This is a genomic window from Micromonospora sp. NBC_01638 (assembly GCF_045209745.1).
Lineage (GTDB): Bacteria > Actinomycetota > Actinomycetes > Mycobacteriales > Micromonosporaceae > Micromonospora.
The window spans coordinates 1,885,292-1,999,158 of the sequence record NZ_CP109273.1 but is presented as its reverse complement, the minus strand read 5'-3'; the positions used below and the strand labels follow the sequence as shown (position 1 = coordinate 1,999,158).

The 113,867-nt window shown below is 71.5% G+C and carries 103 protein-coding genes, 3 tRNA genes, 1 other RNA gene and 1 pseudogene (2 of these 108 running past the window's edge); 60 read left to right on the top strand and 48 right to left on the bottom strand.

Annotated elements, in window-relative coordinates; all coding sequences use genetic code 11:
- Window positions 1-559 (top strand): annotated as a pseudogene (locus OG811_RS09455) (DMT family transporter); its annotated part reaches 566 nt to the left of the window's first position; the annotation flags it as partial.
- Here the strand turns inward: OG811_RS09455 and OG811_RS09450 are convergent.
- Together OG811_RS09450 and OG811_RS09445 are read right to left on the bottom strand one after the other, a co-directional pair.
- Window positions 442-1,512, bottom strand: a complete 1,071-nt coding sequence (locus OG811_RS09450; protein ID WP_406073476.1) for a PHP domain-containing protein — start codon at window positions 1,510-1,512, stop codon at window positions 442-444. The pseudogene OG811_RS09455 and the gene OG811_RS09450 overlap by 118 nt on opposite strands.
- 29 nt (window positions 1,513-1,541) lie before the next feature.
- On the bottom strand, window positions 1,542-2,303 hold the full coding sequence (locus tag OG811_RS09445; RefSeq protein ID WP_406073474.1) for a peptidoglycan DD-metalloendopeptidase family protein: 762 nt from the start codon (window positions 2,301-2,303) through the stop codon (window positions 1,542-1,544).
- Between the two features lie 110 nt (window positions 2,304-2,413).
- Here OG811_RS09445 and OG811_RS09440 point away from each other — a divergent pair, with 110 nt between their 5' ends.
- From OG811_RS09440 to OG811_RS09425, 4 genes are all read left to right on the top strand, one after another.
- Window positions 2,414-2,761 (top strand): hypothetical protein, encoded by a 348-nt coding sequence (locus OG811_RS09440; protein WP_406075617.1) that lies wholly within the window; start codon window positions 2,414-2,416, stop codon window positions 2,759-2,761.
- Between the two features lie 111 nt (window positions 2,762-2,872).
- Entirely contained in the window at window positions 2,873-3,040 is a 168-nt protein-coding gene (locus OG811_RS09435; protein ID WP_406073472.1) for a hypothetical protein, read from the top strand.
- 117 nt (window positions 3,041-3,157) lie between these two features.
- Window positions 3,158-3,685 carry a tRNA adenosine deaminase-associated protein gene (locus OG811_RS09430; protein ID WP_406073470.1) on the top strand — a complete coding sequence of 176 codons (528 nt, stop codon included), beginning with the start codon at window positions 3,158-3,160 and terminating at the stop codon, window positions 3,683-3,685.
- Between the two features lie 145 nt (window positions 3,686-3,830).
- Window positions 3,831-4,277 carry a nucleoside deaminase gene (locus OG811_RS09425; RefSeq protein ID WP_406075615.1) on the top strand — a complete coding sequence of 149 codons (447 nt, stop codon included), beginning with the start codon at window positions 3,831-3,833 and terminating at the stop codon, window positions 4,275-4,277.
- Window positions 4,278-4,363: 86 nt separating this feature from the next.
- Here OG811_RS09425 and OG811_RS09420 read toward each other — a convergent pair whose 3' ends face one another.
- Both OG811_RS09420 and deoD read right to left on the bottom strand, forming a co-directional pair.
- Complete coding sequence (locus OG811_RS09420; protein WP_406073468.1) at window positions 4,364-5,284, bottom strand: DUF559 domain-containing protein; 921 nt, start codon at window positions 5,282-5,284, stop codon at window positions 4,364-4,366.
- 347 nt (window positions 5,285-5,631) lie between these two features.
- Window positions 5,632-6,339, bottom strand: coding sequence for a purine-nucleoside phosphorylase (gene deoD / locus OG811_RS09415; RefSeq protein WP_074315244.1), 708 nt, complete (start codon window positions 6,337-6,339; stop codon window positions 5,632-5,634).
- 75 nt (window positions 6,340-6,414) lie between these two features.
- On the opposite strand from deoD, the gene OG811_RS09410 reads away from it, so the two are divergent.
- Together OG811_RS09410 and OG811_RS09405 are read left to right on the top strand one after the other, a co-directional pair.
- Window positions 6,415-6,501: transfer RNA gene (locus OG811_RS09410), tRNA-Ser, on the top strand.
- A 308-nt stretch (window positions 6,502-6,809) separates the two neighbouring features.
- Window positions 6,810-8,330 carry an FG-GAP repeat protein gene (locus tag OG811_RS09405; protein WP_406073466.1) on the top strand — a complete coding sequence of 507 codons (1,521 nt, stop codon included), beginning with the start codon at window positions 6,810-6,812 and terminating at the stop codon, window positions 8,328-8,330.
- A gap of 187 nt (window positions 8,331-8,517) precedes the next feature.
- On the opposite strand, the gene OG811_RS09400 is transcribed toward OG811_RS09405, so the two are convergent.
- From OG811_RS09400 to OG811_RS09385, 4 genes are all read right to left on the bottom strand, one after another.
- Window positions 8,518-9,111, bottom strand: a complete 594-nt coding sequence (locus OG811_RS09400; protein WP_406073464.1) for a LuxR C-terminal-related transcriptional regulator — start codon at window positions 9,109-9,111, stop codon at window positions 8,518-8,520.
- Window positions 9,112-9,507: 396 nt separating this feature from the next.
- Window positions 9,508-10,122 carry a hypothetical protein gene (locus tag OG811_RS09395; RefSeq protein ID WP_406073462.1) on the bottom strand — a complete coding sequence of 205 codons (615 nt, stop codon included), beginning with the start codon at window positions 10,120-10,122 and terminating at the stop codon, window positions 9,508-9,510.
- Window positions 10,123-10,308: 186 nt separating this feature from the next.
- A complete protein-coding gene (locus tag OG811_RS09390) occupies window positions 10,309-10,500 on the bottom strand; it encodes a DUF397 domain-containing protein (protein ID WP_406073460.1) in 192 nt (63 codons plus the stop codon).
- Window positions 10,491-11,258 carry a Scr1 family TA system antitoxin-like transcriptional regulator gene (locus OG811_RS09385; protein ID WP_406073458.1) on the bottom strand — a complete coding sequence of 256 codons (768 nt, stop codon included), beginning with the start codon at window positions 11,256-11,258 and terminating at the stop codon, window positions 10,491-10,493. Before OG811_RS09385 ends, OG811_RS09390 begins: the two co-directional genes overlap by 10 nt.
- A gap of 200 nt (window positions 11,259-11,458) precedes the next feature.
- Between OG811_RS09385 and OG811_RS09380 the strand changes: the two genes are divergently transcribed.
- Window positions 11,459-11,701 (top strand): flavin reductase, encoded by a 243-nt coding sequence (locus OG811_RS09380; RefSeq protein WP_406073457.1) that lies wholly within the window; start codon window positions 11,459-11,461, stop codon window positions 11,699-11,701.
- Between the two features lie 6 nt (window positions 11,702-11,707).
- On the opposite strand, the gene OG811_RS09375 is transcribed toward OG811_RS09380, so the two are convergent.
- Window positions 11,708-12,544 carry a class I SAM-dependent methyltransferase gene (locus tag OG811_RS09375; protein WP_406073455.1) on the bottom strand — a complete coding sequence of 279 codons (837 nt, stop codon included), beginning with the start codon at window positions 12,542-12,544 and terminating at the stop codon, window positions 11,708-11,710.
- Between the two features lie 127 nt (window positions 12,545-12,671).
- Between OG811_RS09375 and OG811_RS09370 the strand changes: the two genes are divergently transcribed.
- The 5 genes from OG811_RS09370 to OG811_RS09350 are packed head-to-tail and all read left to right on the top strand — an operon-like array spanning window position 12,672 to window position 15,510.
- Window positions 12,672-13,109, top strand: coding sequence for a YbaB/EbfC family nucleoid-associated protein (locus OG811_RS09370; RefSeq protein WP_406073453.1), 438 nt, complete (start codon window positions 12,672-12,674; stop codon window positions 13,107-13,109).
- A gap of 4 nt (window positions 13,110-13,113) precedes the next feature.
- Window positions 13,114-13,440 carry a hypothetical protein gene (locus OG811_RS09365; RefSeq protein WP_406073452.1) on the top strand — a complete coding sequence of 109 codons (327 nt, stop codon included), beginning with the start codon at window positions 13,114-13,116 and terminating at the stop codon, window positions 13,438-13,440.
- Complete coding sequence (locus tag OG811_RS09360) at window positions 13,437-14,138, top strand: WXG100 family type VII secretion target (RefSeq protein ID WP_406073450.1); 702 nt, start codon at window positions 13,437-13,439, stop codon at window positions 14,136-14,138. Before OG811_RS09365 ends, OG811_RS09360 begins: the two co-directional genes overlap by 4 nt.
- Window positions 14,139-14,149: 11 nt before the next feature.
- Window positions 14,150-14,851 (top strand): hypothetical protein, encoded by a 702-nt coding sequence (locus OG811_RS09355; protein ID WP_406073448.1) that lies wholly within the window; start codon window positions 14,150-14,152, stop codon window positions 14,849-14,851.
- The gene (locus OG811_RS09350) at window positions 14,848-15,510 is read left to right on the top strand and encodes a pentapeptide repeat-containing protein (protein ID WP_406073446.1); all 663 of its coding nucleotides are present in this window, start codon (window positions 14,848-14,850) and stop codon (window positions 15,508-15,510) included. Before OG811_RS09355 ends, OG811_RS09350 begins: the two co-directional genes overlap by 4 nt.
- A 70-nt stretch (window positions 15,511-15,580) precedes the next feature.
- Here OG811_RS09350 and OG811_RS09345 read toward each other — a convergent pair.
- Window positions 15,581-15,665 (bottom strand) — tRNA-Ser (locus OG811_RS09345).
- Window positions 15,666-15,747: 82 nt separating this feature from the next.
- Here OG811_RS09345 and ffs point away from each other — a divergent pair.
- Both ffs and OG811_RS09335 read left to right on the top strand, forming a co-directional pair.
- Window positions 15,748-15,837: signal recognition particle sRNA small type (gene ffs, locus OG811_RS09340), an RNA gene on the top strand.
- A gap of 167 nt (window positions 15,838-16,004) precedes the next feature.
- A complete protein-coding gene (locus OG811_RS09335; RefSeq protein ID WP_406073445.1) occupies window positions 16,005-18,875 on the top strand; it encodes a DNA polymerase III subunit gamma and tau in 2,871 nt (956 codons plus the stop codon).
- Window positions 18,876-18,936: 61 nt separating this feature from the next.
- Here the strand turns inward: OG811_RS09335 and OG811_RS09330 are convergent, their stop codons facing one another.
- On the bottom strand, window positions 18,937-19,608 hold the full coding sequence (locus OG811_RS09330) for a DUF998 domain-containing protein (protein WP_406073444.1): 672 nt from the start codon (window positions 19,606-19,608) through the stop codon (window positions 18,937-18,939).
- Window positions 19,609-19,821: 213 nt separating this feature from the next.
- Between OG811_RS09330 and OG811_RS09325 the strand changes: the two genes are divergently transcribed.
- The 7 genes from OG811_RS09325 to OG811_RS09295 all read left to right on the top strand — a co-directional run bounded on the left by OG811_RS09325 (window position 19,822) and on the right by OG811_RS09295 (window position 26,918).
- Window positions 19,822-20,130 carry a YbaB/EbfC family nucleoid-associated protein gene (locus OG811_RS09325; RefSeq protein WP_406075613.1) on the top strand — a complete coding sequence of 103 codons (309 nt, stop codon included), beginning with the start codon at window positions 19,822-19,824 and terminating at the stop codon, window positions 20,128-20,130.
- An 8-nt stretch (window positions 20,131-20,138) separates the two neighbouring features.
- Window positions 20,139-20,732, top strand: coding sequence for a recombination mediator RecR (gene recR / locus OG811_RS09320; protein ID WP_406073442.1), 594 nt, complete (start codon window positions 20,139-20,141; stop codon window positions 20,730-20,732).
- A gap of 242 nt (window positions 20,733-20,974) precedes the next feature.
- On the top strand, window positions 20,975-22,648 hold the full coding sequence (locus OG811_RS09315) for an ABC transporter substrate-binding protein (protein ID WP_406073440.1): 1,674 nt from the start codon (window positions 20,975-20,977) through the stop codon (window positions 22,646-22,648).
- A gap of 98 nt (window positions 22,649-22,746) precedes the next feature.
- Window positions 22,747-23,754 (top strand): ABC transporter permease, encoded by a 1,008-nt coding sequence (locus tag OG811_RS09310; protein WP_406073438.1) that lies wholly within the window; start codon window positions 22,747-22,749, stop codon window positions 23,752-23,754.
- A 65-nt stretch (window positions 23,755-23,819) separates the two neighbouring features.
- Window positions 23,820-24,779 carry an ABC transporter permease gene (locus tag OG811_RS09305; RefSeq protein ID WP_406075611.1) on the top strand — a complete coding sequence of 320 codons (960 nt, stop codon included), beginning with the start codon at window positions 23,820-23,822 and terminating at the stop codon, window positions 24,777-24,779.
- Window positions 24,780-24,834: 55 nt separating this feature from the next.
- Complete coding sequence (locus OG811_RS09300) at window positions 24,835-25,821, top strand: ABC transporter ATP-binding protein (RefSeq protein WP_406073436.1); 987 nt, start codon at window positions 24,835-24,837, stop codon at window positions 25,819-25,821.
- Entirely contained in the window at window positions 25,818-26,918 is a 1,101-nt protein-coding gene (locus tag OG811_RS09295) for an ABC transporter ATP-binding protein (protein ID WP_406073434.1), read from the top strand. The genes OG811_RS09300 and OG811_RS09295 overlap by 4 nt, the downstream gene beginning before the upstream one ends.
- 64 nt (window positions 26,919-26,982) lie before the next feature.
- Here OG811_RS09295 and OG811_RS09290 read toward each other — a convergent pair whose 3' ends face one another.
- Both OG811_RS09290 and OG811_RS09285 read right to left on the bottom strand, forming a co-directional pair.
- Window positions 26,983-27,363, bottom strand: coding sequence for a hypothetical protein (locus OG811_RS09290; RefSeq protein WP_406075610.1), 381 nt, complete (start codon window positions 27,361-27,363; stop codon window positions 26,983-26,985).
- A complete protein-coding gene (locus tag OG811_RS09285; protein ID WP_406073432.1) occupies window positions 27,357-28,013 on the bottom strand; it encodes an HNH endonuclease family protein in 657 nt (218 codons plus the stop codon). The genes OG811_RS09290 and OG811_RS09285 overlap by 7 nt, the downstream gene beginning before the upstream one ends.
- Before the next feature lie 107 nt (window positions 28,014-28,120).
- On the opposite strand from OG811_RS09285, the gene OG811_RS09280 reads away from it, so the two are divergent.
- Window positions 28,121-29,614, top strand: a complete 1,494-nt coding sequence (locus tag OG811_RS09280) for an MFS transporter (RefSeq protein WP_406073431.1) — start codon at window positions 28,121-28,123, stop codon at window positions 29,612-29,614.
- A gap of 29 nt (window positions 29,615-29,643) precedes the next feature.
- On the opposite strand, the gene leuA is transcribed toward OG811_RS09280, so the two are convergent.
- The 3 genes from leuA to OG811_RS09265 form a co-directional block, all read right to left on the bottom strand.
- Window positions 29,644-31,395, bottom strand: coding sequence for a 2-isopropylmalate synthase (gene leuA / locus OG811_RS09275; protein ID WP_406073430.1), 1,752 nt, complete (start codon window positions 31,393-31,395; stop codon window positions 29,644-29,646).
- Between the two features lie 294 nt (window positions 31,396-31,689).
- The gene (locus OG811_RS09270) at window positions 31,690-32,220 is read right to left on the bottom strand and encodes a nitroreductase family protein (protein ID WP_406073428.1); all 531 of its coding nucleotides are present in this window, start codon (window positions 32,218-32,220) and stop codon (window positions 31,690-31,692) included.
- An 83-nt stretch (window positions 32,221-32,303) separates the two neighbouring features.
- Window positions 32,304-33,092, bottom strand: coding sequence for a hypothetical protein (locus OG811_RS09265; RefSeq protein WP_406073427.1), 789 nt, complete (start codon window positions 33,090-33,092; stop codon window positions 32,304-32,306).
- A 258-nt stretch (window positions 33,093-33,350) separates the two neighbouring features.
- Here OG811_RS09265 and OG811_RS09260 point away from each other — a divergent pair, with 258 nt between their 5' ends.
- Window positions 33,351-34,616, top strand: coding sequence for an aspartate kinase (locus OG811_RS09260; protein WP_406073425.1), 1,266 nt, complete (start codon window positions 33,351-33,353; stop codon window positions 34,614-34,616).
- A 5-nt stretch (window positions 34,617-34,621) separates the two neighbouring features.
- Window positions 34,622-35,683, top strand: a complete 1,062-nt coding sequence (locus tag OG811_RS09255; protein ID WP_406073423.1) for an aspartate-semialdehyde dehydrogenase — start codon at window positions 34,622-34,624, stop codon at window positions 35,681-35,683.
- An 18-nt stretch (window positions 35,684-35,701) separates the two neighbouring features.
- On the opposite strand, the gene OG811_RS09250 is transcribed toward OG811_RS09255, so the two are convergent.
- The gene (locus OG811_RS09250) at window positions 35,702-37,111 is read right to left on the bottom strand and encodes a diguanylate cyclase (protein ID WP_406073421.1); all 1,410 of its coding nucleotides are present in this window, start codon (window positions 37,109-37,111) and stop codon (window positions 35,702-35,704) included.
- Window positions 37,112-37,636: 525 nt separating this feature from the next.
- Between OG811_RS09250 and OG811_RS09245 the strand changes: the two genes are divergently transcribed.
- Window positions 37,637-39,343, top strand: coding sequence for a bifunctional metallophosphatase/5'-nucleotidase (locus tag OG811_RS09245; protein WP_406073420.1), 1,707 nt, complete (start codon window positions 37,637-37,639; stop codon window positions 39,341-39,343).
- A 372-nt stretch (window positions 39,344-39,715) separates the two neighbouring features.
- On the opposite strand, the gene OG811_RS09240 is transcribed toward OG811_RS09245, so the two are convergent.
- A complete protein-coding gene (locus OG811_RS09240) occupies window positions 39,716-40,999 on the bottom strand; it encodes an MFS transporter (protein ID WP_406073418.1) in 1,284 nt (427 codons plus the stop codon).
- A gap of 150 nt (window positions 41,000-41,149) precedes the next feature.
- Here OG811_RS09240 and OG811_RS09235 point away from each other — a divergent pair, with 150 nt between their 5' ends.
- On the top strand, window positions 41,150-41,623 hold the full coding sequence (locus OG811_RS09235; protein WP_406073417.1) for a hypothetical protein: 474 nt from the start codon (window positions 41,150-41,152) through the stop codon (window positions 41,621-41,623).
- Window positions 41,624-41,629: 6 nt separating this feature from the next.
- Here the strand turns inward: OG811_RS09235 and OG811_RS09230 are convergent, their stop codons facing one another.
- From OG811_RS09230 to OG811_RS09215, 4 genes are all read right to left on the bottom strand, one after another.
- Window positions 41,630-42,454, bottom strand: coding sequence for a class I SAM-dependent methyltransferase (locus OG811_RS09230; RefSeq protein ID WP_406073415.1), 825 nt, complete (start codon window positions 42,452-42,454; stop codon window positions 41,630-41,632).
- A 78-nt stretch (window positions 42,455-42,532) separates the two neighbouring features.
- Complete coding sequence (locus OG811_RS09225; protein ID WP_406073414.1) at window positions 42,533-45,118, bottom strand: ATP-binding protein; 2,586 nt, start codon at window positions 45,116-45,118, stop codon at window positions 42,533-42,535.
- 162 nt (window positions 45,119-45,280) lie between these two features.
- Window positions 45,281-45,357: transfer RNA gene (locus OG811_RS09220), tRNA-Pro, on the bottom strand.
- A gap of 195 nt (window positions 45,358-45,552) precedes the next feature.
- Complete coding sequence (locus tag OG811_RS09215) at window positions 45,553-46,446, bottom strand: metallophosphoesterase (RefSeq protein WP_406073412.1); 894 nt, start codon at window positions 46,444-46,446, stop codon at window positions 45,553-45,555.
- Between the two features lie 25 nt (window positions 46,447-46,471).
- Here OG811_RS09215 and OG811_RS09210 point away from each other — a divergent pair, with 25 nt between their 5' ends.
- The gene (locus OG811_RS09210; protein ID WP_406073410.1) at window positions 46,472-46,927 is read left to right on the top strand and encodes a GatB/YqeY domain-containing protein; all 456 of its coding nucleotides are present in this window, start codon (window positions 46,472-46,474) and stop codon (window positions 46,925-46,927) included.
- Between the two features lie 132 nt (window positions 46,928-47,059).
- On the opposite strand, the gene OG811_RS09205 is transcribed toward OG811_RS09210, so the two are convergent.
- Window positions 47,060-49,477 carry a transglycosylase domain-containing protein gene (locus OG811_RS09205; RefSeq protein WP_406073408.1) on the bottom strand — a complete coding sequence of 806 codons (2,418 nt, stop codon included), beginning with the start codon at window positions 49,475-49,477 and terminating at the stop codon, window positions 47,060-47,062.
- 408 nt (window positions 49,478-49,885) lie between these two features.
- Here OG811_RS09205 and OG811_RS09200 point away from each other — a divergent pair, with 408 nt between their 5' ends.
- The gene (locus tag OG811_RS09200; protein WP_406073406.1) at window positions 49,886-50,206 is read left to right on the top strand and encodes a WhiB family transcriptional regulator; all 321 of its coding nucleotides are present in this window, start codon (window positions 49,886-49,888) and stop codon (window positions 50,204-50,206) included.
- A gap of 6 nt (window positions 50,207-50,212) precedes the next feature.
- Here OG811_RS09200 and OG811_RS09195 read toward each other — a convergent pair whose 3' ends face one another.
- Genes OG811_RS09195 through OG811_RS09185 form a run of 3 tightly spaced genes read right to left on the bottom strand, consistent with a single transcriptional unit; the run spans window position 50,213 to window position 52,965 of the window.
- Window positions 50,213-51,364 carry an ArsA family ATPase gene (locus tag OG811_RS09195; RefSeq protein WP_406073404.1) on the bottom strand — a complete coding sequence of 384 codons (1,152 nt, stop codon included), beginning with the start codon at window positions 51,362-51,364 and terminating at the stop codon, window positions 50,213-50,215.
- A gap of 54 nt (window positions 51,365-51,418) precedes the next feature.
- A complete protein-coding gene (locus tag OG811_RS09190) occupies window positions 51,419-52,396 on the bottom strand; it encodes an ArsA-related P-loop ATPase (protein WP_406073402.1) in 978 nt (325 codons plus the stop codon).
- 26 nt (window positions 52,397-52,422) lie between these two features.
- Window positions 52,423-52,965 carry a hypothetical protein gene (locus tag OG811_RS09185; RefSeq protein WP_406075608.1) on the bottom strand — a complete coding sequence of 181 codons (543 nt, stop codon included), beginning with the start codon at window positions 52,963-52,965 and terminating at the stop codon, window positions 52,423-52,425.
- A 686-nt stretch (window positions 52,966-53,651) separates the two neighbouring features.
- Between OG811_RS09185 and OG811_RS09180 the strand changes: the two genes are divergently transcribed.
- The 7 genes from OG811_RS09180 to OG811_RS09150 all read left to right on the top strand — a co-directional run bounded on the left by OG811_RS09180 (window position 53,652) and on the right by OG811_RS09150 (window position 61,576).
- Window positions 53,652-54,134, top strand: a complete 483-nt coding sequence (locus OG811_RS09180) for a hypothetical protein (protein WP_406073400.1) — start codon at window positions 53,652-53,654, stop codon at window positions 54,132-54,134.
- A gap of 44 nt (window positions 54,135-54,178) precedes the next feature.
- On the top strand, window positions 54,179-54,334 hold the full coding sequence (locus OG811_RS09175; RefSeq protein WP_007466198.1) for a DUF4177 domain-containing protein: 156 nt from the start codon (window positions 54,179-54,181) through the stop codon (window positions 54,332-54,334).
- Window positions 54,331-54,792: a RidA family protein gene (locus tag OG811_RS09170; RefSeq protein ID WP_406073399.1), complete on the top strand. Its 462-nt coding sequence runs from the start codon at window positions 54,331-54,333 to the stop codon at window positions 54,790-54,792. The genes OG811_RS09175 and OG811_RS09170 overlap by 4 nt, the downstream gene beginning before the upstream one ends.
- A gap of 122 nt (window positions 54,793-54,914) precedes the next feature.
- The gene (locus tag OG811_RS09165) at window positions 54,915-55,751 is read left to right on the top strand and encodes an MBL fold metallo-hydrolase (protein WP_406073397.1); all 837 of its coding nucleotides are present in this window, start codon (window positions 54,915-54,917) and stop codon (window positions 55,749-55,751) included.
- Window positions 55,748-59,377: a tetratricopeptide repeat protein gene (locus tag OG811_RS09160; RefSeq protein WP_406073396.1), complete on the top strand. Its 3,630-nt coding sequence runs from the start codon at window positions 55,748-55,750 to the stop codon at window positions 59,375-59,377. Before OG811_RS09165 ends, OG811_RS09160 begins: the two co-directional genes overlap by 4 nt.
- 168 nt (window positions 59,378-59,545) lie before the next feature.
- Entirely contained in the window at window positions 59,546-60,049 is a 504-nt protein-coding gene (locus OG811_RS09155) for a hypothetical protein (RefSeq protein WP_406073394.1), read from the top strand.
- Window positions 60,050-60,079: 30 nt separating this feature from the next.
- A complete protein-coding gene (locus tag OG811_RS09150) occupies window positions 60,080-61,576 on the top strand; it encodes a serine/threonine-protein kinase (protein ID WP_406073392.1) in 1,497 nt (498 codons plus the stop codon).
- Here the strand turns inward: OG811_RS09150 and OG811_RS09145 are convergent.
- A complete protein-coding gene (locus OG811_RS09145) occupies window positions 61,563-61,856 on the bottom strand; it encodes a hypothetical protein (protein WP_406073390.1) in 294 nt (97 codons plus the stop codon). The genes OG811_RS09150 and OG811_RS09145 overlap by 14 nt on opposite strands.
- A 216-nt stretch (window positions 61,857-62,072) precedes the next feature.
- On the opposite strand from OG811_RS09145, the gene OG811_RS09140 reads away from it, so the two are divergent.
- Window positions 62,073-63,014: a transporter substrate-binding domain-containing protein gene (locus OG811_RS09140; protein WP_406073388.1), complete on the top strand. Its 942-nt coding sequence runs from the start codon at window positions 62,073-62,075 to the stop codon at window positions 63,012-63,014.
- On the top strand, window positions 63,011-64,222 hold the full coding sequence (locus OG811_RS09135; protein ID WP_406073385.1) for a hypothetical protein: 1,212 nt from the start codon (window positions 63,011-63,013) through the stop codon (window positions 64,220-64,222). Before OG811_RS09140 ends, OG811_RS09135 begins: the two co-directional genes overlap by 4 nt.
- Window positions 64,223-64,262: 40 nt before the next feature.
- Here the strand turns inward: OG811_RS09135 and OG811_RS09130 are convergent, their stop codons facing one another.
- The 6 genes from OG811_RS09130 to OG811_RS09105 all read right to left on the bottom strand — a co-directional run bounded on the left by OG811_RS09130 (window position 64,263) and on the right by OG811_RS09105 (window position 72,387).
- Entirely contained in the window at window positions 64,263-65,426 is a 1,164-nt protein-coding gene (locus OG811_RS09130; RefSeq protein WP_406073383.1) for an acyl-CoA dehydrogenase family protein, read from the bottom strand.
- Between the two features lie 15 nt (window positions 65,427-65,441).
- Entirely contained in the window at window positions 65,442-67,424 is a 1,983-nt protein-coding gene (locus OG811_RS09125) for a biotin carboxylase N-terminal domain-containing protein (RefSeq protein ID WP_406073382.1), read from the bottom strand.
- Window positions 67,425-67,436: 12 nt separating this feature from the next.
- Entirely contained in the window at window positions 67,437-69,038 is a 1,602-nt protein-coding gene (locus OG811_RS09120; RefSeq protein WP_406073380.1) for an acyl-CoA carboxylase subunit beta, read from the bottom strand.
- 24 nt (window positions 69,039-69,062) lie between these two features.
- Window positions 69,063-70,730 (bottom strand): acyclic terpene utilization AtuA family protein, encoded by a 1,668-nt coding sequence (locus tag OG811_RS09115; protein ID WP_406073378.1) that lies wholly within the window; start codon window positions 70,728-70,730, stop codon window positions 69,063-69,065.
- The gene (locus tag OG811_RS09110) at window positions 70,727-71,359 is read right to left on the bottom strand and encodes a TetR/AcrR family transcriptional regulator (RefSeq protein WP_406073376.1); all 633 of its coding nucleotides are present in this window, start codon (window positions 71,357-71,359) and stop codon (window positions 70,727-70,729) included. Before OG811_RS09110 ends, OG811_RS09115 begins: the two co-directional genes overlap by 4 nt.
- Window positions 71,360-71,709: 350 nt before the next feature.
- A complete protein-coding gene (locus OG811_RS09105; RefSeq protein WP_007466162.1) occupies window positions 71,710-72,387 on the bottom strand; it encodes a Crp/Fnr family transcriptional regulator in 678 nt (225 codons plus the stop codon).
- A 142-nt stretch (window positions 72,388-72,529) separates the two neighbouring features.
- Between OG811_RS09105 and OG811_RS09100 the strand changes: the two genes are divergently transcribed.
- From OG811_RS09100 to OG811_RS09075, 6 genes are all read left to right on the top strand, one after another.
- On the top strand, window positions 72,530-73,192 hold the full coding sequence (locus OG811_RS09100; protein ID WP_406073374.1) for an adenosylcobinamide amidohydrolase: 663 nt from the start codon (window positions 72,530-72,532) through the stop codon (window positions 73,190-73,192).
- Window positions 73,193-73,247: 55 nt separating this feature from the next.
- A complete protein-coding gene (locus OG811_RS09095) occupies window positions 73,248-74,426 on the top strand; it encodes a CapA family protein (protein WP_406073372.1) in 1,179 nt (392 codons plus the stop codon).
- Window positions 74,427-74,466: 40 nt separating this feature from the next.
- Window positions 74,467-75,255 (top strand): endonuclease III, encoded by a 789-nt coding sequence (nth, locus tag OG811_RS09090; protein ID WP_406073370.1) that lies wholly within the window; start codon window positions 74,467-74,469, stop codon window positions 75,253-75,255.
- Window positions 75,252-75,905, top strand: a complete 654-nt coding sequence (locus OG811_RS09085; RefSeq protein WP_406073368.1) for a TlpA family protein disulfide reductase — start codon at window positions 75,252-75,254, stop codon at window positions 75,903-75,905. The genes nth and OG811_RS09085 overlap by 4 nt, the downstream gene beginning before the upstream one ends.
- Window positions 75,902-76,594 carry an NUDIX hydrolase gene (locus OG811_RS09080; RefSeq protein ID WP_406073366.1) on the top strand — a complete coding sequence of 231 codons (693 nt, stop codon included), beginning with the start codon at window positions 75,902-75,904 and terminating at the stop codon, window positions 76,592-76,594. Before OG811_RS09085 ends, OG811_RS09080 begins: the two co-directional genes overlap by 4 nt.
- Before the next feature lie 63 nt (window positions 76,595-76,657).
- A complete protein-coding gene (locus OG811_RS09075) occupies window positions 76,658-77,836 on the top strand; it encodes a MarP family serine protease (RefSeq protein ID WP_406073364.1) in 1,179 nt (392 codons plus the stop codon).
- A gap of 13 nt (window positions 77,837-77,849) precedes the next feature.
- Here OG811_RS09075 and OG811_RS09070 read toward each other — a convergent pair whose 3' ends face one another.
- The 4 genes from OG811_RS09070 to eccCa all read right to left on the bottom strand — a co-directional run bounded on the left by OG811_RS09070 (window position 77,850) and on the right by eccCa (window position 84,837).
- A complete protein-coding gene (locus tag OG811_RS09070; protein WP_406073362.1) occupies window positions 77,850-78,557 on the bottom strand; it encodes a phosphatase PAP2 family protein in 708 nt (235 codons plus the stop codon).
- A 37-nt stretch (window positions 78,558-78,594) separates the two neighbouring features.
- Entirely contained in the window at window positions 78,595-79,386 is a 792-nt protein-coding gene (locus OG811_RS09065) for a phosphatase PAP2 family protein (protein ID WP_406073360.1), read from the bottom strand.
- A 52-nt stretch (window positions 79,387-79,438) separates the two neighbouring features.
- A complete protein-coding gene (gene mycP / locus OG811_RS09060) occupies window positions 79,439-80,779 on the bottom strand; it encodes a type VII secretion-associated serine protease mycosin (protein WP_406073358.1) in 1,341 nt (446 codons plus the stop codon).
- A 74-nt stretch (window positions 80,780-80,853) separates the two neighbouring features.
- Window positions 80,854-84,837 (bottom strand): type VII secretion protein EccCa, encoded by a 3,984-nt coding sequence (eccCa, locus tag OG811_RS09055; protein WP_406073356.1) that lies wholly within the window; start codon window positions 84,835-84,837, stop codon window positions 80,854-80,856.
- 101 nt (window positions 84,838-84,938) lie between these two features.
- Here eccCa and eccD point away from each other — a divergent pair, with 101 nt between their 5' ends.
- The gene (gene eccD, locus OG811_RS09050) at window positions 84,939-86,342 is read left to right on the top strand and encodes a type VII secretion integral membrane protein EccD (RefSeq protein WP_406073354.1); all 1,404 of its coding nucleotides are present in this window, start codon (window positions 84,939-84,941) and stop codon (window positions 86,340-86,342) included.
- A gap of 31 nt (window positions 86,343-86,373) precedes the next feature.
- On the opposite strand, the gene OG811_RS09045 is transcribed toward eccD, so the two are convergent.
- Window positions 86,374-86,880, bottom strand: coding sequence for an inorganic diphosphatase (locus OG811_RS09045; RefSeq protein ID WP_406073352.1), 507 nt, complete (start codon window positions 86,878-86,880; stop codon window positions 86,374-86,376).
- A gap of 533 nt (window positions 86,881-87,413) precedes the next feature.
- On the opposite strand from OG811_RS09045, the gene dacB reads away from it, so the two are divergent.
- The 3 genes from dacB (at window position 87,414) to tilS (ending at window position 91,059) form a co-directional block, all read left to right on the top strand.
- The gene (dacB, locus tag OG811_RS09040) at window positions 87,414-88,883 is read left to right on the top strand and encodes a D-alanyl-D-alanine carboxypeptidase/D-alanyl-D-alanine-endopeptidase (protein ID WP_406075607.1); all 1,470 of its coding nucleotides are present in this window, start codon (window positions 87,414-87,416) and stop codon (window positions 88,881-88,883) included.
- Window positions 88,884-88,985: 102 nt separating this feature from the next.
- On the top strand, window positions 88,986-90,056 hold the full coding sequence (locus OG811_RS09035) for a zinc-dependent metalloprotease (RefSeq protein ID WP_406073350.1): 1,071 nt from the start codon (window positions 88,986-88,988) through the stop codon (window positions 90,054-90,056).
- 10 nt (window positions 90,057-90,066) lie between these two features.
- Window positions 90,067-91,059 carry a tRNA lysidine(34) synthetase TilS gene (tilS, locus tag OG811_RS09030; protein ID WP_406073348.1) on the top strand — a complete coding sequence of 331 codons (993 nt, stop codon included), beginning with the start codon at window positions 90,067-90,069 and terminating at the stop codon, window positions 91,057-91,059.
- A 36-nt stretch (window positions 91,060-91,095) separates the two neighbouring features.
- On the opposite strand, the gene OG811_RS09025 is transcribed toward tilS, so the two are convergent.
- Entirely contained in the window at window positions 91,096-92,058 is a 963-nt protein-coding gene (locus OG811_RS09025) for a GlxA family transcriptional regulator (RefSeq protein WP_406073346.1), read from the bottom strand.
- Window positions 92,059-92,196: 138 nt separating this feature from the next.
- On the opposite strand from OG811_RS09025, the gene OG811_RS09020 reads away from it, so the two are divergent.
- From OG811_RS09020 to folE, 4 genes are all read left to right on the top strand, one after another.
- The gene (locus tag OG811_RS09020) at window positions 92,197-92,346 is read left to right on the top strand and encodes a hypothetical protein (protein ID WP_272614012.1); all 150 of its coding nucleotides are present in this window, start codon (window positions 92,197-92,199) and stop codon (window positions 92,344-92,346) included.
- 101 nt (window positions 92,347-92,447) lie between these two features.
- Window positions 92,448-93,023, top strand: a complete 576-nt coding sequence (hpt, locus tag OG811_RS09015) for a hypoxanthine phosphoribosyltransferase (protein ID WP_406073345.1) — start codon at window positions 92,448-92,450, stop codon at window positions 93,021-93,023.
- A gap of 472 nt (window positions 93,024-93,495) precedes the next feature.
- Window positions 93,496-95,514, top strand: a complete 2,019-nt coding sequence (ftsH, locus tag OG811_RS09010) for an ATP-dependent zinc metalloprotease FtsH (protein ID WP_406073343.1) — start codon at window positions 93,496-93,498, stop codon at window positions 95,512-95,514.
- 35 nt (window positions 95,515-95,549) lie between these two features.
- A complete protein-coding gene (gene folE, locus OG811_RS09005; protein ID WP_406075606.1) occupies window positions 95,550-96,215 on the top strand; it encodes a GTP cyclohydrolase I FolE in 666 nt (221 codons plus the stop codon).
- Window positions 96,216-96,296: 81 nt separating this feature from the next.
- Here the strand turns inward: folE and OG811_RS09000 are convergent, their stop codons facing one another.
- A complete protein-coding gene (locus OG811_RS09000; RefSeq protein ID WP_406073341.1) occupies window positions 96,297-97,016 on the bottom strand; it encodes a hypothetical protein in 720 nt (239 codons plus the stop codon).
- Between the two features lie 28 nt (window positions 97,017-97,044).
- Window positions 97,045-99,606 (bottom strand): FtsK/SpoIIIE domain-containing protein, encoded by a 2,562-nt coding sequence (locus OG811_RS08995; protein ID WP_406073338.1) that lies wholly within the window; start codon window positions 99,604-99,606, stop codon window positions 97,045-97,047.
- Window positions 99,607-99,801: 195 nt separating this feature from the next.
- Between OG811_RS08995 and OG811_RS08990 the strand changes: the two genes are divergently transcribed.
- On the top strand, window positions 99,802-100,362 hold the full coding sequence (locus tag OG811_RS08990; protein ID WP_406075605.1) for a hypothetical protein: 561 nt from the start codon (window positions 99,802-99,804) through the stop codon (window positions 100,360-100,362).
- Window positions 100,363-100,364: 2 nt separating this feature from the next.
- On the opposite strand, the gene OG811_RS08985 is transcribed toward OG811_RS08990, so the two are convergent.
- From OG811_RS08985 to OG811_RS08955, 7 genes are all read right to left on the bottom strand, one after another.
- The gene (locus OG811_RS08985; protein WP_406073336.1) at window positions 100,365-100,964 is read right to left on the bottom strand and encodes a hypothetical protein; all 600 of its coding nucleotides are present in this window, start codon (window positions 100,962-100,964) and stop codon (window positions 100,365-100,367) included.
- Window positions 100,965-100,977: 13 nt separating this feature from the next.
- Window positions 100,978-102,153 (bottom strand): M23 family metallopeptidase, encoded by a 1,176-nt coding sequence (locus OG811_RS08980; RefSeq protein WP_406073334.1) that lies wholly within the window; start codon window positions 102,151-102,153, stop codon window positions 100,978-100,980.
- Complete coding sequence (locus OG811_RS08975) at window positions 102,150-102,707, bottom strand: hypothetical protein (protein WP_406073333.1); 558 nt, start codon at window positions 102,705-102,707, stop codon at window positions 102,150-102,152. The genes OG811_RS08980 and OG811_RS08975 overlap by 4 nt, the downstream gene beginning before the upstream one ends.
- Entirely contained in the window at window positions 102,704-104,821 is a 2,118-nt protein-coding gene (locus OG811_RS08970) for an MFS transporter (RefSeq protein WP_406073331.1), read from the bottom strand. Before OG811_RS08970 ends, OG811_RS08975 begins: the two co-directional genes overlap by 4 nt.
- Window position 104,822: 1 nt before the next feature.
- Window positions 104,823-108,269, bottom strand: coding sequence for an ATP-binding protein (locus OG811_RS08965; RefSeq protein ID WP_406073329.1), 3,447 nt, complete (start codon window positions 108,267-108,269; stop codon window positions 104,823-104,825).
- A 70-nt stretch (window positions 108,270-108,339) separates the two neighbouring features.
- Complete coding sequence (locus OG811_RS08960) at window positions 108,340-108,702, bottom strand: hypothetical protein (RefSeq protein ID WP_007466101.1); 363 nt, start codon at window positions 108,700-108,702, stop codon at window positions 108,340-108,342.
- A 13-nt stretch (window positions 108,703-108,715) separates the two neighbouring features.
- Entirely contained in the window at window positions 108,716-109,030 is a 315-nt protein-coding gene (locus OG811_RS08955; protein WP_272613996.1) for a hypothetical protein, read from the bottom strand.
- Between the two features lie 356 nt (window positions 109,031-109,386).
- Between OG811_RS08955 and folP the strand changes: the two genes are divergently transcribed.
- From folP to OG811_RS08920, 7 genes are all read left to right on the top strand, one after another.
- Window positions 109,387-110,289: a dihydropteroate synthase gene (gene folP, locus OG811_RS08950; RefSeq protein WP_406073326.1), complete on the top strand. Its 903-nt coding sequence runs from the start codon at window positions 109,387-109,389 to the stop codon at window positions 110,287-110,289.
- A complete protein-coding gene (gene folB / locus OG811_RS08945) occupies window positions 110,286-110,654 on the top strand; it encodes a dihydroneopterin aldolase (RefSeq protein ID WP_406073324.1) in 369 nt (122 codons plus the stop codon). The genes folP and folB overlap by 4 nt, the downstream gene beginning before the upstream one ends.
- Window positions 110,651-111,178, top strand: a complete 528-nt coding sequence (gene folK / locus OG811_RS08940) for a 2-amino-4-hydroxy-6-hydroxymethyldihydropteridine diphosphokinase (RefSeq protein WP_406073322.1) — start codon at window positions 110,651-110,653, stop codon at window positions 111,176-111,178. The genes folB and folK overlap by 4 nt, the downstream gene beginning before the upstream one ends.
- Before the next feature lie 19 nt (window positions 111,179-111,197).
- A complete protein-coding gene (locus OG811_RS08935; RefSeq protein ID WP_406073320.1) occupies window positions 111,198-111,737 on the top strand; it encodes a DUF3180 domain-containing protein in 540 nt (179 codons plus the stop codon).
- Between the two features lie 118 nt (window positions 111,738-111,855).
- Window positions 111,856-113,070 (top strand): ABC transporter permease, encoded by a 1,215-nt coding sequence (locus OG811_RS08930; protein ID WP_406073318.1) that lies wholly within the window; start codon window positions 111,856-111,858, stop codon window positions 113,068-113,070.
- A 53-nt stretch (window positions 113,071-113,123) separates the two neighbouring features.
- Window positions 113,124-113,432 carry a hypothetical protein gene (locus tag OG811_RS08925; protein ID WP_406073317.1) on the top strand — a complete coding sequence of 103 codons (309 nt, stop codon included), beginning with the start codon at window positions 113,124-113,126 and terminating at the stop codon, window positions 113,430-113,432.
- A gap of 125 nt (window positions 113,433-113,557) precedes the next feature.
- Window positions 113,558-113,867: the 5' portion of a hypothetical protein gene (locus tag OG811_RS08920; protein WP_406073315.1), read on the top strand. It continues 122 nt past the right edge of the window; 310 of the gene's 432 nt are visible here — the first part of the coding sequence; its start codon is at window positions 113,558-113,560; its stop codon lies beyond the right edge, outside the window.

Below are 113,867 nucleotides of genomic sequence, written 5' to 3'. Positions count from 1 at the left end.
CGGCCTGTCGCTCTCCGCCGCGCAGCTGCTGCTCGCCGCTGGGCAACTGGCCATCGTCACCCCGTTCGTCGCCGGCATGCCACCGCTGCCCACCGAGCTGTCGACGGGGGTGGCGGCAAGCGTGCTGACCCTCGGCGCGCTCGGCACGGGGCTCGCATTCGTGATCAACATGCGCAACATCCGGGTAGCCGGCGCGAGCACCGCGTCCACCGTCACGTACGTGATCCCGATCTTCGCGGTGCTGATCGGTGCCGTGGCGCTCGACGAGCGACTCAACTGGCACCAACCGGTCGGCGCGCTCATCGTGCTGCTCGGGGTCGCGGTCTCCCAGGGTGTGATCGGCCGGCGGCGTCCCCGCCCCGTCGTCGGCGTCCCCGCCGTGCCGGCAGCCGAGCCGGCAGCCGAGCCGGCCACCCAACGCTGACCCACGAGCGGCGCCGATCAGGGCCGATCGTGCGTCCAGGCCACCAACTGCTTCGCCGACCAGGTGTTGACGACCCGGTCGGCCGGGACGCCAGAGCGTGCGGCCCGCTCGCAGCCGAACCGCTGCCAGTCGAGTTGGCCGGGCGCGTGCGCGTCCGTGTCGATGGCGAACCGGCAACCAGCCTCCAACGCGCGGCGGATCAGGCGCTTCGGCGGATCCTGCCGCTCCGGCCGGGAGTTGATCTCGACGGCGGTGTCGTGCTCGGCGCAGGCGGCGAAGACCGCGTCCGCGTCGAAGTCACTCTCCGCCCGAGTCCGGGCGCGGTGCCCCCGGTCGCCCGGACCGGTCACCCCGACCGGGCGGGACGACACCATCCGGCCGGTGACGTGGCCGAGGATGTCCAGGTGCGGGTTGGCGACCGCGGTCAGCATTCGCCTGGTCATCTTCGACCGCTCGTCGCGCAGGCCGCTGTGCACCGAACCGACCACCACGTCCAGCCGGGCCAGCAGCTCATCGTCCTGATCCAGCGAGCCGTCGGCGAGGATGTCCACCTCGATCCCGGTGAGGATCCGGAAACCCTCGGGCAGCGCCGCATTGACCTGCGCCACGTGGTCGAGCTGCCGGCGCAGCCGGTCCGCGGTCAGCCCCCGGGCCACCTTCAGTCGTGGCGAGTGGTCGGTCAGCACCATGTACTCGTGGCCCAACTCCACCGCGGCCAGGGCCATCTCCTCGATCGGTGAGCCGCCGTCGGACCAGTCCGAGTGGGTGTGACAGTCGCCCCGCAGGGCGGCACGTAGCGCCGCCGCCTCGGCATCCAGATCGCTGCCCTCGGTCGCCACCAGCCGGCGCAGGTAGACCGGCTCCTCACCCGCCAGCGACTCGGCCACGCAGCGAGCCGTGACGTCCCCGACCCCGGCCAGCCTGGTGAGCGTGCCGTCGCCGGCCCGCTCGGTCACCTCGGCCGCAGGCAGGCCCGCCAGCGCCTTCGCCGCCGACCGGAACGCGCGTACCCGATAGGTGGCCTCGTTCGCCCGCTCCAGCAGGAACGCGATCCGGCGCAGGTCGGCGATGGGGTCCCGGGCCTTCATCCCACCGAACCTAGTCGGTGTCGGGCCGGTCAGGGAGCCTTCGGGCACCCGTGTCTGCCTTGCCACCTGGTGACCTCGGCGGCCGGTTCCCGGTTGCCGCCACGCCGCCAGGAATCCAGGTAGCGCGCCGGCCAGAGCACCCCGCGCCGGATCCACCAGCCGTCCTTGCCCGCACACGGCGGCGAGATGCCGAAGTGCACGTGGCAGACGTTGTTCGCGTTGCCGGTGCGACCCACCTTGCCGAGCTGCTGCCCGGCGCGGACGCGCACCCCGGCGTCGACGCCACTGGACACGACGCTCAGGTGCGAGCCGTAGTAGCGCACCCCGTCGTCGCCGAGCAGAGAGACCGACAGGCCGCCGTTCTCCGGACCCTGCGGCCCACGCTTGGTGTACCGGTCGACGCGGCTCACCTCCAGCACCGTCCCGTCGGTCACCGCGACGAATGACTCACCGCAGTCGGCGAACAGATCCGTGGCCGGGTACGCCCCATGCGTCGGGTGATAGTCCACGTTGTCGGCGCGTACTGGGAAGACATGCCGAAGCCCGGTGCGGGGTGCCGTCGCCGACGGCCTGGCCGACGACGGTGCCAGGGTCGGGCCGGTTGTCGTCGGCGTGGCCGACGGGGCCGCTGGCTGCACGGCGGTCGCCCAGACCTCCGGCGGCGTCGGTGCGGCACCGTCGGCCGGCACCCCCGGCCGGGTGGTCGCGCAGCCGGCGGCCAGCACCGGGGCGAGCAGCAACAGGATCGGGTACGCCGGACGCGCGCGGCGGCTGATCGTCGGCGAGGACATCCGGTCATCCTGGCAGAGCCGGTACCGTGGGCACGAGCGGCGCGCGTGAGGGGAGGGCAGCGACGGTGACCATCGCCCGACCCGAGCCTGGCCCGGAATCCGGTGCCACCGTGCACCCGGTGGCGCGTACCCCTTCGGGTCTCTTTCCGACCGGGCCACCACCCCGCCCCACCTACCGCGAGCCGCACCCGATCACCGGCGGCGGTGTCGCCGCTGGCGGCGGCGCGGCCGCCGGCTGGTTGGTGCTGTTCGGCCTGCTCGGCACCGATGTGACCACTTACGCGTGGTGGACGGTGGTGGCCGGCCTGCTGGCGTGGCTGACCGCGCTGGTGCTCGTTCGCCACGGCGACCGTGGCGTTGCCACCGGCGTCGCCATCGTCACGGCGGGTGGCTGGAGCATCGCCGCCGCCGTCGTGGCGGTCCGCTGGGCCACCAGCGGTGACTGGCCGCTGTGGTGAGCGGGTCGGACAGGCCCCGAAACGACTGCCGATGACTGCGCGGTGTGCCCGGTTGGCTGCGTAGCGAACGCCGTCTTGACGTGGCCGCCGAGACTCGGCACGCTCGGCACCATGGCCAGGACCACTCCGCGACAGGACCCCGATCGCAGCCGCCGCCGCCTGCAGTTGCTGGCCGAGTTGGCGGGCGCCCGGGCGGTCCGTCAGCGCAGTCGACCGCAGCGGCAGCGCACCGAGCGTCTGCGCGAGCTCATCGCCACCCGCCGTCGGGTAGCCGGCTGATCCAACTTTGTCAGGAATGACCGGCCCGTCGGGGCGTTGACGGGTCGCCTGCCGATCCGACCGGCTAACGTGCACGCGTAACGAGTCGACGCTGTGTCGAGGGCTATTGGGGGGACCGTGTCGTACTTCGCTGCGGCCGTTGTGCGCGACGACAGTGGCTGGACCGCCGCCGAGGTCAGCCTGCGTGGCGCCACCGACATCGACGAGGTCGCAGACCGGCTGCGTGACGTCGATCAAGAGGCCGACGTGTCGCTGCTCTTCGTCGAGGCCGACGACGCGTACCTGGTGATTCTGCGTCTCGACGAGGGCGAGGACCTGCGGGTGTTCGGTTCGGACTCCGCGTACGCCGAGGAGTCACCGCTCGGTTCGCTGCTGGTCGGTGACCTGAAGACCTCGGTCACCGGGCTCGACGGCGATGAGGAACCGCGCCCGGCGACCAGCGGTGACGAGGAGAGCGAGCAGCCCGTCGTCGACCCGGAGGCGGACCCGGTGGGTGATGCCGATCTGCTGGCCAACCTGGGCATCTCCGCGCAGAAGCTGCTGGCCCTGTGCACGCACGAGGGGATGCTGCCGGCGGACGTCACCGCCGAGATCTGCCAGGTGCTCGGCTGCGTGGACGAGGTCGAGGAACTGCGTGAGGTCTGAGCCAGCCGACGCCACCGATCCGTCGCTGGAAACGATCCGGCCGGGGCAGCCGACCCCCGGTGCGGTGGGTCGCGCCGGGCCAGGTGCCCACGAGGGCCTGGCCGACCTGGGCGGGGTCGGTCGGCGGCAGCGGCACGAGTCGTGGATGCGCCGCGCCCTGGAGGTCGCCGTCACGGGCCCTGCCAGCGCTGCCGCAGGCGCTACCGACGTCGACGACGTGCCGGTGGGGGCGGTGCTCTACGGGCCGGATGGGACCGAGTTGGCCATCGGACGCAACGAGCGGGAGCTGACCGGCGACCCCACCGCCCACGCCGAAGTGCTGGCCCTGCGCCGCGGTGCCGAGCGGACCGGCCAGTGGCGGCTGGACGGCTGCACCCTGGTGGTCACCCTCGAACCCTGCACCATGTGCGCGGGAGCGCTGGTCCTCGCCCGGGTCTCCACCGTCGTCTTCGGTGCCTGGGAGCCCAAGACCGGTGCGGCCGGATCGCTCTGGGACGTGCTGCGTGACCGCCGGCTCAACCATCGCCCCGAGGTCTACGGCGGGGTGCTGGAGGCCGAGACCGCCGCCGTCCTCCAAGCCTTCTTCCGCTAAAACCCCCCCGCCCCCTCCCCTCCCCCCCTTGTGCGTCGCCCGCCCCCCTGTGCGTCGATCTAGGGCATATCAGCGTGAGTTGATCTCTATGGGCGATGATTCTCCCTAGATCGACGGGCGGCGGTGACGGTGGCGAGGATGTATTCCGGGGAGTTGTACAGGTCCGCCGCGGTGAAGTAGCGCATTGCCCAGCCCTGTTGCTCGAGCCAGTTGTGGCGGATCCGATCCTGTCGCAACCTTTGGCGGTTGAGGTGGGATGAACCGTCGTACTCTGCGGCAATCTTGTGCTGTGGATCGCCCAGGTCAAGGCGGTAACGAACACGCCCTCTGCCGTCGAGCTCCGGCAACTGGGGTACGAAGTCCCTGATGCCTGCGTCAACCAGGAGCAGTCGAAGCTGGGTCTCCTGTCTGCACTCCGCTCGCCCGTCCGCGATCACCACCAACTCGCGAGCCTGCCGTACACCGCGTAGACCATCGTGCCGGCCAACTTCAACGAGCAGTTCTTCCGGTGTCACCGCACCGGCGAAGAGCGCGGCGTCGAGGACCGGCAGGGCGTCGAACCGAGGGAGCGTACGGGCGAGATCAACGGCGGCGCGCGCCGCCATCGCGCAGGGAAGGCCGAGGATGTAGACGGGGGGAATGGCTGGCAGGACCGTCTGGTGTGAGGTGATCCCTCGCCGCTGTGGGAAGGGGCACCCTGCGGGCGTGAGCAGGTGAACGTCGTCGGTCGGTGCAACCCCGAAGCCTTGAAGTTCGGCAGCGGTGTGGAAGCCCAGCATCGCGTCCGGGTTGTCCATCAGCGCGGCCCTCGCCCGACCCCACAGTCCCGGCAGGTCGGGACCGGAGATGTACCTGCCGTGGTACGGCCGATGCAGGCGCCCTCTGTTCAAGCGCCATTTGATCGTCCCTGCCGACAACCCGGCACCCACCAGCTGACGGTAGCGGGTCGGCTGCAGATCGATCGGTATCCGCCAGGGCAGCCCAGCCGCCTGCGAGTAGAGGTCCACGAGGGGAAACCTGCCGCACCCACCGCCGCTGCGCTCGCCCACGGCCGCGCCCTGTGGACAACCGAACGCCCCTGTGGACAACCCCCCACGCGCCCCACCCGCGTGCTAACGGCCCCACCCGCCCACCGGCAGCGCTCGCGCCCTCCCGGCGCCCAAACGCACCTCGTTGATCTAGGGCATATAGTCGTGATCCGAGATCCACTAGCAACGATATGCCCTAGATCAACGAGGTGGGGGCGGGGAGGGAGGGGAGGGAGGGGAGGGGGAGGGGGAGGGGGAGGGGTTAGTCCTTGCTGCTTCGCTCCGCGAAGCGGCCCTAATCGGGAGGAAGTAGGTCTACTTCCGAGTTAGGCGATGATTGTGTCGAGGGCGATCTCGACCATTTGACTGAAGGTCTGCTCGCGCTCCTCGGAGGTGGTCTTCTCGCCGGTCTTGATGTGGTCGCTGACGGTCAGCACGGTCAGCGCCCGGGCCTTGAACCGCGCAGCGATCGTGTAGAGCGCCGCCGACTCCATCTCCACCGCCAGCACGCCGTAGTCGGCGAGGGTGTCGTAAAGGTCCGGACGGTCGGTGTAGAAGGCGTCCGCCGCCAGGATCGGCCCGACGTGCATGGTGATGCCGCGCCGCTCAGCCACCTCGACCGACGTACGCAGCAGCCCGAAGTCCGCCACCGGGGCGTAGTCGATCAGACCGTCGAAGCGCATCCGGTTCATGTTCGAGTCCGTGGACGACCCGATCGCGGCCACCACGTCGCGCAGTTGCAGGTCGGTGCTGAGGGCGCCGCAGGAGCCGACCCGGATCAGCGTCTTCACGCCGTACTCGTTGATCAGCTCGTGGGCGTAGATGGAGGCCGACGGCATGCCCATGCCGGAGCCCTGGACGGAAACCTCGACGCCGTTCCAGCGGCCGGTGAAGCCCAGCATGCCCCGGACCGTCGAGTAGCAGGTGGCGCCCTCGAGGTAGGTCTCTGCGATCCACTTGGCCCGCAGCGGGTCGCCCGGCATCAGGACCCGCTCGGCGATCTCGCCCGGCTTCGCGCCGATGTGCGTACTCATGGCAAAGATCCTGCCAGGCCGGCTCGGGCGATACCGGTTCGGCGTCGGAACCGGCGGTCCTGTACCCTCGTCGGCGGTGGCGTGTCCGAGTGGCCTAAGGAGCACGCCTCGAAAGCGTGTGAGGGTTAACGCCCTCCGAGGGTTCAAATCCCTCCGCCACCGCTCGTGAAATGCGAAAACGCCCGGGGAGTCCGCGAGGACGAACCGGGCGTTTCGTCGTTGGTGTCCCCGGAACGGTTGCGAATTACGGGATGGTCCTGCCCGTTCGTCTCATTTCGGCAACCCGTGCGGCTGCCTATGGTGTCCAGGCGCCTACCGAAACGGGGTCTTCAATGCGGCGAAGCGTATCCTTTTTTGTCCTTCCGGCCGTTCTGGCCAGCCTGGCACTCAGTGTCCCGGCGGAGGCTGCGGAAGGCGTCCGGACCATCACCCGGGAGGGCGTGGTTCTTCAGCACCACAGGGTGTCCTGGATGAAGACGATGACCCGGTTGCGGGGCACGGGTGCCGGCCGCTCCGACTTCGACGGTGACGGCATCGACGACATCGCGGCCACGGGCGACCCGTTCTATTACAACTTGCCGCTGGTCCCGGCCGGTGTGGTCACCGTGCGCTACTCCTCGGCCCCGCACGTCGACTACCTCATGGGGGTCGTGCCGGGCGATGGCGGCTCCGTCGCGTTCGGGATGGCCCTCGTGGCGGGGGACTTCAACGGCGACCGTTACGACGACCTGGCAATCGGCAACCCCGACGAGCCGGATCCCAAGAACAAGACCCACGCCGGCGGGGTCTGGGTCATCCCTGGCAGCGGCACTGGCCTGGTGGTCGACGCGGCAATCCACTTCACCCAGGATTCGCCGGGTGTTCCGGATAGTCCGGAGAGCTTCGACCAGTTCGGTGGTGCCCTCGCAGCCGGCGACATCAACGGGGATGGCCGCGAGGACCTCGCCATCGGCGCCTGGGGCGAAACGATCGGAAGCAAGGCGATGGCTGGCGCGGTCACCGTCCTCTTCGGTGGGTCGGCCGGCCTCACGGCCACCGGCGCCCAGCACCTTCAGCAGGACCTGGCCTCGGTGCCCGGCGCGGCCGAGGCCAACGACCAGTTCGGCTACACGCTCGCCATCGGGAAGGTCGACAACAACCGTTACCACGACCTGGTCATCGGCGCTCCTCGGGAGAACGACGGCGTGAGCTGGGACGGCAGCGGCATGGTCACCCTGATGTGGGGCTCGCCGAGTGGTGTGTCGTCCACCGGTGCCACCTCGGTCACCGGTGCGGCCATCGAGCCCAACGATGGGACCGGCACCATCGCCTGGTACCTGGGTGATGCGCTCGCGATCGGCGACGTGAACGGCGACGGGCTGGGCGAGGTGATCGTCGGAGCCTCCGGCGCGCAGACCCCGCACATCAATGGCGGCCTCATCGCGGCCTTCACCGGCCGCTCCGGTGGCCTGTCCAGCAGCGCGGTACAGGTCATCACGCAGCGTACGTCAGGCGTACCGGGCGACCCTGGGGACGACGACCGCTTCGGTGGTGCGCTGGCGGTCGGCGACGTGACCGGCGACGGTAGAGCCGACGTGCTGGTCGGTGCTCCTGGCGAGGACATCGGCTCGCAGGTCGCGGCCGGCAGCGTCACCCTGCTCAAGGGCTCCGCCGGCGGGCTGACGGGGGCCGGTGCGCAGGCGTTCGACCAGAACCACCCGGCCGTCCCGGATGGGTCCGAGAGTGGGGACAAGTTCGGCTCCACCATCGCCCTGCTGAACCTCGACGGCACCGGCGGGCTCGACGCCGTCGCGGCGTCTCCTGGGGAAGAGGTGGGCGGTGACTATGCCGGATATTCGTCCGGGGTCATCAATCCGTTCTACGGCTCAGCCGGCGGGCTCGTACCGCAAAACAGGACGTGGAGTGGTCTGTCTCTGCGGACGGAGGTCGTCTGGCCCCTGCGCCACGGTCTCCGGATCGCCGGGCCGCAGAGTGGCGGCCCGATCTTCTGAGCCGTGCACAGCAACGCCCGGTCGATCCGCGAGGATCGACCGGGCGTTTCCGCTTCTTAGAGCTGCTGCTGGCCGCCGACTGATTTCGCCACAGCGCACTCGTACGACTTCTGGCGGTCGCTCCGCGGCTGATGCCATCGCCAGCCCGGACGCGACGGGTGGGTCGGTCCACGGTAGATCGACCCATTCACCGGCCCGGATCTTGGAGAAAGGTGAGCACGGCGGCGCCCCGGCGGTGCACATCGGTGTCGGGTGACAGGTCGAGCTTGGTGAAGATGTTCCCGATGTGCTTGCTCACCGCGCGCTCGGTGATCACGAGCTGAGCGGCGATGCCCGTGTTGGTGCTGCCTCCTGCCATCAGCGCGAGCACCTCGCGTTCACGTGGGGTGAGGTTGGCGAGCGGGCTGCGCCGGGCGGCGACGAGCTGGGCCACGACCTGCGGGTCCAGCACGGTGCCGCCGGCGGCGACCCGACGCATCGCGTCGAGGAACTCATCGACCCGGGACACCCGGTCCTTGAGCAGGTAACCGACGGCGCCTTGCCCGTCGGCGAGCAGTTCGGTTGCGTAGGCGCGCTCCACGTACTGGGACAGCAGCAGCACTGGCAGCCCCGGGTGTTGCCGGCGGGCGGCCCTGATCAGTCTGCGCCGGTCAGCACGGGCCCGCACCCTCGTCGAAGAGGCGGCGGGCCCAGTCCGCGTACCCGGCGATGGTTTTTCGGACCGTGCGCCCGTCGTGCAGGAAGAGGTACGCGCGGTCGCCGCTGCGGGCGAGCAGCCCATCGAGACGGTGCGTCCCCTGTGGAGCGGCAAGCCGAGTGACCAGCGGATAGCGGTCCCAGACCTGGTCTACGGGTGAGCCTGCCGTGATGCCCTCCGGTGTCCGCATCGGGTCGCCGACCCAGAGCAGCACCAGTTTGTCCTCTACGAAGACCGGGCTGACCGTGTCATGGCCGACGAGCATCGGCCCGCAGGCATCCAGGCTGGTACGCAGGATGCCGCGTCGGGTCAGCTCGTCCTCGGTGGCACCGAACTCGATGTTGCGCAGGCCGTTCAAGTCGATGATCTCCACGCTGCCGGCGGGCCGGCGGTCCCGCATCGACCCGGTTGGCGGTACGCCGCTGCCAGCAATCGAGGCAGCCGTCATCAGCGTGGCAATAAACGCAAATTGTCGCAATTTCATGGAATCCCCCAGTCCCCAACGGAACGGGAGCGTTCAGGTTGCTGCCGGTCGCCGGAATACTGGTTTTCCCACTGCTCGACCAGCTCATCCCAGTAGTCGGCACTCAGTCGACGACGCCCGTGCGCCAGCCATCCGTCGGTGTTCCGCTCCAGGTGCAGCCCCAGTTCGGCGAAGGGGTCGATCCACGCGCCCGGCTCGACACCCAGCTGGGTCAGTGCCCCGTTGATTGGCCACTGCTCGCGCGGCGAATCCAACTCGTCGTCGAAGCGTGGCCCCCAGGACGGCGCCCCACCCAGCCACACCGCCGCCGACTGGTAGCCGGCGCCACCACCGAACTCCGCCTCCAGATACGCCACCGGCCCCACCTGCGACCAGCGGGCCAGCAACTCGACCAGCGCCGTCGACAGGACCAGGCCGAACGGGTGCTCGGCACTCCGGTCATCCGTCGCGAAATCCGGCAGTGACCCGGTCAGCTCCACCACCAGTTGTGGGGTGACCGGCAGCAGTCCGAAATCCTGGCGCAGTTCGCCGAGGACGGCGTGATCCAGCTCGGCGGTCTGCTCGCGGAGCAGTTCGGCGTCCGCGACCACCGCGCTGAGCTGGTAACCCATTGGACCCTCCGCCGTCCACAGCCTGTGGATAGAACATGTGTACGACGGCCCCTGGCCCGTCAGTGGCACGGTACCGGCCGCGGCTCCCGCCGGGGCTCCTGCTCGCTGACTCCCGACCGCCCGCCGTCGTACGCGAGGCGCCGCCGTCGCACGCGAGGCGCGGCCGACGTGCACGACGCGTGACGGTCAGGCGCGTCGGGCGAGCCGACTGACGAACGCGCGCCAGGCCATCGGCGCGAAGGCGAGCGCCGGGCCGGTGGGGTCCTTGGAGTCCCGTACGCCGATGATGCCGGGCAGATTGTCGGCGACCTCAACACATGCGCCGCCGTTGCCGCTGCTGCGGCTGCTCTTGCGCCACCGGGCGCCGTTCAGCTCCATGACTCCGCCACTTCCGTGATGAGATCGACCGACTGCCAGTGGGACAGTGCCTCTCCGCGCACGTTCTCCCATGCCGCCATCATGGCCGCGATGTCCTCCGGGTCGCTAGCGACTTGTCCCTGGAGCTGGTTGTCGAGGTAGCCGGCGACCCGGTGGTCGTGGCTGTGCGCGATCACGAACGGCCCGTTGAGACCGGCGTAGGCACCGACCGTGCTGGGCACGACGTGCACCCGGATGTGCGGCTCGGCGCAGGCGGTCGCCACGGCCAGCAGTTGCTCGCGCATGGTCGACGGGCCGCCGACCGGGCGATGAAGGATCGCCTCGTCGATGACGGCCGTGAACTGCGGCGGGTCGTCCCGCTTGAGCACGCCCTGACGGCCGAGTCGCACCGTGAGATGCCGCTCGATGTCGCCTCGGGGGATCAGGCCCGCGCGGGTCAGCACTGCGCGGGCGTACGCCTCGGTCTGAAGCAAACCCGGCAGGACGGTTGATTCGAACCAGCGAAGCGACACCGCCTCGCGCTCGATTTCCTGCCACGGACGGAACCAGATGGGGTCACGACGTCTTGAAGTGTCCGGCCAGATGTCCGACATGTCCTTATGGAGGGCCTCCGCTGCCGCCAGGCGGTGGCGCGGATGCGGGATCCGGCCCTCGGCCAACCAGCGCCCCACGGTCTTGGGGTCGACGCCGACAGTTTCGGCGAGGGATTCGGTGGTGTGCCCGGTGTCGCTGAGCGCCACCCGAAGCGCGTCGTTCACGGCCCCTCCATCAGATGTCTCGAATATCTGAAGACCATATCGCTACGCGGTGTATCTGTCTGGTGACGCGCCTGAGGGTGGTCCACAGAAGACGGCGCGACCGCTGGAGGCGCAGGAGCCCGGCGGTCGGCGTCAGTCCGGGTGCCGCCCCGACGGGGAGGCGGGGCGGCACCCTTCCAGCGCCGAAGGAGGCCCTGCCGATGCCCCGCCGCCGCCACCGGGATCACCTGCCAACCCGCCCCACCTGGCGATGCGCGGCGTGCGGCATCGCCTGGCCCTGCTCAGCGGCGAAGCTGCGGCTGCTCGCCGAGTACCGGCATGACCGGCTGGCGATGACCGTCTACCTGGCGACGCTCCAGGTGGAGGCCAGCGCGCAACTCGGGGAGGTCGACCCAGCCCGGCTCACCGAACGCTTCCTCTCCTGGGCCCGCGCTCGCGGTTGACGGGTGTCAGGGACGCCAGATCACGATGACGATCTCTCGTCGTCGCTCGGAGAAGCGGCCATCGCGCGCCGCCGAGGTCAGAACCCGGCGCAGGTCCGCCTCGAAGGCGGGGAGCCGGTCGGCGAACAGGTGCGGCGCTGAGCTGGACAGGGAGAACACCGCCGAGGTGATCTCGTCCACCGAGCGCTCCACGACCGTCCCGCCGCCGACCTCGATCCGAGTGGGACCGGTGAAGCCGGCGGCCTGCATGATCTCGGCCTCGCCGGAGGGGGTGCCCGCCGGCAGCAACCCCTGCCCGGCCCGGCGGACCGGCCCCAGATAACTCGCCACCAGCTCGTCGATCTGCTGCCAGGGCGGTCGGGGGTACGGCAGCGGGTCGTCCCCGGTCACGCCCTGGTGGGTGCTCGCGCCGACGTGGATCCAGGCCCCGTCGGGCGTGAGCATGTCGTGGACGTGACCAGCCACGAGCGGGCGATCCATCCAGTGGAACGACTGGGCGAACGTGGCCACCCGGAAGGTGCCCAGGTCGGCCGGCAGGGCCTCGGCGCGTAGGTGTCGCCACTCGACGGTGGTGGCCCCGACCTCGTCGGCCCTGCGCCGTGCCTCGACGAGCATGTCCTGGTCGGCGTCGACGCCGACCGCCGCCTCGAACAGGGGCGCGAGCAGCAGCGTCAACGACCCGGGCCCGCAGCCGACGTCCAGGAGTCGGCCGGTGCCGTCGAGGTCGAGTGCGGTGCCGATGGCCTCGGCGAGGCTGGGCGGATAGGGTAGACGACCGATGCTGTAGTGGCTGGCGCTGCCCGCGTACAAGGTCTCGTCCCACTGCCACGTCGCGTCGGTCACGACGTCGATGAGACCACAGGGCAGCGTGCGGGATCGGGTTTGGCGTCTGACGTGGACAGTCCTGGAGGCCCGCTAATGTTAATCTCGCTCAGCCAAGCATGATCACCTTGAGCGACCGAGGGGACACATGACAGCCGAGGTTCCACACGCGGGAGGGCTACTGGACCCGGGCGGCGCCATGGATCGGTTGGCGGAGTGGAAGGGGCGCCTGGACCAGTTGGCGACCGCCACCGATGCGATGAGCGACCGCATCCAGGATCTACGGGTGACGGTGGCCGACGGCAACGGGCTGGTGGAGGTCACGGTCGACTCCGGGGGAGCGTTGGTCGATCTGCAGCTGGGCCAGCGGATTCAACGGGTCGCACCCGATGTCGTCGCCAGGACGATCATGAACACGATCGGTGTGGCCAAGCGGCAGCTCGCCGACCGCGCTCAGGAGATCATCGGCGACACCCTGGGCACCGATTCGTCGGCGGCGCGGGCGATCGCCGAACGTGTCGGGCAGCAGTTGCGCGAGGCCAACCCCTCAATGGACGGCCCGGACGAGCAGCACGGCCGGTGGTGAGTCGGTGAGCAGCGGTTTCGAGGTCGACGCCGAGCAGATCCGCCAGCACGCGCGCAACATTGAGGCGTTGCGCACCCGGTTCGGCGCGGTCAAGGCCGCCAGCGCCCACATCACGCAGGACGACGCGGCGTACGGGGTGTTGTGTGGGTGGATCTCCGGGATCCTGGAGGGTCGGCATACTCGGCAGGACGAGCTGATCGCCTACGTCGAAGAGAACCTGTCCCTGGTGGTGAAGGGGCTGGGCACGACCGCCGACAACTACGACAACGCGGACGTGGACTCCGACAGCGCGATCCGCAAGGTCGGCAGCCAACTGGACAAGACGTCATGACCGACGCATCGCTGATTGCCGGCGTCGAGTCGACCCGCAAGCCCTGGACCGGCGCGGCCGCCGCGGACAGCTTCCAAGGTCTGGTCGACGCCATCCACAGCGAAGGTTGGGTCGACGACCTCCTGGCCGGTGCGGCATTCGGCGTCGAGGCCGTCGCGACGGTGCTGGACCCCTTCAGCGCCCTGCTCGCCAACGGGCTGGGCTGGGCGATGGAATACTTCGAGCCGCTGCGCGAAATCCTCGACCAACTCACCGGCATGCCCGACGTGGTGACCTCACACGCGGCGACCTGGAACAACATGGCCGCCGAGCTGGAGAGCATGGCCACCGACCTGAAGACACACCTCGGGGTGGACATGCCCGGCTGGCAGGGGCAGGCCGCCACGGCGTACCAAACGTTGATGGCGCACAACGTCACCGGGATCGACGCGTTGAGCGGCATCTCCGCCGCGATGGCCGCCGCAACCCAGGCCGCCGGGAACCTGGTGGCGTTTACCCGCGATATCGTCCGCGACCTCATCGCCGACCTGGTGGCCCGCGTGATCGTGTGGGCCATCGAAGCGATCTTCGTCGTCACGATTCCGGCGATCGCCGCGTCGATCGTGGCGGCCGTCGTCAAGTGGGCCGGACGCATCCTCACCTACGTCGGCGCACTGATCTCCAGCCTCACCAACCTGTCCAAGCTGCTGAACGGCTAAGGGCGGCGACGATGGCGAAACCCAAGACACCTCCCGGCGGAAACGGTGACGGCGGAACGTCGTCGCGTCCGGGTGACGGCGACAGCGACATCCCGGGACAGCGTCGCCGCAACTCCAGCGAGGTGCCCGAAACCGTCACCGGCGGGCAGGATTTCGCCGCCGCGGAGTTCAAGCTCGGTCGGCCGGGCGGCGACTCCGGCGACCGGCCGGGTCGCCCGTCCGGCGGCGACGACGGATACCAGAGCCCCAAGCCCGGCACCCCCGAGTACGACCGGCGGCTGGAGGAACTCGCCGCCGACCCGGCCCACAACGGCAACATCAGCGCGAAGTCCCGGATCGAGGCCGAGGTTGGCCTCGCGGCCGAGGCGGATGGGAAGATCCCTGGGCCGATCCGCCGGGCCGAACTCGACAACTCGGATCCCGCATTCCAGAAGGACCAGGGTGAGTTCTTCGATTCCAACGGGCAGAACTGGGACGTCAAGTCGCCCAATGATTTGTTCCCCGCCGGGCGGCGGGCTGGCGAGCCGATGCCCGAGGGTATGAAGGGCCGCTACGATGGCGAGGAGTTCGAGCAGAAACTCGCCGACGAGGTCGCTGGTGGACAGAACGTCATTCTCAACACCCGTAGCCTGTCGCCGAGTGCGTTGGCCGATCTCAGGGCGCGGGTCGCTGAACGACCGGAGTGGGACGGCAAGGTGGTGTTCGACAAATGAGCAAATATAAGCGGAGCGGCGCCGATGTGATCCGCTGGCCGGACAGCCCCGACGCTCGGGAAGCGCTTGAGGAGTGGTTCGCCGCACCTCCATCCACGGCGTACCTGTCGGGTGATTTTCTTGATTTTCGCGGCGCGGATCTCAGCCGTCTCGACCTGGCCGGCGCCTATCTTGCCAATTCCGACCTGGTCGGCGTCCGATTCGAGGAGGCCAACCTCGGCGACGCCAACCTGGCCAACGCCGAGTTGCAGGGCGCGGACTTTTCCTTCGCTGACCTGGCCAAAGCGGAAATGGTCGGCTGCTCAGCCGGTAAAGCGCGGTTCCGCTCGGCTCGGCTGTTCTCGGTGCAACTCGACGATGCGGTTCTGGCGGAGGCGGATCTCAGCTACGCGATCCTCAATTCCGCCAAGCTCTACAAAACCGATCTGCGTGACGCCAATCTTGAGTTCGCCAGCCTGCGCTGGTGCACGCTCGGTGGCACGAGCATGCCCGCGGTGCTGAGTGGCGCGAGGATGTTCGGCTGCCAGTTCGAAGGCGCGAAGGGGGCCGTCGTCGGTCCGGTCTTCGTCGACGAGGGTGCGACCCGGTCCCTCGGCGGCGGCGAACTTGCGGCGTGGTTCTCGGCGCAGGGCGCGGAGAACGTCCAGGTGGTGGGCTGACCAACCGTGCAGACGACTCAGGGCCGGTCCCCAGGTGGGGCCGGCCCTGTCGTTCGTGCTGCTCAGCGAGCGGAGGATACGAGATTCGAACTCGTGAGGGTGTAAACCCAACACGCTTTCCAAGCGTGCGCCCTAGGCCTCTAGGCGAATCCTCCGCGAGCCAGGATACAGGCCCACGTCGGCCGGGCCACCCCACCACCCCCTGAAGATCGACGGGCGGTCGGGTAGGCTGGGCGTCACCTCCCGTGCGGCGGTATCTCGTGAACCTCCCCAGGGCCGGAAGGCAGCAAGGATAAGCGAGCTCTGCCGGGTGCACGGGAGGCCTTTTTGTCTGTGGGCCGGTTGATCCACTCGCGGTATCCCGGGGATGTGGACACCGCGACTTCCAAGAGTCGAGTCGATCAACGCGCGACAACCCAGGCGCCCCGGGGTGGTGGGTGGTCACCCGCGCCTGACCGGCGCAGAATGGCTCTCCTCGAGAGGAGGCGGGACGAGTGACGCTGGCGCTCTACCGCAAGTACCGGCCGCGTACCTTCGCTGAGATCATCGGTCAGGACCACGTGACCGAGCCGCTGTCGCAGGCGCTGCGCAGCGGGCGGCTCAACCACGCCTACCTCTTCTCCGGCCCGCGCGGCTGCGGCAAGACCTCCAGCGCCCGGATTCTGGCCCGCTCGCTCAACTGTGAGCAGGGCCCCACCCCCGAGCCGTGCGGCAAATGTGAGTCCTGCCGCTCGCTGGCCACCGATGGCGCCGGCTCCATCGACGTGATCGAGATCGACGCGGCCAGCCACGGCGGTGTCGACGACGCCCGCGAGCTGCGCGAACGCGCCTTCTTCGCACCGGCCAGCAGCCGGTTCAAGATCTACGTCATCGACGAGGCGCACATGGTCTCGACCCAGGGCTTCAACGCCCTGCTCAAGCTGGTCGAGGAGCCTCCGGAGTACGTCAAGTTCATCTTCGCCACCACCGAGCCGGAGAAGGTCCTCGGCACGATCCGTTCGCGGACCCACCACTACCCGTTCCGGCTGATCCCGCCGAAGGTGCTCCGCCCGTACCTGGAGCAGCTCACCCAGGCCGAGGGCGTCAGCGTCGAGCCGGCGGTCTTCCCGCTGGTGGTCCGCGCCGGTGGCGGTAGCGCCCGGGACAGCCTCTCGGTGCTCGACCAGCTCATGGCCGGCGCCGGTCCCGGGGGCGTCACCTACGCGCGGGCCGCCGCCCTGCTCGGGGTCACCGACGCCGCGCTGATCGACGAAATGTGCGACGCGCTGGCCGCCGGGGACGGCGCCGCCGCGTACGCCACCGTCGACCGGGTGGCCGAGGCCGGGCACGACCCGCGCCGGTTCGCGTCGGATCTGCTGGAGCGGCTGCGCGACCTGATCGTGCTCCAGCAGGTGCCGGACGCCGCCGCGAAGGGCCTGATCGACGGCCCCGCCGACCAGATCGAGCGGATGGCCGCCCAGGCCTCGCAACTCGGCCCGGGCACGCTCTCCCGCTGCGCCGACATCGTGCATGACGGCCTGGTGGAGATGCGTGGCACCACCGCGCCCCGCCTGCTGCTGGAGCTGATCTGCGCCCGGATGCTGCTGCCCGGCGCGGACGACTCCACCGGTGGCCTGCTCCAGCGCCTGGAGCGGATGGAACGCCGGCTCACCCTGAGCGGCACCGACGCGCCGTCGGCCGCCGCCGACTCCGCCCCGGCCACCAACCCGGGAGTACGCCCACAGCACGCCCCTCCGGTCCCGGCTGCCGCCACCCAGGCACCCGTCAACGCCCCGACCTCGGCACCGCCGTGGGAGGTCGACCCGGCGACGTCCCCGACCCAGCACACTGCGGCCCCAGGCGCTCCCGCCTCTGCTGCGCTGGCCGGCGCCCCGACCTCGGCTGCGCTGGCCTCGGCTGCTCAGGTCTCGGCTGCTCGGGTCTCGGACGCCCCGACTTCGGGCGCCCCGGCCTCGCATGCCTCGGCCGCCGGCTCGCCGATCCCAGCGTCGCCCGGTGCGTCGACCGCCGCCGGGTCGGCACCCGCCGATCGGGCCGCACCCGTCTCGCCCGCCGGGCCGGGCACCGGCTCGCCGGCCCCACGCCGTGTGGTGCCGCCATCGGCGGTGCTCCCGGACCCGGCGACGCCAGCGCCGCCACGACCCGGTGCGCCGGCTGCGGCACTGGACGCGGTTGCGGTACGCCGGGTCTGGCCCGACGTGGTCGGCAAGGTCAACCGGACCAACAAGCGGATCGCGGCCCTGATGCGCGACGCGGTGGTCCGCGAACTCGACGGCGACATGCTGGTGCTGACGGTGAAGTCCACCGTGCTGGCCAAGATGATGGCCGATCACGCGGCGGTGCTCACCGACGCGCTCTACGAGGAGTTGGGCGGGCGCTGGCAGATCCGCTGCGAGGTGGCCGGCGAGCGAGGTGGCGTGTCGCTGGCCGGCCCGCCGCGCTCGCAACCCGCCGCGCCGACCCGACCCGCCGCACCGCCCGCTGCCGCTGCCGCTGCGGCTGCCGCGCCGCCCGCTGCCGCTGCCGCACCGCCCGCTGCCGCTGCCGCGCCGCCTCCTCCGGCGGATGCCCGACCCCGACCCGCCCCGGCGAACGCGTCGCCCATCTCGACCAACGCGTCTCCAACTCCGACGACCACGGCCACCGCTGCGGGCTCGACGACTACTCAGCCCGCTGCGTCGTCAGCGGACGACGAGGACGACTGGCCGGAGGCTGCTCGCCCCGGCGGCAACGCTCCCGCCGCCCAGGCGACGGATGGCGAGGACTGGCCGGAAGCCGCCCGGCCGGGCGGCGCTGCCGTGGACGACCGCGACCCCGCCTCGGGCGGCTCCAGCTCGGCACCTGCACCGACCAACGTGAACGGCAGCGACGCGGCCCGCACCGGATCGAGCGGCGGCGGCCCCGGCGTGGTGAACGGCGGCGGCGCGGGACCGAACGGTGGTGGCTCAGGTGGCTCTGGCGCGGCGACCGCTAAACCGGACGGACGGGCGGGTAACCCGACACCCGCGGCCCGGCAGCCGGCGACAGCCGGTGGTGCCCCGGTGAGCAGCGCCATCGCCGCAGCTCGCGCGGCGGCGGCGGGGCGCGGTGCGCGTACCGGAGCGGCGACCCGGCCCGTCGCGGACGCCGAATGGGCCGGCGAACCGCCCTACGACCCGGACTTCGATGGCCCGTCGCGCAGTGGTCGGCCGAGTGGCGCGGCACCAGCGGCGACGCCCGCCTACGAGGGGTTCGACCCGGGCGACGAGCCGCTGGACGAGGTCATCGACGAAAAGACCGCAAGGGAGTCCAGCGAGGAGCAGGCGGTACGGCTGCTCCGCGAGACGTTCGGCGCCGAGAAGATCGACGAGGTAGACGCCCGCTAGCAACGCCTCCCCGGATCGGCGATCTTGCAGTTTCGGTCGCCGTCTTGCGTGGAATGTCCTCTTATGTCGAGGCAGGAAGTGCAAGATCGCGTGTAGGAGCGGATGCGGCGAGCAGGACACCGAGGTAGCAGGCCCAGAGTGGGAAGGGCAGCACGGCGACTCGTTCCATGCCGCCCACCCCGATCCCGACGCCCTGCTGGGCGAAGAACAGCACCGTCCCGACCAGCGCGATGAGCCCGGCGGCGAGGGTCAGCCGTCGCCGCCGACCGAGCGTCGTGGTGCCCGGCGCGAAGCCGGCGAGGAGCAGGCCGACGTTGCCCAGTCCCATGATCAGGAATGCGCCGAGGACGTGCAGGTTCTCGTCGACGTCGGCTGGGTAGACGGCCGCCAGGGCGTATCCGACGGTGGCGAGCAGTAGAAGTGCCTGCGCCGAGCGCACCACTGCGCCGCGGCCGAGGAGCCGCCAGGTCAGCAGGAGTCCGGCGGCGAGCAGGACGGCGGTGACCAGCATCGCGGCGTTCATCAGAGGGTGCCAGGGCGAGCAGACGTAGCGGGGCCGGGCGGTGTCCCAGACGCCGCAGTGGACGTTGCCGAGATCGCTGATGTTGTGGGTGGCCCAGCTGTAGGCCGGCTCGCGCCACCGCAGGCCGGTGATCAGGCTGGCGATGAGGAAGATCGGTCCGGCGGCGACCCCGCACAGCGCGCCGACCCGGCCGGTGCGGTTGAGTTTCATGCGTCAAGCAGACCAAGGCGGTGACTCCCGTCGCACTACCCGCAGATGGCCGGTTAGGGGTAGTGGTAGCCGTACCCGCCGAAGTCCGTCCGGCCCCGGCGTGGGCGGACGCACCGGAACGGGGCGGGGTCGGTCCCAGCGGTTAGGCTGGGCGGCGGCCGAGCAGACGAGTGCGAGAAGGAGCCATCCGTGCGCCCAGGTGGACAGCCGAACATGCAGCAGATGCTGAAGCAGGCGCAGAAGATGCAGCAGCAGATTGCCGCCGCCCAGGCCGAGCTGGCCGAGGCCGAGCTGACCGGCACCGCCGGTGGCGGGCTGGTCACCGCGACCGTTTCCGGTGCCGGTCAGCTGAAGGCCATCAAGATCGACCCGAAGGCCGTCGACCCGGATGACGTGGAGACGCTGGAGGACCTGGTCGTCGCGGCCGTGCACAACGCCGCCGAGGCGGCCCGGGAGCTGACCGAGCGCAAGATGGGCCCGGTTGCCGGCGGCATGGGCGGCCTCGGCCTGCCCGGTTTCTGAGCCGGCAGATGTACGAAGGTGCCATCCAGGATCTGATCGACGAGCTGGGTCGGCTGCCGGGCGTCGGCCCGAAGAGCGCGCAGCGGATCGCGTTCCACGTCCTGTCGGCGGATCCGGCCGACGTCAACCGGCTGGCCGGCGCGCTGCGCAAGGTCAAGGAGCTGGTGCGGTTCTGCACCACCTGTTACAACGTGGCCGAGTCCGAGCAGTGCCGGATCTGCCGCGACCCGCGCCGCACCGACGAGGTGCTGTGTGTGGTGGAGGAACCCAAGGATGTGGTGGCCGTCGAGCGGACCGGTGAGTTCCGCGGTCGCTACCACGTGCTGGGCGGCGCGATCAATCCGCTGGAGGGGATCGGCCCGGACAATCTGCGCATCCGGGAGCTGATGATCCGGCTCGGCCAGGGCACGGTGCGTGAGCTGATCCTGGCCACCGACCCGAACACCGAGGGCGAGGCGACCGCCACCTACCTGGCGCTGCTGGTGAAGCCGATGGGCATCGCAGTGACCCGGCTGGCCAGCGGGCTGCCGGTCGGCGGCGACCTGGAGTACGCCGACGAGATCACCCTGGGCCGGGCCTTCGAGGGCCGCCGGGCCGTCTGAGCACGTACCTGCGGGGGTGGTGCCGTCATCGACGGTGCCACCCGTCGCGGCATCCGTCCCGTGTGGAATCGATGTGTCGCCCCAAGCATTCGCCGTGCCGTCGACTGTCAGACCCCGGCGCTAGGTGTCGGCTTGATAGCGATTGCCTAACGCCCGTTCCGCTGCACGTGTGACATGTCATAGCCTCCCGCACACGGACCGAGCCACAACTCGGGTGGTCATGCGCATGACAGAGGTGAGAGATGCAGGCGAGAAGGCTCAAAACGGCTGTGGTCATCGCGACCGTTGCCGCTCTGGCGGTCGGCGCGGCAGGCTGCGTGGAAAGCGAGCGCGACGGCGACAGTGGCGAGGCCAAGACTGGCGGCACCTTCATCTTCGCGGGTGCCGGTGACCCGAAGAACTTCGATCCGATCTTCAACGATGACGGTGAGTCGTTCCGGCCGGTCCGGCAGATGTTCGACACGCTGGTCAGCCACAAGCCCGGCACTGCGGACCTGCAGGGCGGTCTGGCCGAGAGTTGGGAGCACGACCCCGAAGGCAAGGTGTGGACCTTCAAGCTGCGCCAGGGCGTGAAGTTCCATGACGGTACGCCGTTCAACGCCGCTGCGGTCTGCTTCAACTTCGACCGCTGGTACAACATGAAGGGCGCTGCCGCCCAATCTCAGATGATCTACTACATGGACGTCTTCGGGGGCTTTGCCGCCAACGAGAACCCGGACGCCGGCAAGCCGCTCTACAACAAGTGCGAGGCGAAGGACGATGGCACTGCCGTCGTCTCCCTCAACCAGTACAAGGGTGCCTTCCCCGGTGCCTTCGCGCTGACCGCGCTCTCGATCGCCAGCCCGGACGCGCTGAAGAAGTACGACGCCAACACGGTGAAGCAGAACGGCGACTCGTTCGAGTACAGCGCCTTCGCCACCACCAACCCGGTGGGTACCGGCCCGTTCACCTTCGGTGGCTGGGACAAGGCCAAGAACGAGATCACCCTGAACCGCAACCCGGACTACTTTGGCGAAAAGGCCAAGGTGGACAAGATGATCATCAAGAGCATCGACGACGAGAGCACCCGCAAGCAGGAGCTCCGCGCCGGCACCGTTCAGGGCATCGACTTCCCGGCCCCGGCCGACGGCAAGGCGCTCGAGGCTGAGGGCTTCCAGGTCATCAACCGCCCGGCGTTCAACATCCTCTACCTGGGCATCAACCAGAAGAACCCGAAGCTGAAGGACCTGCGGGTGCGGCAGGCGCTCGCCTACGCGCTCAACCGCCAGCAGTTGGTGCAGACGAAGGGCCCGATCGGCGCCAAGGTCGCCGACGAGTTCATGCCGGACACCGTGCTCGGCTACGCCCCGGACGTGCAGAAGTACGAGTACAACCCGGAGAAGGCCAAGCAACTGCTCAAGGAGGCCGGCGCCGAGGGTCTGACGCTGAAGTTCTACTACCCGCCGGACGTCACCCGGCCGTACATGCCGAACCCGCAGGAGATCTTCACCGTCCTCGCCAACGACCTGCAGGCCGTCGGCATCAAGGTCACCGGTGTGCCTCGCCCGTGGAACGGTGGCTTCAAGGACGACGTGCAGCAGTTCGGCAAGCACGACCTGCACATCCTCGGCTGGACCGGTGACTACAACGACCCGGGCAACTTCGTCGGCACGTTCTTTGGTCGCGGCAAGGCCGAGTTCGGCGACCAGTCGATGACCGAGATGTTCGAGGCCATCACCAAGGCTGACGGCACCGTGGACGAGGCCGGCAAGAAGGCGGCCTGGGAGCAGGTCAACCGGGACATCGCGGCCAAGTGGCTGCCGGCTGTGCCGATCTGGCACGCCCCGCCGGCCATTGTCGTCAGCAAGGATGTCAAGGGGCTGGTGGCCAGCCCGTTGACCGACGAGCGGTTCAACACGGTCAGCGTCACCAAGTGACGTCCAACGGCTGACGCCGTAGGCGTGATCGGCCCGGGTCCGGGGCTCCTCCCGGCCCGGGCCGATTCCGCGACCATCGAGAGTCTGGTGTGTGAGAGATGTTGCGAGTCATAGTCCGCCGCCTGCTCCAGTTGGTGGTGACCCTGATAGCGCTGTCGGCGCTGATCTTCATCTGGTTGCGGAACCTGCCCGGCGGCCCGGTCGAAGCGATGCTCGGCGAGCGGGCCACGCCCGAGCGCCGCGTCCTGCTGACCAAGGCGCTCGGCTACGACCAGCCGATCCTGGTGCAGTACGGCAAGTTCATGCAGCGAGTGCTGACCGGCGACTTCGGCAACTCGATCCGGACCGGTGATCCGGTCACCGAGGTCATCAGCCGCGCCTTCCCGGCCACCATCGAGCTGGCCCTCGCCGCGCTGATCATCGCGGTCGGCCTCGGGGTGCCGCTCGGCTACCTCGCCGCCCGCTGGCGTGGACGGTCCCTGGACAATCTCACCATCGTCGGCACCCTGCTCGGCATCTCGATTCCGATCTTCTTCCTGGGCTACCTGCTCAAGGACGTCTTCACGCAGAACATCCACTGGTTCCCGCCGTCCGGGCGGCTCACGACCGGTCTGGACAACACCAACGTCACCGGTTTTTTCGTGCTCGACGGCCTGCTCACCCGGGAGCTCGACGCCAGCGCTGACGCGCTGTGGCACCTGATCCTGCCGGCGATCACGCTGGCAACCATCCCCCTGGCGGTGATCGTGCGGATCACCCGGGCCAGCGTGCTCGACGTGCTCAATGAGGATTACGTGCGGACCGCCGAGGCGAAAGGCCTGCGGCACCGCACCATCCGCGGCCGGCACATCTTGCGCAACGCGCTGTTGCCCGTGGTCACCACGATCGGGTTGCAGACCGGCGCGCTGCTCTCCGGTGCGGTGCTCACCGAGAAGGTCTACAACTGGGGCGGCATCGGCACCCTGATCACCGACTCGATCAGCGGCGGTAGGGACTACCCGGTGCTCCAGGCGATCATCCTGCTCGCCGCACTGGTCTTCGTGGTGGTCAACCTGCTGGTCGACCTCTCCTACGCCTTCATCGACCCGAGGGTGCGTGTGCGATGAGTGACCCGATCACCCAGGCCGGCACGCCGGCCCCACGCCCCGGGGACGACACACCACGCCCCGGTATGAGCGAGCGCAGCATCGGCCTGCTCGGCGACCGCAAGAGGGCACGGCTGGACGAGCTGGCACAGGCGAGTGCGGCCGACCGCGGCGGGGTGAGCCTCGTCCGGGACGCGGTGCGCCGGCTGCGGCGCAACCCGGTCGCCATCGTCGGGGCCGGCATCGTGGGGCTGTTCGTCCTGGTGGCGATCTTCGCTCCGCTGATCGCGCCACACGATCCGGCGCAGCGCTTCGACGAGCTGACAAAGAACCTCACCGTCGACACCATCCCGGGTGCCAGCAGCGAGTTCCCGTTCGGCTCCGATCCGCTCGGCCGGGACTTCCTGTCCCGCATGATCTACGGTGCCCGGCAGACGCTCTTCGTGGGCGTGCTCGCCACCCTCATCGGTCTCGCGCTCGGCGTGCTGATCGGCGCGATCGCCGGTGCCTTCGGCGGCTGGGTCGACGTGGTTCTGATGCGCCTCACCGACGTGATGCTGGCCCTGCCGAGCCTGCTGCTCGCGATCACCCTGGTCGCGATGGCCAGCCGGTCGAGCCAGTGGACGGTCATCTTCGCGGTGGCCATCGTGAGCGTGCCAATCTTCGCCCGGTTGCTGCGCGGCTCGATGCTGGCCCAGCGTGAGAGCGACCATGTGCTCGCCGCCCGCGCGCTCGGCGTGAAGGAGCGCAACATCGTGCTGCGGCACATGCTGCCCAATTCGCTGACCGCGGTGATCGTGCAGGCCACCCTGACCTTCGCGGTGGCCATCCTGGACGCTGCGGCGCTCTCCTTCCTGGGCCTCGGTGACCCGGACATCAACCGGGCCGAGTGGGGCCTGATGCTCGGTGTGGACGGTCAGCGCTATTTCGAGGTCCGCCCGGAGTTGGCGTACTACCCGGCGCTCGCGATCATCGTGGTCGCGCTCGGCTTCACCCTGCTCGGTGAGGCGATGCGCGAGGCGATCGACCCGAAGAACCGGCGGTGACGACGGTGCGCGCAACCAGCACGGCCGGCACCCGTCGGCGAGAGGAAGTGACGCGATGAGCCTGCTCGACGTCCGTGACCTGAACGTGGTTTTCCAGCGACGCGGCGAGCGGCCCTTCACCGCCGTGGACAAGGTCAGCTTCACGGTGGAGCCGGGGCAGACGGTCGGCCTGGTCGGCGAGTCCGGCTGCGGCAAGAGCGTGACCAGCCTGGCCATCATGGGCCTGCTGCCGAAGCGGGGCAACAAGGTCACCGGGGAGGTGCTCTTCGAGGGCGCCGACCTGCTGAAGCTGCGGCCGGACGACATGCGCGATCGGCGCGGTCGAGAGATCAGCATGATCTTCCAGGACCCGCTCTCCTCACTGAATCCGGTCATTCCGATCGGGATCCAGGTTGCCGAGGTGCTGGAGCGCCACCAGGGCCGGGACCGTAAGCAGGCGCTGCGGGAGGCGCGGGAGCTGCTCGACGCCGTCGGGATTCCCGACCCGCAGCGGCGGCTCACGGAGTATCCGCACCAGATCTCGGGCGGAATGCGCCAGCGCGCGCTGATCGCCATCGCGCTGGCGTGCAAGCCCCGGCTGCTGATCGCCGACGAGCCGACCACCGCGCTCGACGTGACCATCCAGGCGCAGATCCTCGCTCTGCTCAAGCAGTTGGTGGACGAGACCGGCACCGCGCTCGTCATGATCACGCACGATCTGGGTGTGGTGGCCGGGCTCTGCGACACGGTCAACGTGCTCTACGGCGGCAAGGTGGTCGAGCGGGCGCGACGGCACGACCTGTTCGCGCACGCCCGGCACCCGTACACGCACGGGCTGCTCAACTCGGTGCCTCGGCTCGACTCGCCACGGGGTGAGCGGCTGCACGCGATCCGTGGGTCGGTCTCCGACAACATCCCGTGGGTCGAGGGGTGCGCGTTCGCGCCGCGCTGCGACAACGTCGTGGACGCCTGCCTCGAAGGGCCCCCGCCGTTCGAACCCACCGCTACCGGCGGCGACCTCCGCTGCAACAACCCCGTCCCCGAGGAGGTGGCGGTCCGATGACCGAACAGACCGGACCTCTGGTCGAACTGCGCGACATCAAGGTCCACTTCCCGATCAAGAGTGGCCTGCTCTTCGACCGCACCGTCGGGTACGTCTACGCGGTGGACGGCGTGTCGCTGAGCATCCGAAAGGGCGAGACGTACGGCCTGGTCGGCGAGTCGGGCTGCGGCAAGTCGACGCTGGGCCGTGGCCTGCTGCGGTTGGTCGAACCCACCGACGGCGAAATCATCTTCGACGGCATCGACGTCCGCTCGCTCAAGGGCGAGGCGATGCGGCAGGCCCGCCGCCGGATGCAGATGATCTTCCAGGATCCGCTCTCCAGCCTCGACCCCAGACAGTCGGTGGAGTCGCTGCTGGTGGAGGGGCTCAAGGCCCACGGGCTTGCCGACGACAAGGCCGAGACGAGCCGGCGGCTGCGCGACACGCTGGAGGCGGTCGGCCTGCCCTCGTCGGCGCTTGGCAAATACCCGCACGAGTTCTCCGGCGGCCAGCGTCAGCGGATCGGCATCGCCCGGGCACTGGTGCTCAATCCAGAGCTGATCGTCGCCGACGAGCCGGTCTCCGCGCTGGACGTGTCGATCCAGGCTCAGGTGCTCAACCTCCTGGAGGACCTGCAGAACGAGCGCGGCCTGACGTACCTGATCATCGCCCACGACCTGGCGGTGGTCCGGCACATCGCCGACACGGTGGGTGTCATGTACCTCGGTGGGCTGGTCGAGGAGGCGTCCAGCGACGACCTGTACCGCGAGCCGATGCACCCGTACACCCGGGCGTTGATGTCCGCGGTGCCGGTGCCGGACCCGCTGGTGGAGGACCGCCGGGAGCGGATCCTGCTCGCTGGCGACCTGCCCTCGCCGACCAACCCGCCGTCGGGCTGCCGCTTCCACACCCGGTGCCCGTGGGCGCAGGAGACCCGCTGCGCGGACGAGCGGCCGGCGCTACGCGACGTGGTCGGCGGGCACCGGGTCGCCTGCCACTTCGCCGAGGACATCGCCGCCGGCCGGATCCGGCCGCACGAGGTTGAGGTGGAGCTGGTCCGCCCGACCGAGGGCACCGGCCCGCTCGACCCGCCGGGAGAGTTGATCCCGACCCCGTGACGTCATCAGGGGCCGTCCTGCCACAGGACGGTCCCTGACCGCTCGACGGGCTCCGGCGTGCGGGTCAGCCCTCGGGGCGGTGCAGCAGGCCCACCGCGACGCCGTGCACCGCGTCCAGCCCGGCCGGGTCGGCCAGCGCGACCGACGCGCCGGTCACCACGTACCACTCGTCCGCGTCCTTGTACTGCACCCGCAGGGTGACCTTGCCATCCGCGTACTCGGTGCGCAGGGTCAGGTCGCCGGTGACGACGCCGACCTCGTCGGTCATCACCCCGCCGGGGCCGGGCACGATGTCGGCGGTGCGGCTCTGCGGGCCAGCCGCCCCGCCCGAATCCGCGACCATGCCGGCACCCGGCACAGCGGCGGGCGCCTCGGCGTTGCCGTCCGCGGTCATGCCGGCGGCGGCCGGGCCGGTGCCAGCGTTCTGCTCGGCGGCCGTCACGATGCGCTCCCCACTGTGCAGCCCCCCAACATGTCGGTCAGGGCAGCCTTCTCGGCGCTGGTCACCGTTAGCCGCCAGTAGTGCTTGACCGTTACCCAGCTTTCAGCGTACTTGCACCAGTACGACCGGTTGGCCGGCTTCCACTGCGACGGGTCCTGGTCACCCTTTGACCGGTTCGAGGACGCGGAAACCGCGAGGAGCTGCGGACGGGTGGTGTCGTTGGCGAAGTCGCCGCGCTTCGCGTCGTCCCACTCGTCGGCACCCGAGCGCCACGCGTTGGCCAATGGCACCATGTGGTCGATGTCCACCTGGGAGGGATCGGCGGCGCTGCGGCCGTCGTACACGCTCTCCCAGCGCCCGCCGACCACGTTGCAGCCGGAGAGCTTCACGTCCTTGCCGTCGCGCTGGAGGATGCTGTCCCGCACGTCGCAGTTCTTGCCGGTGCCCCGCCAGTGCGGGAAGTGGTTGCGGCTGTAGCCCTTCATCGAGCCGGCGGTGGCGACGGTGAGCTGGCCGAGCTGCTCCACGGCGTTGCCGCCGCCACCCGACGGCGACGCCTCCGGCTCATCCTGCGGGACGCAACCGGCAACGCCGAGCGTCAGCGCCGCGGCGAGCGCGGCCACCGCCACTCGCGGTCCTGATGTGGTACGCACAGACGACACCTCTCCAGCTTGCGGTCTCCCGGCGATTGCGCACAGTACCCGGGAATGGTTTCGGCGTTTCGTGGCATCTCCCACATGACGCGAGGCAGATTGGTGGGATGACCGCACCCGTACCGGCGCCCGCCCTCCGGATAGGCACCGCCGCCGGCCGGGGAACGCTGCTCGCCGCCGTACTCGCCTCTGGCATGGTCTTCCTCGACAGCACGGTCGTCAACGTGGCGCTGCCGAAACTGGGCGAGGATCTCGGCGCCAATGTGGCCGATCTCCAGTGGACCATCAACGGCTACCTGCTGATGCTGGCGGCGTTCGTGCTGCTCGGCGGCGCACTCGGGGACCGCTTCGGTCGACGACGCGTCTTCCTCATCGGCGTGGTCTGGTTCACCACCGCCTCCGTGCTCTGCGGGCTGGCCCAGGGCACCGGTTGGCTGATCGCGGCCCGGTTCCTCCAGGGCGCCGGTGGTGCGTTGCTCACGCCCGGGTCGCTGTCGGTGCTCCAGGCCAGCTTCCACCCGGACGACCGGGGTCGGGCGATCGGCGCCTGGGCCGGGCTGTCCGGGGTGTCCACCGCGCTGGGCCCGTTCATCGGGGGCTGGCTGATCGACGCGCTGTCCTGGCGCTGGATCTTCTTCCTCAACCTGCCGATCGCCGTGCTGGTGGTGCTGGCCACGATGCACTGGGTCCCGGAGAGCCGGGACGAGAGCGCGTCCCGGACCGAAGGCCCGGGGCGGACCCGACGGCGGTTCGACGTCGGAGGTGCCCTGCTGGGCGCGCTGGCGCTCGCCGGCGTCACGTACGCCCTGATCGACGCCCCGGCCCGCGGCTACGACTCGGCGCCGGTGCTGATCGCGGCGCTGGTCGGGGCGCTCTCCGCAGTGTCCTTTGTCCTGCTGGAACGGCGGCGCGGCGACGCGGCGATGCTGCCCACCGGGCTGTTCACCAGCCGGCTCTTCTCGGTGCTGAACATCTTCACCGTGGTCGTCTACGCGGCGCTCGGCGGCTTCACCTTCTTCTTCGCCGTCTACCTGCAGAACGTGGTCGAGTGGTCGGCCTTCCGCACCGGCATCGCGCTGCTGCCGATGACCCTGCTGCTGTTGGTCGGATCGGCCCGAGCGGGAGCGTTGTCGGCACGGATCGGCCCGCGGCTGCCGTTGACCGTCGGGCCGGTGGTGGCCGCGATCGGCCTGTTGCTGCTGCGCGGCGTCGGGCCGGGCGCGTCGTACTGGACGGACGTGCTGCCCGGGGTGCTGCTCTTCGGCATCGGGCTGACCCTGGTCGTGGCGCCGCTGACCGCGTCGGTGTTGGCCGCGGTGCAGGACCGGTTCTCCGGAGTGGCCAGTGGCTTCAACAACGCCGCGTCCCGGGCCGGTGGTCTGCTCGCGGTGGCGGCGCTGCCGCTGCTGGTCGGCCTCTCCGGCGGCGGGTACGAGCAGAAGGCCGAGCTGACGAACGCGTTCCGGGGCGCGATGGAGTGGTGTGCCGGGCTGCTCGTGGCCGGCGCGGTGCTGGCCCTCGTGCTGGTCCGCCGTCCGCCCCGAAAGGCCCCGCCGTCACAGCCCTGCCACTCGATGCCCGCCGCCACACCTCCGAGGTAGGGGACTACCTCGGAGGTGTGCCGGAACGGTCAGCTTCGAGCGCGGTTCACGGCGCTGGTTACCGCCTTGATCGAGGCGGTGACGATGTTGGCGTCGGTGCCGACACCCCAGACCGTCCGACCGTCGACCTCGCACTCCACGTACGCGGCTGCCTGCGCGTCCCCGCCGGAGGAGAGCGCGTGCTCGTGGTAGTCGAGCACCCGCACGCCCACCCCGACCGACTGGAGCGCGTTGACGTACGCGTCGATCGGGCCGTTGCCGACCGCGGTGAGTGAGCGCTGCTCGGCGCCCACGCCGACCTGGGCCTCGATCTCGACCTTGCCGTCGGTGGTGCCGATCGTGTAGCTGGCCAGCCGGACCGCCGGGTCGGGCTGGTGGTCGAGCAGGTAGTGCGTCGCGAAGATCTCCCACATCGCGCCGGGGTCGACCTCGCCGCCGTCGTGATCGGTGACCTGCTGCACGACCCCGGAGAACTCGATCTGGAGCCGGCGAGGCAGGTCCAGTTGGTGCTCGCTCTTCATGATGTACGCGACGCCGCCCTTGCCGGACTGCGAGTTGACCCGGATGACCGCCTCGTAGGTGCGGCCCAGGTCCTTCGGGTCGATCGGCAGGTAGGGGACCGCCCAGGTGTGCTCGTCCACCGGTACGCCGGCCGCCTTCGCGTCGGCGGCGAGGGCGTCGAAGCCCTTCTTGATGGCGTCCTGGTGGGAGCCGGAGAAGGCGGTGTAGACGAGGTCGCCCGCGTACGGGTGGCGCTCGTGCACCGGCAGTTGGTTGCAGTATTCGACGGCCCGCCGAACCTCGTCGATGTTCGAGAAGTCGATCATCGGGTCGATGCCCTGGGAGAAGATGTTGAGCCCCAGCGTCACCAGGTCCACGTTGCCGGTGCGCTCGCCGTTGCCGAACAGGCAGCCCTCGATGCGGTCCGCGCCGGCGAGCAGGCCCAGCTCGGCGGCGGCCACTCCGGTGCCCCGGTCGTTGTGCGGGTGCAGGCTCAGGATCACGCTGTCCCGGCGCGGCAGGTGCCGGTGCATCCACTCGATCGAGTCGGCGTACACGTTGGGCGTGGCCATCTCGACGGTGGCCGGCAGGTTGATGATCAGCGGCCGGTCGGGCGTCGGGTCGATCACGTCGATCACCCGGGAGCAGACCTCCAGCGCGTACTCCAGCTCCGTGCCCGTGTAGGACTCCGGCGAGTACTCGTAGAAGATGTCCGTGTCCGGGGTGTGGATCTCGGCGTACTTCTGGCACAGCCGCGCCCCGGTGGTGGCGATGTCGGCGATGCCGTCCTTGTCCAGGCCGAAGACCACCCGGCGCTGGAGGGTGGAGGTCGAGTTGTAGAAGTGCACGATCGCGCGCTTGGCGCCGCGCAGCGACTCGAACGTCCGCTCGATCAGGTGCTCCCGGCACTGCGTGAGCACCTGGATGGTGACGTCGTCCGGGATCATGTCCTGTTCGATGAGCTGCCGGACAAAGTCGAAGTCGGTCTGGCTGGCCGACGGGAAGCCGACCTCGATCTCCTTGTAGCCCATCTGGACCAGCAGCTGGAACATCCGGCGCTTGCGCTCGGGCGACATCGGGTCGATCAGCGCCTGGTTGCCGTCGCGGAGATCCACCGCGCACCAGCGTGGGGCGGCCTCGACGTGCCGGGTCGGCCAGGCGCGGTCGGGCAGGTCCACCCGGAACTGCTCCCGATACGGCTCGTAGCGGTGGTAGGGCATCCGGCTGGGGCGCTGCCGGGCGATCGGATCGGTCTCAGCGTCGGTGACAGGTTGAGCCATCTCAGAGTGCTCCCTGGAACATGTGGCGTCAGCAGATCGGAAGGTGTCGGCGAGATGCCGGGCGACAGTGCGCGGCGGTGCCGAGAAGAAACTCGGATGTGCTGGACGGCGCGATGCAACTCCGCGACGAGGTGCCGGCCGGTCAGGCCTCGTCGCGGCTGCTAAGGAGAAGAAACGCCCGCCACATGACCAGGTCACCCTACGTGATGAAACGGAGGGTGGGAAGGTAGGTCCGGACTATGGGACCGGCGTCATGGTCCGCTCCGTGCCTCGTGTCGGGGGTGCCGAGGTCGATCAGCGGAGCAGCAGGTCGGCGACCGGGCGGCGGTGACGCAGGCCGGTTTCCCGGGCGCGCAGCTCGGCCGGGAGAGCGAACGGGTCTCCGAGCCGGCCGACGGCGGCGACCACCAGCGGGCGGACGCCGCCGGGCAGGTCGAGTTCGGTGGCGAGTCCGGTCTGGTCGAAGCGGGTGAGCTGGCGCACGTGCAGGCCGAGCGCGGTGGCCTGCATGGTCAGGTGAGCCATCGCCTGACCAAGGTCGTACGCGGTCCGCTCGGCATCGCCGCCGGTGTGTGCGCCGACCACCAGTGTTGCCGCGTGTCGGACCCAACCCTGGTCGCAGTCCGGGAGGCTGATCAGGATCCGCTTCCAGTTCTCGTCGTCCCGGTGGCCGAGGGCGAACCGCCAGGGCTGCCTGTTCTCCGCCGAAGGTGCCCAGCGTGCGGCCTCCAGCAGCGAGGCCGCCTCGTCCGGGGTCAGCTCGGCGCTCGGGTCGAAGGCCCGAGGGCTCCAGCGGAAGGCGAGTAACGGAGTGAGATCGGCCATAGAAGGATCGTCCTGTATGGGTAATTCGCCCTCTTGTCCGGGGTGCTTGAATGTGGGCAAGAGCACCCGTAACGGGACGAAGATCAGGGCGTTCCCGCGCTCGGGCTGTCCGACGAGTCAGGGGTCGGTGGCGCCGCCGTGTCGAGCGGGTCCCGGTCGACCACCACCGGGCCGGCCAGTTGCACGGTGGCCGGTGCCGGGCCGGGTGGTGCGGCCAGTCGCAGAGTCCCGACCCCGGTGCGGACGCCGGTCGGCGTGCCGTCCTGGTCGTAGCAGTAGATGCCCACATCCAGCGGAGCGTTGAGTGACGCCGAGGTGGAATCCACCGAATAGCAGGTGCCGGTGAGGCCCTCGGGTGTGCTGGCCGGGGCCACCGCCAACGGTGCGCGCCGGTCGGTGAGAACGTCCAGCCAGTCGGTGAGCGGATGCTGGACCCGCGGGTCCAACCGGCGCGGGATCGCGTCGTCGCGCTCACCGAGGCGTACGCAGCTCGCCGACTCCGGACGGCCAGCCGACGGCAGGGCGCACTGGAACAGCCCGTCGGTCGTGGCGGCCAGCGAGACGTCGGCCGCGCCACCCAACGCGCCCCCCGGCACGTCGACCCGCCAACTGCCGTCGTTCGCGCTGGTGAACACGATGGTGCGGTCCGGTTGACCCGATCGGCTGTACACGTACTGCGCCACCACGTGGCGGTCCTGGGCAGCCGCGGCCAGGGCCGCCAGCTCGTCCCGCGCGGCGTCCACCTCGACCGACCCCGGATCGGCGGGCGGCGGGGTCGGTGGCTGCTCACTCGTGCAGGCGACCAGGAGCGCCGGCAGGGCGAACACGAGCGGCCCGAGTACGCGGCCGGCAGAGCGGATGAGGACGGGCACCGGCCCATTCTGGTGGGTGCGGGCGGTTGGTGGGGGCCGCCCCGTGCCAGGCTCGTCCGGCGTGTCGGACGGGGCTGTCCCCGCGTACCGCCCGACCTGGTGGGACCGACCCGGCCGGCCCCGAGTGGGCCGGATGGTGGGATCATCTGACCCGGCATCGTTACCTGCCGGATACCCTCAAGGGGTTTGACACGCGCCGCCGGCCCCGGTTCCGGCGGCGTCGGCACGCTCAGGGTCGCTGGGAGGGAGTGCACCGTCGTGGCACTCGTGGTGCAGAAGTACGGCGGGTCCTCCGTCGCCAACGCCGAGCGGATCAAGCGGGTGGCCGATCGCATCGTCGCCGCCCGCAAGGCCGGCGACGACGTGGTGGTGGTGGTCTCCGCAATGGGGGACACCACCGACGAGCTGCTCGACCTGGCCAACCAGGTCAGCCCGCTGCCGCCGGGCCGCGAGCTGGACATGCTGCTCACCGCCGGGGAGCGGATCTCCATGGCGTTGCTCGCCATGGCCATCCACAACCTGGGGTACGAAGCCCGCTCGTTCACCGGCTCGCAGGCCGGCGTGATCACCACCTCCGTGCACGGCCGCGCACGGATCATCGACGTCACCCCCGGGCGGCTCAAGGGCGCGCTCGACGAGGGGGCGGTGGTCATCGTGGCCGGCTTCCAGGGTGTCTCGCAGGACACCAAGGACGTCACCACGCTGGGCCGGGGTGGTTCGGACACCACCGCCGTGGCGCTCGCCGCCGCCCTGCACGCCGACGTCTGTGAGATCTACACCGACGTGGACGGCGTCTTCACCGCCGACCCGCGGATCGTGCCCAATGCCCGGCACATCAAATACATCACCTACGAGGAGATGCTGGAGCTGGCCGCGTGCGGCGCGAAGGTGCTGCACCTGCGTAGCGTGGAGTACGCCCGGCGGGCGGGGTTGCCGATCCACGTCCGTTCGTCATACTCGACCAACACCGGCACGATGGTCACCGGATCGATGGAGGACCTTTCCGTGGAGCAGGCACTGATCACCGGGGTCGCGCACGACCGCAGCGAGGCCAAGATCACGATCGTCGGGGTGCCCGACGAGCCGGGTGCCGCCGCGCGGATCTTCGACACGGTCGCCGGGGCCGAGATCAACCTCGACATGATCGTGCAGAACGTCTCCACCGAGGGCACCGGCCGCACGGACATCTCGTTCACCCTGCCCAAGGACGATGGCCCGACCGCGATGGCCGCGCTCAGCAAGATTCAGGAGCCGGTCAAGTTCAAGGGCCTGCTCTACGACGACCACGTTGGCAAGGTCTCGTTGATCGGCGCCGGCATGCGCTCGCACCCCGGTGTGGCCGCCGGCTTCTTCGCCGCGCTCGGAGCGGCCGGGGTCAACATCGAGATGATCTCCACCTCCGAGATCCGGGTCTCCGTGGTCTGCCGGGACACCGACCTCGACGCCGCCGTCCGCGCCATTCATGACGCGTTCGACCTGGGTGGCGACGCCGAAGCCGTGGTCTACGCGGGGACGGGTAGGTAGCGCCGATGACGGCGCTGCCCACCCTCGCCGTGGTCGGAGCAACCGGTGCCGTCGGCACCGTGATGTGTGAGCTGCTCACCGGGCGCCGCAACGTCTGGGGTGAGATCCGGCTGGTCGCCTCCGAGCGTTCGGTAGGGCGCCGGGTGCGCTGCCGGGGCGAGGAACTCGTCGTCCAGGCGCTGACTCCCGAGGCGTTCGACGGAGTCGACGTGGCGATGTTCGACGTGCCCGACGAGGTTTCCGCCGAGTGGGCGCCGATCGCCGTCGCCCGGGGCGCGATCGCGGTCGACAATTCCGGCGCGTTCCGGATGGACCGGGACGTCCCGTTGGTCGTTCCGGAGATCAACCCCGAGCAGGTCCGCAACCGGCCCCGGGGCATCATCGCGAACGCCAACTGCACCACCCTTGCGATGATCGTCGCGGTCGCGCCGCTGCACCGTGAGTACGGCCTACGGGAGTTGGTGCTCGCCTCCTACCAGGCGGTCTCCGGCGCGGGCAAGTCCGGCGTCGACATCCTGCACGACCAACTCGCCAAGGTCGCCGGCGATCGGGCGCTCGGCTCGCGGACCGGCGACGTACGGCAGGCGGTCGGCGACGACCTGGGCCCGTTCCCGGCGCCGCTGGCGCTCAACGTGGTGCCCTGGGCCGGCTTCCTGACAGACGCGGGCTGGTCATCGGAGGAGATGAAGATCCGCAACGAGTCGCGGAAGATCCTCGGCCTGCCCGACCTCAAGGTGTCCGCCACCTGCGTCCGAGTGCCGGTGGTCACCGCCCACTCGGTGGCCGTGCACGCGGTCTTCGCGACCGAGGTGGACGCAGAGGGCGCCCGCGAGGCACTGCGCAACGCACCCGGAGTGATTCTTGTCGACGATCCCGCGGCGGGCGAGTTCCCGATGCCGATCGACGCGGTCGGCACCGACCCGTCCTGGGTCGGCCGGATCCGCCGCGCCCTGGACGACCCCCGCGCCCTCGACTTCTTCGTCACCGGCGACAACCTCCGCAAGGGCGCGGCCCTCAACACGGCCCAGATCGCCGAACTCCTGGCCAAAGAGCTGAAGAGCTCCTGACCGCCCCGAGTCGAGGGGTCAGGCGGCGGAGAGGTGTACGCCGTCCCGGCCCTGGCGTTTGACCGCGTACAGGGCCTGGTCGGCTCTCCGGAGGGTGCGATCGGGTGATTCGCCCGGGCGGGGCAGTGCGACGCCCACGCTGATCGTGCGGCCGATGCGCCGGGCCGCCTCGGTCAGCCGTTCGGCGATCCGGACCGCCTCCTCGGGACGGCTCACCTCGATCACCGCGACGAACTCGTCGCCGCCGATCCGGTACAGCTCGTCGCCGTGCCGTAGCGCCCCCTCCAGCGCCCGGGCCAACCCGACCAGCACCCGGTCGCCGGCCTGGTGGCCGTACGTGTCGTTGACGGTCTTGAAGCCGTCCACGTCGATCGCCAGCAGGGCCGTACGCCCCGGGGTGGCCGCGGCGATCCGTTGCCCGAACGGGCCGGTGTGCCGCAACCCGGTCAGCGGGTCGGAGCTCGCCTGCTCGCGCAGCCGGGTCAGTGTGCGCAGCCGGTCCAGGCACGTCCAGGCCTGCCCGGCGAGGAGTTCCATCAGGCTGACCGTGGTCGGGTCCGGACGCAGTGCGTGTTCGTCGGCGACCAGCAGCACCCCGCTGGCGTCCGGCGGCCCCACCGGAACGGCGACAAGTGTGTGCACCCCCGCCCGGGTCAGCGGTCGGTAGTCCTCGGTCGGCGGGTGCCCCGCCTCGCCCAGCGTGTACCCGGCGCCGTACCGGTGTGCCCGGTCGACCATCCGGTCCAGGGCGGCCGGACCAGCCTCGGTCAGCTCGGTGCGGATCCGGGTCTCCAGCTCGCTTGGCGCCACCGGGGAGGGGCTGAGCTGGCCGGCGATCAGGAGCACCGCGGTGGAGAGGGCGGAGACCTCCCGGGCGGCGCAGGCCGCCACGCTCAGCACGTCTCCCTCGGTCGGTGCGCCGGAGAGTGCGGCGGCGTGCCGGAGCAGCTTCTCGCTGCGGCTCTCCGCCGGTGGGCCACCGAGGGCGGCGATCCGCTCGCCGAGCCGGTTGGCCAGCCGCTGTGCGGTCTCCCGCCACAGCTCCAGGTCGGTTGGCTCACTCCACTGCAGGTCGAGCACGCCGATCGGCCGGCCTGCCGGGTCCAGCACCGGCACGCACAGCTCGGCGGTCACGTCCGGGCGTACCGGTAGGTAGTCCGGGTCGACGGTGACGTCCGGTACGGCGGCGGGGGTGCCGGTGGCGTACACCCGGCCGACGATGCCGGTCCGGGCCGGCACGGTGGCGAAGACCTGCCAGGCCCCGGTCGCCGCGACGCAGCGCAGGCGGTCGTGGACCGCGAGCAGGACGGAGATGGTCGCGGTGGTGTGGCGGGAGAGCGCAGTGACCGTCGCCCGACAGGCCTCTGGCGCGCTCGACGCCATCGGCAGGCGGACGGTGACGTCACGGATGACTCGCTGATGATCCACTCGCACGTCGTTCCAGGTAGGGGAGGGGGCCGGCCGGTGCCGAGCCGCGCGATCAAGCGTACTCACGGCGGCGCGGGGCGGCCGAGCTTCGTACACACGTGCTATCCACAGCCTGTGGACGCAGCCTGTGGACGCAGCCTGTGGGCGCGTGCCCGGGGGCGCGGCGGACGCCAGCTGGCAGATCGCCCTCGCGTCACCGCCTGACCCTCCGGGCCCCAACACCACTGAGAGCGTGATGACCCTCAGGCATAAATATGCCTCAGAGTCATCACGCTCTTTCCCGTCCCGGGCCGGCGCGGCCCAGGTCACTGGGACGATCGCCGCCGGCTGATCCGGTGGACCGGCCGCCGCGGACATGATCCGCTCTGCCTGGGTCGACCGGTCGGCGTTCGGATGAGAGGGTGTCGATGCAGGCGGCCACCCCAATCGCCGCCATCCACGATCGACCCTTCCGACGGCGTCGGTCGGCGGCCCGGTCGACCCAGAGGCCGGGCACCGCACACGCCGACTCTCACGAGGAGATCCATGTCCATATCCGGGATGCGTCGGGCCGCTGTCGGTCTGACCGCGCTCGCGGTGACCGTGTTCGGTGCTGTCACCACCAGCCCTGAGCAAGCCGACGCGCAACCGAAGCCGGTCGACGTCAGCCTTTTGGCCCTCAACGACTTCCACGGCAACCTCGAACCGCCGAGCGGGTCCAACGGCACCATCGCCGGGCAGGCCGCGGGCGGCGTCGAGTTCCTGGCGGCCCACCTGGCCGAGTTGCGCGCCGCCGCCAAGAAGAAGAACACCATCACGGTCGCCGCCGGTGACCTGATCGGCGCGTCCCCGCTGCTCTCCGCGGCGTTTCACGACGAGCCGACCATCGAGGCCCTGAGCATGGCCGGCCTGGACTACGCCAGCGTCGGCAACCACGAGTTCGACGAGGGCGCCGCCGAGCTGCTGCGGATCCAGAACGGCGGCTGCCACCCGGTGGACGGCTGCGCCGACGGCACCCCGTTCCGGGGCGCCGGCTTCCAGTACCTGTCCGCGAACGCCTTCAAGACCGCGACCGGCAAGCCGCTGATGGCACCGTACGCGATCCACAAGGTGCAGGGCGTCAAGATTGGCTTCATCGGGATGACCCTGGAGGGCACCCCGCAGATCGTCAGCCAGCAGGGCGTCGCCGGCCTCAGCTTCGCCGACGAGGCGGACACCGCCAACCGGTACGCTCGCGAGCTGCGCCGCAAGGGCGTCGAGGCGATCGTCGTTCTGCTGCACGAGGGTGGCACCCAGGCGGCGACCGGCGGGATCAACGACTGCGTCGGCCTGACCGGGCCCATCGTGGACATCACCAACCGGATGGACCCGTCGATCGACGTGGTGGTCAGCGGGCACACCCATCAGGCGTACAACTGCGACATCAACGGCAAGCTGGTCACCAGTGCCAGCTCCTTCGGTCGTCTGATCACCAACATCGACCTCAAGATCGACCGTCGGTCCGGCGACGTGATCTCCGCTGCGGCGGAGAACGTCGTGGTTACCCGGGACGTGGCCAAGGACCCGAAGCAGACCGATCTGATCGACCGGTACAAGACGGTGCTCGGCCCAGTCGCCGACCGTGTTGTCGGCGAGACCACCCAGGCGATCACCCGCCGCCAGGAAACCCTCTTCGGTACGAGTCTGGGCGAATCCCCGCTGGGCAACGTGATCGCCGACGCGCAGCTAGCCGCCACCGACGACGAGCAGGGCGCGGTCGCCGCGTTCATGAACCCGGGCGGGGTTCGAGACGACCTCGACGCCGGCCCGGTCACCTACGAGGAGGCGTTCACGGTGCAGCCGTTCGCCAACAACCTGGTGACGCTGGACCTGACCGGCGCGCAGCTCTACTGCGTCCTGGAGCAGCAGTTCATTACCAACCGGACGCTGTACCCGTCGGCGACGGTGGGCTACGTGGTCGACCCGAACGGCACCACCGGCACGGTGGCCGACCCGTGCGCCGGCACCCGCGTGGTCCGGGGCAGCCTCACCTTCGGCGGCACCGCGGTCGACACCGCCGCCACCTACCGGGTGACGGTGAACAACTTCCTGGCCGGCGGCGGTGACGGCTTCAGCGCCCTCACCGGCGGAACGAACCTGGTCACCGGCCAGATCGACCTGGACGCCTTCGTGGACTACCTGACCGCCCAGTCGCCGGTCTCCGCGCCGACGCTGGACCGGATCCGCACCACCGCCGAGGTCCCCGCCGCCTGACGGCCGGCCCCGCGACGTCGGGCCCCGGAGCACCTGCTCCGGGGCCCGGCCCGTCCCACGGCACTGCTGTTCCTCACCCGCGGCCGCCAATTAGCGCCGCACTCTGCGCGCCCTGCCCCGCGCCCGCCCGCGCATCGGTCCGCCCCCGCGCCTCCCCCGCGCAAGATCGTGCTCGAACCAGGATGTAGTGGCATGGAAGCCGGCCGAGGCCACTACATACAGGATCGAGCACGATCTTGCGGGCGGCGGGCGGCGGGCGGCGGGCGGCGGGCAGTGGGCAGTGGGCGACGGGCGACGGGCGACGGGCGACGGGCAGTGGGCGACGGGCGGCGGGCAGTGGGCGGCGGGCAGTGGGCGGCGGGCGGTGCGACGTTAGGCGAGGGTGGGGGCCGGGACGGGGGACGCCGGGGCGGGTGTTGCGCGGCCGTCCTGTTCGGCACTGAGCAGCCTGCGCAGGGAGAGCGCGATCAGCGAGGCGACCAGGCAGCCGCCGACCACCGTCGCCACCCAGACCTTGCCGTCGGCGGCGCCGATGAGCGGGCCGGCGGTTACCGGGCCGATCACACCGCTGATCCCGAAGATCATCGAACTCATCGCGTTGTACCGGCCGCGTAGCTCGTCCGTGGCCAGCGCGTTGGTCAGCGCGGGCATCACCGGCGACAGCATCGTCTCGCCGAAGCCGAAGATCGCCGAGCAGGCCACCACGCACAGGGCGGCCAGCAGGGCGCTTTCACCGCTGACCAGGCCAGCCGCGCCGAGGACCAACCAGGCGGCGGCGAACACCGCCCCCACCACGGCCAACGCCCGGGTTCGGCTGCGCCCCTCGATCCGACCGATCACCAGCAGTTGCGCGAGCACGATCATCACGGTGTTGGCCGCGAGCGCCCAGGCCACCACTCGGGGGTTCACCTCGACCACCCGCACCGCGTACGCGGCGAAGCCCACCTCGATCTGCGCGTACCCGCAGGTGGTGAGGACCAGTCCGAAGATCACGAGTCGCCGGAACGGGCGGTCGCGGAGCACGGTCAGGTAGCCGCCGGGCGACGGCTCGTCGACACCTCGACGGTTGCCGAGTCGGTGGCCCACGGTGGGCAGGGTGAGCAGGATCAGCGCCGGCAGCAGGTAGGTCACCGCGTCCAGCAGGTAGATCGCCTGGAACGTGCCGGGCCGGGCGGTGTCGACGATCGCGCCGGAGGTCATGCCACCGATGCCGATACCAAGGTTGAGCAGGGCGAAGTTCAGCCCGAAGACGCGTTGCCGCTCATTGTCGTCGGTCAACGACGCGAGGATCGTGTTCTGCCCGGACCAGATCGCCGAGCCGCCGATGGCGATCACCGTCATCACCAGCAGAGCCGACCCGGTCGAGTTGACCAGCGCGAGAGAGCCGGTGCCGACCGCCTCGATCAGCAGGCAGGGCACCACCACCCGGCGGGCGCCGATCCGGTCGATCAGCGTCCCGCCCAGCGGCGACAGAGCCAGGGTGACCGCGCCGTACCAGCCGATCACGAGCCCGGCGCGGGTGTCGGTGAGCCCGCGTACGTCCGTCAGGTAGATGAACAGGAACGGCAGGGTCAGGCCGCGCCCGATCGCCGACAGCAGGGTGCCGAGGAGGATCCGGCGAGCTTCCGAACGGCGGGGCAGGGCACGACGCAGCATGTCCGGCATTCTGTTCGTCGGATGTGACATCGCGCGAACCGTTTTGGCCGCGCTCCGCCCTTGCCGGGGCGTCGGGTGACCAATCCCACGATGATCCACTTGGCTCGATCGGGATCCGTCGGTGTCCGCCGGGTCTGCGATGCTCTCCCGATGACCGGCACCTGGCGACACCTGCCCGCTACCGCCCGCGCCATCGCGGTGACCGCCACCGCAGCCGTCGCCGCCGCCCAGGCGCGCGACGGTCAGGCGTACGACGAGGCGGTCGGCGGGCTCGCCGCGGACGAGCGGTCCGGCCTGGTGCTCGGAGCGGTGGTCCGGCTGCTGCTGGAGGAGGGCCATCCCGAGGGGCTGACCGGCGACGACATTCGCCAGGTGTTGACCCGCTGCGTGCAGGGCGCGATGCGGTGGCGTTCGGACGTGGACCCGCACGTGGTGCTCGTCCTGCTGGCCGGTGCGCTGGGGGTGTACGACCCCGAGGGCGACGAGTCGCGTCCGGACGCGTCGGCCCTGGCCCGGCACGCCCCGCTGCTCGTGGCCGATCTGTTGGCGGCGACCAGCGTCCCGCTGGACGACTACCTGGCCGCCGCGTTCACCGAGATCGAGCGCACCGAACGACAGGACTGACGCGCGTCAGACCGGTTCGGCGATCCGCTGCGCCACGACCTCCAGGTACTCCGCCGGGATCCGCAGCGTGGCGTCGGTGGCCCGGTTGTGCGTACGCGCCAGCTCCACCAGGTCGGCGTGCAGCTCCGGTCGTCGCTCCTCGGGTAGCGCCTCGAACGCCTTCAACGTCGGCCCGTAGTTGGCCTGGAAGAAGTCCGTGAACTCCTCCGGTGTGCCGAAGCGGAAGACGAACTCCCGGCGTACCGCCCGCAGGTCGCCCACGGCCCCGCCGAGCAGCTCGCGGAGCCGGCCCTCGTCGCCCCACTGCACCGGCGGGCGCAGCCCCGCCGGCGGTGGCACATGCCGCCCCACCGTGCGGAACAGGTCGCCGATGAACCCCTGCGGCGTCCACGACGCCAGCGCCACCGTGCCGCCGGGCCGGCAGACCCGGACCAGCTCGGCCGCCGCCTGCTCCTGGTTCGGCGCGAACATCACGCCGACGACGGAGAGCACCGCGTCGAAGGAGCCATCGGCGTACGCCAGGCGCTCCGCGTCCCCGGTCACGAACGTGACCGGGAGCCCTTCCGCCGCGGCCCGCGCGTGGCCCCGTTCCAACAGCTCGGGTACGTAGTCGACGCCGGTCACGACGCAGCCGCAGCGGGCGGCGGCGATGGCGGCATTGCCGGAGCCGGTCGCCACGTCCAGCACCCGGGCGCCCGCCGACAGGTCGGCCGCGGTCACCAGCAACTCGGAGATCGGCTGGATGAGCGCGGCGACCGCGCCGTAGTCGCCGCTCGCCCAGGTCACCTGCTGGCGTGCCTTCACGGCGTTGAGATCGAGTGTGGTGGTCATCGGTGGTTCCCCCTTTGGACGGTTCGTTGTGCCATCGACACTAGGTGTCGCGGCACCCTCGGGGATCGGTAGAAACACCTATGTTGGCGGCACCAGGCCCTGCCGGCGGGCCGTCGCGGCCGCCTGGCCCCGGCTGGGCACCGCGAGCTTGCCCAGCACCGCCGACACGTGGTGGTCAACGGTCCGGGTGGAGAGCGACAGCCGGGCGGCGATCTCGGCGTTGCTGAGCCCGTCGGCGAGCAGCGCGAGCACCTCCCGTTGCCGCGCGGTCAGACCTGTCGGGTGCGCGGCCGTTGCCGGTCGCGGCCCCCTCGGCACCCGGGCCATGCCACGTCCGCGCAGGTCGGCCCGGACCCGTCGGGCCACGGCCACCGCACCCAGACCGTCCAGGATCCGCAGCGCTTCGCCGGCCGCCGGGCCGTCGCCGCAGGCCAGTGCCTCGACCCGGGAGTACGCGCAGCCGAGTTGCCGCCACTCGTCGGCCGCACCTGCCCAGTCGCCCTCGATCAGCCGCCGGTACGGCGACGCCAGCGCGTCGGTGTCCCCGGGCGGCTCGCCGATCCGCCACAGCCAGTACGCCAGCTCCCCGGCGAACCAGGGTTGGCCCGCCTCGACCGCGAGTTGGTACGCACGCCGTAGCTCGGCGACCGCCGGCCCCGGCTCACCGGCCAGCCAGTGCCGTTCCGCCAGCGCCGCCGCGACCGGCACCACGAACTGGAGTTCCCGGCTCTGCACCGCCCAACGTGCCGCCGTGTCCAGGTGCGTGGTCGGCTCGTCTCGGCGGGCACCGAGCCGGCCCAGCGCGACCAGGGCCGGGACGAGGCTCCCGCCGGGCTGCGCGGCGCCGGCCATCGCCCGCTCGGCGTCGGAGCGCGCGCCGGCCCAGTCACCGGTCGTCAATCGCAACCGGGCCCGGTAGCCCAGCAGGTGCCGGGCGTACCCGTCGAGGTCCCGGCTGGTGGTGAACCGCAACGCCCGGTCCAGGGCCTCGGCGGCCGGTGTGAGCCGGTGCCACTCCACCGCCATGGTGGCCATGTTGACCAACGCACGTGCCGCATGGTCATCGAGGTCGTGTGCGACGGCCAGGGCGTGCCCACGTTCCAGCTCGGTGAGGCCGGCGACGTCCCCGCCCTGAAGACGCGCCGAACCGACGTTGACCAGGGCGTGCGCCTCGGTCTCGACGTCGCCGAGCCGTCGGGCCAACTCCCGGGCCCGGTCACCCCAGTCGATGGCCCGGTGGTTGTCGTCGGCGAGCATGAGCAGCTGCGACATGTTGCTGTAGGCCATCGCCAGCTGCCGACCGGGAGGAGCAGACTCCAGCACCTGCACCGCGCGGGTTCCCGCCGTCCGCGCCGCCGGGCTGTCCCCGGTCCACCAGCACAGCCGGGAAACCCAACGCAGGTTCTCGCCGATCCGCAGCGGGTCGCCATCGGCTTCCCGCAGGGCCAGCGCGTTCCGGCGGGCGTCCAGCGCCTGCGCGGCCAGCCCGGCCAGGTACGCCGCCGTCGCGTACGCCTCCAGCAACTCTGCCCGCCTCGGTGCCGGCAGGCCCGCAGCGTGCGGAAGCGCGACGGCGTAGTGGTCCGTCGCCTGCCGGTGGGCGCCCGCGCGGCTGGCCCGCTCGGCCGCCACCGGCGCCCAGCGCAGCACGGCCGCCGGGTCGTCGGCGTGGTGCGCGTGGTGCACCAGCCGGGCTGCGTCCACGTCGGCGCGTGGTGTGAGCCGGGCCAGCACGGCGGCGTGCAGCGCCACCCGCCGCACCGGGGACAGCGACTCGCGTACCGCCCGACCCAGCAGCTCATGCCGGAACGCCACCGCGTTGCCCACCGACACCAGCACGCCCCGGTCCAGGCATTCCTGCACGGCGGCCGGCGGGTGATCGGCCAGCAAATATGGCTCGGCCCGGGAAGGGACCACCGAAACCAGGGCGGCGACCTCCCGGGCCGGTGCCGGCAGCACGGCCAGCCGGGCCAGCACCAGATCGCGTACGGTCGGCGGCACGCCCGGCCCGGTCGCGGCCAGCACCTCGGTGACCAGCAGCGGGTTGCCGCCGGTCGCCTGGTACAACCCGTCCGGAACGCGGCCGACGGCGCGGGCCAGCGCCGCGACGGCGTCGGTCGACAACGCCGGCAGCGGCAGTCGGCGGACCAGCGGACGGGGCAGGCCAGCGAGCACGGCGTGCAGTGGATGCTCCGCCCCGACCTCGTCGTCGCGCAGGGTCAGCACGAGCAGCGCCGGGTGACGGCCCAGCCGCCTCCCGAGGTACGCGATCAGGTCCAGGGTGGCCCCGTCCGCCCAGTGCGCGTCCTCCACCACCATCACCGTCCGGCGGCCGGGCCGGGTATCGGTCAGCTCGTCGAGGAGCGCGTCGAACACGGCACCTCGGCGTTCAGCCTCCGCCACCGCGTGCAGCGCGGCCAACCGGTCCGCGAGCACCCCACCCACCTGGCGGGCGACATCGTGCAGCGGGCCGAGCGCTCGCGGTGTCAGCAACGGGTCGCAGCTGCCCCAGAGCACCCTGGCCCTGGTCGTCGCGGCGAACGCGCCGACCAGGGCGGACTTGCCGGCGCCCGCCTCGCCCGCGACGAGCGCGATCGCGCCGCCGGGGGAAGCCAGCAGCCCATCCAGGGTGGCGAGCGCGTCCGCGCGCTCCAGCAGCTCCATCAAGGTCGATGCTAACCAGCGAGGCGCCCGGCCGGCGTCACCCGTGCCGGCAGTTCAGATCGGACGTGGTCACTCCTGGTTTCAGGCGTCCCTCCGGGCCCGCCGCCTGGTTCGCAAAACGCTTGAGGGCACATCCATCGATCGGATGTGCCCTCTTGCCTCTGGTCGGGGTGGCCGGATTCGAACCGACGACCTCTTCGTCCCGAACGAAGCGCGCTACCAAGCTGCGCCACACCCCGAGGCGTGCCGACAAATAGTAGCCCACCCGCCCCGATGGTCAAACTCGGTACCCCCGCCGGCCGGGCCCAGCCCGGAGCAGCCGAAGAGCGGCACAACTTCAGGGATGTAGTGGCCTCACGGCGCGCTGAGACCCTATATCCGTGAAGTTGTGCCGCTCTTGAAGCGGACCGCCAAGCGGACCGCGCCGAGCGGGGTCAGCGGGGGATGAGGGTGAGGATGCTGGCCTCCGGGGGGCAGGCGAAGCGGACCGGGGCGGTCGGGTGGGTGCCGAGGCCCGCGGAGACGTGCAGCCAGGAATCCGAGCCCGGCCACCGGTGCAGACCGCGCGCCATCGAGCGGGGCAGGCCGCAGTTGGTCACCAGCGCCCCGAAGCCCGGTACGCAGACCTGACCGCCGTGGGTGTGACCGGCCAGCAGCAGCCCGAAGCCGTCCGCGGCCATCTCGTCGAGCACCCGTGGTTCAGGGGAGTGCGTCAGCGCGATGGACAGGTCGGCCGAGGACGAGACCGCACCAGCCACGGAGGGGTAGTCGTCCCGGCCGATGTGGGGGTCGTCCACGCCGACCAGGTCGAACTGCCGACCGCCGGCCTTCAGCGTGGTCCGGGCATTGTTGAGATCCGCCCAGCCGGCGCCGGTGAGCACCTGGCGCAGCTCCTCGTAGGGCAACTCGACGCCCTCGGTGTACTCCCGGTCGGGCAGGAAATAGGTGAACGGGTTCTTGAGGACCGGCCCGGTGTAGTCGTTGGAGCCGAACACGAACGCTCCCGGGTAGTCCAGCAGCGGTTCCAGGGCCCGCAGCACTCCGGGCACCGCGCCCGGGTGCGCCATGTTGTCGCCGGTCACCACCACCAGGTCGGGGTCGAGGGCGGCAAGCGACGCCACCCAGCGCTGCTTGCGCGCCTGGTCGGGCATCATGTGCAGGTCCGACAGGTGCAGCACGCGCAGCGGCTCCGCGTCGGTCGGCAGCACCGGCACGTCGTACCGCCGCAGGGTGAACATGTTGCGCTCGATGAGCGACGCGTACGCGAGGGTGGCCGCGCCGATCGTGGCGGTTCCGGCGGCGAGCCGGAATAGTGTGCGCTTTCGCATGGCGTTCAGGGTAGTTTGACCGTCCATGAGCACGCTGAAGGACCGCCTCACTGCCGACATGCGTTCCGCGCTCAAGGCGCGCGACGAGCTGACCACCTCCACGCTGCGGATGGCCCTGGCCGCCGTCGGCACCGCCGAGGTCGCTGGCAAGGCCAAGCGCGAGCTCACCGATGACGAGGTGCTCGCGGTGCTGACCAAGGAGGCCAAGAAGCGCCGGGAGGCGGCCACCGCGTTCGGCGACGCCGGCCGCGCCGAGCAGGCCGCGAAGGAGACCGCCGAGGGTGAGGTGTTGGACCGCTACCTGCCCAAGCAGCTCTCGGACGCTGAGCTGACCGAGCTGGTGTCGGGGGCGCTCGCCGCGGGCGGCTTCGCCGGAAAGACCCAGATGGGCCCGGCGATGAAGGCGGCCCAGACCGCGGTGGCGGGCCAGGCCGAGGGTGGTCGGGTGGCCGCCGAGGTACGCCGACAGCTCGGCCTCTGACCCACTGCGATCAGCGGCGTCGAGGTCGCGGCCGAATCAGCGGCGGTAGTCGCGGCCTGCCGGTAGTCCGGACAGACGAAACGGGCGGGCACCCGGAGAGGGTGCCCGCCCGAACGTGTCGTGCTCGTCGGGTCAGCCGCCGGGGCGGCCGCCAGGTCGACCGGGCGTGTTGCCGGGCGTGCTCGGCGTGTTGCCTGGCGTGTTGCCGCCACCACTGCTGACCTGGATGGTGACCAGGCCATTCTTGATCGTGCGGCCGTCCGGGCTGGTGCCGGCCGCTTCGCCGGCCTTGCAGGACGACGGCACCTTCGCGCTGGAGACGACCGGCTCGAAGCCGGCGCCCTTGAGCCGGGACTTCGCCTGATCCACCGACACACACTTCACGTCGGGAATGCGGCGCTGGTCACCCTCGGAGATCTTCTGGCCCGGCGGCTCGAACTGGATCGACTTCTTGCCCTTCATCGCGTCCCGCAGCGTCTCCCACACCGGCGGGTTGATGCCGTCCTTCTCCTTGTGCTTCATCTTGACGTTGGTCTGCGGCCAGTCCGGGTCGGCCATGATGCCGGCGACCGCGTACTGCTTGGTCATCGCGACCAGGGCGGCGGTCTTCTCCGAGTCGGTGGTGCCGGACTTGCCGGCCACCGGCGCACCGACGTCGTTGCGCACGTTGCCGGCGGTGGCTCCCGTGCACTGGGAGGTGGACGACCGGTCACCGACCGGGCAACGGGCCGCGTCCACCGCGGCGCGGGCCACATCGGTGCTGAACCGCTTCTCGCAGCGCGGGTTGGCGATGTCCAGCTTGTTGCCCTCCGGGTCGCGGATCTCCTGGACCGGGATCGGTTCGCAGAATGTGCCGTCCGCGGCCAGGGTGGCGTAGGCATTCGCCAGATCCAGCGGGGTGGTCTGCGAGACGCCCAGGGTGAACGCGCCCCACTGGTGCGCACCCTTTTCCAGGTCCAGATCCTCCTGGGCCCGGAAGTTGATGCCCAGCCTCTTGGCGGCCTTGACCACGTTTTCCGCGCCGACCTGCTGTTGGAGTGGCACGAAGAAGGTGTTCACCGACCGGCCGAACGCGCCCCACATGTTGTGTACGCCGGCCATGCTGTCGGTCGAGTTGGTGGGGCAGTAGAAGTGGGTCCCCGGACAGGCTGCCTTGCCGGGCTGGATGATGTATTCCGACGTGAACTGTTTCTGCGCGTTGATGGAGTAGCTGAGGGGGATGCCCTTTTCCAGCGCGGCCACGATGGTGAAGATCTTGAAGGTAGAGCCGGCCTGGTAGCCGGTGATGCCGTCGCCGCCGGTGAGCAGCGGGTTGACGGTCGCCGGGTAGTTGCCCCGGATGCCCTTCTTGCTCTTTGCCGGATCGCTGGAGATCTTGTTCTTCGGGTTCTTTGGGTCGTCGAGCTTGAACTGCCGGTTGACCGCGAGCGCCCGCACCCGGCCGGTGCCCGGCTCGACCACCGCGACCATGGCGGCTTCCTTGCTGTTCTCGCTCTTGGCCTTGCGGACGGCCTTGTCCGCGCCCTTCTGCGCCTGCACGTCGATCGACGTGACGACGGTGTAGCCGCCGCTCTTGAGCCGCCGCTCCCGGTCGTACGTGGTCGAGCCGAACGTCTCCTGCTGCATCCACCAGCGGTAGAAGTAGTCGCAGAAGAAGCCCCAGCTGTTGACGTTCGCGGCGACGCAGCCGTTCGGGGTGCGCTTGTCCTTCACCACCAGCTTGACGGCCTTGGCCGCGTCGGCCTCCTGCTGGGTGATGGCCTTGATCTTGACCATGTTGTCGATGACGTAGTCGCGCCGTTCCAACGCGAGCGGGTACCCACCCTTGGTGGTCGGGTTGTTCGTCGTCGGTGCCTTGACCATGCCGGCCAGCAGCGCCGCTTCCTCGATCTTGAGCTTGCTCGGCGGCTTGCCGAAGTAGACCTGGCTGGCGGCGTAGATGCCGTACGCGCCGTTGCCGAACGCGGCGAGGTTGAGGTAGCGGGTGAGGATCTCGTCCTTGGAGAATTCCTTGTCGACCTGAAGGGCCAGCCGCATTTCCTTGAGCTTGCGGGCACTGGTGTCCTCGGTCGCCGCCACCACGTCGGCCGGGTGGGTGGCCGAGTAGGCGATGGCCAGCCGGACGAACTGCATGGTCAGCGTCGAGGCGCCCTGCCGGCTGGAGCCCTCGCTCTGGTTGTTCACGAACGCGCGGGCGACACCGTTGATGTCGACGCCGTTGTGCTTGTAGAAGTCATGGTCCTCGGCCGCGATGATCGCCTTCTGCATGAACGGCGAGATGTCGGCGAGCTTCACGTCGCGCCGGTTCTCGTCGTACATCGTCGCCAGCGGTGTCTTGCCGTCCGAGGCCAGCAGGTAGCTGATCTGCGGCGCGCGGGCCACCGTCAGCTCCTTGGGTAGGGCGCCGAATGTCTTGGCGCCGGCCTTTGCGGCCAAGCCGGACATCGCCACCGCGGGGAAGGCCGCCGCAGCGACCACCACGCCGGCCAACAGGCCACATACGAGCAGCGATGCGGCGTTGGTCAGCACATTGTGGTCACGTTTCCGCATCCAGGTCACCTCAGCAGGGTACGCGAGTAGGGAACGAGGAGCGCTGGGGCGTTCTTTCCCCATTTCCTGCGTGCGCTGCCCTCGTTGTGCTAAACGCACGACCCCCGGTGCTTGGTTGCGTGTGACCTGGCGTGAGTCTCCTCCGATTCAAGGAGGCGGCGCAGCGTTATCGCTGACCTCGGCGGGGTAACCGGCGGTCACAAGGCACGGGAAGCCGGGAAAGTCCGGAATGATGGATTTCGCCGACAACGTTGCGTAATCAGTCGACTACAGAGCATGATGGGGGCGGCGAAAGCGCCACATGTCGTCCGCGCTGCCTTGGGGAAGGCAGGCCGGGCGATCGGGGGGAAATTGCCGGCTGACGTGCATCGACGAGGTCGGTAGGTACTGCAAGGGGGGACGTGGCACATGGGCATGATCACTGACTGGCCGTCGCTGGCGGCATGTCAGAACGGGGACCCGGACGCGTTGTTCGTACAGGGTGCCGAACAGAACGTGGCGAAGCGGATCTGCCGGAGCTGCCCAGTTCGGTACGAGTGCCTGGCCGACGCGCTGGACAACCGGATCGAGTTCGGTGTGTGGGGTGGCATGACCGAACGCGAACGGCGGGCGCTGCTGCGTCGTCACCCGCAGGTGACGAGCTGGCGCAAGATGTTCGAGGCCGCGATGAACAAGAACAGCAAGGACAAGGCCGGCAAGGACAAGATCCTCGTCAGCGCGGTCAACTGACGCCGGTCATGCCCGGCCGATCGCCGCGCCGATCGTCCGTAGCCCGTCGACGTCGTGCACGTCGGCGGGCTGCGCCCTGACCGACACCGCCGGCACCGCCGGGAACGCCTCGGTGAACCGGGCGGCGACCTGCTGCTCGCGTACCGCCTGACGTGCCAGCGCCGCGTGCGCCCGCAGCACGTCGGCGGTGGCCTCATGCCCACCCAGCTCAGTCAGCCGCTCGGCGGCGACCCCGCTCTGCTCGGCGTCCAGCTCCGGCACCGTCAGTCGGTGCACCCGGTTGAGCACCAGGCCGGCCAGCGGCATCCGCTCGTCCCGCAAACGGCCAGCGAAGTAGGCGGCCTCCCGGACCGCGTCCGGCTCCGGTGCCGCGACCAGCAGGAAGGCCGTCTCTCGCGCCTGGAGGATCCGGTACGTCTGCTCGGCCCGCTGCCGGAAACCGCCGAACATCGAATCCAGCGCGGCCACGAAGCCCGACAGGTCGGTGAGCAGCTGCGCGCCAAGCACCTTCTGCACCACCTTCGAGAACATCCCGAACGAGGCCGTGACCAGGCTGAACATGCTCCGCCCGCCGCTGCGCGCCGGGGCCAGCAGCAGTCGCAGCATCCGGCCGTCGAGGAAACGGGAGAGCCGGGCGGGCGCGTCCAGAAAATCCAGTGCCGAGCGGGACGGTGGCGTGTCCACCACGATCAGGTCCCATTCGCCCCGGGCGTGCAACTGGCCCAGCTTCTCCATCGCCATGTATTCCTGCGTGCCGGCGAACGTCGAACTCATGGCCTGGTAGAACGGGTTCGCGAAGATCTCTGCGGCCTTCGCCGGGTCGGTGTGCTGGAGCACCACGTCGTCGAAGGTGCGCTTCATGTCCAGCATCATGGCGTGCAGCTCGCCGCCGCTGTTCTCGACGTCGATCCCCTTGACCTGGCGGGGTGTGTTGTCCAGCTCGGTCAGGCCCAGCGACTGGGCCAACCGGCGGGCCGGGTCGATGGTGAGCACCACCGTCCGCCGGCCGTGGTGCTCGGCGGCCCGCAGCGCCAGCGCCGCGGCCGTGGTCGTCTTTCCCACCCCGCCGGCTCCGCAGCACACGACGATCCGCACGCCCGGGTCGGCGAGGATCTGGTCGACGTCCAGCTGCGGCGCCGCGTCTTCGGAAGGCACCAATCGAGCGTATCGGGCCGCGTGGGTCCGTGCGCCCGTGCTGAGCTCAGGTGTGAGTCAATCGGCGCGGACGAGGGCCTGGGTCAGTGTCGCGAGCCCTGCCTGGTCCACCCCGTCGGGCAGCAACGGCAGCTCGATCATCGGCAGCCCCAACTCCACCAGGTCGGCGCGGAGCGAATCCTCCAGTTTGCGCCGGATGAGCTGGTCACGCGCCTCGTTGTGCAAGCCGGCCACGGTGTCCCGATCGGCCGGCAGCCCGGCGGCGACCAGCCCGCGCTTCAGCTCTGCGGCGGTGACCGCCCGGCCGGCCGGCAGCGGGGGGCGGGTGCCGTTGACGATCACCTTTCCGATGCCGAAGCCGAGCGAGGTCAGGTCGGCGATCGCGTCCACCGTCTCCTGTACCGGCATCTCCTCCAGCAGCGTGACCACGTGCACCGCGGTCATCGGAGAGCGCAACAGCGCGGCGACCCCATCGCTCTGGGTCTTGATCGGGCCGACCTTGGCCAGCCGGGCCGTCTCCGCCGTCACGTTGAGGAACCGACCGATCCGCCCGGTCGGTGGGGCGTCCAGCACCACCGCGTCGTACGCGCGCCGCTGCCCGGAGGTGCGGGTGGTGGCCTCCTTCACCTTGCCGGTCAGCAGCACGTCCCGCAGGCCTGGCGCGATGGTGGTGGCGAAGTCGATGGCACCGAGCTTGCGCAGTGCCCGGCCCGCCGCGCCCAGCTTGTAGAACATGTCGAGGTATTCGAGCAGCGCTTCCTCGGCGTCCACCGCGAGGGCGCGCACCTCACCGCCGTTCGGCGCGTCGGCGAGGTGTCGCTCCTCGTAGGGCAGCGGGTCGATGCCGAAGAGCTGGGCGATGCCCTGCCGCCCCTCGACCTCGACCAGCAGGGTGCGCCGGCCACCGGCGGCGAGCGCGAGGGCCAGTGCCGCCGCCACGCTGGTCTTGCCGGTGCCGCCCTTGCCGGTCACCACGTGAAGGCGGGTGGACCATCCGGTACCGGCCGGCTCGATCGACCGCTCAGCTGCACACACCCATCGAGCCTATCCAGGACCGGCGGTCACGCGACCTCGCAGACCCACCAACCCGTTTTCTGCACCACCGTGAAGCGCAGGTCCTGGTCGGCCACCTTCTCGTCCGAGGTGGTCATGGTGAGCCGGGTCGAGACGGTGGCCCGTTCCCCGGTCTGGTTGTCCACCTTCGGGGTGGTCCACCGGAAGCGCGGGTTCTGGTACGTGGAGGCGTACTTCTGCACCTCGGCCACCTTCGCGGCGATCTTCTCGTCGTCGCGGGAGGCGGCGCAGACGCGACTGGCCGCCTTGGTCACGTCGCGATCCTTGTAGACCGCGGTGAGGAACTCGTCGACGGCGACCGCCGGCTCCTTGGCGCCCTCACCGGTCTCCGCATTGCGCAAAGTCAGGAACGCCACCACACCGCCGCCCACGCAGAGCACCATGATCACGACCAGTGCGATCGCCGCGATCAGCAGGCCGCGCTTCTTCTTCGGCTCGGCCGTGCCCTGGTAGGGCGGGTATCCGGGTGGGGCTGGCGGGATCGCCGAGGGGGCCGGGGTGCCCGGCTGCGCCGGTGCCCCGGCAGACAAGGAGCCGCCCGGCCCTTCCGGCTGCCCGGCACCGCCAGCGCCACCGCCGGGCTGTCCGGGGAAGGCCGGCTGTCCGGGACCGGCGGGCTGTCCGGGGAAGGCCTGCTGGGTGGGGACGGGCTGCTGGGTGGGACCGGCTGGTTGAGCGGGACCCTCCGGCTGGGTGGGGAGCGCCGGTTGGGCGGGGGATGCGGGGAGAGCGAGCTGCCCGGTCGGCGCGGCGGGGGCGGCCTGGCCAGGGACGGCCTGAGCGCCGGGCTGACCGGCGGAATCCGGGTGAGCCGGCCGGTGGGCGGAGCTGCCAGCCAGGTCGCCGCTGGGCGGTTGGGTCATCGTCTTTCCCCCGGGGGTGCGGCGCCCGCCGCCACCCCTGGCGCCGAGCGTGATCGAGCGGGCGGCCGGGCGCGGCGCGACCGTCCGACCGGAAGGGTAGCGGTGAAAGACCGGTTCGGTGTCGCCCCTGCCGTGCCGCCGGTCCGTCGATTCGGTCGGCGGTACCTCCGTTGGACCCGGCGTCGGGCCTCCCACCTGCGATGTGTCGCATATGTGACTGTTGCTGACCGTTGTGCGCGTCCTGTTGGCGGGACTGCGACCACGGACCTACCTTCGTCCCGGTGCGGGGGCCGGAACGGACGAATGGGTTCGGACCGGAAGCATGATCCGAGAGGTACGACCGGAGGCAGTGCATGCGCGACGCGGACAATATCCCTCGCACCCAGTTCCCGACCAACGAGCGGCCGCGCCGGCCCGGGTCGCTGGTCGAGGCCGGCGGGCAGGTCGGCGGTCAGCCGATCAACGAACGGTCGTACCGCCGGATGCCGGAGCAGGCGGAAATGGCTCGGGCACCGGGCAGCCCCGCCGAGCGGGCCCGCGACGACGACGAGCCCGGCTTCGTGATCCACCTGCCGATCCGGGTGCCGAATCTGGCGGCGGCGACCGTGCTGGCCGGCCGGGTCGCGGTGTCCCTGGGCTTCCTGCCCGAGCTGGATGCCGGCGAGACCACCGTGTCGAACGCCGACGATCAGAACAACCGGCACCGGGTCTTCTGTGATCTGCTGCTGCCCGACCGGTCCCGCTGCCCCCAGGGGTACGAGCACGACGGGCTCTGCGGGGAGCTGCCGGCCACGCCGGAGCAGCGTCCCGCGCCTCGCCCGGCCAGCGGACCGTAGGCTGTCCCTCGAACAATTCCGTACCGAGAGGGAGCCCTTCAGCGATGCAGAAGTGGGAATACTCCACGGTCCCGCTGCTGGTCCACGCGACCAAGCAGATCCTGGACAACTGGGGCGAGGACGGGTGGGAGCTCGTCGCCGTGGTCCCCGGACCCAACCCGGACCAGCTGGTCGCCTACCTGAAGCGACCCAAGGCGTGAGCAACGGTCCGCACGCGAAGCTCGCTGAGCTGGGCCTCGAACTGCCCGAGGTCGTGCCGCCGGTGGCCAGCTATGTGCCGGCCGTGCAGTCCGGGCAGCACGTGTACGTCTCCGGCCAGCTGCCGATCGCCGAGGGTAAGTTGCTCGCGACCGGCAAGGTCGGCGCAGGGATCTCCGCCGATCAGGCGAAGGATCTGGCCCAGCGGTGCGCGCTCAACGCGCTGGCCGTGGTCGACTCGCTGGTCGGCTTGGAGAACGTGGTCAAGGTGGTCAAGGTGACCGGTTTCGTGGCCTCCGCGCCCGGCTTCACCGGTCAGCCCATGGTGATCAACGGCGCCTCTGACCTTTTCGGCACCGTCTTCGGCGAGGCCGGCCGCCACGCCCGTAGCGCCGTAGGGGTGGCCGAGCTGCCCCTCGACGCCCCGGTGGAGATCGAACTGATCGTCGAGGTCGCCTGACCCGTCGCCACCCCCCGCGATCTTGCACATCCGGCCCGGAGGAAAGCCCTGAACGGGGACGAATCAGGGGCCGAAGGTGCAAGATCGCGGGGGGTGGCGGGCGGGGTCGTACGATCGCAGCCATGAGTGGGCACGTGACGGCGCCGGCGGCGGCGCTCGCCGACGAGCTGCCGACCTGGGTGACACTGCTGCGTGCGCCGAACCCGGGGCCGATGACCCTCGACGGCACCAACACCTGGGTGCTGCGCGCCCCGGCAGCCGAGTACGGCGTCGCGGTCGACCCCGGGCCGGCGGACGAGGGGCACCTGACCCGGGTCGCCGAGCACGGCCCCATCGGGCTGATCCTGATCACCCACGGCCACCCCGACCACACCGAGGGCTCCGCGCGGCTGAGTGAGCTGCTCGGCGGCGTGCACGTCCTCGCCGTCGACCCGACGCACACCATCGGTGGTGCGCCGTTGACCGAGCCGGGCGAGGACTTCGGCGGCTTCGGCCTGGAGATCCGTCTGCTGGACACGCCAGGGCACACCGCCGACTCGGTCTGTTTCCTGGTCGAGCACGGCGACGAGCGGGTGGTGCTCACCGGTGACACCATCCTCGGCCGGGGCACCACCGTGGTCGCCCACCCGGACGGGCACCTCGGTGACTACCTGACCAGCCTGGAGTTGCTGTCCGCGTACCGGGGAATCCCAGCGTTGCCCGGACACGGCCCGGCGCTGGCCGACTGCGCTGCCGCCGCCGACTTCTACCTCGCCCACCGCCGGGCCCGGCTCGACCAGGTCCGGGCGGCGGTCGCGGCCGGCGCCCGGACGCCCGCCGACGTGGTGGCGGCGGTCTACGCGGACGTGGACCGGTCGCTCTGGTGGGCAGCCGAATGGTCGGTCCGTGCCCAGTTGGAGTATCTGGGTGTCGGCACCGGGGAATCCGCGCCCGGGGTCAGTGGGTTGGAGCACATGTGACCTGCCCAGTGTGTGGAACCGTCGCCGTTCCCGGCGCGCGGTTCTGTCACAACTGCGGTGCCGCGCTGCCGGCCGCCGCCACGTTGCCGGCGGCCGAGCGCCGCGTGGTCACCGTGCTCTTCGGTGACCTCTCCGAGTTCACCTCCTGGTCCGAGGATCTCGACCCGGAACGCGTCGGCGCGGTCACCGACCGGGTGCTCGCCGCGCTCGCCGGCGCGGTGAAGACCTTCGGCGGGCACGTCGACAAGCTGACCGGTGACGGGATCATGGCGGTCTTCGGTGCCCCGGTGGCGCACGAGGACGACGCCGAACGCGCGGTCCGGGCCGCTCTGTCCATGCAGCGGGCCGTCCGCCGGGTGCTCGACGACGAGCGGGGCGGCGGGGCTCCACTCGGGCTGCGGGTCGGTCTGAACACCGGCGACGTCATCGCGGGCATCCAGGCCGCTATCGAATACACGGTCATCGGCGACACGGTGAACACCGCCGCCCGGCTGGCCGACGCCGCCGCGGTCGGCGCGGTCTACGCCGGCGGGCGCACCGCCGCCGCCACTCGGCACGTGTCCTCCTGGCGGGCGCTGCGCCCACTGCGGCTCAAGGGCAAGCGGGAGCCGGTCGAGGCGTACGAGCTGCTGGGTCTGCTGGACGCGCCGGGAACCCGCTCGGGGCTCGGCGACGAGGCGCCGTACGTGGGCCGGGAGACGGAAATCGGCCGGGTCGCCGGCCGGCTCGCCGAGGTGATCGACCAGGGTGACCCACGGGTGCTGCTGATGACCGCCGAGGCAGGCATCGGCAAGTCCCGGTACGCCGCCGAGGTCGAGCGTCTCGCCGCCGGGTACGACGTGGGCGCTGGCCGGTACGCGGCGCACACGGGCGCCCGGGTGCTCTCGGTGCGCTGCGCCGCGTTCGGTGAGCGGCGCCGGCTCGCGCCCCTGGCCGATCTGGTGCGTGCCGCCGTCGGCCTGCCCAGTGACGCCTCCACCGCGCTGACCCGGCCGGCGGTGGAGGAGCGGCTGCGGCGGCTCGGGCAGCGGCTCGCCCGCTCCGCCGGTGAGACCGCGCCGATCGCCACCGAGCAACTGCTCGCCCTGCTCGGCTACGCCGAACTCCCGGTGCACGGTGGCACCGACACCGGCGAGTGGGGCGGGTCGGGCACCCCGGCCGCGGATGCCGAGGCGGTGCCGAACGCGGTCGCCGACCTGCTCAGCGGGCTCGCCTCGGAGGCGCCGCTGGTGATCGTGGTGGACGACCTGCACGACGCCACCGCCGAGACGATCAACGCCCTCGGACTGACCTTGTCCAGGCTCACCGGCCCGGTGCTGGTGTTGTTGCTCGGCCGCCCCGAGCTGGTGCGTACCGCCGGTGCGTTGACCCGGGTCTCGGACGCCGAGGTGCACTCCCTGCCGCCGCTGCGCGGCGCCGATGCGGCGCGGCTGCTCACGAGCTATCTCGGCGGCGGCAAGTTGCCGCAGCCCGACACGGACCGACTGCTCGCCACCGCTCAGGGCAACCCCTTCTATCTGGCCGAGCTGGTCACCCTGCTGATCGAGCGCGGAGCGCTCACCACGGAATCAGCGCGCGGTGCCCGCGCCGCCGTGGAACGGCCCGGCTCCGGCGAGCGGGACCAGAGCGCGTCGGCCAGCTGGCGGTTGGTACCCGGCTCGCTGGGCAGCCGGCTGCTCTCCCGGGACCTCGCCGCCGTACTCGCCGCCCGGATCGACGCGCTGCCGCCGGATGCCCGTTCGGTGCTGCGCGACGCTGCGGTGATCGGCGACACCGTGCCGACCGGTGCGCTGGAGGCGATGCGTGAGCAGCGCGCCGGCCGCGATGGCCGGCCATCGGCCGTGGTCGCCGTGGAGCTCGACCGGGCTGTCGAGGAGCTGCTGCAACGTCGAATGCTGCACCGCTCCCGTGCCGGCTACTCGTTCGCGACCCCGCTGATGCGGGAGGCCGCGTACGCCGGGGTGAGCAAGGCGGAGCTGGCCGAGCGGCACGCCACGCTGGCCCGCTGGGCGGCGCCGGTGGACGAGACCGTGACCAAACTGCCGGGCGGGTTCACCGACGACGCCCGGGACGACTTCGTGGCGACGCACGTCGAGCGAGCTGCCACGCTCGCCGACGCGGTGAAGCTGCGCCCGGACGCGCCCGCCCGGGCGGTGGTCCCGCTCGGCGTCGCCGCGCTGGGTCGGGCCGCCCGCCGGGCACTGTCCGCCGGTGAGCCGGTGCTGGCCGTCGAGTACGCCGAGCGGGCCACCGAGTTGGCCCGCGACGGGGTGCCGGCGGCCGATCGGGTGGTGCACGCACGGGCGCTGCTCCAGGTCGGCCGCGTCGTCGACGCGCTGGCGTACGCCGAGAAGATCGCCGCGAACGCGGGGGACGAGATCACCCGGGTCAACGCCCTGCTGCTGGCCGGGCAGGCCCAGGAGACCCTCGGTGATCAGGGCCGGGCGGTGACCGCCTGGCAGGAGGCGTTGCAGGTGGCCACGGAGGGTCAGCTGCCCATCCAGCGCGCCACAGCGATGCGCCGGCTCGGCATGGCCGACTTCGTGGCCGGGCGGCTGAGTCAGGCGAGCAGCCGGTTGGCCGCCGCGTACCAGGTCAGCCTCGGCGCGCAGGACCGGCGGGGGCAGGCCTGGTCCCTGCAGAATCTGGCCTGGGTGACCACCACCCGGGGTGACTTCGCCGGCACCGACGCGGTGCTCGGACGGGCCGCCCGGCTCTTCGCCGAGCTGAAGGACCCGTACGGGCGGGCCTGGCTGCGCGGCACCACGGCGTTCGCCCGGCTGCTCGCCGGTCGACTGCGTGAGGCGTGTCGGATGGCGCAGGTGTTCCTGCCGTTCGGCGAGCGGGTCGGTGAGGCGTGGGCGGTGGGCACACTGCGCGCGGTGGCGGCGTTCGCGACCGCCGAGCTGGGTGACCTGGCCGAGGCGGACCGGGAGGCCCGGCGGGCGTACCGGGAGTTCGCCGCCGCCTCCGACGACTGGGGGCGCGGGTTCGCGCTCGTGGTCCGGGCCGTGGTGGCACGTGGACTGGGCGAGCCGGAGCACGCGGCCGACCTGCTCACCGACGCCCTGGCGTACGCCGAGCGCACCTCGCACCCGCTGCTCACCGGGATGGCCGGCACCCTGCGCGGCTTTGTCGCGATGGACATGGGCGACTGCGAGACGGCCGAGCGGGTCGCCCGCATGGTGCTGACCGCCGTGGAGCCGCACAACCCGCAGGCCCCGGCGCAGGTGGCACCCCAGGTGCTGCTGGCGACGGCCCGCCTGGCCGCCGGCGACTCGGCGACCGCGGTCGGGCTGCTCGCCCCGGTGGCCACGGCCGCCGCGAACGCACCCTCGCTGCTCTTCTCCCGTCGCCAGACGATGGCCCAGTACGCGTCGGCTCTGCTTGCTCACGGCCAGCGGGAGCAGGCGTTGGACTGGGCCCGGCGGGCCGTCACCGCGCCAGCCGAGGACGTGCGCAGCCAGGTGATCGCGGCCAGCGTGCTGGCCGAGGCACTGGCCGCCTGCGGTCGCCCGACGGAGGCCCTGTCCTGCGCGGATGAGGCGGTCCGCCTGGCGTACGCGACCGAGCAGCGCAGCGAACGCGCCGCAGCCGACGCCCTTCGCGCCCGCCTGACCGCCTGACCACCTCCGCCAGGCACGGGCCTGTGGTGACCGAAAAACGTGGCCCAGGCGGTGGGGTGCGCAGGTTTGTCGGTTCTGGGGATGTGGTGGTCGGGGTGAGCGGCTAGCGTGTCACCACCGCGTGCTGGTCCGTAGTGGTGACCATCGCCGTGCCCGGGGAGGCCTTTCATGAAGCTGCCGCGATCCATCGCGGGCTGGACCATCGCGGTCTTCGGCGTGTTGGCGCTGGTGATGGGCGCGGTCGGGCTGCTCTGGCCCGAGGCACAGCTGCGCATGCTCGGGCTCGAGGTGCCGGCGACCCGTGCCGTCGGTGATCACACCGGCACGTTCCTGCTGGCGTCCTCGATGGCGGCGTTCAACATGGGCGTCTACTACCTGCTCGCCACGGTCACCGAGTGGCGGGCGTTCTACCGGTTCACGGTGGTCTTCCGGTTGGTCACGTTCAGCGTGTTCACCATCGCGGTGCTGGCCGACATCGCGCCCGACCGGTTCTTCGGTGTGGCGGCCTGGGAAGGGCTGGGGGCCGTGGCCACCGCCGTCGGCCTGCGCCTGGACGCCCGCAGGGGCGCGCCGGCCGGCGAAGTCGCAACGTCCGAGGGTGCCGGGGCGGCCGTGGTCGCCGAGGAGGGTACCGGTCCGGCCGGTGCCGCTCCTGCCGATGCGGTGCGTTGAGCCGCCGGCCGGGTTGGGTATTTTCGAGCGGTGACCGACACCCCGTCCGGCGGCCTGCCAGTGCCGATCGTGCCCGGTCTGACTGATTTGCGGGTTTTTGCCCGAGGTGGCTACGCGACTGTCTACCAGGCCACCCAGATCTCCGTGGGTCGTGAGGTCGCCGTCAAGGTAGAGAACCGGACGCTTGACAGCGAGCGGGATCAGGCCCGTTTCCTGCGCGAGGCGCGGGCGGCCGGCCGGATGTCGTCGCACCCACACGTGGTGGACCTTTTCGACGTCGGGGTCACCGTCGACCAGCACCCCTACCTGATCATGGAACTCTGCGACGGCTCGTACGCCGAACGGATGCGCACCTCACCGCTGGGCCCGGTGGAGGCCCGTGACCTCGGCCTCAAGATCGCTGACGCGCTGGCCCACTCGCACGCGGCCGGGGTGCTGCACCGAGACGTGAAGCCGGCCAACATCCTCCACTCGCACTTCAACTCAGCGGTGCTCGCCGACTTCGGCCTGGCCGTGCTCGCGGAGCACCGGGACGCCTCGGTCACCCTGGAGGTGCTCACCCCGGCGTACGCGCCGCCGGAGATGTTCAGCCACAGCCCGCCGTCGCCGGCCGTCGACGTGTACGCGCTCTGCGCCACCCTCTACGCGGTGATGCACGGCCGGCCGCCCCGCTGGCAGTCCGAGCGCAACCCCAGCCTGGTCACCGTTCTGGAGATGTTCAACCAGCCGCTCCCCGCCCTGCCCGGCGTACCGGACGAGATGATCGACGTGCTGCGCGCCGGCATGGCCAACGACCCGGCCGAGCGTCCCTCCGCCCTCGAACTGCACGACCTGCTCGCCAACCTGCCATTCGGCTCGCCGTCGACGCCGGTCAGCGGTGCCCCGGTCAGCGGTGGCGCAGGCCTCTCCGGCCCGTACGCGCCCAGCCAGCCGGCGCCCCGTCCGCCCATTGAGGACACCCAGCCGACGGTCTTCGGTAGCCGGCGTTGGCGGCGGTGGTTCCTCGGCGGTGTCGCGGTGCTCGCGCTCGCCGCCTCCGCCTCCGCCGGGGCCTGGGTCGCCGACCGGGCGCCACCGCCCGCCCCGAACCCGTCGGTCACCCAGGTCGCCGCACCGGCGACCGGGCCGCTGCCCGGCTGCGCAACCGGCACCGGTGCGCCCACCGCCCTGCCCGAGGGTGCCCGGTGCCTGCCCGAGCTGGAATGCTTCGGCCCGATGCGGATCCGCGGCAGCCGCGCCGAGGCGGCTCGGCTGTCCTGCGCTGGCCGGCATACCTGGGAGACGTACGCCGAGGGCATCCTGCCGGTGTCGCTGGTCGGCGCTGACTACGACGACGTGATCGCCGATCAGCAGGTGCGGCAGGTGTGCAGCGCCACGACGTTCCGGTTGACCACCGGGATCGCCGAGCCGACCGGCTGGCACCTGGAGGTCCTACCGCCGGTCGACGGCAGCATCGACCGGGCCTACCGGTGCCTGGCCGGGCGGGGTGTCGACGCGCTCACCGCGCCCACCCTCACCGGCCGCTGAGCCCGGTCGACCCGCGCCGCCGGTCACGCACCGCACGCAACGCGTCCCGGCTGTCCAGGGCGTCGAGGGTGTCCGCGTCGATCCCGTACGGCATCAACTCGGGCGGCCCGACGATCGCCGACCAGTCCACCGGCTCCGGGTCGTTGCCCTGCCTGGCGGCGGACACGGACACGCCGGCCACCATGGTCAGCAGGACGCAGAGCAACGCGAGGACCACGCCGAGAAGATCCTGGCGGCGCCAGACGACCAGCGTGACCAGCAGCGCAAGGGCTGCAAGCACCGCGACCACCGCTACCGTCCGCGCATTGGGCCTGGACAATCGACTCACCCCTCTAGCATGTCGTCGCGGGGCCCGCTGTCAACCGCGGAGCCGCCCGGTATGCCGATCGACGCCGCCGGCCGGACCTGCCGACCTGACCGATCGGCGCGCACACGGAGTGGACTGGAACCGCTACTCTCGGTGTCCCGCAGGCCGGTTCCGTCAGCGAGGTCGCCCATGCACACACGCACTGCCCAGTCCCGGCTCCGCTCGGTCGCGACGACGCTGGCGGTCGCCCTGACCCTCACCCTGGCCGCCGCCGCCGGCTGTGACAGCCGGCAGCAGCCGGACCTGCCCTCCGTGCAGGAAAAGCTGCGCGAAACGCACATCTACGGCCAGTCGAAGCTGCGCATCGGCGTCGCCACCAACGAGCCGCTGATGGGCGAGCTGCGCAACGGCCAGCACGTCGGCTTCGACGTCGAGATCGGCCGGTACGTCGCCGCCTCACTCGGTTACGAAGGTGCGCAGCGGCTCGAGTTCGTCTCAGTCTCCACAGAGGACCGCATCCCGGCCCTGCAGGGCGGCACGGTCGACCTGGTGGTGTCCAGCTTCTCCATGACCGAGGAGCGCAAGAAGCTGGTCAGCTTCGCCGGGCCGTACTTTGTCACCACGCAGGAGGTGCTGGTGCCGGCCCGGCTCAAGGACCGGATTCGCACCATCGAGGACCTCCGCGACCCGGCCTACAAGGTCTGCACCAGCGGCGGCTCCACGACCGAGGCCGAGCTGGAGAAGCACCAGGTCAAGACGTTTGTGGTGAAGGACGTCGGTGACTGCGTCGACGGCATCCGGAAGGGCCGGTACGACGCGGTCAGCAGCGACGAGACGATCCTCGCCGGCTTCCTGGCCAGCTTCCCCAAGGAGTTCGAGATGGTGGACATGCCGTTCGGCACCAGCGAGCTGCTGGGCATCGGCGTCCCGATCGGCGACCCCGCGCTGCGCGACCTGGTCGCGTTCTTCCTGCAGAAGAGCTACCAGCAGGGCCGGGACGAGCAGGCGAGCCCCTGGCAGACCGCGTACAACCGGACGCTCGGCCCGTGGCTGCGGGCCGAGAAACGCCAGCCGCAACCGCTGGAGGTGCCGAAGCTGGTCGACTTCGACGACAAGGTGCCCACGAAGTGAGCACGTTGCCGACCGCCACCGGCGGCGACGGCACGGTCCCGCCGCCCCGCACACCCGTGCCGGGTGACGCCGCCGCCCCGCCGACAATCGACGGTACGGAGGCAGCGTCGCAGAATGCCGCGCCGTCGGCCGCTGGCGCGGTGGACGGCGTCGGTTGGCCGGCCGGCGTGCCGGTCGCCGAACCCGCCGCGCCGGTCGTCGCCGACGTCGAGCCCGGGCGGGTCCGATGGGACCCGGCGGAGCGGCGTGCCCGCGCCAGCCAGTCGTTCTGGACGGCCGTGGTGGGCGTACCAGCGATCTTTTCGGTGCTCCGCCTCGGGGTGGAGGCGGGAGGCGAACTCCAGACCACGCTGCTGCTGGTGGCGAACGTCGGGCCGGTCAACCTGCTCGCCGGCTTCCTCACCACGGCGGCCCGGCTGCTCTCGACCGGCATGGTCGCCGTCTTCGCGCTCGGCGCGGTGCTGGCCGTCAGCGCGGACCGACTCCCGCCCGGCACCCGTCGCCGTCCGCTCTTCGCCCGTTGGGCCGACATCACCCCGGCCTGGGTGGTGCTCGCCAGCTTCCTACTCGCCCTGATCACCTGGCCGCTGCTCTACCTTCCGCTGCTGCTGCCGGCGTTCGTGGCCGCGTTCCAGCTGCGCCCCGAGCGGCTGCACGAGGGGCGCCTGCCACGCCTGCTGCTGGTCGTCGCGCTGCTCGCCGGGTACGGCTGGCTGCTGCTGCCCACGCTGCGCGACGCCAGGGAGCAGGGCGAATGGTTGGTGCTGGCTCTCGTCGTGGTGCCTCCGGTGCTGGCCGTGTTCATCGCCGGGCCGCTGCCCGGCATGGTGATCCGACCGCTGGCGTCGGTGACCGAGGTGGCGGTGCTGGCCATGCTGGTCTGGGCGGCGCTGCCGGTGATCAGCACGCCGGTGCTTCCGCTGACCGTCACCACGGTGGGCGCGGAGAACGGCCCCACCGAGGACGTACGCGGGCACGTGGTGACCACCGACGACGTCAACATGGTGATCCTCCAGGAGCGGGGTGGTGTGCGGTACGTGCCGGTCGACCTGGTCCGCGCGCAGGTGCTCTGCCCGAGCGAGGAGGAGTTGCCCCGGCACCGGCTGCGCATCCACGACTTCCACGTCGAGGACTCGTTGCTGGAGGGGATGGGCCGTCGCGTCCGACCGGTGCACCGGATCGACGCCGCCTGCCGCACCCCCGGCTGAATGCCGACGGCACCGCCGGCGCAGCCCGGCGGCCGAGGGTTCAGTACGACTTGTCCTGGCCAAGGACGTGTTGGGCCACGAAGTTGAGGATCATTTCTCGACTGACCGGGGCGATCCGGCCGGCCCGGACCGCGCCGAGCAGGGTCGCGACCCCGTACTCGGTGGTCATGCCGGCCCCGCCGAGCACCTGAACAGCGGTGTCGACGGCGAGCGCGGCGGCTTCCCCGGCCGCGTACTTGGCCATGTTGCCGGTCACACCGGCCTCCAGGTCGCGGCCGGCGTCGTACAGGGTTGCCGCCTTCTGGATCATGAGGCGGGCCAGCTCGACCTGCACCGCCGCGTGTGCCAGCGGATGCGACACCCCCTGGTGGGAGCCGATGCTCCGGCCGCCCCAGACCTTGCGGGTGGCGGTGTACTCGCTGGCCCGCTCGATGGCGTACCGGCCGGTGCCGGCGCCCATCGCGGCCACCGTGATCCGCTCCGGGTTGAGCCCGGCGAAGAGCGCCGGCAGCCCGGCGTCCAGCGACTCACCGACCAGCGCGTCGGCGGGCACCCGCACGTCGTCGAGGTAGAGCAGGAACTGGTTCTCCGGGGACACGATCTCCATGTCCAGCTTGGACCGGGTCAGCCCGGGGGTGTCGGTCGGCACGAGAAACAACGCCGGCTTGAGTTTTCCGGTCCCCGCGTCCTCGGTACGGGCCACCACCAGCACGTGGTCGGCCTCGTCGACCCCGGAGATGTAGCACTTGCGGCCGTTGAGCAGCCAGCCGTCGCCGTCACGGCGGGCCACCGTGCCGAGCCGGTGGAAGTTGGAACCGGCCTCCGGCTCGGTGATGGCGAAGACGATTTTCTGGGAGCCGTCGGCGAGGCCGGGCAGGTGCCGCTTGCGCTGCTCCTCGGTGCCGTGTCGGGTGAGCACGGTGGCCGCGATCGCGGGCGAGACCACCAGCAGCAGCAGGGGGCAACCGGCCGCCGCCAACTCCTCGCAGACGATGGCCAGCTCGGTGATGCCGCCGCCTCCGCCGCCGTACTCGGTGGGGATGTTGACCCCGAGGTAGCCGAGCCGTCCGGCCTCGGCCCAGAGCTCGGTGGTGTGTTCGCCGGCCTTCGCCTTCTCGACGAAGTAGCCGTGGCCGTAGCGACGGCCCAACGCCCGCACGGCGTCGCGCAGCTGATCCTGCTCGGGGGTGAGGTCGAAGGTCATCGAAGGTTCTCCTCTTCAGTTGTCGATGACGGCCAGCACGGCGCCGGTGCGCACCTGACCGCCGGCCGGCACCGGCAGCTCGGCGACCACGCCGTCGGTCGGGGCGAGCACGGGATGTTCCAGCTTCATCGCTTCCAGGGTGAGCAGCGGATCGCCGGCCGCGACCCGTTGGCCGACCTGGACATGCACCCGGGTCACCGCGCCGGGCAGCGGCGCGAGCAGCGACCCGGCGGCCACCTCCGCGGTGGGCAGCGGGAGACGCGGCAGCTCGGCCAGGCTCGCCGCCCCGTCCGGCCCGTCCACGAAGACCGCCGACCCCACCCGGTGTACGCGGTACGCGCGCCGCACGCCGTCGACGTCGAGCACGACCCGATCCGGAGCCGCCTCGACCAGCGCCACGGCCGACCCTTCGGCACCCGCCGTCGCCGCGTCACCGGTCGACGTCGCCGACCACTCGGCGAGCCCGCCCGCACGGTCCAGCCGGTAGTGGACCTCGATCTCGCCGTCCGGCCCGGTGAAGCGGGTGACCTGCGGGACGGCGGGCACGTTGCGCCAGCCCGACGGCAGCCCGGCGAGCACCCGGGACCCGGCCCGGCGGCCGGCGGCCGAGGCGAGCGCGGCGGCCAGCGCGGCCAGCGGGAGCTTCGCCGCCGGCAGCAGCGGGGCGAAGACCTCGGGATGCCGGTCCAGGAAGCCCGTGTCGATCTCCACGGCGGCGAACGCGGGGCTGCGCAGGACCCGGACCAGCAGGTCCCGATTGGTGGTCACCCCGTGCAGTTGGGCCCGGGCCAGCGCGGTGGACAGCAGCCGGGTCGCCTCCCCGCGGGTGCGACCCCAGGCGACCAGCTTCGCCAGCATCGAGTCGTAGTGCACCCCGACCACCGAGCCGGCCACCACGCCCGAATCGAGCCGTAGACCCGGCCCGGCCAGCCCGCCGAACTCAGCCGCCACTCCGGAGACCGCGAACCGGTGCAGGGTGCCGGTGGCCGGCCGCCAACCCGCCGCGGCGTCCTCGGCGCAGAGGCGTACCTCGATCGCATGCCCGGTGCTGGCCGGCAGGGTCGCCGGCAGTGGCTCACCCTCGGCGACGAGCAGTTGCAACCCCACCAGGTCCAGCCCGGTGCACAGCTCGGTGACCGGGTGCTCCACCTGGAGCCGGGTGTTCATCTCCAGGAAGAAGAACTCACCGCCCGGGGCGAGCAGGAACTCCACCGTGCCCGCGCCCAGGTAGTCGACCGCGCGCCCGGCGGCCACCGCCGCCTCGTGCAACGCCGTCCGCACCCGCTCCGGCACGACCGCCGGCGCCTCCTCGACGATCTTCTGGTGCCGGCGCTGGATCGAGCACTCCCGGTCACCGAGGGCCACCACCCGGCCGTGGGCGTCGCCGAAGATCTGCACCTCGACGTGCCGGCCGCGCTCGACGTACCGCTCAATGAAGACCGTGCCGTCGCCGAACGCGGCAGCCGCCTCGCGGCGCGCGGAGGCGACGGCCTCGGCCAGCGCGGCGGCGTCCCGGACGATGCGCATCCCGCGACCCCCGCCACCGGCGGACGCCTTCACCAGCACCGGAAAGTCGGTGATCTCGTCGGTGTCGGACCAGCTCGGCAACATCGGCACACCCGCCTCGGCGAGCAGCGCCTTCGCGGCGAGCTTGTCGCCCATCGCGGCGATCACCCTGGCCGGTGGCCCGACCCAGGTCAGCCCGGCGTCGGTCACCGCCGCCGCGAACTCGGCGTTCTCGGCGAGGAACCCGTACCCCGGGTGGACGGCGTCCGCGCCGCCGCGCCGGGCCGCGTCCAGGATCAGATCGACCCGCAGGTACGTCTCGGCCGGCGTGGCCCCCGGCAGCCGGACCGCCTGGTCGGCCTCGGCGACGAACGGCGCGTCGGCGTCCGTGTCCGAGTACACGGCGACCGTCTCCACACCGAGCGCCCGGCAGCTCGCGAAGACCCGGCGGGCGATCTCCCCCCGGTTGGCGACGAGAAGTCGAGTAATCAAGAGACCAGCCCCCTACATCCGGAAGACGCCGAAACCGTCGGCGCCCTTCACCGGTCCGTTGTGGATCGCCGAGAGGCAGAGCCCGAGGACCGTACGCGTGTCCCGGGGGTCGATCACCCCGTCGTCGTAGAGCCGGCCGGAGAGGAAGAGTGCGCCCGACTGCGACTCGATCTGCTGCTCGACCATCAAACGCATCGCCGCATCGGACTCCTCGTCGTAGTCGCGCCCGCGAGCGGCGGCGGCCTGCCGGGCGACGATGGAGAGCACTCCGGCGAGCTGTGCCGGACCCATCACGGCCGACTTCGCGTTCGGCCAGGTGAACAGGAACCTCGGCTCGTACGCCCGACCACACATGCCGTAGTTGCCGGCCCCGTACGAGGCACCCAGGTTCACCGTCAGGTGTGGCACCGTCGAGTTGGACACCGCGTTGATCATCAAAGCGCCGTGTTTGATGATGCCGCGTTGCTCGTACTCGGTGCCGACCATGTAGCCGGTGGTGTTCTGCAGGAAAATCAACGGGGTGTCCGCGGCGTTCGCGAGTTGGATGAACTGAGCCGCCTTCTGCGCCTCCTCGCTGAACAGCACCCCGCGGGCATTGGCCAGCACGCCCACCTGGTACCCGTGCAGCTCGCCCCAGCCGGTGACCAGCGCGTCCCCGTACGCCGGCTTGAACTCGTCGAAGTCGCTGCCGTCCAGGATCCGGGCCAGCACCGCACGAGGGTCGAACGGCACCTTCAGATCCGCACTGGTGATGCCGAGCAACTCCTCCGGGTCATACTTCGGGGGTTGCGGCACGGCCGTACGCGGCGACGGGCCCTGCTTGCGCCAGTTCAACCGGCGTACGCACTGCCGGGCCAGCCGGATGGCGTCCCGCTCGTCCTCGGCCAGGTAGTCGGCGAGCCCGGACGTGGCCGCATGCATCGCCGCGCCACCCAGCGACTCGTCGTCGGTGACCTCGCCGGTCGCCATCTTCACGAGCGGCGGCCCGGCCAGGTAGACCTGCGACCGCTCCCGAATCATGATCACGTGGTCGGACATCCCCGGCACGTACGCGCCACCGGCCGTGGCGTTGCCGAAGACCACGCTGACCGTGGGGATGCCGGCCGCCGAGAGCCGGGTCAGGTCACGGAACACCCGACCACCCGGGATGAAGATGTCCGCCTGGGTGGGCAGGTCCGCCCCGGCCGACTCGACCAGGTTGACCATCGGCAGCCGGTTGGCCAGGGCGATCTCGCCGGCCCGTCGGGTCTTCGCCAGCGACCACGGGTTGACCGCGCCGCCGCGTACCGTCGGGTCGTTGGCGACGATCAGGCACTCCACGCCCTCGACCACCCCGATGCCGGTGACCACGCTGGCCCCGACCGGGAAGTCCGTGCCGTACGCGGCGACCGGCGACAACTCCAGGAACGGGCTGTCGGCGTCCACCAGCAGCTCGATCCGCTCCCGGGGGAGTAGCTTGCCGCGTGCGTGGTGTCGGGTCACGTACTTCTCGCCACCGCCGGTCCGAGCCTGGTCCAGCGCCGCGTCCAACTCGGCCAGTCGGTCCAGCAGAGCCGCCCGGTTCGCCAGGTACGCGGGTGCGGACGGGTCGACCGCGGTGTCCAGGGTGCTCACAGCCCCAATCCCTTCGCGATGATCTCATTCATGATTTCGGTCGACCGGCAGGTCGACGATCCGGGCGCGCAGCAACTCGCCGAGCGCCTTGGCCTGCGGGTCGAAGCGGGTGGACGCGGCCACCCCCGCCCCGAGCAGGCCCTCGATCACGAAGTTGACCGCCCGCAGGTTCGCCAACTCGTAGCGCTGCACCGACAGCGGCGCGGTCTCCGGCAGCAGCTCGGCCAGTCGCTCCACCGTCAACCAGGTGCGCAGCCACGCGTACCCGGCTTCGGTTCGCGCCCAGACACCGAGGTTGGCATCCCCACCCTTGTCTCCGGAGCGCGCGCCGACCAACTCGCCGAGCGCCCCGCGCCGGGTAGGGCCGTCGACCGCCGCGTCACCGCCCGGGACTGTCTCGGGCTCCGAGGCGGGGGCGGTGCGGCTCGGCGGGGCGATCGGCACCCGCTCACCGCTGGGCAGCACCGCGACATGCGCCACTGCGTCCTGCGGCACCGCGTCGGCGGTGAACACGCCGTACGGTGTCGCGTCGCCCGGCAGGGTGGTCAGCGTGCAGCCCGGGTACGAGGCGAGTGCCAGCTCCACCGCGGCGGCCGAGAAGGCCCGTCCGGCCCGCGCCTTGTCGCCGTCGCGCAGGTGGACGTGGAGCAGGGCGCTGGCAGCCTCGGTGTCGGCGGCATCCGGGTGGTCGGTCCGGGCCAGCACGAACTCCAGCCCGTCCTTGCCCACCGCCTCCTCGACCTGCGCCCGGACCAGAGACGCCTTCGCCTCGATATCCAGCCCACAGAGGACGAATGTCATCGAGTTGCGGAACCCGCCGAGGTTGTTGACGCCCACCTTGAGCGTGGCCGGCGGCGGCGTGCCCCGGACACCGGAGACCCGGACCCGGTCCGGTCCGTCGGGGCGCAACGTCACCGTGTCCAGTCGGGTGACCACGTCCGGACCCAGGTACGCCGGCCCACCGATCTCGTAGAGCAGTTGGGCGGTGACCGTCTCCACGGTGACCACGCCGCCGGTACCCGCATGTTTGGTGAGCACCGTTGAACCATCGACGTGCACCTCGGCGATCGGGAATCCGGGCCGATGCCCGCCGTCGGGCAGCTCGGTGAAGAAGCTGAAGTTGCCACCGGTGACCTGTGCGCCGCACTCGACGAGGTGCCCCGCGACGGTCGCTCCGGCCAGCTTGTCGAGGTCGTCGCGGCCCCACCCGTACCGGGCGATGGCCGGGCCGACCACCAGCGACGCGTCGGTGACTCGGCCCGTGACCACTACGTCCGCACCGCCGTCGAGGCAGGCGGCGATCCCGAACGCGCCCAGGTAGGCGTTCGCGCTCAACGCGTCCGGACGCTGGATCGTGTCGCCCTCGACGTACCCGACCTGGACTGGCAGGCCCAGACGGCTGGCGAGGGCGTCGATGGCGGCGGCCAGACCGGCCGGGTTCAGCCCGCCGGCGTTGGTCACGATCCGCACCCCCCGGTCTAGGGCGGTGCCGAGGCACGTCTCCAGTTGACGCAGGAACGTCTTCGCGTAGCCCAGGTCGGGGTCGCGCAGGCGGTCCCGAGCGAGGATCAGCATGGTCAACTCGGCCAGGTAGTCCCCGGTCAGTACGTCCAACTCGCCGCCGTCGAGCATCTCCCGCCAAGCGCTGAACCGGTCGCCGTAGAAGCCGGAGGCGTTTCCGATCCGGATCATGCGCGTACCCCGTCCGTGCCGGCGGCGGGCGTGAGGAGGGTGGCGAGCTGGCGCTTCCAGGTGGTCAACAGGGCGGTGCGGCGGGCCGAGTCGTCACTGAGCAGGTTGGCCACCCCGAGCCCGCGGAGCAGGTCGAGGGTGGCCTGCACCGCTTCGCGGACTCCGGGTCGGCGCTCGTCGACGCCGAGCAGGGCGACGGTGAGGCGGTGCATCTCCCGGCCGACCGTCGCCTCCAGCGGCACCAGCGCGTCCCGCAGCTCCCGATCGGTGCGGGCGGCGACCCAGAGCTCCAGCGCGGCCACGAACAGCGGCCCGGTGAACGCCACGCCGAGCAGGTCGATCACCCGGTCGAGCCGCTGCGGGCCGGCCGGCAACGCTTCGGCCTCGGTGCGCAACTCGGCGGCCCGCCGCTCGGCGAGATGGGCCACGGCGGCCGTCACCAGGGCGGCCTTCGTCGGGTAGTGGTGCAGTTGGGCGCCACGGGAGACACCGGCCCGTGCGGCGACGACGGTGGTCGTGGTGCCGGACCAGCCGTGCTCGATCAGGCAGTCGACGGTCGCTTCCAGCAGCCGGGCCTGGGTGGCGCGGCTGCGCTCCTGCTGAGGGACACGCGTCGATGCGGTGGACACGGGAACAGCCTGCGGCCTCCGAAACAAACAGTCAAGACTGACTTTTTCTAGGCCACGGCGCGCGCGGAAGTGCGGCGCCGCCGCCGTGCGGTGGCGGCGCGGCTCAGAGGGTGGGCGCGGTGTGCTGGCTCGCTGTGGAGCTGATGTCACAAACGAGTCATCCGTCGGTCGCGTGCGTCGGTCGCATCCGGTGATGTCGCAAACGATTCAGCTCCAAAGGCACCCCGACCCCATGTCCCCAGCCGCACCCTCACCGCGGATGCTGCGCCACGTCCAGGAAATCTGCGCCCGGCAGACGCAAACGTCCCCGCCTCCCGTCGGTGACGGGAGGCGGGGACGGAATGTGCTGCTCAGACGCGGGCGCGACGGGCGAGGCGCTCCGGGTCCAGGATGATGATGCTCTTGCCGTCCAGCCGCAGCCAACCGCGCGAGGCAAAGTCGGCCAGCGCCTTGTTGACCGTCTCCCGGGAGGCGCCAACGAGCTGGGCGATCTCCTCCTGGGTGAGATCGTGGGTCACCCGCAGCACGCCGCCGTCCCGGGTGCCGAACCGGCCGGCCATCTGGAGCAGGTTCTTGGCGACCCGGCCCGGCACGTCCGTGAAGATCAGGTCGGCGAGCGAGTCGTTGGTCCGGCGCAGCCGCCGGGCGAGCACCCGGAGCAACTGCTCGGCGATCTCCGGGCGGTTGTTCAGCCAGGGCCGCAGCGCCTGCTTGCGCAGTCGCACCAGCCGGGTGTCGGTCACCGCGGTGGCGGTCGCCGTACGCGGACCGGGGTCGAAGAGCGACAGCTCACCGACCATGTCCGACGGCCCCATCACCGCAATCAGGTTCTGCCGGCCGTCCGCTGCGCGGCGACCAACCTTGATCTTCCCGGACAGCAGGATATAGAGGCTGTCACCGGGCTCGCCCTCATTGAAGACGATTTCGCCCTTGCGGACCTCGATCGTCTCCATCTCCTTGGCGAGCGCCTCGGCAGCTTCCGGGTCAACACCCTGGAAGATCCCGCTGCGGGCAAGTACCTCGTCCATCGCGCACCTCCGGTTACGCGTGCCGTCCGTCGGCGGGTCCGCCGTCCGCTGATCCCCTCGCGCGCCGCCAAGTCTAGGCGCACGTGAGCAGGAATCAGAGGTCGCCCCTGGAATCTTGATCGGTGGGCGTAACCTGCCCGACGTGCTGAGCGAGCCGATTCTGACCAGCCGCGCCGAGGATGGGCGCGATATTCCGCTGCTCGTCTGGCATGCGGACGTGCCCCTGCGAGCGGTCAGCAGTGGCCCACTGGGCGGCGGCATCGGGGTCCGGCGCTGGGTGCTGAACGCGACCGTACCCATGTCGTACGACCGGGACGACCCTGCCGTGCACCTGGTGGCGCTCGCCGCGGACCTGGCCCTCGACGGGCCCGGGGTTGGTCTGCTGACCGGCGTCAATGTGGCTGAGGTGGTGGCGCGGACCGACACCGGGGTGCGGGCCTGGGCGACTGTCGGGCTCGGCACACCGGTGCTCGCGGCCGCGCCAGCTCCGGCCGGGCTCGCCCAGCGTGTCGGCACGGTCAACATCGTGGTGTACGTGCCGGCCCGGCTCGCCGACTCGGCACTGGTCAACGCGGTGGCCACCGCGACCGAGGCGAAGACCCAGGCGATCACCGAGCTGGGGTTGCCGGGGACCGGCACCCCGACCGACGCGGTCACCGTGCTCTGCCCGGTCGACGGGCCGGAGGCCGCGTACGCCGGGCCGCGCTCCACCTGGGGCGCTCCGCTCGCCCGAGCGGTGCACGCCGCAGTGCTCGCCGGGGGTGCACGGGCGGTCGTGCCCTGGTCCGAGCAGCTCACCGGCTAACTTCCACCCGATCGGCTGTCGTCGGCGCGTTCACAGCCCGGTAGGGTCGCCAGCGATGTACGCTTCCGCCCCTCTCGCGTCCCGCCCGCGCCGCCGCGTCGCCCTCGGCCTCGCCGCGCTGCTGGCCGCCCTGCTCGCCGCCGGCTGTGCCGATCCCGGCGGCGAGGCCCCCGTCTGGCAGCCAGGCGCCGGAGGCGGTGGCACCGGCGCGCCCGTGTCCACGGCCGGCCCGAAGGCCACCGGGCCTGCGGCTTCCGGTGCGGGCGGCGCGATCTCGCTCTCCGCCACCGGCGACATCATCATGGGCAACGCGCCGAGCCGGCTGCCGGCCGCAGGCGGTAAGGGCTTCTTCACCTCGGTCACCGAGGCGCTCAAGGCCGACCTGGTGATGGGCAACCTGGAGGAGCCGCTGACGGTGGACACCGGCACCGGCAAGTGCGGGGCCAACTCCACCCGCTGCTTCCAGTTCCGGGCCCCACCGGAGTACGCCGCACACCTGCGCGACGCCGGCTTCGACGTGCTCAACCAGGCCAACAACCACGGCTACGACTACGGGCCGAAGGGCTACGAGAACACCCAGAAGGCGCTGGAGAAGTACGACCTGGAGCACACCGGGGCGCCGGACCAGATCACCGTGGTCGATGTCAAGGGCGTCAAGGTCGCCGTGGCCGGCTTCTCGTCGTACGTCTGGTCCAACAGTCTGGTCGACATCGCCAAGGCGAAGACGGTGGTCGCCAAGGCGGCCACCATGGCCGACCTGGTCGTGGTGCAGGTGCACATGGGTGGCGAGGGAGCGGACAAGACCCGGGTGAAGCCGGGCACCGAGATGTTCCTGGGTGAAAACCGGGGTGACCCGGTGAAGTTCTCGCACGCCATGATCGACGCCGGGGCCGACCTGATCGTCGGGCACGGGCCGCACGTGCTGCGCGGGATGGAGTTCTACCAGGGCCGCCTCATCGCCTACAGCCTGGGCAATTTCGCCGGTGGCGGCAACTCGCTGAGCAACACCGGCCGTCTCGGCTGGGGCGGGGTGCTGAAGGTGTCGCTCAACCCGGACGGCAGCTGGGCCGGTGGCTCGTTCACCTCGACGTACATGAACTCCGCCGGCAAGCCGACGATGGACCCGGACGACCGGGGCCTGGGCCTGGTCACCGAGTTGAGCCGCACCGACTTCCAGAAGGGCGGCGCCCGGCTCGACGGGCAGGGCAAGATCTCGCCGCCGACCGCCGGTTGACCCGGCGGGAACGTCCGGGGCGCGACGTAGGCTGACCGTCGTGACCAGTAGTCCTCCCGACGCCAGCGAGACCGACCTCGGGCGCAAACGTCGTGCCCGCAAGATCGGCCGGGTGCTGGCCGAGACCCACCCCGACGCGCATTGTGAGCTGGACCACTCCAACGCCCTGGAGCTGGCCGTCGCCACCATCCTCTCCGCGCAATGTACGGACAAGAAGGTCAACGAGGTCACTCCCAAGCTCTTCGCCCGCTACCCGGACGCCGCCGCGTACGCAGGAGCCGACCGGGGCGAGATGGAGGAGCTGATTCGGCCCACCGGCTTCTACCGCAACAAGACCAACTCGCTGCTCAAGCTCGGCCAGACCCTCCTCGACCGGTACGACGGCGAGGTCCCCGGCCGGCTCGTCGACCTGGTGACGCTGCCCGGTATCGGCCGCAAGACCGCCAACGTGATCCTCGGCAACGCCTTCGACGTCCCGGGCATCACCGTCGACACGCACTTCCAGCGGCTGGTCCACCGGTGGCAGCTCACCACCGAGACCGACCCGGTCAAGATCGAGCACGCGATCGGCGCGCTGTACGACAAGCGCGACTGGACCATGCTGTCGCACCGGATCATCTTCCACGGGCGGCGGGTCTGCCACGCCCGCAAGCCGGCCTGCGGTGCGTGCACCCTCGCGAAGCTCTGCCCCTCGTACGGCACCGGGACGACCGAGCCGGCCGCCGCCGCCAAGCTGCTCAAGGGCCCCCGGGCGCGCGACCTCGCCGTGGCTGCCGGGGTCGACCCGGAGTTGGTGCCCGCGCAGGCGGTCGCTGCGGAGGTGCCGTGAACAGGCGCCTCGCCCTCCTGGTCCTGCCGCTGCTGCTGGCCGCCGCCGGGTGCACCAGCGGTGCGGCCGACGACGGTCCGGCCCCCGGCCGGGCCGCCGCTGAGCGACCATCGCCGTTCCGGGATTGCGCCACGCTGAGCACCGCGCCCACCGCCGTATCGCCCGGCTCCGCCACGACAACCCCCGCCACGCCCGGCTCCGGCACGACGGCCTCCGCCGCTGGCGGGCAGGCGCTACCGGAGCTGACGCTGTCCTGCTTCACCGGCGGTGCCCCCGTCGCTCTGCGGGACGTGGCCGGGCCGGCGGTGATCAACGTGTGGGCGTCCTGGTGCGGGCCGTGCCGCAAGGAGCTGCCCGCCTTCCAGCGGCTCAGCGAGCGTGCCGCCGGGCGACTCCAGGTGGTCGGGGTCAACACCCGGGACAGCCGGGGCGGTGCCCAGTCCATCGGCGAGGACTTCGGCGTACGGTTCCCGATCCTGGTCGACCAGGGCGACGCGCTGCAACGGGAGTTGAAGCGCAACGCCTTCCCGCTGACCCTCTTCGTCGACGCGCAGGGCCGGATCCGGCACGTGGACGCCACCGGTGCGCTCAACGACGCCCAGCTCGCCAAGCTGGTCCGCCAACACCTTGGCCTGGCGGTGCCGGGTTGACCAGTCGACCCCCCGAGTGGATCGAGCCGTTGCTGACCCGGCTGGGCACCGCCCGCGTCGAGGACTTCACCCGGCTGACCACCCCGGCCGAGGGTGGCCGGGAGAGCGCCGTGCTGGTGCTGCTCGGTGAGCAGCCCGGCGCCGGCCCCGACGTGCTCGTCCTGCAACGGGCCGCGACCCTACGCCACCACGCCGGCCAGCCGGCCTTTCCCGGTGGCGCGGCCGACCCGGAGGACGCCGACGTCCGCGCCACCGCCCTGCGCGAGGCGAACGAGGAGGTCGGCCTCGACCCGACCAGCGTGACCGTGCTGGCCGAGCTGCCGAAACTGTGGATCCCGGTCAGCGACTTCGTGGTCACACCTGTGCTGGCCTGGTGGCACGATCCGCACCCGGTGCACTCCCGGGAGCCGGCCGAGGTGGCGCACGTCGCCCGGCTGCCGGTCAGCGAGCTGGTCGACCCGGCCAACCGGCTGCGGGTCCGTCACCCGAGCGGCTGGATCGGGCCGGCGTTCTCGGCGCGCGGGATGCTTGTCTGGGGCTTCACCGCCGGGGTGCTGGCCACCCTGCTCGAGATGGGCGGTTGGGCCCGCCCGTGGCCGCGCGGCCGGGTGCTGGAGCTGCCGCCGACCGGGGCGACCCCGGCGCCGTCGGCCGGCACCGACGAGGCCGACGAGACCGCCCTGCGCTGACCGCACCGTCACCTTCCGCAAGCGGTGGTCATCTGGCGGGCGCACTGCCCGTACGCTTGACCCGTGTCCGTCGTGGATCTCGTCCTGCTGCTGCTCATGCTCGTGTTCGCGATCAGCGGATACCGTCAAGGCTTCGTGATCGGCATCACGTCGCTGTCCGGCTTCTTCCTGGGTCTGCTGCTGGGCCTCCAGCTTGGGCCGCTGTTCGCCCGGCAGTTCGTGGACGCCGGCACCCGCGTGCTGATCTCGCTCGTGGCGATCTTCGGGCTGGCTGTGGTGGGGCAGGCGCTCGCTGGCTGGCTCGGCTCGCACCTGCGCAAAACGATCACCAGCGACGTGGGCAAACGGATCGACGACGTCGGTGGGGCATTCGTCTCGCTGTTCGCGGTGCTCCTGCTCGCCTGGCTGGTCGCCGTGCCGCTCGGCTCGTCGTCGGTGCCCTGGCTCGCCGCCTCGGTGCGCAACAGCGCGTTGATCACGGTGGTCAACCGGGTCCTGCCGGAACAGGCCCACCAGTTGTCCACCGCGCTGGAGGACACCGTCGACACCGACGGGTTCCCGGACGTCTTCGGTGACCTCGCGCCCACGCGGGCCCGGCAGGTCGACCCGCCCGACCCGGCGCTGGCCGGTTCACAGGTGGTGGTCAACGGTCAACGGTCGGTCGTCAAGGTGCTCGGCTCCGCGCCCAGCTGCTCACGCCGCATCGAGGGATCCGGCTTCGTGTACGCCGACGACCGGGTGATGACCAACGCACACGTCGTCGCCGGCACCCGCTCGGTCGCTGTGGAGCTGGGCGGCGAGCGGTACGACGGCAAGGTGGTGGTCTACGACCCGGACCGGGACCTGGCCGTGCTGCTCGTGCCCGGGCTGCCCGGTCCGTCCCTGCGGTTCGCCGCCGGCAACGCGGGCAGCGGCTCCGACTCCATCGTGCTCGGCTTCCCGCTCGACGGTCCCTACAACGCGCAGTCGGCGCGGATTCGCGACGTCGACCGGATCAAAGGGCCGGACATCTACTCCTCCGGCGACGTCACCCGGGAGATCTACACGATCCGGGCACTGGTCCGCAGCGGCAACTCCGGCGGCCCGCTGCTCTCCGCCAACGGCCTGGTGCTCGGCGTGATCTTCGCGGCGGCGGCCGACGACCCGAACACCGGCTTCGCGGTGACCGCGGCCGAGGCCCGCCCGGTGGCGTTGGCCGGCGCCGAACGCAACCGGCAGGTCGCCACCGGCGAGTGCACCTGACCGCTGGGCGCAGTCAGCTCCGGGCCGGCGCGGCCGGTCGCCCCACGGTCGGCAGCTTCGCCCGCCCCCACCGCAGCCCTCGGTCCAACACGGTCCGGGCCATGATCGCGACACAGGTGCCGCCGTTGAGGAAGGACGCCAGCACGTCGCTCGGGTGGTGCATTCCCCGATACATCCGGGTCAGCGCCACCCCCAGCGGCACCATCAGCAGCAGCGTCCACCAGGCGACCTTCGCCCCGGTGCTCCGCACCCGCAACGCCATCAGCACGGCAATACCGACATAGAGCGCCACCGCCGCCGAAGTGTGCCCGGACGGGAAGCTCGACGTGGGCGGCGAGACATCCATGTGCTCCACCGCCGGCCGCCGTCGGTCGATCGCCAGCGTGGTCAGCAGGAACACCAGCGCCTGGGCGGTCACCGCCGCGCACAGGAACAGCGGCTCCCGCCAACGCTTCAGCCAGAGACGCAGTGCCAACGCCACCAGCACGGTGACCACGACGATCAGCTGGGTGCTGGCCAGCGTGCTGAACACCAGCGAGACGTCGTTCCAGCCGCCGGTGCGGTCGGCGGCAAACTCCCGGTTCACCGCGTCCTCCACGGTGAACGGCCAGGTCCGGGCGAACACCCGGGTGACCAGCACCCCGAGCAGCACCATGACGCCGAGCAGGAGGGACACCGGCAGCAGCACCCGCCGGACGATCTGGACCACGGTGTCGGACATGCGTCGGCCAGTACCCGGCTGGCCCCGCCGGCACGCCTCAGGCCGCTCCGGGATGCCGCTCGACCTCTGGAGCGACACCGTCACGGGCCGGCCGGACCGGCCGGAGTCCGGTGTGCGCCCGCCAACTGGTGAACGCGGCGGTGGTCGCCGCGACCACCGCGACACCGAGCAGCCAGCCGCCCAGCACGTCGCTGGTGAAGTGCACGCCGAGCGCCACCCTGCTCAGCCCGGTCACCACGGTGATCAGCACCGCAGCGGCCCACAGCGCGACCCGCGCCGCTGCCCGCCTGGCGTACGGCAGGAGCACCAGCAGCAGCACCCCGGCGGCCAGGGTGGCGTTCAGCGCATGCCCGGAGGGGAACGAGTAGCCGGCGGCCCGTGCCACCGGTTCCAGCAACTCCGGCCGGTCCCGGCCAACGAGCAGCTTGAGCAGCGGACCGAACAACCCACCGACCACCATGGTGGTGGTCGCCCAGAGGGCCAGCCGGCGGGCTCCCCGGCGCAGCAGCCAGATCACCAGGAGCAGGACGACGGCGCGCAGCGGCATCGGCGCGAACACCTCGGTCCAGATCCGCATCAGCACGACCCAGGTCGGGTGGTCGAGCGCATAGCCGTGCAGCGCGTCGGTGACCGCCGCGTCCAGCCGGTGCAGCGGTGCCCAGGCGCCGAGCACCAGCAGCGCGAGCAGCGCGAAGGGCACCAGCACCAGGAACGCCGCCGCCGCGGCCAGGGTCAGCCGCAGACCCAGCGAATTGTCCGGGTCGAGTCGGCGGTGCCGCCAGGACGGCTGGCCGATGGGCGCGAGAGTGGGCGGCCGATGCGTACTCATGGGTCGGTTCTACCCGCCCGGGCGACCGGTCAGGCCTGCTGGTGGGCGGTGATCAACGGGCCCGTTGACGGAGCCGGCGCACCAGCAGAGCGGTGCCGCCGACCAGGGCGACGAGAAGCACGACCCCGGTCCACAGTTGCTCCGGTGCGGATGTGTCCGGGCCGCCCGCCGCCCGGGCCGTCCACCTGGTCTGCTGGCGGTTTGCGGCGAGACCGAGCGGATCACTGCCGGCACCGGCGACCTGGTCGTCGTCGGCCAAGCCGGGAGCCGGGCCGAAACCAGTCACACCCGGCGACTTGTGATCGTCCAGCGGGTTGGCGGTCACCGGCGGCACCTGGGCGGTCAGTGCGGCCACCGGGTCGACCACGCCGTACCCGAAGCGGTCGTCCCGCCCGGTCGGGCCGAGGTCCCGGGCCGTGGCCAGCAAGCGGTTGACCACCTCACCCGCGGGCATCTGCGGATAGCGGGACCGGACCAGCGCGGCGGTGGCCGTCACCAGTGGTGCGGCGAAGCTGGTGCCCTGCACCCGCCAGTACCCACTGGGAGGCTTCGCGCCGACCAGCCCGCTGGCGGGAGCGGTCAGCACCGTCGCCCGGCCGGTGATCGACCCGGACCACAGGTTGTCGCTGCTGCGTTCGAGGCCGGCGACCGCGATCACACCCGGCTCACGGGCCGGATACCAGACCTTGGTGTCGCTGGAGGTGGCCAGGTTGCCGGTGCAGGCGATCACGACCACGTCCCGAACGAACGCGTAGTCCAGGGCCGCGGCCAGGGCCAGGCTGTCGCCGCTGCCGCCCAACGACAGGTTGATCACGCGGGCGCCATGGTCGACCGCCCAGCGAACCCCCTGGGCGACGATCAACGCGTCGTCGTAGCGGTTCTGGTCGTCGAGCACCCGGACCGGCAGGATCCGGGCGTCCGGCGCGAGGCCGACCGCGCCCCGCTTGTCGTCGTTGCGCCCGGCGATCAGGCCGGCGACCGTCGTGCCGTGCCCCACCGGATCCGGGCCCGCACCACCGTTGGGACCAACCAGGTCCACGCCGGGCAGCACCTGGCCGACCAGATCGGGATGAGTGCCGTCCACACCGGAGTCGATCACCGCGACGGTCACGCCCCGACCGGTCGACGTGCGCCAGGCCGTTTCGGCCTGCAACTCGTCGAGCTGCCACTGCTCGTCGCGGACCTGGTCGGTGCGAGCGACGGCGTCGCCGGGGGCGAACGTCATCGGCGCGCCGGCGAGCTGTCCCCCGTTGGTGGGCGCGGCGACGGGCACGGCTGCCGCGGTCGGGGCCACAACGGCGAACGCCGCAGCCACACCGAGCAGCGCCCGAACGACTGCCCGTTGGGCCGCCGACGGACCGCTGTGCCGCACCCCAGTCACATCCCCAGCCATTCATCCCGACGGAACCACGACGATCGGAGATTACCGGTTTCCCCACCCGTCACGGGAAGAACCGGCGAGTCAGGTCATGGTGGCGGCAGTTGTGCGAGCTGAACGAGGCGTACGCCCTCTCGTCGGGTGACCAGTCGGCCACGCCCCGGCGGCAGCGGTCCAGGCCGCACCGGCCCGACGAGTGCGCCCTCATCCGGGCTGCCCGCCATCACCAGCCCGGCGGTGGACAGCTCCCGCAGCCGCTGCACGATCGGCTCGTACTGGGCGCGACCCGCGCCACCGGATCGGCGGGCCAGCACCAGGTGCAGCCCGACGTCCCGGGCGTGCGGCAGGTGCTCCTCCAGCGCCCGCAACGGATTCGCCGGCCCAGCCGCCACCAGGTCGTAGTCGTCCACCAGCACGAACAGCTCCGGCCCGGACCACCAGGACCGGTCCCGCAACTGCTGCGGAGTGACCTCTGGGCCGGGGGCCCGCCGCTCCAGGTACCCGGCGGCCGACTCGACCAGGTCGGCGGTGTGCGCCGCGGCGGTGCCGTAGCCGATCAGGTGTGGTGTCTCGATGGCACCGAGCAGGCTGCGCCGGTAGTCGACCAGGATCATCCGGGCCTGCTCGGGGGTGAACCGGGTGATGATCGACGTCGCCAGCGCGCGCAGGAACGACGATTTGCCGCACTCCGAGTCCCCGAAGACGACGAAGTGTGGCTCGGCGGCGAAGTCGAGCAGCACCGGTCGCAGGTCCGCCTCCGCGATCCCGATCGGTAGCCGCAGCCCGGTCGTCGCGGCGAGGTCCAGATCGGCGTACGGCAGCACCGGCGGGAGCAGTCGGACCCGGGGCGCCAGCGGGCCCGCCGACCCGTCGGCGACCCGCTTGACCAGATCGGCGGTGTCCCCGTTGGCGGCAGCGAGCTGGGGCAGCGCGGTGAGGAAGTGCAGGCCCTCCGCGGTCACCCCTCGGCCGGAGCGCTCCGGCACGTTCGCGGCCGCGCGCCGGGCCACCAGCGAGTCGGCCGGGTCGCCGAGGCGCAACTCCAACCGGGAGCCGAACAGGTCCCGGATCGCCGGGCGGAAGTCCAGCCAGCGCAGCGCGCTGGCGACCACGTGCAGCCCGTACGACAGGCCCCGGGTGGCCAGGTCGGTGACCAGTGGCTCCAGGTCGTCGTACTCGCCTCGGATGCTGCTCCAACCGTCGATCACCAGGAACACGTCGCCGAACGGATCGGCGCCCGGCTGGCTGGTCGCCCCCGCCGTGGACCGGCGCTGCCGGTACGCGGCCATCGACTCCACGCCCAGCTCCCCGAAGCGGCGCTCCCGATCGGCCAGCAGGGTGGTCATCTCGCCGACGGTGCGCCGGACGGCGGTCGGGTCGGCACGTCCGGTCACCCCGCCCACGTGCGGGAGGTCGCGCAGCGCGGCCAGCCCGCCACCACCGAAGTCGAGGCAGTAGACCTGCACCTCGGCCGGAGTGTGGGTGAGCGTCAGCGCGCAGATCAGCGTGCGGAGCGCGGTGGACTTGCCGCTCTGCGGTGCGCCGACCACCGCGACGTGCCCGGCCGCGCCGTCCAGCGCCAGCCAGAGCAGGTCCCGGCGCTGCTCCAACGGCTTGTCCACGACGGCCAGCGGCACTCCGAGTGCGCCGTGCAGCTCCGGGTTGCCCACGGTGAGCCCGCGCTTCGGGTTCACCTCCAGCGGGCCGAGCAGCTCGTCCAGGGCCGGTGGTTGACCGAGCGGCGGGAGCCAGACCTGGTGGGCCGGCGGGCCCTGCCCGACGAGCCGGTCCACCAGCAGGTCGAGCAGTATCTCTCTGCTCTCCTCCTCTGCCACGACGGGCGCGACCGGGGTTGCCGGCTCGGGCACCGGCACGACGTGAGTGGTGAAGGTGCGCAGCCGTGCGCCCCCCTCGGCGGTGACGCCGGCTGTCGCGGCCCGACGGCGGACGGCGCCGGAGACGTACGCGGCCTTGAACCGCGCCAGCGGGTCGGTGCCGGCGCGCAGGTAGCCATGGCCCGGCGACCGGGGCAGCTCGTGCGCGTCCGGTACCCCGAGCACGGTGCGGGACTCCAGCGCGGAGAAGGTCCGCAACCCGATCCGGTACGAGAGATGGGTGTCCAGCCCGCGGAGCCGACCCTCCTCCAGCCGCTGGCTGGCGAGCAGCAGGTGCACGCCGAGTGACCGGCCCAGCCGGCCGATCTGCACGAACAGGTCGATGAAGTCGGGCTTGGCGGAGAGCAGTTCGGAGAATTCGTCGCAGATCAGCAGCAGCGACGGCAGCGGGGCCAGTGGGCTGCCGGCCGCCCGGGCCCGCTCGTAGTCGCGCACGCTGGCGAAGTTGCCGGCGCGCCGCAGCAGCTGCTGGCGGCGGACCAGCTCCCCGTTGATGGCGTCGACCATCCGGTCGACCAGGGGCAACGCGTCGGCCAGGTTGGTGATCACGGCCGCGGTGTGCGGCAGCCGGTCGAAGGAGGCGAAGGTGGCGCCGCCCTTGAAGTCGACCAGCACGAAGTTGAGCTGCTCGGAGCTGTGCGTGGCGGCCAGCCCCAGCACCAGCGTGCGGAGCAGCTCGGACTTGCCGGAACCGGTCGCCCCGATGAGCAGACCGTGCGGGCCCATCCCGTCCTGGGCGGACTCCTTGAGGTCCAGCTCGATGGCACCGCCGTCCGCGCCCACCCCGATCGGCACCCGGAGCCGGTCCCGTGCCGAGCGCGGCAGCCAGCCCTGCTCGGCCGTGAAGCTCCCCGGGTCGCCGAGACCGAGTAGTTCGGGAAGACCCAGGTCGGCCTGGAGCGGGGCGTCCGGTCCGCGTGCCGCACCGGCGAGCCGGAGCGGCGCCAACCGTCGGGCGACCGCCTCGGCGTCGGCGAGGTCCAGCTGGTCGGCGGTGCCCACCTCGGCGTGCCCATCGGACGACCACGAGTGCAGCCGCCGACCGTGCAACTCCAGCAGCAGCGCGTACCGGTCCAGCAGCCGAGGCGGTGGGGTGTCCAGGTCCAGCACGGTGACCGCGTCGATGCCGCCGTCACCGGTCAGGTCACTGGCGCCGGTGAGGTCGCCGCCGTCGAGGACCACCACGACGTGCGGGCCGTCGGTGGCCGCACCGGCCGGGCTGAACCGGGACCGGCTGGCCAGCACGTCGGCCAGCAGCCCTTCCAGTTCGGCGGCGGAGCTGGTGACCAGCCGTACCGGCCCGAGCGCGTCGTTGCGGCCGGGATGGTGGGCGTGCGGGAGCCATTTCACCCATTCCCAGCAGGTGCGGCGTTCCGGCCCGGCGCAGACCGCGACGAGCAGCTCGTCGGGGGCGTGGAAGACCGCCAGTTGGGTCAGCACGGCCCGGACCAGCGCCTGCGCCGCCGGGTCGCCGGTGGGTGGCCCGCTGGTGGTCGGGGTGGCGCCCCCGGGGCGGCCGGCGGGCCGGACGTGCACCCGGGCGAAGCTGCGCAGCGACAGCGCCACCGGCAGGTCGGGCACCACGGAGTACGCGTCCAGGAAGCGGCGCAGCGCGCCGGCGGTCATCGGTTCCAGCTCCTCCAGCGGCCGGGTGACCGGCGGGACGAGCGGAGTGGCCAGGGTCTGTGGCCCGACGGCGACCCGCACCACCGCGAAATCCGGGTCGGCGGGGCGCCGCTCCCAGACCCGGTGGCTGTCCACGGTCGACCAGAGTCCGCCCGGGTCCGGGTGCCGGTAGTAAAGGCCGGCCCGCTGCTGTCCAACGGTCCGTCGGACCCGTCGCCGCAGCGTGGCCAGGTGGCGCAGGTACTCCCTGCGGGCTGCCATCATCTCGGACTTCTTCGGGGTGCCGGAGGCGCTGCCCCAGGAGGTCACCAGCATCGCCAACGAGGAGAGCCCGAACATTCCGCCCACCACGTACGAGTAGGCGCCGCCGCCTCGGCCGAACATCATCGCCATCGCCACCGTGCCGCCGAGCATGGGCAGCAGCATGAACATCTGCTGCCACCGCCCGCCGGCCACCACGGGGATCTCCGGCGGCGCGTCGACCGGCAGCTCCCCGGCGGGGATCTCCGGCGCTGGTCGACGCGGCGGACGCTTGATGACGACGGTGGACACTCGGCCTCCTGACAGCGCTGGGTAACCCGAGCCTGGCTCATGGTAGGTAAAGTCCTGTCGTCCGCGCAGCCTCCGATCCCTCTCAACATGGAGACCAGTCGATGACTACCGGTCTGGCCCGCGTCACCATCAGCGCGCCGCAACGACGGGTGGACGTCGCCCTGCCGGAGCAGGTGCCCCTGGCCGAACTGCTGCCCGACGTGCTCCGGCACGCCGGTGTCGGGCTGGCCGACGACGGCGAGCAGCACGGTGGTTGGGTTCTACGCCGCACCGACGGCGCGCTGCTGGCGACCGCCCAGGCGCTGCTGCCACAGGGGGTCCGCGACGGCGAGGTGCTGCATCTCGTGCCGGCTCGCGCGCACTGGCCCGAGTTGGAGTACGACGACGTGGTCGAGGCGATCGCCGATGGTGCCCGCCGCCGCGGCGGAGCCTGGTTGCCCACCGCCACCCGGGCCGCCGGTCTGGCCGGTGCCGCCGTGCCGCTCTCCGTCGGGCTACTCGCCCTGCTCGCCGGCGGCCCGACGCACCGGGCTGGCTGGCTGGCGGCCGCTGTGGTGGCGCTGGTGCTCACCGTGGCCGGCACGGTGGCATCCCGCGCCAACGGCGACGGCACCGCCGGGGCGACGCTCGGCGGCTACGCGCTGCCGTACGCGTTCACGGCCGGTGCCCTCGCGGTCGGCTCCGGCGACCCGGTCGGGCCGTTCGGGCCGGCCCGTTGGGTGGGTGCCCCCGAACTGCTGGCCGGCTCGGTGGTGCTGCTGCTGGTGGCGCTGATCGGCCTGCTCGGGGTGGCCAGCCGGCTGCGGGTCTTCGTGGCCGGTGTCACGGTCGGCCTGATCGGCGCCGGGGCCGCGCTCGGTGGGTTGCTGCTGACCCCGGCCGGTACGGCGGCGGTGCTGCTCAGCGCACTGGTCTTCGCCGTCGGCGTGATCCCGCTGCTGGCCATCCGGCTGGGCAAGCTCCCCTTGCCGCCCATCACCCTGCCGACCTCGACCGCCGCAGAAGAGCCGGAGCGGGCCCGGGACCTGCCGGACCGGAGCCGGGTCCACGCCGCGGTGACCCGCACCGAGGAGATGCTGACCGGAATGTTGATCGGGCACGCCCTGCTGGCGGTGGCGGCGGCAGTCGTGCTGGGGGTTGCCGGCGGAATGGCCGGTCGGGTGCTGGTGGCGGTCACCTCGGCCGTGCTGCTGCTGCGGTCGCGGCTGTTCGTGGCGCTGCGGCACCGGGTGCCGACGGTGCTCGCCGGGCTGGCCGGCTACGCGGTGCTGGGCGCGGTGCTGGTCGGCCGGGCCGACGACGCCGGGCGGTTGGCGCTGGTTCTGGGAGGTGCGGCGCTCGCCCTGGTGGCCGTCGCCGGCGGCACCGGGTACGCCCGCCGGCCGGTCTCGCCGTACCTCGGGCGGGTCGCGGACCTCACCGACACGGCCCTGGTGGTCGCCGTGGTGCCGATCGCCTGCGCGGTGCTCGACCTGTACGACCGGGCCCGGGGGCTGCTCGGTTGAGCGGCCTCCGGGCCCGGTGCGTCAGCGGTCGTCAGTGGGCGGATTCGCCGCGCGCCTCGGCGTCCCTGGCACGCTGGTAGGAGGCATGGATCTCGGCCTCGGCTTCGGTGCGGCCGACCCAGGTCGCGCCCTCCACCGACTTGCCGGGCTCCAGGTCCTTGTACACCTCGAAGAAGTGCTGGATCTCCAGCCGGTCGAACTCGCCCAGGTGGTGGATGTCGCGCAGGTGCTCCTGGCGCGGGTCCTCGTACGGCACGCAGAGGACCTTGTCGTCCCCGCCCTTTTCGTCGGTCATCCGGAACATGCCGATGGTGCGGCAGCGGATCAGGCAGCCCGGGAAGGTCGGTTCGGGGACCAGCACCAGCGCGTCCAGCGGGTCGCCGTCCTCGCCCAGCGTGTCCTCGATGAACCCGTAGTCGGCCGGGTACTGGGTGGAGGTGAAGAGGGTGCGGTCCAGCCGGATCCGGCCGGTCTTGTGGTCCACCTCGTATTTGTTCCGGTGACCCTTGGGGATCTCAACCGTCACGTCGAAATCCATCTGCACGCTCCCTCGTCTGCCCACGCTGGCTAACGGAACCACTGGCGGCCCTCCGGACGGGCGAATGCCCACCCGCCGACTCCGGCCGCCGCATAGTCTTCGGACCGAAGTAGTGTCACCCAAGCCGATTTTCGCTGGGGGAGGAGGGGGTCGTGGGGAGGGAAGATTCACACTACCGCCCGGACGGGGGCTCCGCGCACGGTACCGGACGATCCGGCTCCGGTGGTGCCACGGGGCGATTTCCGGTCCCGGAGGCACACCTTCCGCGGGCTCCCGAGCCAGCGACCCCTGCGCCGGAGACGGTGCCCGAGCGGCCCCCGCCGCTGCCCTGGCGCCCGCCGGCCGGAACGGCTCCGCCCAGCCCGAACACCGGTCGCTTCCCGGTGGTCGGCGGTGAGCGACCGGTGAGCGGCCCGCCGCGCGGAAGCGCCGCGGTCCCGGTCAGCCCGGCGCCGGTCAGCCCGCCGTCCGGTCACGCGCCGACCACTCCCGACCCGGCCGGCGTGCCACCGCTGGGTCCGCCGATCTCCGCGCTGCCCGCGCCCACTGGTGCCGCACCCGCACCCGCGCCCGTCGCGCCGCGCCGTCGGCGGCGGCTGCTGGTGGTGCTGGCCGTCGTGCTGCTGCTGGTGCTCGTCGGCGTCGGAGTCGTCGTCACCAGACCGGGGCCGGTCGCCGGGTGGCTGGGCGACGACGCCGGGTCGGCGCCGAGCGCCGCTGCCGTGACCCCGGAGCGTGCCCCGTCGGACGTGCTGGCCGGCCCGGACCCGAACGCCCCCGTGCCCACCCCCGACGGGGTTCGTGCGGTGCTTGATCCGCTGGTCGGCGCCGCCGCGCTGGGCAACCGGGTGAACGTCTCGGTGGCCGACGTGATCTCCGGCCAGACGCTGTTCGCCAAGGGAGCCGACGACGGCACGGTGCCCGCCTCGGTGACCAAGCTGGTGACCGCGGTGACCGTGTTGGCGGCCCGTGGACCCGGCTACCAGATCCCCACCCGGGTGGTCGCCGGCGCCAAGGCCGGCGAGGTGGTGATCGTCGGTGGCGGCGACCCCACCCTCGCGATCGACAAGAAGGGTTACTACCCCGGGGCGGCGCGCCTCGACGACCTGGCCGCCCAGGTGCGCACCGCACTCGGCGGAGTCGCCCCGACCAATGTCGTCGTCGACGGTTCGGTCTACTCCGGCCCGGTCTACGGCCCGGGCTGGGACCCCGACATCCCCACTGGCGGGTCCGGCGGCGCGGTGACCGCGTTGATGACCGACGGCGCGCGCAGGGACCCGGGCGTCGAGCACGGGTCCGCCGAGCGGTTCGCCGAGCCGGACCTGGCGGCCGGCAAGTCGTTCGCCCGGCTGCTCGGCGTGCCGACCAGTGCCGTGAAACGTGGAACGGCCCCGGCGCCGGCCGCGGCCGGTGGCACCCCGGCACCGGGCGCCGAGCTTGGCGTGGTGCAGTCTCCGCCGCTGATCCGGATGGTCGACATCATGATCAGCGAAAGCGACAACCTGGTGGCCGAGGCGCTCGCCCGCCAGGTCGCGTTGGCCCGCAACCAGCCGGCCTCGTTCGACGGGGGCGCCGCCGCGATGGACGCGGAGGTGGCCGAGCTGGGCCTGCCCGCCGACGAGATCACCCTCTCCGACGGCAGCGGCCTGTCCCGAAGCAACCGGATCAGCCCGTCGTTGCTGACCGACCTGGTCCGGCTGGCGGCCAGCCCGGACCATCCGGAGTTGGCCGGTGTCTTCGGTGGCCTGCCGGTGGGTGGCTGGTCCGGCACCCTGGACGACCGCTACCGCAACACCCCGGGCACGGCCGCCGGTGCGGGCAGCGTCCGGGCCAAGACCGGCACGCTGACCGAGGTGCACTCCATTGCGGGCCTGGTCACCACCGCCGATGGCCGGCTGCTCACCTTCGCGGTGCTCACCGACCAGGTGCCCGGTGGGAAGGAAACCGCCCAGCCTGCGCTGGACCGGATCGCCGCCGCGCTGGCTGGCTGCGGCTGCCGCTGACCGTCACGGATCGGGAGTTTCCGGCCCTGCCGGAGCCGCCATCGACGTCGATCGGGGGCGCGAGCCCGGGCCGGGGTGTCGCGGCGCGGGTACGGTGGGTCCATGGCGCAGTTCGTGGACTGGGATCTGGCCGCCGCCACCGCGGGGGCGTTGAGCAAGTCGGGCCCCCGGGTGTCGTATGCCGAGGCCACTGACGTGGTCGGCGACCTGCGCCGGCTGACCGATGAGGCGGCCGGGCACGTGGCCGACTACACGGGGCTACGGGCGCAGGTGGCGCATCCGCCGGTCCGGGTGGTCGACCGCCGGGACTGGGCCGCGACCAACATCGCTGGTCTTCGCGAGGTGATCACTCCGCTTGTGAGCCGGCTCGCCGGCGACAAGCAGCCGGGCGCGTTGACCGAGGCGATCGGGTCCCGGCTGACCGGAGTGCAGGCCGGCACCGTCCTGGCGTACCTCTCCGGCCGGGTGCTCGGCCAGTACGAGGTCTTCTCGGCCGACCCGGGCCAACTGCTGCTGGTCGCACCGAACATCGTCGAGGTGGAGCGCAAGCTCGGCGCCGACCCGCGGGACTTCCGGCTCTGGGTGTGCCTGCACGAGGTCACCCACCGGACCCAGTTCACCGCCGTGCCGTGGATGCGGGCCTACTTCCTCAGCGAGGTGCAGGCGTTCGTCGACGCCTCGTCGAGCGGGAGCGAGCAGATGGTCGAGCGGTTGCGGCGCGGGGTGGCCACCCTGTCCGAGGCGGTCCGTGATCCGGAGAGCCGCACCAGCGTGCTGGACATTGTGCAGACCCCGGCGCAGCGGGCTGTGCTGGACCGGCTCACCGCGTTGATGACCCTGCTGGAGGGGCACGCCGAGTTCGTCATGGACGGCGTGGGCCCGCAGGTGATCCCCAGCGTGGAGCGGATCCGGGCGTCGTTCAACCGACGCCGGGAGGCGGGCAACCCGCTGGAGAAGGCGATCCGCCGGCTGCTCGGGGTGGACGTCAAGATGCGCCAGTACGCCGAGGGGCGCAAGTTCGTGCACGGTGTGGTGGAGCGGGTCGGTATGGACGGGTTCAACTCGATCTTCAACTCGCCGCTCACCCTGCCTCGGCTGTCGGAGTTGGGCGACCCCGATGCCTGGGTCACCCGGGTGCACGGCCCGGCCGGCACCTTCCCGGCCGCTGGCTGATCACCCGCCGGTGGCCGCGCTCGCCCCGCCAGTGGCCGCGATCCGGGTGGCGGTCCGCCGAGCCCTGACCGGTCTGCCGTCCGGCGGGCCGGTGCTGGTCGCCTGCTCCGGCGGCGCCGACTCGCTCGCTCTTGCGGCGGCCACCGTGTTCGTGGCACCTCGGCTGGGTGGCTCCGCGGTGCTGGTGACCGTCGATCACGGCTTGCAGGACGGCTCCGCGCAGCGCGCGGAGGCGGTGGCCGGCTGGGCGCGTGGGGTCGGGTTCGCGTCGGCGACCGTGGTCCGGGTGGAGGTGGCCGGGCGTCCCGGCGGGCCGGAGGCTGCCGCCCGGGAGGCCCGCTACCAGGCGTTGACCGAGGCGGCCCGGCAGCAGAACGCAATCGCGGTGCTCACCGGGCACACCCGCGACGACCAGGCGGAGACGGTGCTGCTCGCGCTCGCCCGGGGCGCCGGCCCACGCGGGCTGGCCGGGATGCCCGCCCGGCGGGAGCTGGACGGGGTGCCGCTGCTGCGTCCGCTGCTGGAGATCGGTCGGGAGCAGACGCGCGCCGCGTGCGCCGTGCTCGGGCTGAGCCCGTGGCAGGACCCGCACAACACCGACCCGTCGTACGCCCGGTCCCGCGTGCGCGCCGACCTGCTGCCGGCGCTGGTGCGGGCGCTCGGGCCCGGTGTGGTGGACAACCTCGCGCGTACCGCCCGGCTGGTGGCGGCCGACAACGCCGCGCTCGACGAGTTGGCGGGAACGGCGCTGGCGGCGGCTCGATGTTCCGACGGAGAGCTGTCCGTGCCGGCGCTGGTCGAGTTGGTCCCCGCAGTGCGTGGCCGGGTGCTGCACACCTGGGCGCGTGAGCTGGGCGCTTCGCCGGGCGCCCTGTCGTACCGGCACGTCGCTGCTCTGGACGCCCTGGTCACGGGCTGGCGCGGTCAGGGCCCGGCCGACCTGCCCGGAGGCGTCCGGGTGCTTCGCCGCGCCGATCGACTGGCGTCGGTGGAGCCGACCTGACCAGATCCTTCGGGTGGTGCGTCGGGTTGGCTGGCCTCAGCCGCTGACCGCCCGGTCCCGAAAGGTGGTCCGGTAACTGTGTGGGGTGGCGCCGACTCGGCGGCTGAAGTGGTGGCGCAGGGCGGCCGCGTCGCCGAAGCCGGACTGGTCGGCGACCGCCTCCACGCTCAACGGGGTCTCCTCCAGCAGCCGCCGGGCGAGCAGCACCCGCTGGTTGGTGAGCCAGTCGTGCGGGGTGGTGCCGGTCTCGGCGCGGAAACGGCGGGCGAACGTACGTGGTGCCATGCCGGCGCGGGCAGCCAATTCCTCCACGGTGATCGTCTGATCCAGGTGACCCATCAGCCACTCCAGCACCGGCTCCAGGGTGGACGCCTCGGGGGCCTTCGGGATGGGCACCTCGACGTACTGTGACTGGCCGCCGTCGCGGTGCGGCGGGACCACCATCCGCCGGGCCAGCCGGGTCGCGGTGGCCGAGCCGTGCTCCTGGCGGATCAGGTGCAGGCAGGCGTCGATGCCGGCCGCCGTGCCGGCGCTGGTGAGCAGCCGGCCGTCCTGGACGTAGAGCGAGTTGCAGCGCACCCGGGCGCGCGGGTGCCGGCGTTGCAGCTCGTCCACGTACCGCCAGTGGGTCGTGCACTCCCGGTCGTCGAGCAGCCCGGCCTCGCCGAGCAGGAAGGCGCCGGAGCAGACGCTGAACAGGTGCGCTCCGCGGGCGTCGGCCCGGCGCAGCGCGTCGAGCACCGGGCCGGGAACGGTCGTGCCCTGGCTGTGCGCGGGGATGGCCACCAGGTCGGCCTCGTCGACCGGGCCGAGGTCGGCGTGCGGGGTGAGGTGGAAGCCGGACGACGTACGCACGGGGGCGCCGTCGGGGCTGCACACCTGGAAGCGGTAGCCGGGAAAGCCGTCGGCTGTCCGGTCGGTGCCGAACACCTCCGCGAGCACGCCGAGCTCGAAGGGGGCGACCTGGTCGAGGGCGAGGACGGCGATGGATCTGAGCATGTGACGAGGGTAACTCGACAGGTGGCAGTAAATCGATGGGCAGTGGCATTCCTGCCACTGTCCGGTCGGCGCGAGTGGCCGCAGACTGGTCTCAGTCCGGTGCGCACCGGCGGCGAAACCAACAGCAATCATGCGAAAGTGAGCGCCGCCATGGAGTTCCTGCTCTTCCTCCTCTTCCTCGTCCTGCTCGCCGTCGCCTCGGCGGCCGGCCTCACCCTCGACAGCCGCGATTCGGCCGACTGGAAGCCCAGCGACGACGGCCGCCGCTGGCGATCACGCACCAACTGATGTGGTTAAGGTAATTTGCGAAGAAAGTCCTTGGCGGGACCGCGCCCAAAAGGTGCGGCCCCGCCGACGAAGGCCATCCGACGTACGGCAGGCTAGGAGTCATGGCTGATGGCTCCTGGTACGACGCCGACATCGACCACGTGATCATCTCCGAGGCGCAGATTCGCGAGAAGACGGCGGAGTTGGCCAAGCAGATCTCTGCCGACTACGCCCACGTGACCGACGGACTGCTGCTGGTGTGCGTACTCAAGGGCGCGGTGATGTTCATGGCCGACTTCGCCAGGGCGTTGGGCCGCAACGGCCCACCGGCGGAGCTCGACTTCATGGCCATCTCCTCCTACGGCCAGGGCACCACCTCGTCCGGGGTGGTCCGCATCCTGAAGGACCTGGACCGGGACATCGCCGGTCGGCACGTCGTGGTCGTCGAGGACATCGTCGACTCCGGGCTCACCCTCTCCTGGCTGCTGCGCTATCTGGAGTCGCGCTCCGCGGCGAGCGTCGAGGTGGTCGCGCTGTTCCGCAAGCCGGACGCGGTCAAGGTGCCGGTCCCGGTGAAGTACGTCGGCTTCGACATCCCCACCGAGTTCGTGGTCGGGTACGGCCTGGACTTCGCTGAGCGCTACCGGGAGCTGCCGTACGTCGGGGTGCTGAAGCCCGAGGTCTACGCCCGATCCTGACGTTGGACCCGACCTGTCGGGGCAATCCGGTGGCGGCGTGAGGTCGACTCGCATCGGCATCCATCAAGCCGACGTTCAGCGCGCTCTCAGTTGTTGCGGTTACCGTGGACCCCGGTGGCTCGGAGGTTACTCTGCGCTCGACCCCCTCGACCGCGTGACCGGGCGGTCAGGTGGCCGTGTCGGACTCCCCGCCACGCCGGTTTCTACCCGGACCCGCGCACGTTCGTTGCGGGGCTGGTGGGCCTGCCTGCGGTGCGTGCCGTCGATCTCGAAGGTGTGCCGAGTGCGGGGCTCGCAAGCTCGCGCCTCGCGTGCACGGTGTACCGTCGAATGACCGCGGCGCGGCAGTTTTCGCGCTTCGGGGTTGAGGCCGGCCCGCACGGCGGCTCCGACCGCCGCACATGCGGCGACACCATCAGACGGTCAGGACGTCGATCAGGAGGATGCGGGCGCTCCGGCGCTCGACAACAGTATGGAACGTACGCGTTTCTTCCGCCGACCGGTGGTCTGGATCATCCTGGTCATCCTCGGCGCCGTTGTGCTCAGTCAGCTGTTCACCGCTGGTCCCAGCTACCACCGCGTGGACACTTCCGTTGCGCTCGATCAGCTCCACACTGCCAAGATCAACAAGGTCGTCTTCCAGGACAAGGAGCAAACGCTCCAGCTCGACCTGGCCCAGAAGACGAAGTTCGGTAAGACCGAGACCGACAAGATCGAGGCCCAATTCCCGTACCAGGTTGGCGACCAGGTCTGGAACGAGGTCCAGGACGCCAAGGCGGCCAACCGGGTCACCGGCACGGCCGACGCCAAGGTCTCGTCGGACAGCATCTGGGTGAGCCTGCTGGTCAACCTGCTGCCGATCGCGCTGCTCGTCCTCCTGCTGCTGTTTTTCATGTCGCAGATGCAGGGCGGCGGCTCCCGGGTGCTCAACTTCGGCAAGTCCAAAGCGAAGATGATCACCAAGGACACTCCGAAGACGACCTTCGCGGACGTCGCGGGTGCCGAGGAGGCCGTCGAGGAGCTGTACGAGATCAAGGACTTCCTGCAGAACCCTGCGAAGTACCAGGCTCTGGGCGCCAAGATTCCGAAGGGCGTGCTGCTCTTCGGTCCTCCCGGTACCGGCAAGACGCTGCTGGCCCGCGCGGTCGCCGGCGAGGCCGGGGTGCCGTTCTACTCCATCTCCGGCTCCGACTTCGTGGAAATGTTCGTCGGTGTCGGCGCCAGCCGGGTCCGTGACCTGTTCGAGCAGGCCAAGGCGAACGCCCCGGCGATCGTCTTCGTCGACGAGATCGACGCCGTCGGCCGGCACCGCGGCGCCGGCATGGGCGGCGGTCACGACGAGCGCGAGCAGACGCTCAACCAGTTGCTCGTCGAGATGGACGGCTTCGACACCAAGGGCGGGGTCATCCTGATCGCGGCCACCAACCGGCCGGACATCCTCGACCCGGCGCTACTGCGCCCGGGCCGGTTCGACCGGCAGATCCCGGTGGACGCCCCCGACATGGAGGGTCGCAAGGCCATCCTGCGGGTGCACGCCAAGGGCAAGCCGTTCACCCCCGACGTCGACCTCGACGCGGTGGCGCGACGGACCCCGGGCTTCAGCGGCGCCGACCTGGCCAACGTGATCAACGAGTCGGCCCTGCTCACCGCCCGCAAGGACCAGCGGGCGATCACCAACGACTCGCTGGAAGAGTCGATCGACCGGGTGATCGCAGGTCCGCAGCGACGGACCCGCGTGATGAGCGACCAGGAAAAGAAGATCACCGCGTACCACGAGGGTGGGCACGCGCTGGTCGCCTGGGCGCTGCCGCACGCCGCGCCGGTGCACAAGGTGACGATCCTGTCCCGTGGTCGCTCGCTGGGCCACACCCTGGTGCTCCCGACCGAAGACAAGTACACCCAGACGCGCGCCGAGATGATCGACACCCTGGCGTACGCGCTGGGCGGTCGGGCCGCCGAGGAACTGGTCTTCCACGAGCCCACCACCGGTGCCGGCAACGACATCGAGAAGGCCACCCAACTGGCCCGCGCGATGATCACCCAGTACGGCATGAGCTCCAAGCTCGGCGCGATCAAGTACGGCACCAGCGGGGACGAGCCGTTCCTCGGCCGCAACATGGGCCACGAGCGGGGCTACTCGGACTCGGTGGCCGCCGAGATCGACGGCGAGATGCGGGCACTGGTCGAGCTGGCGCACGACGAGGCCTGGGAGATCCTGGTGGAATACCGGGACGTCCTGGACAACATCGTGCTCGAGCTGATGGAGAAGGAAACCCTCTCCACGGCCGACATGGCGCGGATCTGCTCCCGGGTGGTCAAGCGCCCGCCGCTGGTGCCGTACAACGGCTTTGGCAAGCGCCAGCCCTCCACCGAGCCGCCCGTGCTCACCCCTACGGAGAAGGACAAGCTCAAGGCGCAGGCCCAGGCCGACGGCGCGCAGGCGTCGGTTGGCGGCGGGGCACCGTCCAACAACTCGGACGGCACGCACTGAGCAACGACCCGACGGCCAGCTCCCCACACCGGGAGCTGGCCGTCTCCGCGACCGAGCCCGACGGCGACGACCGGCTGGACTACGTAGCCGCGCGGCTGATCAGCGGCAGGCTGACCGGCCGCCCGGTCGAAGACGCCGTCGACCTGGGCCGGATCGAGAAAGCCGTTCGGGAAATCCTGATCGCGGTCGGCGAGGACCCGGACCGCGACGGGCTCCAGCAGACCCCGGCCCGGGTCGCCCGCGCGTACGCCGAACTCTTCGCCGGTCTGCGGGTCGACCCGGCCCAGGTGCTCAGCACCACCTTCGAGGCCAACCACGAAGAGTTGGTGATCGTCCGCGACATCGACGTGATGAGCTTCTGTGAGCACCACCTGCTGCCGTTCCGCGGCAGCGCGCACATCGGCTACATCCCCGGCCCGGACGGGCGGATCACCGGCCTGTCCAAGCTGGCGCGACTGGTCGAGGTCTTCGCCCGTCGGCCCCAGGTGCAGGAGCGGCTCACCTCGCAGGTCGCCGACCTGCTGATGAGCAAACTCGCACCGCGCGGCGTCGTCGTCGTGCTCGACTGCGAGCACATGTGCATGGCGATGCGGGGCATCCAGAAATCCGGTGCCAGGACCATCACGTCAGCGGTACGCGGCATCCTGCAGTCGGACTCCAAGTCGCGGGCCGAGGCGATGGCGCTGATTATCCCCCGCTGACACCCGGATGCACCACGGCCGGCCGACATCCTTCCGGGACGGCCGGCCGTTCCGTTTCCGCACCCGTCCCCCCAGGGCTGGTCAGCCAGCGAGCAGGGCCAGCAGCAGGCCAGCCGTGACCAGCACCGCCGGCACCAGACACACCAGCGCGCCGAAGCGCACCGTACGGTCCAGCCGCTCGGCAGGGCTGACGCGGAACAACCGCCCGATGCCCACCCAACCGGCGACGAACGCGACCGCCGGCATCGGCAGCCCGCAGATCAGCGCCGCAACACTGGCCGGCCCCACTCCCGTCGCCGCGTACACCGCGACCTGGATCAGCGGCACCAGCAGCGCAAACGGCCCGTACACCAGGAGGTTGCGCGCCCGCGCGGGCCAGGACCCCGGCCGGAACCGGCGGCGCGCCGCCAAGGCCGCGTCCGCCGCCTCGGCCCAGCCCCGCGCGGCCCGCAGCGCCGCCAGCACAGCCGCCGGGCCGCCCGCCATCGACCGGGCTGCCTCGGTCAGCTCCGGCGGCGACGGCACCAGAGAGATCGCTGGTACGCCCAACTCCCGCAGCCGTTCCTGCTGGCTCGCCAGCCCGGTGCGGACCACCGTCAGCTCCTCCCGGGCGGCCTCCGCCGACCGGGCCTGCTCACCAGCGGCGGCAGCCGCGCTGCGGCGGACCCCGTCCAACTGACGAGCCGCGGCGAGGTACTCCGCCCAGGCCGTGCTGGGCTCGACCGCCGCCGGGAGAGCGTCCTCGCTCGCCACAGCGGCCCGCTGCCGCCCCGGCCCGGTCACCGTCGCGTTCGGACTCATCTCGTCACCCCCCGCCCGCACCACCGGATCACCCGGCCTCATCGGCGAACGGCACCAGGACCGTGCCCCGCTCGTCCGGACCGTCCCAGAGCACCGCACGGTCGGGGCGAACCCGCCACTCCACCGGCCGACCGAAGACCGCGGCAAGTTGCGCGACCGGCACGTCCAGCACGGCCACGGCGGTCAGCTTGTCGACCTCGCCCGCAGGATCGAGCAGCGCGGCGAACGGCGGCACCGCACGCCACCAGCCCAGCAGGTGTCTCCCCGCCGGCGGCCCGTCCCGCAGTAGCGCGCGCAGCCGGTCCACCGCCAGCTCCCGAGGGCCCGGCCGGTCCAGCCCGAAGACCACCAGATAGGTCGGCAGTTCGTCGGCCGTGTCCGCGAGCAGCGTCGACAGATCCACCATCTCGGCCGAATGGCGGGTCGCCAACTCAGCCGTCAACGCCTCCGCGAGCGCTCGTGAGCCCGGGTCCGGTGCCGCCACCAGGAAGCGGGCGGTGCCCGGGGAATGGTGGACCGCGGTGCTCCGGGCCGCCGTCGCCAGCAGCCCGCCCGCCGCAGCGCAGGACCCCAGCACCGCGAGGTTGCGCCCGGCCGCCGGCCCCAACGGTACGGCGACCGTCGAGCGGGCCACGTCCACCGCCCGGCCCAGCAGGGCCGCCGGCCCGTGTGCCTGCCCCGCCAACGCCGCCCGGTGTCGTGGATCGTTGCCCAGCAGCGGCCGGGCGTACCCGGCGAAGACCACCGGTGGCACCGAACCCGCCGGCCGGGCCGCCCACAGCTCGTGCCGCAGCTCCTCCACCACCTGCGGGTGGTCCTGCGGGTCGGGGTGCCGAATCAGCCGTTCGTGACCTCGGGTCGCACCCCGGGGGCCGCCGAGCCCGCCAGCGGTGTTCACCACGGCGCTGCCCACCGGCAGGCCGGCGGCCGAGTCGTTCGTGGGCTCCAGCACCGGGCTGCCGCCCGGCAGCGCCACCCGCACCGGGAACTGCCCGAGCACCGAATCCCGATGACCGGCATCCGCGCGCACACTCAGCCCCAGCTCGCCCGCACCGGCCAACACCAGGTGCACGCCGTACGCCCGACCGGCCCGGGCCAGCCCGTCCAACTGGGCGGCCACCTCAGTGGCCAGCCGGTCCCGCTCCGCGAAGAGCAGCGGCACATTGTCCAACACACAGACGATCCGCGGCAGCGGTTGGTGCTGACGCAGCTCAGCGAAGCGTTGCCCGCCGGCCCGCGCCCCGGCCTCCGTCCGACGCTGCACCTCGGCCGTCAACTCGTCGAGCAGGTCCCGGACATACTCCCGGTCGGCGGCCATCGCGGCCGCGCGCACCTGCGGAATCCACGACCGGTCCCGCTCCGTCTGCAGGAACTCCACGAAGGACTCAGCGTCGCCGAGATCCACCAGGTAGAGCGCCAGCTCGTCCGGGCCGTACCGGGCGGCCAGGCCGAGCAGCGCGGTGGTCAGGAACGCCGCGCGGCCCGCCGCGGACCGGCCGCTGACCAGCCAGTGCGGGGTCAGTTCGGTGAAGCCCAGCGGGACCGACCGGCCCCCGGCATCACCAACCGTCGTGGTCAACCCGTCCGCGGAATCCGACTCCCACAGCCGCTCGCCCGTCGGTGGCAGCAGGGCCGCCAACGCCAACCGGGAACCCGCCTCCACCTGCTCAGCGAGCCGCCGACAGACCGCGTCGACCAACTCGGCCGGTGGGTCCGACTCGACGAAGACAGGTGAGTTCAACCCGCCCGGCGGATCGGCGCCCGGACTGGCGAAGGAGGCCCCCGGCGGGTCACCGAGCAGCGCGTACGCGTTGCGCAGCGCCAGAGGCGTGGTGTGCGGCAGCGGCACCCTGGTCGCGTACGGGCCGGCGGGAGGCCAGCCGGCCACCACCAGGTGCAGCCCTGCGGCCGGCCCCTGCTCGGCCAACGCCTCAATGCGAGCCAGATCGGTCGAGCCAGCCGACTCCGGCAGTGCGGCGATCACCAGCAACAACGTACGGTCGTGGCGGCGCCGCCCGCTCGCGCCCGGCGTGACCCACTGCTCCGCCTCGGTCAGCACCGCGCGCAGACCCGCCACGTCCACCGCTGGCGGCGGCAGCAGGCCAGCATCACCGAGAGCTCCGAACGGCGCCAACACGGCGCCGGTGGCATCCACCGCGCGAACCAGCAGGGCGCCCGCCGGCGTCGCACCCAGCAACCGCAGGAGTACGGCCCGGAGCAACCCCGCCACCCGCGGCTCCCGGGCGTCAGCGTCCACACTCAGATGACCGGTGCCGAGCAGTGGCACCAGTGCGGGGAAACGGGCGTCGTCCAACGGCGCCGCCGTGCCAACCCGGACGAACGGCGGCGGGCCGTCACCCGCCGGGGAGCCCACGGTGAGCGAGTCCAGTGTCGCGCCCGACCAACCCGGAGCCAGTCGTGCCGCAACCGCCCGCAAGCGGTCGGCCACCTCGTACTGACGGCGCTGATCGGCCGGAGCCGGCCGGGTCTCGTCGAGGATCCCCGTCGCGGCGGTCGCAACGGCCGCGGCCCGGCGATGCAGGGCTGCGGCGCGGTTCGTGCGTGCCTTCGGACCGGCCACCGCGTCCACCCCCTCTGCCCGAGGTTGGCAACCCCTCCCCGAGCAGAGACGGTATCCCAGCCGAGTCTGCTCCTTTGGGAGGCGCCTCGGCAATGCGCCGGTGTTGTCGCGGATCTCACCGGTGGGGACGGGTCCGTCACGATCCGCTGGATCTGAGGCATTGGCTCCGCGGCGTCCAGCGGATAACTTCAGGAGGTGGAATCAGTGCAGCCCCCCGCCGGTTCCAAGGTCTCCCGCGTACCGGCCCAACGGACACCTTCCGAGCAGCTGCCGCCGGCCCCGGTAACGCCGGCGCCACAGCCGCCGCGCCGCCGGGTTCGGACCGTGCTCACCGTCGTCGCGGGGGTGCTCGCCCTGCTCGGCATCGGCGCTGCCATCACCGGCTACGTGCTGTACAACCGCGCGTCAGCCCCGGACCGCAGCGCACCCGACGTGGTGGTGGACAACTATCTGCGCGCATTTCTCGTGGATCGCAACGACACGAGAGCGAACCTATTCACCTGTGAGGGTGGCGCGCAATTGGAGGCTCTTCGCTCGCTGCGGGCCGACCTGCTCGCGCGCGAAGAGCGATTCGGAGTGACGATTACTGTCAGTTGGGGGAGCTTGGGCGTGCAGAAGCAGGGCGGCAACGCCGCTGCTGTTGAGGTGGCGTTGATCATCTCTGCCCGAGTCGACGGGATTAATCAAAGCGATCGTCAGTCCTGGCGATTCGACACCCGGCTAGCCGAAAGCTGGCGAGTCTGTGGCGGCAAACGAGCTAGCTGATATCACTCGATCCATAGGAGATGCACCGGGACCTCCAGGGTGGTGGGCGACTGGCCGCGCCAGGCCCAGCGGTACCACTCCACCTCGGGCGTGATCCGAACGCAGATGTCTCCCTCGGCGCCCGAGTAGGTCTCCGTGACCGCTCGCAGATCGCGGTGCTCCACACCATCCTCGACGTGCACCACCCTGCGCCCGGTGACGGCGTCCGCCTCGATGACGGGCGTGGGGGTCCGGTGGGCCGGGCCGTCCAGCGAGACCAACCGGAGGCCGGTGTCGCGGGCACCCTCCGACCCTGGTCGGCTGCCGACCGTCTCCACCCAGACCCGATCCACCGGTACCAGTGGTGCGAACACCTCGACCTGCTCAGCCTCGGCCCGGTACCACTCGTGCTCGGGGATCACCGGCACGTACGTCCGGGCGCCTTGCACCACGCGGTCGTCGGCACGCAGGTCGCCCCGCCAGCCCAGCCCCGGCAGACCGACCAGCACCCGCCCTCCGCGCAGCTCCACCCGGTCGGTGGCGGGCACGATCGCCAGTGGCCGGGGTGGCCGAGGCGCCCAGTCAGGCTGGTCGGCGAACGGGTCCGGCAGGGGGCCACTCATGCCTTCGGTGACCTCATGCCGGGCGACGCAGCGGGGCGCCCCGCCCGCGCATGAACTGGTTCGGGTCGATGGCGCCGCGGCTGGATCGGTCGTTGCCTAGATGCACTTCAAAGTGCAGGTGCGGGCCGGAGGAGTTGCCGCTGCTGCCCACCTGGCCGATCACCTCGCCGGCCGCCACGATCTGATCGGGCTGCACGCGGGGCTGGACCACCATGTGGCAGTACCGCGTGATGTAGCCGCCAGCGTGCAGCAGGTCGACGAACCAGCCGCAGCCGCCCTTACCGGGGTACCCGTCCACGTTGCAGTCGAGCCGGCCCCGGTTGTCCGGATCGCAACGGGCGACGAGCACCCGGCCGGTCGCTGCGGCGCGGATCTCGGTGCCCTTGGCCGCTCCGATGTCGACCCCGTTGTGGCTGGGTCGACTGGCGGTCCGGAACCCGGAGCCGACGCCGCCAGGGATCGGGGCGGTCCAGCCGGAGGCGGCGATCTGACCACGTTCGGCCGCATCGCACACCGCCTTGCCGTTGATTTCGATGGTGCGGGCCGCGCCGCCGGACAACGCGTTCACGATCCGGCTGGCCAGCTCCTCGTGCTTGGCGTACGCGTCTGGATAGGCGCTGATTTGAACCCGTTGCGCGACTGCGGTCAGCGGGCGACGTTCCCAGCCCTCTACCCCGACGAGCTTCTCGTAGAACTTGCGGGCCGTGTACGCGGGGTTCAACCGCTCGGCGACCGTGCCCCACCCCGGCCGCTGCTGGAACAGGCCCAGCGAGTCGTGGTCCGCGCCGACGCCCTCGTGCGGCAGGGCCAGGGACGCGGGCACGCCGCTGTTCGCCAGGTTGCGCAGACCGGACTCCTGCATCGCGGTGGCGAGGGCGATCACCCATCCCCGCGAAGGCACGCCCATGTCCTGGCCGACCTTGATGATGATCGCGGCGTTGCGGACCTGGGCGTCGCCGTACTCGGCAAACCGTGGCAGCTTGCCGGTGATGTTCACGGGCCGCACGGGGCCGCAGTCCTCGTTAGCCAGTGTGTCCCCGTCCTCCGCGTCGCCGCTGAGCCCGCTGAGGAAGAAGGCCGCGGTACCGCCGGTACAGCAGAGCAGGAGCAGCACTCCGGTCAGCACCGAAGCGACAACGCCGAGCCGTAGCGGCCGGCGGAGGGCGGCGGAGCCGCTGCCGTCGTTCATGGGCGCTCCCAGTCCAAAACGTCGACCAGCCAACCGCCGTCCGTGGCGACAAGTTCCAGTCGGAGCCGACCGGTGTCGAGGGGCAGCAGCACCTCGACGAACGTTTCGGTGCGCGACTGCACCGCCGGCGGCCCGGTGACCTCGGCGGCCGGAACCCCCGCGGGGTCGGCGCCAGCAAGCTTCTCAGTCAACGCCGGGGTGGAGAGTGGGCGCAGGCCGTCCTGCCACTGCTCGGCGGTGATTCCGGGGCGGCCGAGCCAGGTGGCGGTGAACCGGTCGGCGGTCTGCTCGGGTGTGCGGGCACCGGGCCGGGTCACCGGCGACGGCGGCGGCCCGGTAGAGAGCAGGCCGTCGTCGCCAGCCGTCGGGTCGACGGTGGTGATCGGTTGGTTCGGCCGGCTGCTCAACCCTTCCGTCGGGTTGATCGGACCGGAAATCAGCCTGGCCGCACCGATTATGCCGAGGACGAGCACCGCGATCACCAATGCCACTCCCAGCCGAGACCGCAGCGCCCGGTTGAAGAGGAACTCCAGTGCCCGCCGCATCGCCGTCACCGCGCCTCGGACCGCACACGAGGTCCGGTGCGATCCGGTGCACGCTCGGTGGATCCGGGTCGGTAGACCACGAACGACGGGTTCTCCGCCGGCACGTCCGGCTCGGTCCAGGTCGCCGGCTGCCGGCGTCGAGGCTGGGGTGCGACCGGTCGGCCCCGGCCTCTGGATTCCTCTGCTGGTGCCTCGTCGGGGCGTTCCTTACCGTCGGGGCGCCCCGCGCTCGCTCGCCCGCCCTCGGCCGCAGGGGTCGGCCCGGGGACCGGATCCTCCCGCCGCGCCTCCGGGCGCAGCCGGGTCTGCTCCGCGTCGGGTGACCGTCGACGCCCGCCCACCGGCTCGGCTCCGCCCGGCTCCGCCACGTCCAGCCGCGCTGCGACCCGTATGTCACGGAAGAACCGGCGGTGCCAGGACCCGGCCGAACTGACGGCCTCGCTGCTGTCCTTGCCGCCGAGTTGGGTGATCCGCCGGTAGGGCCGCAGCAGCAGCCAGCCGACCACCCCGCAGAGCCAGACCAGCACCACCTGCAGCCAGCCGGGCAGGGTGGGTGTGCTCATGATCAGATCGACTGCGAACAGGTAGATCGCGGCGCCGGTGCCGAAGATGGCGATGTTGAAGACCGCGGCGACCACGGCGTTCGCCAACCGCCGCAAGCCGGCGCTGGCTGGTCGCATCAGTCCGACGGTGCCCAGGATGGGCGCCGCGATCACCGCCCACCGGAAGATCAAGAAGCCCAGCAGAACCAGCAGCGACGCGGTCAGGTCGAACATGGCGAACAGCACCGCGGCCAGCACCGCGATGAACCCGGCACCGACCCGGTCCATGTCCCGCACCCCCTGGAGGTACTCGTACGCCTCCGGGTCCTCGGTCTTTATCTGCTCGGCAACCCGCGCCCACTGCTGCTGCTTGGCCCTGACGGTCGCTGGACGGGTGGCCGGGTTGGCGCGTAGCTTCTCGACCTCATCCCAGGAGAGTGCCTTGGCGTCGTAGAGGGCCGGGCCGTACTTGCGGGCGGTCTCGCTGTCAGCCGAGCCGAGCACACCTCGGAGCCAGTTCCGGTAGAGCATCGCCTCTGTGGAGGTATCACTGGCCCGTACGGCGGGTGGCCGTTTGTCAACGCAAGCGTCTGGGTTGGGAACGGCGCAACGATCGGGCGGGGTGTCCCGGGCTGCAGGACCCACGGCGTCGTGCACCACGCCCAACGTGGTGACCAGCGTTCCGTCCGCGATGTTCGCCGACTTGACCGGCCATGCGGCCAGCGCCGTGACCGCGACCATCACCAGCAGTGCCCAGCCCGCGGTGGTCATCGCGTTGCTCATGTCTGATTGGCGGGACCGCCAGAGCAGATAGAGCCCGACCACGCACAGAGTGACGATGCCGAAGACGCTGAACACCTTCTGGTACACGGCCTTGGTCGCCTGCTCGACCAGCGGGTCGGCCCAGCCCCACATCGAGCGTGGGTCCCAGGCCCGCTCCCGCAGCGCGTTCGAGGCCCCTACGATCGCGGTAGCGACCATGAACTCCCCGTTCGCCACGGTGGTGGTGAACTTGTAGTCCGGATGTAGGACCGACGACGCGCAGCCACCCGGAATGTCGTACGTTGGGTAGCTATAGCCGGCGTAGCCGTAGTCGCTGTAGAGCCCTTTCGGCCCAAGCTCTTTGGCAGAGTCTGGGCGGCCGGCGAACCAGCCGGCGAGGCCGGAGTCCGGCGTGCCGGGCGTCGGCGCGTTGCGGCAGCTGATCTGTTCATCGCTGACCGCTTGGAGCTTTCCCACGCAGGCGCGGAAGTCGGCCTGCCACTCAGGGGTGGTGCAGAGGTCGGCGCGGGCCTGGGCGGCGGGCGGTGCGGCGGCTGCGGCCTCCGCACCGATCAGCGGCCAGGAGAGGGTTGCCCCGGCCAGTACGCCGAGGGCGAGCAGGAGCGACGTGATCCTTGCCCGGGCCCCAGGGCCTGGGGCAAGGCCCTCGGCCGGCCTGCGGCGGGCCCGGGCGACGACCGGCTGCGTTGGAGGTTCAGCCGGATACAGCGCCGGTATCCGTCCGAACTTCCGCCTTGCCGGACGCTGCCTGGACTCCGCCTCGGCTCGACCGAGGACCTTGACCCAGGCCCTAGCCATGTCACGCCTCCAGATCCGGCAGGGGAATGCTCGGCAGCACTCCGGCCGCCGCGGCGATCGCGGCGGGCGTCGTGTCGAGGTAGTCCAGCAGTCCGTCGACGTACGAGACGTCGACTCGGACCTTCTGCACCCGGCCGTCGACGTCGCGCATCACGAACTCGCGGAAGCCGAGGCGGGCGGCCGAGTTGGTGTCGGCGGCGGAGAGTGAGGCGAGGGTGGCCTCGTATCCGTCGTTGACCGGCACCCGTAGCAGTCGCAGCGCTTCGGAGGCGATCTCCGCGTCCTCGGCGATCCGGCCGACGAAGACGGTGGAGACGAGGTTCTGCACGTCGAGGCCGAGGATGTCGCGGGGGTTCTGCGAGGCGACCAGCGCGGCGAGGTTCCACTTGCGGGAGTCGCGGGCGAGCCGGACCAGGAACGAACGCCCGGACCGCCAGCCTTCCATGAAGTGCGCTTCGTCCAGGCCGACCAGCTTGCGGGACGACATGGAGCCGCCGTAGCAGCGGCGGACGGCGAGCCGGTGCGCGGTGTGCAGCATCGGCAGGGCCAGCGCTTCCTCGGCGGACCAGTACTCGCGTTCGATCTTGAGGTCGGGCAACCGCAGCCCGGCCATGGTGATCACGGTGAGTGCGGCGTCGGCGCCGAGCAGCCCCTCCGGTGGCCGGCCGAAGAAGAGCATGGCCAGCGGCATCTCGGCGGTGTCCAGCAGAAGGTTGGCCAGTTCCTTGCCGGCGTCGTCGTCGAGCCGCCCGAGGCAGCTCACCACGTCGTCCAGGGTGGACGTCTCCTCGGCGGGGACCTGGCGGACCGCGTGCCGGAACAGGGTGGCGGTTGACGCCTCCCGGGCCACCTGCGGCGGAACGAGCATCATGCAGATGTCCTGGACCAGCATCCGCCGCTCGGCTCGGGCATTGGAGACCGCGATCTCGAACTCCCGGTCACCGGAGGCGCCGGCGCCGAACTCGGTGCGCAGCGGCGTCGGGATGAGAGAGTAGGGTGCCAGGGTGCCGTGCTCCGAGCCGGTCAGGTTCAACACCCGAGAGTACGGCCGCAGCTCGGGCATCGCGCAGAGTCGGGCCAGCGGCCCGGACGGGTCGAGCAGGGTCACCTGGACACCTCTGCGGGCGGCCAGGTAGCCCAGCGCGCCGAGCAGGGTCGACTTGCCACCGCCCGGTTCGGCGACGAAGACCGCGAGTCCGGAGCGTTCCCGGACCTCCATGGGGAAGTGCAGGTCGAGGAAGACCGGTCGGCGGCAGGTGCCGGCGGTACGGCCGATCAGGTCGCCCCGGCGGTCGCCCACGTTCGAGGCGGCCTGGGGGAGTGCGGCGGCGAGCAGCGGAACCGGCATCCGGCGGACGTAGCCGGTGTTGGCGATCGGCTCGCCGGGGATGAATTCGCGGGCCAGCCAGTCCTGGTTCTTCGGGTGCTGCAGCGAGATGCGCAGCTCCCGGGAGTAGAGCTGGATGAGCCGGCGGGCCCGCTCCAGGCATTCCTCCCTGGTCCGGCCGCCGACCGCGACCCGGTGCCAGCCGTGCGCGCGGGCCGAGTCGACCGGCAGCCCGGTGGTCATCTCGTCGCCGATCACCAACGCCCGCTTGGCCAGCCGCTCCAGCTCCGGGGGCGCATCGATGCCGTGCTCGGCGTAGTCGAGCTGCTGCGAGCGGATCATCCGCAGCCGGTGCTCGAGATTACGGAAGGAGTCACCGGAACCGAGGATGTCGACCCGGGTGGAGATTTCCATCGGCCAGGGCAGCCGCTCGTGGAAATGCAGCCAGGGCTCGTGCCGTTCCGGGATCTCCAGCGGCTCCATCCGGCCGACCGCGAGCACGGCCACGTGCCGTTCCTCGCCGGTCATCCGGTTGACCAGCTTGACGGTTGAGCCGTACGGGGTGCGGTAGCGCTCGACCTGCTCGGTCAGGGCGAGCAGATCCCCGCGTTCCCAGCGCCCGTCGGTCACCGGGGAGAGCGTGCCCGGCGGCGACATGCAGAGGGCCACCGAGCGGTAGAGCAGCCATTCCAGCTCCTGTGCGGTGACTCGCCGGCCGCGCATGCCGAAGGCGCCGAGCACCTCGTCGAACTGCTCCACGGTGCGGCCCAGCTTGCGGCGTTCGCCCTCGGCGGTGCCCCTGCCGAAGGTGCGCAGCAACCGTTCGGTGAGCGAGTCACCGAGGGACCGGCGGGCGAAGGTGACGCCCAGGTAGGTCTGCCCCTCGGCGTGGTTGACCGCCATCAGGTGCCGCTGGGCGGCGACCAGGTGATCGGCCCAGCCGGTGGTGCCGGGCACGTCGGCGAGCGGTGCGGGGGTGTGCGCGTCGATGGTGCGCGCCCACTCGTCGGCGGGGAACGGCCGGGTGGTGCGGCGCAGGTGCAGCCGGAAGCCGGCCAGGCCGGCGTACTGCTCGGAGATCGCCGACAACAACGCTTCGCGTTCGGCGTCCGGCCGGAACGCCCAGCGGACCTCGGGCAGCCAATACCAGGCGGTGACGGTGTTGGGGGTGAAGGTCAGGTGACCGGCGATCTCGGTGATGGCCAGCTCGACCGACGGGTCCCGATCCCCAAACTTGATCTTCGGGGCGCGGACCCGGGTCGGTCTGGTCGGTCGGTCCGGTCGGCTCGCGGCACGCTGTCGGGGTGGGGCGACCTCCCGCCCGGTCGGCTCGGTGCCGAGGCCCCTGGGTCGATCGGAGTCGGTGGCGCGGCGCGCCGCGCGCTCCAGAGCCGGCCGATCTGCGGGCGCGGTGCTGGCCGGCTGCTCCGCCGGGGCCGTTGGCCGGTTGCCCTGAGTCGTCGGTCGAGCCGCTTGAGTCGTCGGCCGGGCTGCCGGCGTAGCCGCAGGGCGGCCGCCCTGCACGGTGTTGGCTGGCCGGCTGGTGGGGCCGGTGGTCGCCGCCGCCGACGCGCCGCCAGGGGTCGGGTCGGACTCGCCCGGTGGACGGAGCAATGGCCGCCGGTCGCCGGCCTGATGCGGCACCCGGGATTCGCTGGCCGGGTGGCCGCCTCCGTGTCGTGGCTCGGCCGGCCGGCCGCCGCTGGCGGGCTGCTCGGCGGGCGTCCACGGTGGTTCCAACTCGGGAACCGCGCGGGTTGGTGCCGGGCCGGCGGCGGCTGGCGGCTGCTGTGGGATCGCTGGCCGCTCCCGGGTGCTCGGGCCGGCCGTAACGGCTCGTGCCGCGCCGGGCCGCGCCCCGCCGAAGAGGTCCAGGAACGGGGAGTCGATGTCGGCGTTCTCGCCGGCCGACACCGCGCTGGGCTCGGCGGGTGGCGTCCGGCGGGGGATCGGCCGGGGTGCCTGGAACACGCCGACGGCACCGTGGCCGGGCGAGGTCACCAGCGCAGGATCGAGCGCCACCTCATCCTCGTCGTCGGTGTAGTCGAACGAGTGCGCACGGTGACCTGCCGGTACGGCCGGACGGCCGGCCGGGGGACCCGGCGTGGAAGAGCGACTCATGCGACCGCCTCGGAGACGGTCGGCAGACTCTTGCCCGCGCCGTGCGACGGACCGATCGGCGTACGCCCGGTCATGCCAGCTCCTCCCGAATCCTGATCCGGCTGCCGACCAGGCGCGGATCGCGCTGCTCGATCGCCGGCTCCCGGGTGCGTCGCCAGTCGGTCAGCGCGGTGCGGATGACCACCCGCGCCGGCCGATCGGGGTCGACGTGCCGGAAGATGAACGACGTGGTCACGATGGCGAGCGCGATCTCCCAGGCCGGGAAGAGCTCGACCGTCAATGTGAACAGCCAGTGGATGAACATGTAGAGGGGGACCAGCAGCATGAAGAGCCCGTACTGGGCGTAGGGCAGGTGGACCGGAAGGGTGTAACCGGGCGGCCCGAGGTAGACCAGGCGGGCCCGGTAGATGTCGTCGTCGGTGCGCAGCCGCATGTGGTGAACGCGCCTATTCGAAGATCAGGTCGATCAGGTAATCGCCGACGAAGAAGAGTGTTGCCGCGCCGGCGATGAAGGCCAGCCCGACGATGGCGATTGCAGAGCTGGTCAGCACCTTGGAGATCTCGCCGCGGCTGGCACGGCCGATGAAGATGACGCCCAGGACGGCGAGCAGGATCGGCGCGATCTTGCTGGCGAAGAAGGTGACGACACTGTTGGTGTCGATCCCCTTCGGTGCCGGCTCTGCGAGCGGAGCCGACGCCAGAGTGGAGAGCGCGTGGGTGACGCCGGACGACGCCGTCTCCATGAGCTCGAAGGCGATCACTGGAACCTCCCCATAGCGCGGCCGGCGGTGCCGCGGCGGTGCAATAGGCAAGCCTGGCGAGAAATTGCTCCACAGAGCGCAGCGTTCTTGACCCTGCGTTCGTTACTCACCACGGAGCGTGGCGAGGTTTGGGCGGATTTTCCCCGCTTCGGCCCTCCCTCCAAGCTTCGCCATCTCGATTGCTGGCCAATTCCAAAGCGTACGGGCCGCCCCGGATTGCGACAAGCCGCGAAGGGGCTGCCCGTTGCTGCTTGAATGACCGATCGTACACCTGTCCTAATCGCCACGTCAGAGGTGGTGATGCGAGGCCGACCCGGGTCGGTGAGCACCGCTGCCGCGACCGGTACCGTCTAGTCGTGACCGATCTGGTGCGGGCTTCGAGCCCGGTGGTGATGGGCGTCCTCAACGTCACACCGGACTCCTTCTCCGACGGCGGACGGTACGCCGACCTCGACGCGGCCGTCGGACATGGCGTCCGTCTGCGCGACGCCGGAGCCCACCTGGTCGACATCGGCGGCGAGTCGACCCGTCCCGGCGCCGAGCGGATCGACGCCGTGACCGAGGCCGAGCGGGTGTTGCCGGTCATCCGTGAGCTGACCGCCGCTGGCGTCGCGGTCAGCATCGACACCAGTCGCGCACGGGTGGCGGAGGCCGCCCTGGCTGCCGGAGCGGCGGTGGTCAACGACGTCTCCGGCGGGCTGGCCGATCCGGACATGGCCCGCGTGGTGCGCGACGCGCGCTGCCCCTGGGTGCTGATGCACTGGCGTGGCCACTCCCGGGAGATGCGCGAGCTGGCCAGCTACACCGACGTGGTGGCCGACGTCCGAGCCGAGTTGGCCCAACGGATCGAGGCGGCGCTGGCCGCCGGAGTGGCAGCCGACCGCCTCATCGTCGACCCCGGCCTCGGCTTCGCCAAGACGGCCGCGCACAACTGGGAGCTCAGCGCCCGCCTGCCGGAGCTGCTGGACCTCGGCTGTCCGCTGCTCTTCGGGGCCAGCCGCAAGTCGTACCTCGGCGGGTTGCTCGCCGCCCCCGACGGCACCCCGCGACCGACCGCCCGGCGGGAGGCGGCCACCGTGGCCACCAGCGTGCTGGCGGTCGCCGCGGGCGCCTGGGGCGTACGCGTGCACGACGTGCAGGCCACCGCCGACGCGCTCGCCGTCTGGGCCGCGACCGGCAGCCCGCGCCTAACTCCCGCGACCGGCAGCCCGCGCCTGGCCGCCGCGACCGACGATCACGAGCAGAAGGTGCAGCGATGACGACGGACCGGATCCAACTGACCGGCCTGCGGGCCCGCGGTCGGCACGGGGTGTACGACTTCGAACGGGCGCAGGGTCAGGACTTCGTGGTCGACGCCGTCCTCGAGGTGGACCTGGCCCCGGCCGCCGCCAGCGACGACGTCACCGACACCGTCCACTACGGCGAGCTGGCCGAACGCCTGGTCGCGGTGGTGACCGGCGAGCCGGTCAACCTGATCGAGAGCCTCGCGGACCGACTCCTCGCGGTCTGCCTGATCGACGAGCGGGTCAGTGCCGCCACGATCACCGTGCACAAGCCGGAGGCTCCGGTGCCGCACACCTTCACCGACGTGGCCGTCACCATGACCCGGATGCGTGGCCGGTGACCAGGGCGGTGCTGTCGCTCGGCAGCAACCTGGGCGATCGGCTGGGTCACCTGCGCACGGCCGTGGCCGCGTTCGGTGATTCTGTGCTCGTACTCTCCGGGGTGTACGAGACTCCACCGTGGGGCGACGCCGACCAGCCCGCGTACCTCAATGCGGTGTTGCTCGCCCACGACGAGACCGCGAGCCCGCGCGACTGGCTGGAGCGGGCCCGCGCCGCGGAGCGCGCGGCCGGTCGGGTCCGTGACCCAAAGCGGCGGTTCGGGCCGCGCACTCTCGACGTCGACGTGATCGCGGTCTGGGGTGACGACGACGAGCCGGTGCTCAGCGACGAGGAGGAGCTGACCCTGCCGCACCCCCGGGCGCACCTGCGCGCCTTCGTGCTGCGGCCGTGGATCGACATCCAGCCGTACGGTCGGCTGCCCGGTCACGGCTGGCTGACCGACCTGCTGACCAACGGCCCTGCGGCGGATGAGGCGTTGGAACTGCGTCCCCGGCCGGAGTTGGCGTTAGAGTCGACGGCATGACCGAGCGGAGCTGGCCGGCATGACGCAGGCGAAGTCCCCACCACCGGGCGGGTCGGGCCCGGGTCGGTCACGGATGGGTCCCACCCGGATCTCGACCCTGGTCGTGGCCGCCCTGGCTGCGGCGGCGGTGGCCTGGCTGCTGATCAGCAGCCTCTACTACAGCGGCATCCCCCGGCTGCCCTGGCTGCCGGTGGTGACGCTGGCGGGGCTCGCCGTGCTCGAGGCGTACGCCGCCTTCGACACCCGGGGCCGGATCCAGCGCAAGTCCGGCCGGGACCCGGTCAACCCGCTGATGGTTGCCCGGTTCGTGGTGCTGGCCAAGGCGTCGGCGCTGGCCGCGGCCCTTTTCGCCGGCTTCTACGCGGGGCTCACCGGCTGGCTTTTCGTGGAGACCACCCGCGCCGCGCTGGATGATCGACCGACCGCCGGCGGGGGCCTGCTCGCCTCGCTGGCTCTGGTCGGCGCCGCGCTGTGGCTGGAGCGCTCCTGCCGGGTGCCGGATCGCCCGGACGACGAGCACGAGCAGGACCCACGGGAGAGCCGCCCCGGCCAGCGCTGAGCAGGGGGTTACGCCCGGCTCCGGGCGCGGGTACGGTGCCTGCGATCAGAGAGCAAGGGCCGCCCACGGTTCGTCCGCGCGCGGACTGGGGACGGCCGGCCACTGGGGAGGCGGCGTCATGGGGTACGAAGAAGCGGGCCGGGAGCGGTCGGCCGAGCCATCGTCCGGGGTGCCCTCCGCGGTTCTGGAGAACGTCTTCGACGACCCCACCCACGGTGAGCCCGGCCGGGATCGGGTCGGCGTGCACCTGGGATGGGAGTTCCTGCTGCTGGCCGGGCTGGCGACCGTGGGCTGGCTGCTCTGGCAGGACAATCCAGCCGCCCTGCGCGACGGCAATCTGCGCACGTTGCTGGTCGACGCGGTCGGGCTGGGGATGCTCGCCCTGGCCGCCGGGCTGAGCCTGCGTACGGCCGCGCCAAACCTGGCCGTCGGGCCGATCGCGGTCGCCGCCGCCCTGCACTACGCCGAGCAGGGCGATCGGGGTCTGCCGGCGTCGATCGGCCCGGCCGTGGCGGTTGCCGCGCTGGGCGGGCTCGCGCTGGCGCTGGCCGTGGTGGTGCTGCACGTGCCGGGCTGGGCTGCCAGCCTGGCCGGCGCGGCCGGCGTTGTGGTGTACATCGAACGCCGTTCGGCGCCCGTGCTGGTCCAAGGCGACTACGACCCCGGGCGGAGCGCCGGATACCTCTTCGCCGGCTTCGCCGCGGTGGCCGCCCTCGGCGGGCTGTTCGGCATGATCCGGACGATCCGGCGACTGGTCGGCCGGTACCGGCCGATCGCCGATCCGGCCCGTCGGCGGGGCGCGGTGGCCGCCGTGGTCACCGCGGTCGCGCTGGTCGGCTCCACCGTGCTGGCCGCCCTTGCCGGCGTGCTGCTCGCCGCCAACGACCCCGGGCCGGTCGCGCCCACCTCGGGGCTGGACTGGACGGTCCTGGCGATCGGGGTGGCCCTCCTCGCTGGCACCAGCGCGTACGGTCGTCGGGGCGGTGTGTTCGGCACGGTGCTGGCGGTCAGCCTGGTCACTGTTTTTCAGGCGTACGCGCCGGAGCGCGGGTGGACGCTGAGCATCTGGGCGATCGGCGGCGCGGCGCTCGGCGTCGGATTGCTGGTCACCCGGCTGGTCGAGACGTTCGGGCGGCCCCGGCCGGGCAGCACCGACAAACCCGAGCCCGTTGGCGACGGCACGATCAGTGCGGGTTGGAGCATCCCGCAGGCGCAGCCGGTCGACAACTGGCCCCCAACGCTGCCGACGCCGGCCGCGCCCCAACCGGTCGACCCGTGGCGGGATCCGCGCTGGGAGGACAGCCCACGTCGGTGGGACGCCGATGAGCGGTGACCCGGGTCGCGTCCACCGGGCCGGAGCTGATCTCGACCGTTAGGCTCGGCGACATGACCGACACACCTGCCGCCAGCCCCGGCGGATCCTCGTTCGAGGAGCTTGACGCGCTGTCCACCGAGGATCTGCGGGAGCGGGCGTTCGCCCGGGCCCGGGAGCGTCGTGACGTGGGGTTCTACTGGTCGGTGCTGCGGCACCTTCCGAACGCGGACGAGGCCACGGTGCTGGACGGCGCACCGAACTCGATCGGCCCGACCATCGACGAGGCCAACGCGCTGTGGCGGGAGCTGACCGGTCACGGCTATGAGGAGTCGGCGCCGCTGCTGCGGGCCGCCTTCATCGACTACCTGATGAAGCACTGAGCCGCTCGGGGCAGCCCAGGTCGGCCCGAGCGACCGGTTCGGGGCCTGGGCGGATCGCATCGCTCGTCCACCGCTCCGGCCCGGTCGGCCGCTACGGCACGGCGGCCGGCACCGGCGCGCTCGCCGTGTTGCTGCTGGTCGGTGTCTGTGGCAGCCCGGCGTACACCCGCTGGGCCGCCACGCAGACCGACCTGGAGTCGGCCGGCGCCTTCTACCTGCGCCTGCTCGCGTGGCCGGCCTGGCGGCTCGACGCGGACGGGCAGGCCGGCGGGTTGTTCGCCGCCGACCTGCGGGCGGTGCTGCTGGTGGTCCTCGCGGTGGCCCTGCTCTATCTTCTGCCCGCCGCCCAGGTGGCCCGGGTGCCCGGCCCGGTCAGCCAGTTCTTCTCCGGCTGGGCCGCGTACGTGCTGGCCGGGGGGCTCGCCGCCGTGCTGG

What these genes read in the sequence shown, in the direction of transcription:
- OG811_RS09230 (WP_406073415.1), bottom strand. Translation starts at nt 42,454, where the DNA reads ATGACCACCACACTCGATCTCAACGCCGTGAAGGCACGCCAGCAGGTG.
- OG811_RS09360 (WP_406073450.1), top strand. Translation starts at nt 13,437, where the DNA reads ATGACCGACGCATCGCTGATTGCCGGCGTCGAGTCGACCCGCAAGCCC.
- OG811_RS08925 (WP_406073317.1), top strand. Translation starts at nt 113,124, where the DNA reads ATGACCGACACACCTGCCGCCAGCCCCGGCGGATCCTCGTTCGAGGAG.
- OG811_RS09095 (WP_406073372.1), top strand. Translation starts at nt 73,248, where the DNA reads ATGTACGCTTCCGCCCCTCTCGCGTCCCGCCCGCGCCGCCGCGTCGCC.
- OG811_RS09425 (WP_406075615.1), top strand. Translation starts at nt 3,831, where the DNA reads ATGCGCCGCGCCCTGGAGGTCGCCGTCACGGGCCCTGCCAGCGCTGCC.
- OG811_RS09225 (WP_406073414.1), bottom strand. Translation starts at nt 45,118, where the DNA reads ATGGAGCTGCTGGAGCGCGCGGACGCGCTCGCCACCCTGGATGGGCTG.
- OG811_RS09295 (WP_406073434.1), top strand. Translation starts at nt 25,818, where the DNA reads ATGACCGAACAGACCGGACCTCTGGTCGAACTGCGCGACATCAAGGTC.
- OG811_RS08960 (WP_007466101.1), bottom strand. Translation starts at nt 108,702, where the DNA reads ATGCGGCTGCGCACCGACGACGACATCTACCGGGCCCGCCTGGTCTAC.
- OG811_RS09390 (WP_406073460.1), bottom strand. Translation starts at nt 10,500, where the DNA reads ATGGAGCTGAACGGCGCCCGGTGGCGCAAGAGCAGCCGCAGCAGCGGC.
- recR (WP_406073442.1), top strand. Translation starts at nt 20,139, where the DNA reads ATGTACGAAGGTGCCATCCAGGATCTGATCGACGAGCTGGGTCGGCTG.
- OG811_RS09305 (WP_406075611.1), top strand. Translation starts at nt 23,820, where the DNA reads ATGAGCGAGCGCAGCATCGGCCTGCTCGGCGACCGCAAGAGGGCACGG.
- ftsH (WP_406073343.1), top strand. Translation starts at nt 93,496, where the DNA reads ATGGAACGTACGCGTTTCTTCCGCCGACCGGTGGTCTGGATCATCCTG.
- OG811_RS09330 (WP_406073444.1), bottom strand. Translation starts at nt 19,608, where the DNA reads ATGAAACTCAACCGCACCGGCCGGGTCGGCGCGCTGTGCGGGGTCGCC.
- OG811_RS09315 (WP_406073440.1), top strand. Translation starts at nt 20,975, where the DNA reads ATGCAGGCGAGAAGGCTCAAAACGGCTGTGGTCATCGCGACCGTTGCC.
- OG811_RS09140 (WP_406073388.1), top strand. Translation starts at nt 62,073, where the DNA reads ATGCACACACGCACTGCCCAGTCCCGGCTCCGCTCGGTCGCGACGACG.
- OG811_RS08965 (WP_406073329.1), bottom strand. Translation starts at nt 108,269, where the DNA reads ATGAGTCGCTCTTCCACGCCGGGTCCCCCGGCCGGCCGTCCGGCCGTA.
- OG811_RS09370 (WP_406073453.1), top strand. Translation starts at nt 12,672, where the DNA reads ATGACAGCCGAGGTTCCACACGCGGGAGGGCTACTGGACCCGGGCGGC.
- OG811_RS09400 (WP_406073464.1), bottom strand. Translation starts at nt 9,111, where the DNA reads ATGGGCTGCTCGCCCGCAGCGGCGACCGCGCGTACCTCTTCCTGCACG.
- eccD (WP_406073354.1), top strand. Translation starts at nt 84,939, where the DNA reads ATGACTACCGGTCTGGCCCGCGTCACCATCAGCGCGCCGCAACGACGG.
- OG811_RS09240 (WP_406073418.1), bottom strand. Translation starts at nt 40,999, where the DNA reads ATGCTGCGTCGTGCCCTGCCCCGCCGTTCGGAAGCTCGCCGGATCCTC.
- OG811_RS09270 (WP_406073428.1), bottom strand. Translation starts at nt 32,220, where the DNA reads ATGGCCGATCTCACTCCGTTACTCGCCTTCCGCTGGAGCCCTCGGGCC.
- OG811_RS09280 (WP_406073431.1), top strand. Translation starts at nt 28,121, where the DNA reads ATGACCGCACCCGTACCGGCGCCCGCCCTCCGGATAGGCACCGCCGCC.
- OG811_RS09065 (WP_406073360.1), bottom strand. Translation starts at nt 79,386, where the DNA reads ATGAGTACGCATCGGCCGCCCACTCTCGCGCCCATCGGCCAGCCGTCC.
- OG811_RS09445 (WP_406073474.1), bottom strand. Translation starts at nt 2,303, where the DNA reads ATGTCCTCGCCGACGATCAGCCGCCGCGCGCGTCCGGCGTACCCGATC.
- hpt (WP_406073345.1), top strand. Translation starts at nt 92,448, where the DNA reads ATGGCTGATGGCTCCTGGTACGACGCCGACATCGACCACGTGATCATC.
- OG811_RS08930 (WP_406073318.1), top strand. Translation starts at nt 111,856, where the DNA reads ATGGGGTACGAAGAAGCGGGCCGGGAGCGGTCGGCCGAGCCATCGTCC.
- leuA (WP_406073430.1), bottom strand. Translation starts at nt 31,395, where the DNA reads ATGGCTCAACCTGTCACCGACGCTGAGACCGATCCGATCGCCCGGCAG.
- OG811_RS09130 (WP_406073383.1), bottom strand. Translation starts at nt 65,426, where the DNA reads ATGACCTTCGACCTCACCCCCGAGCAGGATCAGCTGCGCGACGCCGTG.
- OG811_RS09255 (WP_406073423.1), top strand. Translation starts at nt 34,622, where the DNA reads ATGACGGCGCTGCCCACCCTCGCCGTGGTCGGAGCAACCGGTGCCGTC.
- OG811_RS08980 (WP_406073334.1), bottom strand. Translation starts at nt 102,153, where the DNA reads ATGAACGACGGCAGCGGCTCCGCCGCCCTCCGCCGGCCGCTACGGCTC.
- OG811_RS09205 (WP_406073408.1), bottom strand. Translation starts at nt 49,477, where the DNA reads ATGCGGAAACGTGACCACAATGTGCTGACCAACGCCGCATCGCTGCTC.
- OG811_RS09435 (WP_406073472.1), top strand. Translation starts at nt 2,873, where the DNA reads ATGGCCAGGACCACTCCGCGACAGGACCCCGATCGCAGCCGCCGCCGC.
- OG811_RS09115 (WP_406073378.1), bottom strand. Translation starts at nt 70,730, where the DNA reads ATGATCCGGATCGGAAACGCCTCCGGCTTCTACGGCGACCGGTTCAGC.
- OG811_RS09235 (WP_406073417.1), top strand. Translation starts at nt 41,150, where the DNA reads ATGACCGGCACCTGGCGACACCTGCCCGCTACCGCCCGCGCCATCGCG.
- OG811_RS09325 (WP_406075613.1), top strand. Translation starts at nt 19,822, where the DNA reads ATGCAGCAGATGCTGAAGCAGGCGCAGAAGATGCAGCAGCAGATTGCC.
- OG811_RS09035 (WP_406073350.1), top strand. Translation starts at nt 88,986, where the DNA reads ATGGCGCAGTTCGTGGACTGGGATCTGGCCGCCGCCACCGCGGGGGCG.
- OG811_RS09210 (WP_406073410.1), top strand. Translation starts at nt 46,472, where the DNA reads ATGAGCACGCTGAAGGACCGCCTCACTGCCGACATGCGTTCCGCGCTC.
- OG811_RS09025 (WP_406073346.1), bottom strand. Translation starts at nt 92,058, where the DNA reads ATGCTCAGATCCATCGCCGTCCTCGCCCTCGACCAGGTCGCCCCCTTC.
- OG811_RS09355 (WP_406073448.1), top strand. Translation starts at nt 14,150, where the DNA reads ATGGCGAAACCCAAGACACCTCCCGGCGGAAACGGTGACGGCGGAACG.
- OG811_RS09165 (WP_406073397.1), top strand. Translation starts at nt 54,915, where the DNA reads ATGAGTGGGCACGTGACGGCGCCGGCGGCGGCGCTCGCCGACGAGCTG.
- OG811_RS08985 (WP_406073336.1), bottom strand. Translation starts at nt 100,964, where the DNA reads ATGAGTGGCCCCCTGCCGGACCCGTTCGCCGACCAGCCTGACTGGGCG.
- OG811_RS09380 (WP_406073457.1), top strand. Translation starts at nt 11,459, where the DNA reads ATGCCCCGCCGCCGCCACCGGGATCACCTGCCAACCCGCCCCACCTGG.
- OG811_RS09180 (WP_406073400.1), top strand. Translation starts at nt 53,652, where the DNA reads ATGCGCGACGCGGACAATATCCCTCGCACCCAGTTCCCGACCAACGAG.
- folB (WP_406073324.1), top strand. Translation starts at nt 110,286, where the DNA reads ATGACGACGGACCGGATCCAACTGACCGGCCTGCGGGCCCGCGGTCGG.
- OG811_RS09155 (WP_406073394.1), top strand. Translation starts at nt 59,546, where the DNA reads ATGAAGCTGCCGCGATCCATCGCGGGCTGGACCATCGCGGTCTTCGGC.
- OG811_RS09300 (WP_406073436.1), top strand. Translation starts at nt 24,835, where the DNA reads ATGAGCCTGCTCGACGTCCGTGACCTGAACGTGGTTTTCCAGCGACGC.
- OG811_RS09045 (WP_406073352.1), bottom strand. Translation starts at nt 86,880, where the DNA reads ATGGATTTCGACGTGACGGTTGAGATCCCCAAGGGTCACCGGAACAAA.
- OG811_RS09405 (WP_406073466.1), top strand. Translation starts at nt 6,810, where the DNA reads ATGAAGACGATGACCCGGTTGCGGGGCACGGGTGCCGGCCGCTCCGAC.
- OG811_RS09200 (WP_406073406.1), top strand. Translation starts at nt 49,886, where the DNA reads ATGGGCATGATCACTGACTGGCCGTCGCTGGCGGCATGTCAGAACGGG.
- OG811_RS09245 (WP_406073420.1), top strand. Translation starts at nt 37,637, where the DNA reads ATGTCCATATCCGGGATGCGTCGGGCCGCTGTCGGTCTGACCGCGCTC.
- OG811_RS09070 (WP_406073362.1), bottom strand. Translation starts at nt 78,557, where the DNA reads ATGTCCGACACCGTGGTCCAGATCGTCCGGCGGGTGCTGCTGCCGGTG.
- OG811_RS09175 (WP_007466198.1), top strand. Translation starts at nt 54,179, where the DNA reads ATGCAGAAGTGGGAATACTCCACGGTCCCGCTGCTGGTCCACGCGACC.
- deoD (WP_074315244.1), bottom strand. Translation starts at nt 6,339, where the DNA reads ATGAGTACGCACATCGGCGCGAAGCCGGGCGAGATCGCCGAGCGGGTC.
- OG811_RS09000 (WP_406073341.1), bottom strand. Translation starts at nt 97,016, where the DNA reads ATGAGTCCGAACGCGACGGTGACCGGGCCGGGGCGGCAGCGGGCCGCT.
- OG811_RS09215 (WP_406073412.1), bottom strand. Translation starts at nt 46,446, where the DNA reads ATGCGAAAGCGCACACTATTCCGGCTCGCCGCCGGAACCGCCACGATC.
- OG811_RS09350 (WP_406073446.1), top strand. Translation starts at nt 14,848, where the DNA reads ATGAGCAAATATAAGCGGAGCGGCGCCGATGTGATCCGCTGGCCGGAC.
- OG811_RS09105 (WP_007466162.1), bottom strand. Translation starts at nt 72,387, where the DNA reads ATGGACGAGGTACTTGCCCGCAGCGGGATCTTCCAGGGTGTTGACCCG.
- OG811_RS08970 (WP_406073331.1), bottom strand. Translation starts at nt 104,821, where the DNA reads ATGGCTAGGGCCTGGGTCAAGGTCCTCGGTCGAGCCGAGGCGGAGTCC.
- OG811_RS09450 (WP_406073476.1), bottom strand. Translation starts at nt 1,512, where the DNA reads ATGAAGGCCCGGGACCCCATCGCCGACCTGCGCCGGATCGCGTTCCTG.
- OG811_RS09395 (WP_406073462.1), bottom strand. Translation starts at nt 10,122, where the DNA reads ATGGGTTACCAGCTCAGCGCGGTGGTCGCGGACGCCGAACTGCTCCGC.
- OG811_RS09310 (WP_406073438.1), top strand. Translation starts at nt 22,747, where the DNA reads ATGTTGCGAGTCATAGTCCGCCGCCTGCTCCAGTTGGTGGTGACCCTG.
- OG811_RS08935 (WP_406073320.1), top strand. Translation starts at nt 111,198, where the DNA reads ATGACGCAGGCGAAGTCCCCACCACCGGGCGGGTCGGGCCCGGGTCGG.
- mycP (WP_406073358.1), bottom strand. Translation starts at nt 80,779, where the DNA reads ATGGCTGGGGATGTGACTGGGGTGCGGCACAGCGGTCCGTCGGCGGCC.